The organism is Sedimentisphaera cyanobacteriorum (assembly GCF_001997385.1).
In the GTDB taxonomy this organism is placed as follows: domain Bacteria; phylum Planctomycetota; class Phycisphaerae; order Sedimentisphaerales; family Sedimentisphaeraceae; genus Sedimentisphaera; species Sedimentisphaera cyanobacteriorum.
Genome location: NZ_CP019633.1, coordinates 1 through 115,343, shown reverse-complemented (window position 1 = coordinate 115,343; position 115,343 = coordinate 1). Strand labels below are relative to the sequence as shown.

Below are 115,343 nucleotides of genomic sequence, written 5' to 3'. Positions count from 1 at the left end.
GTTCCCCCGCTTGCAGTCAGCTGATACTGGGGCGAAACATCACTTAAAACTGGTGAGGCCGGTACAGTAGTGTACATTCTTCCTGTACCCTGATATACTGTGGAATCAGCGGCTACAGTATCAATACGCCAGTAGTAATCAGTTGAGTTTTCGATAGTAATGTCGCTGGCTGGTGTGTATTCAGCAGATGTAAGATTCTTGCCTGCAGAAGAACCGAGCTGGTCGTATGAAGATACATCGCTGATAGTCGAGTCTGCAATGTTGGGGTCTGACCCGAAATAGACATTGTAATGATCAACTGCGACTGAAGCTTCCGTTGTCCAAGTAAGGGTTTGATCGAGAGGAACTAAATCAGCACCGTATTCAGGCACAGAGCTTCTAATCACAATACCCGCAAGGCTCTCAGGTCCAATGAGATTTGTATAAGTTACCTCATTGGGATTGAGCACCTTGTCGTAAATGCGGAATTCATTTATAGAGCCGTACCATTCCGGGTCGTTCAGATATCCGCCTTTACCAAGATAGGCAAGCTCATTAGAAACATCGCTAAGATTGTTGTCTTCGGAAAGCTCAGCCGTGCCGACCAGATCTCCATCGAGATAGAAATAAATCTTATCAGCATCAATAGAGGCAGCCATATGATGCTCCACTGCATCATCGTATTCTGTTCCGTTCACACCTGTTTCTGTAGCCCACGGGTCGGCTGTATTGTTAGTACAGATAGCCGCCCTGCTGACATTATCTTCTCGGGCTGATGTCATAAAGAAGTAATTTATCCCCATCCATGTGGAATCAGGATTATTACCGCCCAAATACGAGAGAATTGTAAAGCCAGTGTTCCCGCCGGCTGTCGGAGTGTACCACATCTCCATAGTCAGCTCCGAATATGTGTTTGCTGCAATACCTGCCGCATCCATCTCAAGCCAGTCGTCAGTACCGTCGAGCAGAAGCTCTCCGCCGGAGACAGAGGCATCTCCCACAAGCGTGCTTGTAAGACCGCCAACCACATCATCAGCATTATCGTTGAATGTGTAGCGGTGATTCACTGCTGCTGATGATTCTGTTGACACTGCAAGTGTCAGCAATATCATTAGAATTAAGTTTAATCTGTTCACAATATAATCTCCTAAAAACATAACATATAAATTTTAGTTCTATGAATATCCTCCCGAAGGATATCCGCCATTTTTCTCATAACCATTTCTCTTTTTCTAATCATTTACCGCTAAGCACCTCTCTTTCATAACTCATTTATTCAAACAATATCATCGGTTCAGCAAAAATACACCAATCACTTTGAATACTGTAAATCGGCTCGCCGTCTTTATACAATACTTCTGGATCGCCTCCGTCAGTGGTAACGAGTGTGAGGAAGCGGTCTTCAGGGTTTATTTTGATGTTCAGAGAATCGATGACGCCTTTTTCTGTAACGTTTGTTCTGCTGTATTTAAGCTCACCGTCTATCAGAACCCAGAAATCTGCGTTGCACTGCTGCCAAGATGAATTGCACACGCCAATATCAGCCTTGAAATTTCTAAGAGATGCGCCGTCAAGCTGGTTTCTAAGAGCCTCCAGATCGAATGTAATACCGATATTAGCATGCATAAAGATCGAAGAATTTTTGTCTTTTCCGTAATCGATGCCGTTTAGTTCTATAGGGCGGTCGTCAAGTCGGTTCAGGTTTTCAGTAATGCCCACATAGTAGTTGCCCATGGTTTCAGGACACTGCTTGAAAAGGTGGCCTGCTGAGGCAATTATCTGCCTGAGAGCCCCGTTAGGAACAAACACCCCATCAATGAACGGGCTTTTAACGCTTCTGAATCTGTTGTCTGCAGTCCGGTCTTCTGATGATATTTTAGAGAATTCTGCGCTTGCTGGATTCAGCTCAACAGCTTCCCTGCCGCTTCCAAAACCGTTGCCAGCGGAAACTATATCTGCCAGATCAATATAATACTGCCCTCTGCGAATCAGGTTTGTTTCGGAGTTAATCTGCTTAACGAACATATATTTGCTGAGCTCAATATCCTGCACATCTGCTGAGCTTGGAAGCATCTTTTTAGCCTCCCCTGCAAGAACTGAATAGTTATGTCTGCTGTTGCCCTGCCCTGCCAAGAGCCTGGTTTCACCCTTATGAACATGCAGCTGAGTATCTGCTCCTGCTTTAACTCCAAATTCTGTGCCTAAATCTACAATCCTTGATGTTCCCGTATCAACGGTAAATCCCACAGCCTCCGGGGGCACTCTTGCATACAGGCTTCCGTATTCCATAAAGATCTGATTATCTGATTTGCAGAAAAATTCGCTCGGGGCTTCAATCACCACAGAAGCGCCGTAATCAAATTGAATCTCTGCATAGCCTTCCTTGAGAGTTATCGGATCTGCTGCGTTGGTAAACACATCTCCAATTTCAAAATTATTTCGAGCACCCTGCCACTGGGCTCCGATAGAATCCTTCAGCCTCGCTACCGGCTGCTTTGCGGGAAAGATCTGGGCATATATTATTATCAGCAAAAGCGCTGCAACTGAAGCGGCTGTGGAAACAAGCATAAATTTATTTACCCTCTCCGTCCCTGCTACCGGCTTGAATTTTTCTATCTTCTCTTCTGCCCCGGATTCACATTCTCTGCAAGCCTCAACCTTCGGGGCGAACTGCTCCTGCGCTGCGAGCTCTTCGAGAACATTGAACAGCTCATTGGTTTCTTCTGGGCTGTTCAGTGATGCCAGGGCAATAGCATTGCTCTTTTTCAAACGAGAAGCAAGCGAATAATAATCAGCTGCATAGCTCATAACCTCTTCGCTGCCGGCCATAAGCCTGTTTAGACGTTCGGTCTGTTCAGGGGAGGCTTTGTCTTCCAGAGTTAAATAAAGGAGCTGATCAATTTCACTTTTTAGGTTCTTATTCATATCTTTCATCTGCAGGAACAGCCTTCAAGCAGGCAAGCAGTTTGCCGTGTATCCTGCTCATTATTTTATATACATTAGTTACAGACAGCCCGATAAGGGATGATATCTGCCTCGGCCTAAAGTCCTGATAGTACCTCAGCTCCACCATTTTCCTTGCACGGGGATTGAGCTTTCTTATGCATTTTTCAAGATTTTCAACACTGTCATCTTTGGTTTGTTTCTGCTCTACCATATCAGAAAATTTTTCGAAAAGCTGCTGGTCATACTGCACTTTCGAATTAGCTTTTTTCTTTCTAAAATCGAGTATTTTGAAATAAGCAATCTGAATTCCCCACGCCACGAAATTATCAATCGGCTTAGACTCCTCATATTTTTCGAACATAGTCTTCACCGTATCCTGCAGAACATCGTCCGCATCGTGATAATTGCGAACCATACTGAGGATGTACGCATATATCCGAACTTGATTTGGTATTAGCAAATCAAGGAAATCATCACTCGCTTTTTTGCATTCACTATCCATACGCCGTTTTCTGCCTCCTATAATGAAGTTTGCCAAACACACGAAATTGGAACAAAAAATTTTAAAAAATTAATAGATTAGTCTTTTTGAACAAATTCGCCATCCGAATTCAAAAATTTAATGGTCAAGCTGAATCCCGCGGATTACATCGCCATACTGATTACGTCCGATAAACGAATCCTTAGACATCTCCACCACACATCTGTCTGCGGCATTAGATTCAGGCCAGTTAATCATTATTATATTGCCGGACAATTTCCATCCAGCCTTTGGATGGTTTGCTATTCGTCCGTCCGGGAGAAAGTCATAAATCTTCTGGGCGCCGTAATTAATGCTCAGCCTCCAGCTCCCGATAATATCATCGGGGCTCGGACTGGCTTGTTCGGTGGTTTTTGGGTTATCCTCGCTGAGCGGCTCGCCCACAACAGGCCAGCCGTTTTTGCACCAGTAGATCGGGCGAATTTGGAGGATTCTCTGCTTTTCAAGCTGGAATGTATTGTATGTATGATGCACCATCCAGCTGCCCTTCTCTGTGGTAAGCACGGAATTATGCCCCGGGCCGCGCCAGTAGTCGTTGTTTGCAAGCACAAGAGTTCCCCCGCCTTCTGCAAGCGGTTTGCCTTCGTGATCAAAATACGGGCCGAGAGGATTTTCCGACCGCCCAACCATAACTCGATACGTGCTTTCTGCACCATCGCAGCAGAGCCCCCATGAAACAAACAGATAGTACATATCCTTATGCTTTACCATATACGCCCCTTCAATCGCATGTGAAGGAGTATTCGGGATCTCAGGCGTGTCCGGTCTCGCTGCCACGGTAGAGACCTCTGGATTGTCTCTGAGAGGTTTGCCCGTATCGGGGTTTATCTCAATGCTCTTGATTCCGCCCCAAAACGAACCCCAAACCATAAACGCCCTGCCGTCGTCCTGCTGGAAGGCTGCGGGATCGATAGCGTTGAAATCATCTTTGCCCGGATGTGATTCTATAACAAGTCCGAGGTCTTTCCAGCCATACTCGGGCGACTCGGGATTTAAAGAGCTGCTTCGAGCCACGCCAATAACAGACCGCTGGCTTCCGAATGAAGAAACGCTGTAGTAAACGTAGTATTTATCATTGAGCTTTACAATGTCCGGCGCCCATATCCCTTCAGTTTGCGGGATTGCCTTTTTCGACCATTGCGGTACGGGCTTATCGAATACAGTGCCCGCCCTCTTCCATTCAACAAGGTCGTCAGAGCGGTAAAACGGGAGGCCTTTACCCGTTGCAAAGATATAGTATGTCCCCTGCCCGTCCGAGATTACCGCCGGGTCAGGCATGCCTTCAAGCACCCCCTCCTTAGCATACAAATTCCCGGCAGAAGCAATTACAGCAATAACCAAATATAAAGCAAAACTTTTCATTTTTATTCTCCCAATATCTTCCTAAAAGTTATTTTACCGGTTCAACGCCTTCTGTTGTCATCTGCACTCTTTTCATCGTGCCCTCAGGGTTGTAGTATAGATAATCAATGCATACAGACCTTCTGAAACTTGAGCCTTCAGTGGAAATTCCGCCTGTATGATAGAAGAAGTAGTCTTTGCCCTTGAAGCTGATAATCGCCTGATGATTAGTATTGCAGTTGCCCGCGAGCTCATTGAGAATGCCCTTATATTCCCAAGGCCCTTCAATCGATTTGCTCATCGCATAGGCGGTTTTCTCGGGGAACTGGTATGCGTAAGACAGATAGTACCAGTCTCCGCGTTTGTGAATCCACGGGGCTTCGGTAAATTCCGGGAGACCTTCAACAGTATGGATTTCGCCCTCTGTTTCGATCATATTGTCTTTGAGCTTAATCCAGCGGCATTTCTGATTGCCCCAGTACATATAGGCCTGATCGTCATCGTCAATAAATACGGTAGGGTCTATATCGTCCCAAGAGATTTTAACATCTGTAGTCATATCGTTTGTAATTAGAGCTGAGCCCCGAGCATCTTCGAAAGGCCCTTCGGGGCTGTCTGAAACCGCAACGCCTATCGCCTTGCCGTGAATCTTTTTATGGGAAACCGTTACATACCAGTAGAACTTTCCGTCCCTTTCAATCACCTCTGATGCCCAGGCGTCTGCTCTTGCCCAGTCGAAATCCTTCGCCTTTAAAGGAACTGGATGCTCCTTCCAGTTCACCATATCTTCTGAGCTGAAGCATAGCCATTCATTCAGCACATATCTATGCTGCCGGGGAGGGCATTCATCGTGGCCGGCGTAAAGGTAAACCTTCCCCTCGTGCACCAAAGCTGCCGGGTCTGCTGTGTATTTATCCGTAATTATCGGATTGTCTGCAAAAAGCACAGAACTATATGCAGCGGTCAAAACTAAAATCAATCTGAACATAATTTTTTCTCTATTTCTAATCATATTTGCCTATTTTGTGTTTTTAAAACAATTATTCTACAACTGCAGCAAACCCGCCGTTTGCATTCAAATCTATCTCAAAGCCTCCTTCAGCCTGAAGCTCTTTATGCATAAAGCTGCGATTTTCGCCGTCTGTAATAACACTCACTGATTTGCCTTTGAGATTCTCAACGAAAGACAAATCTATACTGATATTCTTTTTCTCAGCTTCTCCGTTTATCCCTCCGATATACCAGCTGGCGCCTTTTTTGCGGGCGATTACAGCAAGTTTGCCCGGATATCCTTTGATAAAATGCGTTTGATCCCAGCTCACAGGCACATCCTGCAGGAAAGAAACAACATAATCGGGCATCAAATCATACTCTTCAGGCACAAGGCCGAAATGCTGAATCCCCGATTCGAACACAATCGACAATGCAAGCTCAAAGCCGAGAGTGGTTCTCAGCTGCACAGAGCGAATCTCCGGATTGAATACTACCGGCGTAAAATCCATAGGCCCCACGACATTTCGTGTGAAAGGGAGTATGCAGCAGTGCTGAGGCTGGGCATCAGCATTGCCCTGATTGAAAGTGCAGTATTCCATGCCTTTAACTGATTCGAGAGTAAGCATATTAGGATATGTGCGGTGCCAGCCGCGGGGAACAGTTGCTCCGTGAAAATTAACCATAATTCCATAATCAGCGGCGTCTTCCAGAATATCCTGATAGAGCTTCATTACTGCCTGTTTATCGCCGCCGAAGAAATCAATTTTAACCCCTGCAACACCCATCTCCTTGAGCCTGGCAAATTCGCTCCGCCTCACACTGCGAGTGTGCATCTTATGCTTTGGGGTTAGCGGAGCCTCATTCCAGAAACCGTTAGAATTGTACCAGAGGATAACCTTCACCCCCCTTGAATTGGCCTTCTTAACGAAATCCTCCATCTTTTCATATCCGATATTGTTGTCCCAGTAGCAGTCTATCAGCATATATTCCCACTGCATCTTTGCGGCAAAATCAAGGAATGAATTTGCATATTCAAGAGTGGAGCTGGAATCTGCATATCGAAGCCAGTGCCAAGCGGCGCGGCCGGGCTCTACAAACCCTGTATCCTCGAGCCTGCATGGTGAGGCGAGATCAGCTGCTGCTGTGGACTCGACAACTGCCCCGAGATTATCCCCAACCACAAGAACCCTCCACGGGGATTTGAAAGGCAGCTCAACTGCCGGCGATACGGGATCCTGAATGCCTCTGTGTTCTTCAGGCTGAGGAAAGCCTATCTTAAAACCCCCCTTATCATCCGCCTTCAGGAGCCTCGTTCCGCAATAATCGCTGTAAACATCTGTCTCAAAGAGCAGCACCCAATTATCATCGGCAGTTTTGAATAGAGCGGGCATAGACCAGCCCTGACCATATTTCGAATCCTCCCCCGCCTCTCTTCCGGCGGCATAATGTTCTTCGTATGAAGGCTGAGTTTTCTCCCAGCCTGTTTTGGCCTCTGCCATCGGATGAAGCCAGCTTAAAGTGTCTTCGGGGAAGTTGAAAGAGGTTTTTTCGTCTTTAATAACAGAATAAAATTTTCCGTTATCAGGCAGGATATACCGGAAAGCAGCAAAATTATCCGACACTCGAAATTCAATCTTTATTGCAGAGTTATGAGGAGTGGTGAGGGTATAAACTTTTCTGTTTGCCTTGTAAGAGCAGTTTTTCTTCTTGCCGTGAAGCATCTTGTATTTCTGTGAAACCTGCTGAACATCACTCTCTGAGGCAAGCTTGAGGAATGAATCAAAATCCGCCCATTCGCATACAAGACCAAGATCTGATTTTTCTAACACCTCCATGCCTGCATATTCCACTGAATAAGAGACGGCGTTCTTATCGTTCAGCGAAAAATAAACCTCTAATTTCCCGTCCGGGCTGGATAGCGAATCAGCCGAAAAAACAGCTGAAGAAAAGAACAAATATGCTGCAAAAGCCAATAGAATGTTCTTTCTTTTCATAAAAATTCTCCCTTAAAAAAGCTCTCGATTTATTAAAGCATAAAAAAATTTTTCAAAGGTTTAAGACCATTTTGCGTTAAAAGAAAACCATTTTGCGTTATAGCAGGCGATCCCAATTCGGTTCGATTAAAAGCAGTAAAAGGCTCAAGAACTGCATCCCTTAGTTAAGCTGCGGGCGGGATTATGCTGAAGAAACACCAAATCAGCCTGAAAAACAGCCGTTTGCGACAATTTTTTGATAACGTCCCAAAGCTTGTGTTTGTTACCACGAAACACACGAAGGGGATTTGGTATGGGCTGATTTTTTATCCACAGATGGCACAGATTTTATTTGAATGTAAGCGATTGCTGTAAAACAATTTATAATAATCCTTCGTGCCCTTAGCGCCCTTCTTGGTTTAAAAATGAATTATTCACCACAAAGAAACCATCTTAGCGGAAATTAGGGGAAATTAGTCGTTCATCAAACTCCTTAGCGTATCTAAGTGCTGCTCAGTGGCTGAAAATCCCGTCTAAAACATATTATCGCAAACTAACAGCCTTCAGCAGCAGAAAAGCTTTGAAGTATTGCCGGGTATATGTAACATTATGCCAGCCGGCGGGCTATAAAGCTGAATACGTAAAATTAAAATTACGCTCCGCCTGCCGCTGAAAACTATCCGCACGTTTGCTTGGAACTGGGAGCAGTATTATGGCTGAAGAACTGAAGGCAAAGCAGTTAATCTCAAAAATCAACGAATATACAGAGAATAACAACATTGATATGCTCTGCACCCTCCTCGACCAGCAGCGAACAAGCCGAATTGCGGAAGTTATGGAGCTGCTTGAGGGCGACAGGAATGCTGTGATTTTAGGATGCCTTCCTAAAGAAGAATCTTCTGAGGTTTTCGAAAAGCTCGACGAGGCCACAAGAGCAGAGCTCTATGAACTGCTCAATGTTCGTCAGCTCAAAACCCTCATCTACGAGCTCGACCCTGATGACGCAGCAGATATTCTCAGCGAGCTGCCACCAAGCGCCAGCGAACACCTGCTCAGGACAATGAAGCCCGACGAATCAGAGACTATCAAAAACCTGATGCAGTATTCGGACGATTCAGCGGGCGGTATTATGGATCCTCTGTTTCTCTCGGTTCCCAAAGGCTCTACAGTACACGAAACTATTGAACTTCTCAAGATACAGGAAAGCGATGAAGACTTCTACGCCGTTTATGTTGTTGATATTGAAGGCGTTTATCTTGGGGACGTTAGGATAAGGAATCTGTTCTCAGCGGAGCCTGAGCAGAAAATCGAGGAGCTTATAGAGGAAAGCAGCCTCTCTGTGAGCGTTTTTTACGATCAGGAAGAAATCAAGAATATTTTCAGCAAAAACGACCTTATAGCTGTGCCTGTTGTGGACGGGAATAATGTTCTCGTGGGGCGTATTACAGCAGACAGGGTGCTGGAAGTGGCGGAAGAAGAGGCGGCCGAAGACATATACACAATCGCCGGTACTGATGCTGAAGAGCTCTACGACACAAGCATATTCAGGGCAGCAAGGATACGTATGACTTGGCTTGCGCCCTGCCTGATTGGTACAGGTGTAACAGCGATGGTTCTGCTGTTTTTCAAGAATTCTTTTACTGAGGTTTACACTGTAGCAGCGGCATTTGCTCCGATGATAGCGGCTATAAGCGGTAATGCAGGGCTTCAAACTTCCGCTGTTGTTATATGCGGACTCGCAACAGGCCATATGGCAGCTTTGAATCTGGGGCAGGTTTTTATGAGAGAGGCGAGGATTGCCCTTCTTATAGCGATGTTCTGCGGGCTCATAGGCGGGCTTATTTATACAGGACTCTCAGATGTTCTCGGGAATCACGACCCTGCATCGGGAATGAATTACGTTATGGTGTCTCTGGCTTTCGGGATTGCCATGTCTGCAGCGGTAATGGTTTCCACTACGCTCGGACTGTTTCTCCCGTTCCTTTTCAAAAAGATCGGCATAGACCCTGCCATCAGCTCCGGCCCGCTAGTTACAACTGCCAACGACTCTATAAGCGTATCAATTTACCTGTTTACAACTCTCGCATTTTTGGGCTGAAGATTTTAATATTTAGCAACATCCAAAAGGTTCTCCAAGTCTTTTATCTGCTGCTTAAGCAGTTTATCTTCCCTGCTGAGCTTAGCGATCTTATCTATTGAATGCATTACCGTGCTGTGGTCTCGTCCGCCTATTTTATAACCAATCTCTTCGAGGCTCATCTTAGTTTTATGCCTCGCAAGATACATCGTAATCTGCCTCGGACGGACTATGGATTTCTGCCTTGATTTGCCCTTCAGATCGCTCTGCTTTACCTTGAAATACTTCACCACAGCTTCAATAACATCAGAAAAGCTCAAAACTGACTGCGGCTCAACCTCTTTGCAACCGAGAATATCGTTGCACAGATTTATATCTATTTCGGCGTTGTCTGTATAGGCTATAGCGCCGAGAGTGGTAATAGCGCCTTCAATCTCTCGAATATTTGAGGTAATCTTTGAGGCTATAGCAGAGGCCGCATCCTCGGGGATATCAATCCCTCGAATCCTCGCCTTTTTCTTAACGATAGCGAGCCTTGTTTCGAAACTGGGCTTGTCAATCCTCGCTACAAGCCCCCATTTGAACCGGCTCAGCAGCCTCTCATCCAATGAGGGTATCTCGCTCGGTGCGCGGTCTGCACTTAGGACAATCTGCTTTCGCTGGCTGTGCAGGGCGTTGAAGGTGTGGAAGAATTCATCCTGACTGCTCTCACGGTCGCTGAGGAACTGCACATCATCGAGGATCAGCATATCAACGTTTCTGAAAGTTTCCTGAAATTTGAGAAGGTCGCCGTTTTCGATCGCCTCCACAAACTTACTCACAAAAGCTTCGCAAGTGAGAAAGCGTATCTTGAGATTTTGATTATGCGAGGCCACATTTGTGCAAATCGCATGGAGCAGATGGGTTTTTCCGAGTCCCGCATTGCTGTGTATAAAAAGCGGGTTGTAGGTAACGCCGAGGGAATTGCTTATCGCAACACAGCTTGCATGAGCTAGCCTGTTGGACTGACCAACCACAAAGTTATCAAACGTAAGGTCTGGGTGGAGGGTGTATGGGATGTCATGGTTGGCACAATTCTGCTGAGGCTGGAATTGCGGGTAGTTTTCTTCAATCTCTTCGCAAATAAACTCTACACCCAGCAGATGGCCTGTAACAGTCTGAGCGGCAGCAGTAAAGGCATGGCGGCAATTCTCGGAAAGGAAATTTGCGATAGCTGTCGTTGGGCACAATACCTTCAGCGTGCCGCCTTCAAAACTCACCAGCTCGAGCTGTTCATACCAGCCCCTAGCGTTTGCCGGATCCGCTTTTCTGGCAGCATCTATAATACTGCTGAAATCAACCACATTCTGAGGCACTTTGCGCCCTTTCACAACAGACTTTCTAAACTCTTTTTCAAAACTGAAACTAAAAAGGCGCAGCAGCTTTGCCGCGCCTTGCGATATTTACTTTAAACTTTTGGGTTATTGCCCAAATAACCTGTTTCCGGAAGCTCGCCGCAGAGCGGATAGGCATATTCCTTGAACGCAGGAGTTACGCCGTTGCCTTCGTCATTGATGTATTCTTCCGGCAGGTCTTTTGTAAACTCAGCAACATTGCTCAGCTCTGTTCTCTCGAACTTAACGCCGTAGTTCTCGCCGCTGCCGGTGCGCTTCATAATAGCAGAGCCGCTTGGGTATTCCATGCTGAATTCTACAGCCTTGCGGCCTGTCTCGCGGGCCTCTGATACGTCTGTGGAGCTCTGAAGCCCTGCGAAAGACCTCTGGAGATAGCCGAATGTATCAGCGCGAACACGCTTGATACCTGTGCCCCCTTTGATCTTGCCTGCGAGGAAGTCTGCAAGGGCTCCGGTACCTGAGAGCTGAACGTTTCCGTGCGAATCAACTTCCGCATTCTCAGCGAGCTTTTTCGCCCATGTAGTTCCGTCGGTATCTTTAATGCCCTCGCTCACAGCCACAACGCAGCGTCCAAGCTTATTGTAAACGCCCTTGATATCCTCAACCATCTTCTCGATTGAAACAGGACGCTCGGGAACGTACACAAGGTGAGGCCCGTCGTCTTCACGCCTCTGGCCGAGGGTGGAAGCGGCGGTGAGCCAGCCTGCATCACGCCCCATAATCACATCAATCTTTACGCCGGGAAGTGCTCTGTTGTCCAGATCGTCTCCCATCAGAGCGCAGGCAACAAACTTCGCAGCTGTTCCGTAGCCCGGGCAGTGGTCTGTGGTTCTAAGGTCGTTGTCGATCGTCTTTGGCACATGGAAGGCACGCATATTGTAGCCGGCAGCTTCTGCCTGCTCGTTGATTATTTTGCAGGTGTTGGCAGAGTCGTTCCCGCCGATATAGTAGAAGTATGCGGCGTTTCTCTTCTTGCATATCTCAAGGATTTCCCTGCAGTATGCCTCATCGGGCTTATCGCGGCTTGAACCGAGGGCTGATGAGGGAGTAGAGGCAACGATGTCCAGAGTTTTGTAGTCTATCTCGGTTAGATCAACAAACTCATCCTTAACGATCCCTTCTACCGCATGCACTGCGCCGTAGATCTTTTCGATTTTTTCGCTCTTCTGAGCTGCCTCGATAACACCCACAAGAGAGGCGTTTATCACGCCTGTAGGACCGCCGGACTGGCTTACTATTGCATTTCCTTTTGGAGCTTCTGACATTTGTATATACCTTCCTGAATATAGTCGTTAATAATTTAAGAAACTGTAATCCGAAAACCTCCGCAGAGGACAACCAAAGGATTATACAAAATCTTGCCCAGCTGAAAAGCCCTTTTCAATTTCCGACAAATTCCGGGACGTTAATAGTATTTTTTGTCTGCGGGTTTTGTTGGCAATTAGAGGCAAACCTGCGTGTTCTCCCCGTCTGCGAAGCGGAGAGGATATAATCCACTGATTGCACAGATTTTTGTGGCAAGTGACGAAATCATTACCGACCATCACGGACTTCCACAAATGCGCACTATTTTCCCAAGTGTTTGTCCGTGAGAGTCTGTTTTCCGCAGCGATAAGATCCCCCGTACTACAGCGGTGTTCGCCGTGGCGGACCCGCTAGGCATTCTTTTAGAAAAGATTTTTTGCTTACCGCCGGCTCTTCACGTTTCGCTATCCTAGCGGGGAGATTGCGCTCCTCCGCTGTACGACGCTGCATTATTAAGCAGCGAACCGCTGGCTCTGTCCGTAAATGCTGCGGACAGCATATAGTAGATACTGGTTGTCCGCCTATTTCTCCGCCTGCAGCGAATTTGAATAGACAAACCCAAAGAGTTCAACAGCGGCAAAACTGGCTCAAGGGCTACTTAAGAGATGAAGGCTATGAAAAATTACCATTCATAGGTTCTTTACTTGGATTTTAATTCTTCTCCATTCTGCCTCTTGCCCACTTGAATTTGACACTTTGCAGCTTTGCGGATTTATGAGAGAAAAACGCTGGCTTATTATCACATACTATAAATTGATGCTGCGAAATTCTAAGATTTATTAGAAAAGGTTTCCGAACCGCTCTATCTCAGCTATGGAAATCTTCACAAACTGCTCAGGCCTTGATTATATCGATAATCTTATCCAAATCATTCGGCACTTCCACCGGCGGATTGCTCAGCACGCCCTCCCGCTTAGTATGGTAGTTTACGGTAAGGTCAGGGTCTTTAAGGGCGTGTCCTGTTAGCACGCAGGCCACCTTCTCGCCCGGGTCGATTGTCCCGTCCTGCACGAGCCTTCTTAGCCCAGCAACAGACGCGGCAGATGCAGGCTCGCAGCCGAGGCCGTATTTGCCCACCATCGCCTTGGCATCTTTAATCTCCTCATCAGGCAGGTCTATAACGAGCCCGTCGCAAATCTCTATTGACCTGAGGCATTTCTTGAGATTTACCGGCCTTGAGATTTCAATAGCTGAAGCGATAGTATGCGGCGAGAATTTCTTCGCAGTAAAATCAGCGTAGAGCGAGTTGATTTCTTTGCTTTCCACCCATCCGCTGTTCCATTTGAGCCCCCTTTGGTTCACCAGATAGGAGAGGGTGTCTGCCCCGCATGCATTAATGATTGCAAGGCAGGGGATCCTGTCTATCAGGCCGAGGTCTTTGAGCTCTTTGAATGCCTTCCCGAATGAGCTGGAGTTGCCCAGGTTTCCGCCCGGAACGATGATCCAGTCGGGCACCTGCCAGTTCAGCGATTCGATAATCCGGTACATAATCGTTTTCTGACCTTCGAGGCGGAAGGGGTTGAGCGAATTGAGCAGGTATATGTTCAGCTTCGAGCATACATCCTGCACCTGCTTCATGCAGTCGTCGAAATCGCCGGCAATCTGGATTGTCTGGGCGCCGTAGTCCATCGCCTGGCTTAGCTTTCCGAAGGCAATTCGTCCCTGACCGATGAAAACCGTGCATTTCATCCCGCAGCTGTGGGCATACAGGGATACCGCTGCGCTTGTATTTCCCGTTGATGCGCAGGCGCAGCTTTTCGCACCAACGAGGCTCGCATGGCTGAAGGCAGCTGTCATTCCGTTATCCTTGAAAGACCCGGAAGGGTTAAGCCCCTCGTACTGAAGATGAACGTTTCCCTTGTCCATCCCCAGCTCTTTTGCGATAAAATCGTTCTGCTGGAGGATTGTCTGGCCTTCGCCTATCGTAACTTTATGCTCGTCTTCGCAGAAGTTCAAGAGCTCGCGGAAACGCCATACGCCGGAGAAATCAAGACGCTGATTGCGATTTGCCCAGCGCTTAGAGAAATCTTCCATCTTCTCAGGCAGCTTAGCCTTAGACCAGTCGTACTGTATGTCCAGTAGATCGCCGCACTTGGGACACTTGAATATCGCTTCGGTGCGGTCGAATTCTGCCCCGCAGTCCGGGTTTATACATTTTTGATAAGCTGTAATTGCCATTTTTGCTCCTGTTGGCTCATTTATGGGTGAAACGGTAATCTGTATTTAGCATTCAGATTCCGAATTATATTTTTTACGGGCTGAAAGTACATAAAAATTCGAATAACAATTTACCGAAGAGCCGTTTTTTTCCAAAGATGACGCAGATTGTTTTATGAATGTAAATCGTTTCTATAAAATATCTTACAAAATCCTTCACGGGCTTGGTGTCCTTCGCGGTTTTAAAATGAATTATCCACCGCGAATAAACCATCTTAGCGGAAATTAGTGAAAATTAGTCGTTGGTCAAATTCCTTAGCGCATCTTAGCGCTGCTCAGTGGCTGAAATATCTCAGCGCTGCTCAGCGGCTGAAAATCCCGTCTAAAAAATCTCCCTTCCTTTCTCTCTCCCCTGCTGCGGAGATTAGCTGCAAAAAAAGGACGCAGAGAATATTCCCTGCGTCCTTGAGTGTTTAGTAAAGTGTAATCAGATTAGTAAAGCGGTTCAGGCCACAGCTCAGTTTTCAGCCATTCGCCTGCCATCAGTGCATAATCTGAAAGGTTTATCTCGCCGCTGTCATCAACATCAGCGCTGTTGTCCGCAAGCGGAATCGTCATGCTTGGAACGTCGGCAAGATAGAGGATTTCCGCTGGAGCAAGGGCATAGTCGTAAACCTGCACCTCGTCCATATCGCCTTCCATCCGACCCCAGCCGGTGGCCTCTCTAACGCCTCCGAGACTGGCATTCACAATCTCGCTGCCGATAATCTCAATATCAGCATTGTAGTTGGTTTCAACGGGCAGACCATCCATATAGATTGTTGCCCTGGATGCACCAGCATCTTTAACGAATGCGTAGTGAACCCATCTCTGATCAGCATCTGAAGGATAGTACTCATTAACACCATCAAGCTCTTTATCTCCAGAGCCGGAGAAAAATCTGATTGATTTTTCTGGAGTTAGGTTAATTCTGGCAGATTCATCTCTCCACTGGATTCTATAGATTCTCATTACATCTTGGTACGCACCAGTATCCGGAATCTTGAGCCACATTGAAATCGTAACCTGATCAGTAAGACTGCTGAAGGCCTCTCCCGGAGCAAGGAAGTGGAAGTTCCCGTCGAAGTCTGCATAGCCGCTTCCGTTATACCCGCCTGATGACTGAACTACTGCAGTATCTCCCGTTGTCGGGTAGGCGTCGTAACCGTTTCCTGAGATGTCGAAGATTGTGTTCGGATCGGTTATGCCGTTGAAGTCGTAGTGGACGAGTTTGTGAGCCTGATCGGGCTCTTCAGCGGTAAGCGTCTGGTCTGAATCCAGCCACTGGCCTGCCATATAGAGCATATCAGCCTCATCTACTGTGCAGTCGTGGTTGAAGTCTGCTGTCTGGAGGAATGAATCTGGCGTGCCGTCTCCTGTGGAGTCCCAAATGCATCTCGGCGCAAATATACTAACATTATCAATCAGTACCATTCCGCTGCCTGCGGGGGCTGAGGCTGTTTCTTCGCCTATCTGGATATGAACCTTCTTCACCTGCGTAAGGTCAGCGCCCTGCGAGGAGGCATCTGCGAGGTCTGCATTGAATCTGAAGCCTGAATCCCAGTTCGCAATAGGCCCGAAAGCAATATCCTCAGCGTCGCCTGCATAGCTGAGCTTTGCCTGATTGCCCATATCATCTTCTACGATAAGATAAATCGGCTCAACGTCGTTATCTTCAGTTCCCTTGAAATTGAACCCAATCGCCTGGATTTCCTCTCTTGTAAAATCCTGAACTGTTTCAAACGTTCTTGTTATCAGTGAGTAGTATGGGGCCTCGTCGTTGTTGTAGTACACCGGCATCATCTGGCCGTTTCCAGAGCCGCTCTGTTCCACATAAGGTGATTCAGCGTATCCTACCTGAGAGCCTGTTCCGTTGCCCGGGACAATATCAGGAGTTGAATAGCCAACCCCATCGTTCCATACTTCGAATACCCTGCTGCCTTCATCGCCTGTATAATCCTCGAAATCATCAATCATAAACTGATTCTGCGGGGTGAAAGACCATACATCGCCAGTCCAGATCTCTGTGCCGTCTGCGCTTACTTCATCTACGCGCCAGTAGTGCGGGATTCCCATGATGTAGTCAACGGCGATTTCGTTCGGGTCTATCCTGCCGAGGTAGAGATCGGAGCTTGTATCTGCCGCCTCTACGTCCGCCTCGTTATAGCCGAAGTAAACATCGTGCTTATCTGCCTCGGTCCCGGCAGTCCAGTCGAGCATATCGCGGTCGTAATCCACTCCCGCTGAATTGTCTGCGGGAATCGGATTGTTCGCCACAGTTAGCTCCAAGCTGGCAGTAACGACTGTTTCGTTATTCTCTTCGTCATACTCAGCTGCAATCCCGAAATCCTGCTTGGTGGAAACAATCTTGCCGCTGGTTACGTAATCGCCAACCTGTGTAACTTGATTGCCGTCAAGAATCAGAGTTCCATCGGAGATATTAACCACTGTAGGCTCTGTTGAGCTCTGGCCTACAATATCAATCTCTCCAGCGATAACTGTCCCGCCGTCGAGATTGAGAACGCCTGACCCGTCGCCGTACATGCCCATCGCAAGCTTTGAACCTACATCAATCAGCCCGCCTGTAATGTTTACAGTACCTTTCTGGCTGCTGCCTATAGTAAACCAGCCGCCGGTGGAAATTGTTCCGCCGCTCATATTGAGCGTTGCTTCCATCCCGCTCTTGTTATCTTTAGACATTACGAATTTATTGCTGACTTGAAGGCTTCCGCCTGTTACGTTCATCTCGAAAACCACGTCCTCAGTGGCTTTCCCGAGATAAACCTCAGCAACCTCAGTATCCACAGTTTCATCCATCTCCATCAGCGAACTCCACTCGTAGTCAAAGTAGAGGATATCTCCCAGTCCGGGAGGTATGCCGGCATAGTCTCCATCCCAATAATTGTCGGGATCGCTGATAAGATTGTTGTTCGGGTCGCCGCCGCTCCAGTAGTAATCGCTTGCTACTGCCGTACCGGCGGTAAAGATTAATAATGCGAATAAAACGAATACTAATTTTTTCATAGTACGCCTCCGATTAAACTAAAAAATTAAACATTAATATCACTACAGATTTGATTGTACAGCCTTGCAAAGCAAATCCCAAGGCAAAAACACCGCCAAAATTCACAAATTTCCCACCGATTTGTAAACTCAGCTCTTGCCCTATACAAACTGAACTAGCTCTGTGCAGGCCGGCTTAGTAAAGCAAAATCAAATTAAGCTCTGCGTTTCTTCCTGAAAGCAAAAAGACCAGCAGAAAGAAATGCGAGAGTTGCAGGTTCCGGAGCAGTTACAAGTGTCTGATCTAAATTGGAATCATAGCTTGCAGTTACATCATAGGAAGTAGTGGAAACTATTTTTCCTGCACTGACAAAGCTTAAAACATCCGATACTTGATCGCCTTTAAGTTTTAGAGTCCCATAAGATATATTAATCTTTGTAGGCTCTGTTGCGCTTTGGCCTATTATATCAATCTGCTCGGCACTAACTGTCCCGCCGTCGAGATTGAGAACGGCTGACCCGTCGCCGTACATACCCATCGCAAGCTTTGTGCCAACATCAATCAGCCCGCCTGTCATATTCACAGTGCCTTTCTTCATGGTTCCGATGTTAAACCAGCTTCCGGTGGAAATCGTTCCGCCGCTCATATTAAGAACACCTTCAACACCGTTATTATTTTGTTTTGCAATAAAGAACATGTCAGTTACAGAAATAGAGCCGCCTGACATGTCAAGCTGACACAAACCGTTATTTTCTTTGGCAATAGTAAATTCTTTTACTTCAAAATCTGTAACTGTTTCATCGCAAACAGCATAAAAACCTGGTCTTCCAATAAAAACCAAGTCATCCTGTCCCGGCGCAGGTTCAGAGCCCCAATAATTGTCTGGATTGCTGATCAGATCGTCGTCTGGGTCTGCTCCGCTCCAGTAATAATCAAGCGCCAACGCTTTTCCTGCTGCAAAAATCGAAACCAGCATTAAAATAAATACTATTTTTTTCATAGTACGCCTCCGATTAAACTAAAAAATTAAACATTAATATCACTACAGATTTGATTGTACAGCCTTGCAAAGCAAATCCCAAGGCAAAAACACCGCCAAAATTCACAAATTTCCCACCGATTTGTAAACTACCCGGTTCTTTCGGAACGCAGATTTTTGCGGTACTGTGTTGGTGAAATTCCCTTCTGCTTTTTGAAATACCTCGAAACATGGTCAGGGTCTGGGAAGTGCATTTTGTATGAGATTTCAGAAATGGTGAGATTTGTTTCAATAAGCAGCTCGCATATCTTTCTGATCCTGCATCTTCTGATATAATCGTGTACAGAGCATCTCAGGTGCCTTTTGAATTTGTTGTATAGAAACTGCCTCGAGCAGCATACTGCCTCGCATACATCTTCGGTTTGTATTGGCAGCAGAACATTGTCTCTAATAAATCGAAGCGCCTTAGCCACGTTTTCCTCGCGCACAGCGATAAAGTCTGTTGACTGTCTTACGGCTATTTTGCCCGGGTCTATGATGATTGTCTGCGGGGGGCATTTCTCGCCGTTCATTAATTTGCCGAGGAGTCTGGCGGCCTCAAACCCGCCGTCTCGGGTTTTTAGATTAACGCTTGAGAGGGTGGGGTTCATAAAGTCGCAAATCAAATCATCGTTATCCACGCCGAGCACCGAAACTTCATCGGGAACTTTGATATCAAGACGCCTGCACGCCTCTATAACGTGTTTGCCTGATAAATCGCTTGCGGTAAAAATGCCTACCGGCTTTGGTATGGAAATGAGCCATTCTTCCAAACCCGGGCGGAAAGGCTCTTTCATTGTGTATTTGCCGGCAGGTTCGTAAAAGAAGCTCCTGAGCATCTTACCCTGATTTTCAACCTCCTCGCTGAAAAATTCAAACCTCGCTTTGCACCAGTCGAAACCTTTCAGGCCAACGTATCCGAAGAATGAATGTCCGTAGCTTGTGAGGTGTTTGAAGGCTTCTTTTGCTACCGCCTGATTGTTTACCTGGATTAAATAATCGCCTTTGGCAAAGGTTCTCGAGGCGGAAGCGAGAATTACAGGCACTCCAAAATCAGGAAGCGAATCGAGATAAACAGATTCCACCATAATTATCCCGCTCACTCCCTCAGCGGACTGAGAGACATATTCAACAAAAGCATCTCTCTTCAGCTCGGTGGCGATTTCGGCATCGATAATCTTGAAGTTGAGATTTTTTACCATCCTGCCGTAGCTGCTTATTCCCTTGAGCAGCTCTCGGCCGTTGCTTTTTGTCCTGTCTATTACTAAAAGTATTGATCGGCGATTAAGCAAAGCTTTCACCTGAGAATTTCAAACATTGCGAAGCTGTACGGTTTCATTACCGCCTTAATTGTGCCTTCTTTTGCAGAAGATATTTTCAAAGGTGAAATAATATTATCATTTTCTGTTTCAAGAGGTGCTGCAATTTTTGCGGAAACCTCCAGGTTTCCCGCCCCTTCAATCTCAATTTCAGCCTGTCTTTCAAGCTCTGATTTATTGAGGGTAAAAACGTAAATCTTCCCGCTGGCCTCATCCATCGCTGCTGCTGAGGGGAGCGTAAAATCTTCAGGCTCTGATTCAATCAGCGTTTTGCCCATAACATTAGACAAAAGCCTGAAAACGTAGTACACGGGCTGGGGATTATCTTTGCCTTCGAAAAGATTCCTCCCGCTAAACCTGGCGTTCGGTCTGTTAGGGGTGTCTATAGGCCACATGCATGCGATATCGAGCCCGCCGTTTATGAACTGCATCATAATCTCTGCCTGCATCAGGCAGCATTGCCTTGCAGTTAGGTCCTCACCTTTGTCTTTAGGGCCTACGTTCCATTCCAGAGAAGAGAATTTAATGTCTCTGCCCAGAGTCTTTGCTCTCTTGCGGAAGATTTCTATAGTTTTCTCGTAGGACGGGGCATTCGGATGCCACTCATTTTTCTGACTCATCGGCTTCTGTGAAAGCCAGCTCTTCCAGCTCGCCTTGCCCCAGTTCCAGTACCAATGCACGTCCACAACATCCACAAGCTCGCCGGAGTGTTCAATGATTTTTTTGATATGATTCCAGCCGGAGTTTTTGAAAACGCCTTTCTGCCAGTTGATGATAATCTGAATATCAGGGTCTATGCGTTTCATTCGGGAGGCAAAATTCTTTACTATCCTTGCATACTGCTCTGCAGAAATTGAAATCCGCGAGCTCTCGTGATAGGGCTCATTGCCGATATACCAGTATTTAACGCCGTAATCGTTTTCCTTGCAGTATCGCACGAACTCCATCGCCTCGCGGAGAGAATCAGCATTTCGATTGAAAACCAGTCCGGAATCGATATTCACGCCCACCATCTTCTCGCAGCCTATCTTTTCGCAAAGCTCGATATAATCATCAACAGTGAGGTAGTTGTCGTTCTCGGGGGCGAGTTCGGGGTCTAAATCGGGATTGTTTTTCCATGCATCATGCCAGCCGTCATAGGTTGGAAGCTTCCAGTGGAAGTAATCGCTTACCTCGCCTCCAGGGTATCGGAGAACGCCGGTATTGAGATCTTCGAAGAGCTCAATGTTGTTCCCGTAATACCAGAAATCCTTCGGATTCCAGCAGTATATCGCATTGAAACCCATCAGCTCTTTGCTGATCTGCCCCTGTTTGACCTCGGGGCTTACCTTCAGGGATACACTTTCCGCAACCGCTGAGTCTGCGGCAAGCGAGAAAGCCGTTAAAACAGTTAAAAACCTTACAATAGCCATTTTAAACTCAATAAAACTAATATAAATTCGCAAAACGCACATAAAACTTATAGCTTTTGAAAGTTATATGTCAATAGGGTTAATGTCAGAAGGGAGTTAAATTTATACTGTTTTTTGTTCGGGGCGAAAAAAAACTCAAACATCAAATCCGTATATTTAATCCGCAGCGAAGGATTTTATTGCGCAGATTTTGTGTTTTTTTACCATGAAAGGCACGAAAAACACGAAGAGGATATGGTTTCAATTTATTTTTTATCCACAGATGACGCAGATGACACAGATTTTATTTGGATTATACCACGAAAAAACGATATTTTATTGGAATTAGTGAAGATTAGTGGCGAGTGGCGAGTGGCGAGTGGCGAGCGGCGAGTGGCGAGTGGCGAGTGGCGAGTGGCAAAATCATAAGCGAAAAATCTTTTCTAAAAGAATGCCTGGCGGGTCCGCCACGGCGAACACCGCTGTAATATGAAGAGTCTATTCGTTGTGTCGGCTTAGCGGGCGGCTTGTGCCGCACCGCTGTAATATAAAAAATCATCCCGCAACGCAATAAGCCGGCGGCATACAGCGGAGGAGCGCAAGCTCCCCGCTAGGATAGCGAAACGTGAAGAGCCGGCGGTAAGCGGAAAAATCTTTTCTAAAAGAATGCCTAGCGGGTCCGCCACGGCGAACTCCGCTGTAGTACGGGGAATGTTAAACAGCGCACATATTTTTAAGAATGTAAGAGCTTGCTGTAAAACAATTTACAAAAAATCTTCGCGCCTTTCGCGGTTTAAACCAATCCCATGTATTTTAAAACCAAATCCCGCGCAGCTTAAACCAAATCATATCGCAATCGATAGTGCTTTAGTAGAATGTCAATCAGCTGTCCTCTTGCAGAGGGGGCCTGCCAAGGAGTATTGCTGCACCGAGGCACTGCACTAATCGATTTTGCTTGACTGAAAGCCCGAAAAACTTACTCTTCTATAGTATAGGCCGGCGCTGAAATCAGCCGGCTTCGATATGAACACTTATCGCATCGAAAGGAAAAAATGAGCCTATTTTCTGATTTGGATTTCGTGAAGGAAAACTATCCGCTCGCCGGCCATACTTGGTACGGCGTGGGCGGGAATGCCGAATATTTCGCTCCGGTTCAAAATATCAATGAGCTTCGCAGGGCGATAACAAGGGCAAGTCAGCAAAATCTGGATATAAAAGTCCTCGGACAGGGCTCGAATGTTCTGGTTCGGGAAGAGGGCGTAAAGGGGCTTGTAGTAAAGCTTGAGGGAGATTTCAGCAAGTTCGAATTCCGCGGCGGTGCAATCATCGCAGGCAGCGGGGTTAATCTGGGCAAGCTGGTTCTTGAATCGGTTCGTGAAGGTCTTGCGGGTCTTGAATCGCTCACAGGCATCCCGGGGAGTCTCGGGGGCGCAGTGAAGATGAACGCAGGAGGGCGTTTCGGAGAGATCGGGACATCTGTTGAATCTGTAGAGCTTATAGATATGCAGGGCAGCACCTTCAGTAAACACAAGCCGGAACTTGTATTCTCATACAGGCAGAACAACATATACGAATCAATTATCACCTCTGTGGAGCTCTCGCTTACCCCTGCCGATTCGGAAATGCTGCTCAAACGGGTGCAGGAGATATGGATCTACAAGAAGAATCATCAGCCTGTAAACCGCCGGACAGCAGGCTGCGTTTTCAGGAATGTATCAGGCCGCTCGGCAGGCGAGATTATAGAGAGCTGCGGGCTTAAGGGAGCAGAAAACGGAAAAGCCAAGCTCAGCGAGAAACACTGCAATATAATCATCGCAGAAGAAGGCTGCACAAGCTCGGATATCATCGGGCTTATCGAAAAAATCAGGGAAAAGGTTCGGGAGCTTGCCGATATTGATCTGCAGCTGGAAATTGATATGTGGTGATTGGCTCGTAACAGCGGGCATAATGCTTTATATGTTCGTTGTCGGGGCGTGCGCAGGCAGTTTTCTGAACGTTGTAATACATCGGCTCCCCCGCGGGGTATTTCTCTCGGAGAGGCGGTCTTTCTGTACGAGCTGCGGTAAGTTTATTCCGCTCAGGGAGAATCTCCCGCTGATCTCGTGGTTTATGCTCAGGGGCAAATGCCGCGGCTGCGGGGCGAGAATCTCGCCGAGATACGTAATTATTGAATTTCTAACAGCAGCCTTTCTCGCCCTTCTGTACTACTTCTACTTCAGCGCAGGAACGATAAGCTTTTCGAATTCACAAACGAATTTCGTAGATTTCTTCGCAGGCGGATGGTGGCTGTATTTATCGCATGCGGTTTTGTTCTGCTGCTTGATAGCTGCCTCAGCGATTGATCTGGAGATGTATCTGATACCTATGTCGCTGTGCATTTTCGCCGCAATCTTCGGGCTTCTCACAGCAGCTGCAGCCCCGTTTTTTATCGATTACTGGCAAATAACAGAGTTTCAGATTTTTCCGTATTCCTCTCTGCGTTTTTCCGGCCTCATCGCTGGAGGCGGCGCGGGGATTTTAGCCGCTAATATACTGCTGGATGCGGGAATTATCAAACCGAGCTACGAAGGCCTCGAGCTGGAAGCAGAACCGGCCGAGACGCAGGAGAATATATCCGAAAACCCGGGCTTCAACGACCGCAGAGAGGTTTTGAAGGAATTTGTATTTCTTATTCCCATAGTTTTGTTTGCGTTGGCCGGGTGGAAACTGCTTACCCCGCTTCAAAGCTGGCAGAATCTCGCTGCCAACCCGCATTTATCCTGCCTTCTGGGTGCAGCCGGCGGGTATCTTACAGGTGCGGGGATCGTCTGGCTCACCCGAATCCTCGGCACTCTTGCCTTCGGAAGAGAAGCAATGGGGCTTGGAGACGTTCATCTGATGGGGGCGATAGGCGTTTTCTGCGGAGCGCTTCCTTCGATAATAATTTTCTTTGCGGCACCGTTTTTCGGGCTTGCCTTCACCGTGATTCAGCTTATAACGAAAAAAAATAAGGAAATTCCTTACGGGCCGTTCTTGTCTTTGGCGGCGGTTTTTGTTATTATTTTCCGTGAAGCCGTTTTTGAATGGCTTTCAAATACAATGGGGTTTGCCGGCTGAAGCGTGATTTCGGTTGAGAAACCCTTCGGACGGCAAATAGAAAAAAAGTTTCTTTTACAGGAGTTAAAATGAAATCAGCATTATTAAAGTTATCTGTGCTCGCAGTTGCAGCGATGGTTCTTTCAGGCTGCACCGATTGGAAGAAGAAGTATGAAGGATTGAATGTGCAGTATGAAAATCTTCAGGGAAGATACGACAACTGTATGTCTTCGCTGGATGAGGCATCCGCAGCGAAAAGCTCACTGTCCAGCGAGCTTCAGAGCAAGGAAAATGAGATTGCAGAGCTGCAATCCAAGATTGAAGACCTCAACCAGACGCCCGAAGATGCAACAGGCTTCGGCGAGGATTATGATGTGGAGTTTGATGCCGACAAGGGCACAATCACAGTAACTCTGCAGAATACGATCCTCTTCGCCCCGGGCAAGGCCTCGCTCAAAAGCACACGCAATGCCGACCTTAACCACATATATTCGGTAATACAGAGCGAATATGCGGGCAAGGAGATTGATGTTGTAGGCCATACAGACTCAGACCCAATCAGGAAATCAGACTGGGACGACAACTGGGAGCTTTCCGCCCAGAGAGCCCTTTCTGTGCTGAGGTATCTCACCGATCAGGGGATTCCGGATTCCAAGATCCGTGCAGTTGCCTGCGGGGAGAGCAGGCCTGTGGCCTCAAACGCTACATCCTCAGGAAAACAGAAAAACAGGCGTGTTGAGATTGTCGTGAATATGAAATAGCAAGCTTCAAAGCAGTAATGTTTTAGCGGGGAATCTCTTAGAGTTCCCCGCTTTTTTTTTGCTGCAGGTTTGGCAGGCTGCCTCGATCCGTTTTTAGTTCAGCCGTGGAAAATTCCCATTTATTACGGCCTGAGGGCTCAGCGTTTGAGGTAATTTTCGTAAACCTTCGGGAGCCTGCCATTTCGGGGAATGCTGCGGCAGATGCTCCGGCTTGTCTCTGGGTCTGCCGGAAGCTCACTGCCGGCGGCGGGCAAAATGCCCTTCCCCGCTGCCTCTTTCATAAAACAGCCCCTTCTGGGCAGAGGGAAAAACTGCTCCATATCCTTCCATATATCGCTGAGCGGCCTTTCTAAAGCATTTCCAAACGAGAGCGGGGTGAGATCGCACGGGTTTACATTTCCAGCCGAATCAATGAACAGGTGGTGATAGCCTGCGCCGCAGCCGAACATCTCATCGGATTCGAGATGCGAGAAACTGCAAACCGCAAGGCCGGATTTGCGCTTGTTCCAGCGTTTCTGGAAATCCGCCATCTCTCTTGATTCTTCCTCCGAGAGGATAATCGAATCATCTCCGCATATACCGCCTGTTGGGATTGGCTCAAGTATGCGGAGCTCCATCGCGCCGAGGCTCTCGCACATGCGGGCAATTTTTTCAATTTCACCTGAGCGGATTTTTTCTCTGAATGCCATTGTGGATGCGGCGGCATACAGCCCTGCCTGTTTTGCGGTTTTGATACCTTCAGCGGCCTGCGGAAAAGAATCCTCGCTGCCCCGAAGCCGGTTGTGCTCTGCCCTGCTTGCTGATTCAATCCCCACCATAACACTGCTGAGCCCTGCGCTTTTGAGCTTTTCTGCAAGCTTTGGAGTTAGCCCCTGGGCAGTTGTAAACAGCACAGCAGATGCGTTTTTTGAGCCGGCTTCTATGAGTTCGGGCAAATCCTCCCTTAAAAGCGGCTCGCCTCCGGTAAACCCGATTACAGGGCAGCCCAGCGAATCGATCTGGGAGATTATATCGAGTGCCCGGGCGGTGGAGAGCTCTCCAGTCTGCCGGCCGGCATAGCTGCAGTGCGGGCAGGAATGCGGGCAGCGGGCTGTAACAGCGAAATAAGCAGAATACGGCGTTCTCGACCTCGCCAAAACCGAATCCATAAACCGCTCGAATGCGGGAGACGGGATAGGCGGGAAGAATGTGTTTATCCAGAGCTTCCCGCCGCAAAGGCGAGGGTTCTCACTGCCCAGCTTTCGGGCAAGGTAGAGAAGGTGCTTTGCCGGCAGCCTGCCTAGGCAGCGGAAGAAGTAATATGCGAGTACGGAAGCTGTTTTGATATTCATTACTGCTGACCCGAAGATTGGGCGTTTTTTATGGGCAGTTTTTGGAGGATGGCAATGCTTATCCCGCCGAGAACCAATCCGGCGTACGCCCCGAAAGTCGAGGCGATCATTATCGGGTAGGGCAGGTAGAAATCGTAAGCTGCAATAAGGATTAGATGCGCTGCTGAGGATGCCAGAAGGCCTGTTAGAGCTCCCGCTGCAGTTGCCCAGCCCATCAGCTTGAAGCCTTCGGGGGATTGCTGCTTCCATTTGCAGAGCAGGCCGGTGAAAATTACGCCGGCAGCAATCCCGGCTGCTGCGCCTGCGAGCCAGCCGATATTGTAATTCCTGTAATATTGAGAATAAAAAATCCCTTCTGCCAGAGCCGCAAAACCCGCTCCTGCCCCGCCCGAGAGAACGGTAATGAAAATCGCAAACCCCGCACGCCAGCGGAGAAAGATTGAGTGTTTGCGGATAAACGCCCCCGCAGCAGACAGGCAAATCAATCCCCCGATAATTGAAGATGCATAAGCGGGAGGCTCGGGGATATCCATCTTATCATCAACGCTCCAACGCAGATTCTCTGCGTATTTGGGGCGGAAAGTTTCAGTTTTTCCGCCGGCCAAAAATACTTTCACAAAATAAGAACCGCCTTCAGCATGGAAAAGCTCAAGGCCGCCGGAGCTGTTCCAGCCCTCTTTCACCGGAAAAACCAAAACCATATCATCAGGGGCATCTTCGCCAAGTGCGAGCGCTTTTTCATTTAATGCAAACGGGCAGCTCTCTTTGTCTCCTTTGCCGAATCCTTTAACATTATCCAAATAGGATTTTTCGCTTACTGAAGCCTTTATCTGATCGCACCATTTATCTGCGTCTGGGATTTGGCCGTTATTTCTCTCAGGGTAATCTAATACTACGCTGCCGATAAGAGGCATCATCGAAATTTCGCCTGATTGAAAAAATGATGCGTAATAAAAGCTTCCGCCCCATGCAGTTAATGCTGTAAGAATGATCAAAGCAGGAGTGGTTAAGCCCGGCAGAATGAATTCAGAGCTGAATATTGAACCGCCCTGCTTTTGAATTTGATTCTTTCTGAAAACAGCGAGCAGAAAAACCGCAGCTAATGATAAAAATGCCAACAGCCCAACAATCACGGAAGAAACAAAAATACCTGCCTCAGGCAGCAAAAAAGCCGGCAGAAATACAGCTAAAAACGGGCAAACTAAAATTAAAGCGTAAGAAAATCTATACCATATCTCAAGGGTCCTGCCTGTTTTCTCTTGAGGCTTAGCCGGCTGTTTTGGCGGGGCATCGGTAATCGGTTGATTATTTTCCTCATCACTCATATTGAATCCTTAAAACAAAATATTCTAACAGCGGAAATATCATAACACATTCCCGCCGGCCTGCAAGAAGCAGTAATTAAAAAAGCCCCCGCCAGCAGCGGCGAAGGGCTTAAATTTTCGTTTGAGCAGTGCTTTACTTTTCGGGCGTAAGAACGGCCTGCGAGCAGTTTACCATATCATACATCCTCGCAGCAGAGTTCACATCCTCCACGCTCACAGCCCTGATCTTCTCGATCTGCTCTTTTGTGGGGATGTATTTATCGAGATACACGCTATCGAATGCAACGCTGATGAGCCTGCCCATAGGCAGTTCGTTTTTCAGCGTAAGGGCGCTTAAGGCCTTGTGCTTTGCCTTATCGAGCTCTTCTTCTGTAACGCCTTGATCGCGCACATCTTCGAGCACCTTTTTTGCAGTCTGGATTGTCTTTTCGGAATTTTCCGGACTGCACTGGAAATAGCTGTAAAACGCACCGACGCCGTCCATATCCTCGTAGTGCATTGATGCAATCTCTGCGATTGCCGTATCCACGAGCTGCCAGTAAAACCGTGAGCCCTTTTCATCGCCGATAATCAGGCTCAGCAGGTTCATCGCATAATGTCTTTCGTCCTGCGCTGAAACTCCCGGGCTCACCATACATATATGCTCGCGGGAGAGGTTCTTCTTTGTGTAGATTTTGGTTTGTGCAGTACCTTCAGTGAAGCTGGTTTCTCGTTTCGTTTCCACCTTTTCCCAGTGTCCGCAGAGCTTTTCAATCTGCGCAGCGAAATTCTCCCAGTTGAAATTCCCGCAGCAGCAAACTGTAATGTTGGAGGGGCTGTATCTTCGGCGGAAGTATTCGAGCATCTGGTCTGCCTTGAGATTTCTGATTGATTCGCCCGTCCCGAGAATGCTGTTTCCGCAGGGGTGGCCTGAGAAGTGCAGCTCTTTTGCCTTGTCCACCACATCAAACTGCGGCATATCCTCATACATCGCAATCTCTTCGAGGATTACGTTTTTTTCCATATCGAAATCATCTTCCCGCAGTGAAGGACGCATAAGATCCGCCCAAATAGCGGTAACGTCTTCAAGGAATTCCGGAAGAACTCCCGCAAAGAAAACCGTATTCTCCTCGCTGGTAAAAGCGTTAAACTGTGCGCCTGTTCTGTCGAAGGCGGCATTCACTTCCAGCGCGTTCATATTCTCAGTGCCCTTAAACACCATATGCTCAAGGAAATGCGAAACCCCGCTGATTTCAGCTGTTTCATCACGTGAGCCGGTTTTAACGAAAAATCCAACGGCTGCCGAGAGTGAGCTGCTGGTGGTCTCGCCTACTATTTTGAGTCCGTTATCAAGGACTTTGCTCTTAAACTGCATGCTGCTACCTCAAATTTTCTTTGCTGCTTCGATTTCTTTCGGGCCGATGCTCACAATGCAGAATTCCTCAAAAGGATTTGAATCGAGGAATTCCTGAAGGCTGTCGAGAGTTACCGCTTCAATCCGCCTTTTGATTTCAGAAAGGCAGCGAACCTCGCCCAGGAGGTTATAGTCCCCGCCGATTGAAGATGCCCGAGACATCGAAGATTCGCTCCGCATTACGATTGTGCTTTTTAGCCCGGCCTTTGCACGGGCGAGCTCATCTTCGGACACTCCGTCTCTAAGCTTTTTGAATTCATCTATTACCACTTCGAGCGTTTCCTCTGCCTTGTCCGGCGTAGTGCCGGCGTAGCAGGAAATTCCCGCCTCGTCTTTCAGCGTATTGTAATTAGCTCCCACTGCATAGCACAGCCCGCGTTTCTCGCGAACTTCTGTAAAAAGCCTTGAGCTCATTCCGCCCGAAAGCACAGAGACCGCCACCTGCGCATCGAAGTATTTATCGCTGCGGATCGGGACGGTTTCGGTCATTAAGCCGATATGCACCTGCGAACCCTCGTGGGGCTCGTGCCAGTATCCTCTGCGCGGCTTTTCTGCTTTGAAGTGCGGGATGTTTTTATCTTCCGCCCCACCGAAAAGCTCCTCAAGCCGGCTGCAAACCTTATCAAAATCATAACTGCCCGCTACAGAGAATATCGTATCGGGCATACTGAAGTATTTATCGATCAGAGATGCTGTTTCTTCGCTTGTGAGCGAGTGGAGCGAGTCCATTGTGCCGAATGCATTCAGGCCGAGCGGTTCGGGGTAGAATTTTTCGCGGAGGTTTATCATTACCTTCTGCCTCGGGTTGTCATCGAGCCCCATAAACTCGCTCAGCGCAAGCTGCCTGCAGAGCTCAAACTGCTCGCTGCTTAGCTCGGGACGCTGGAGGATAGATGAATACAGCTCCAGCGCATCGAGAAGGCTGCCCGCCTCCATCGCTGCAGAAAAGCCCATCCGATAGCTGCCTACAGCGTTGCTTCGATGCAGGCCGAGCCCATCGAGACGGTCTGTGAGCTCTCTTCCGCTGAGACCCCCTGCCCCGCGCATTACCCAGTTTTTGAGTATCTTGCCCGATCCCTGGAGGTCTTTGCCTATGCGGGAAGTCCCGCAGGGAACGAGGAAATTAAATGCCGCCGAGCCAACCTCTTCCATAGGTTCGCCCAGTACGGTCATTCCGTTTTTCAAAATGTGTTTGTCTGTTTCTCTTTTCATATATCGCTTTCAAATTAAGCTGCGTCGGTATCTTCACTGTCGAACTTAACGGTAATCCGCTTGCTCACGCCCTGCTGCTGCATTGTAACGCCGAAGAGCTTGTCCGCAATGCTCATTGTCCGTTTTGCGTGTGTAACAATTATAAACTGCGAGTCTTTCTGGAACTCCTGAACGATCATATTGAAGCGTTCGTTGTTGGCCTCGTCCAGAGCTGCATCCACCTCATCGAGGAAACAGAACGGCGAGGGCTTAGTTTTGAAGATGGCAAAAAGAAGCGCTATAGCGGTCATTGTTTTCTCGCCTCCGCTTAGAAGGCTGATGGCCTTGGCGCCCTTGCCCGGGGGCTGGGCGATAATTTCGATGCCGCATTCGAGGATGTCGGGCTCGTCCTCATCGTCGAGATGGATATCGGCCTTTCCGCCTCCGAAGAGCTTTCGGAAGATCTCCTTGAAGTTCTCCCGCACCTTCTCGAATGTGTCCTGGAATTTCTCCCTGCTCTCCACGTTGATGCGGTTTATCAGCTCTGAGAGCTTGTTCTTGCTTTCGGTTAAGTCGTCTATCTGTTCGGAGAGGAATGCCTCGCGCTTTTCGAGCTCGTCCTGCTGGTCTATCGCATCGACGTTTACATTCCCGAGTCTGAAGATCTTTGCCTTCAATTCGGATATCTCCTGCTTGATTTCATCCCAGTTCACCTCAGACTCTTCAAACTGCTGATCCTGCTGTTGGGTGGTTATATCCGTCTCAAGTTCGTCTGCTGCCTTCTGGATCAGGTCTTCGATTTTTATCTTCGTTTCGCTGAGATCCAGATCGAGCTTATGGAGGCGGTTTTCGCCCTCAGCGTTAGACTCTTTCTTTTCCTTCAGGTCTTTTTCGGTTTCAGAGAGCTTCTCGAAGAGCTCTGATGCGTTCTTTCGCAGTTCAGAGGCCTCATCAGCGAGGTTTTCTTTTCGTGAATACAGCTCGCTGAGATCTGATTCGGCGTTCAGAACGGATTGAGTTGTGCTCTCGATTTGCTCATCTCCGCCTTCAATATCGCTTCGTACGGATTTGATATTCAGCTTAACGCTTTCAATCCTGCCCTTGAGCCCGCTGAGCTCCTGCTTAAGGGCATTACGCTTCACAGTATCCTGCCCTATATTGATCCTGAGATTAGTAACCTGCGAATTGAGCTCGTTTTTGTACTGCTGTTTCTCTTCGCTCTGGTTGCGGAGCTCTTCGAGCAGTGAATCGCTGGAGCTGGTCTGCTGCTCTATCTCTTTCAGGCTGGCTTCATTTTCCTCTTTCGCTTTCTCTGCCTCGCGGATTTTTTCGTCTATCCCCTCCAGTTCTCTCTGCGATTCTGGCAGATCGCGCTGGATATTTTCGATGGCCTGATCAACCAGCTGCATACTGGACTGAGCTTTGTAGCGGTCTGAGTTTGCCTGCTCTATCTCGCTTCCGATCTGCGAGGCTGTTTCCGAGAGCTCCTTATGCCGGCTGTTGTTCTCATCGATGCCGGCCTCTATCTCGCTGATGCTTTTCTGGACATCTTCAATCTTTGTATTCAGCTCGTTCATCCGGCTTTTTCTGGAGATAATCCCGAGATTCCCCGAGCCCCTGCCGAATTTTACTCTGCCTCCCGCCCCGACAATCTCGCCTGAAAGGGTTACAATCTGCTCGCCTTCTTTGAGCCCGCTTCTAAGCTGGAGGGCATTATCTATATCCTCCGCCACGATAAAGCTTGAGAAGAGCCTTTCTTTAAGCCCGCTGAACTTCTCGCTGCAGCGGACAAATTCCGAAAGCCTCCGATGCCTGCTTTGGCTTGCCGATTCTGCGGGGACCTGCCCGTTCTCAATTGCCCCAAGCCTGCCGGACTTATCGGCAAGCGGCTTCCAGTCTTTCACGAAGCTCTCGCAGTCTTCAACGATAAGCCAGTTTACCATCTCGCCCAGCCCCGCCTCTACAGCCACTGAATGCTTAACGTCCGATTCGAATATCTTCGAGGCCAGCCCGCAGATGTAGCTGTAGTTCTCCGGGGATTTCTCCACCTCATCCAGCAGTCTGCTTACAGACTTGCCCACACCCTCGTTGGATTTTTCGAGCTCATTGAGAAGCCTGTACTCCCTTTCCAATGCGCTTTTTTCCTGCTTCTCCGAAGCGGCATGGTTTACCTTCTCGCTTATCTCCTCGTTGAGCCGGGCTATCATATCCTTGTTTGCCTCAAGCCTGCCGCTAAGCTCTTCAAGGCGGGATTTAACCTCCTCAAGCTCTTTCTGCTTCTGCTTTTTATCCTGCTGAGATGATTCGAGCTGCGCCTGCTGAGAGCTGACACTCTTGGAAAGCCTTTCCTTCTCTATTCTCAGGTTTTCAGCCCTGTTCTGAGAGTTTTGTATTTCGTTCTTGATCTGGGTTGTCTTTCGCACAGCATCCAGAGCATTGGTCTTCTGGTCTTCTATGCGTGAATTGATGCTGGAAACATCAAGCTCGGCCTCGTTGAGAAGCTCCTGAAGCTCTGAGAGCTGGTCCTGCTTGCTCTGAGCCTGCGAGGCAACATCAGAAAGCTCATTCTCGCATCTGTACACCTCGGCCTCGAGCATAGTTTTTTGGTTATCGAGCTCTGAAATTTTCTTTGAGGCGTCGGTTTTTCTCTTGGAAAGCTCATCGAGCCTGTTCATCAGGAAATCCGCGCGCTGGCTGGTCTGCTCTATCCTGCCCTTAACGGCAATTATCTCGCCGTCTTTGCTGCTTATGGTATGCTCCTTCTCGCGGAGAGAATTCTGCAGCTCAGACTGTAAAGCCTCAAGCCTTGAGAGCTCCCTGAACACCTCCGCACAGCTTTCCTTCACGCCGGCAAGCTCGGTTTCGGTTTGAGCTTTTCTGCCCTCGAGCCTTTTGTATTCAGCAAGGTAATACTGCATGCGCAGCTTATCGAGCCTCTCCTTATACTCCACATAATTCCTCGCCTTGCCCGCCTGGAGCTTGACGCTCCTGAGCTGCTTTTGCACCTCGTTGTATATATCGGCTACCCTGAGCATACGCTCTTCTGTTTTTTCGAGCTTTCTCTGGGCTTCCTTCTTATGCGCCTTGAATTTGCTTATTCCCGCTGCCTCTTCGAAGATCATGCGGCGTTCTTTCTTTGATGCGCTGAGCAGCTGGCCAATCTGTCCCTGCTCGATAATCGAATAGGCGCTAACGCCCACGCCGGTATCCATAAACTGCTCGCGGATGTCCTTGAGCCGGCATGTTTTCCCGTTCATAAGGTATGTGCTGTCTCCGTCGCGGTAGAGCCGGCGGGTTATCTGCAGCTCGCTGCCTTCCCCGTCAACATCACCGAAGATCATCACAACCTCCGCCATGCCAGAGGCCTTGCGCTTGCTGCTGCCGCTGAAGATTACATCTGCCATCTGAGAGCTTCGAAGACTCTTCTTGCTCTGCTCGCCGAGAACCCATTTAACCGCATCAACCACGTTGCTCTTGCCGCAGCCGTTTGGGCCTACAATCCCCGTTATGCTGTCTTCAAAAGAGAATTCTGTCTTATCCGCGAAGCTTTTGAAGCCGTGAAGTATTATTTTATTAAGTCTCATATATCCCGAGGCTATTGATTGAGTTTTTCAATTCTATTCGATCTTTCCGGCATATCCGGAAGAGGGCCGAGCATAAGTTTTGATTTTATCGCTCCCTTTTTATCCAGCTCATTCAGCACGCGGACAACCTCTGTAAAATCAAGGCCGAGCCCGCTGCGCACCCCGCTGGATTTGACAGTTTTATCGCAAAGCCTGCTGATTAGGCTCTCAACGTTAAAATCTGCATAGATCGGCCCGATAACCCCCTTCTTATCAGGGTGCTGACGGAGCATCATAATCTGATCCTTGCCGGCCGGATTATCAAGCAGAAGATCGCCTTTATCCAGCGAGAGGAACACGTTCTGTCCGAGAAGAATGTCAATGCCGAAAAGAGCGATTCGGGGCTGATCCTTCCTTTTGATATAGATAAGAGGTTCGCTGTCTTGGGCGAGCATTGTGTCTATGCGGAAGCCGGCGGATGTAAGCTTGGGCATCACAGCAAGATCAGATGCCTCGCTGAGATACTTGTATGCCAGCAGTCTGGCCTGAAAATCATTATCCGAGAGGAATTCCCGCAAAAGCGATTTAACTGTAGGCGAAGCGCTTGATTCGCCAATCGCCTCAATCGCCTCATACTTATAAGGCGAGGGATTCATATTAGCCAGCTCCACTAACACTGACCCCGCATCCTCATAGCCCATATTGATAAGACATCTTGCCGCACGAAGACGAACAAGAGGCTTTTCGTGCTTGAGATAAGGAACTAATGTTTTTACCGCAGGCTTGCCGATTGCTTCAAGTCCGTATTCGATATCTCTGTTTCGAGGCTGGGTGAGATTTTTGGCTAGGATTTCTATTCTGGACTGCAAAGAGCTGTTATTTTCGTAGAGGTAAAGCGCTTCTACGAGGTTTGCAAATTTGCTGTAGTTTTGCTTGTAGCCTTTTGGGAGGTTCAGGTTTACAATCTGCGAGCTGCGAGCCTTGGCGGTTTTTTCGCCAAAACGCTCATTGATTCGGTCGCGTATTACAGCAGCGAGGCGGTAGTTGGGCTTTTTGAGCTCGATATAGAGCCTGTTGTTTTCCTGAAATCTGCCCCCGCCGATTACATAACCGCTTCGGAGATTCGGCTCTTGCCCGCCTGCGAAGTTTAAAAATACCGGCCCCTTGCCTTTTGCGAGAATCTTCGCCCCCTCTACTCCGAGTCTTGAGCGAGAGGTGAGATTGCAGGTGTAGAGGCTTCCGCCCTTGAGCGAAGTGGTTTGAGTGCTGGGGAGGGCTTCAACGAAAAGATCAAATTTCCGTCCCTGCCTCGCTCCTGCCGGGACGTAACCATAAACCCTGACAACTGCATTATCCTCATCACGAAGCATCCGCATCGCTTCAAGACGATTCGCATCGCCAAGCATCTGCTGGATGTATTTTATCATATACTCCCTCACCCGAGTAGGACATTCGGAAGACCCGTTCCCGTTGAGGTTTGCAATCAGCCCAAAACCTTCCACTGCTATCCCGTCCGGAGCGTAGAGATTGCAGAGGTTGCCTATTGTGCTGTTGAGCCGTAGAGGCGGTTTGTCCTGCTTCTCAGGCTTTTTAACCTTTGCCTGCTCTGAGCAGCCTGCCAGAAGTATTACCAGCGACAAGATAATAAAACAGCTTTTTTGTTTCATGGATAGATCCTCAAATAAATTCACCCCGCTTTGAACTTCTAACGGGACAATTTAGATGTTAAAGAATAAAGCATTGCCGTCAAGATAATAGCTTGCATGGCCAGAGGCGTTTGAGCCGGTTTTCTAAATACCCCAGAAAAAATTAAAAAAAACAAAAATTAAGCTTTAAATCACCTTCTGAATATGCTATCATCTTTATAAAATATTGAAATTCTTTTACTAATTGAAAGGTTTTTGAAATGAGAAGTATGTTGTTAGCAGTCTGCGGTTTGGCAGTTGCATTGGTATGTTCGTATTCCTATTCTGCTTATGAGCAGATAGATCTTGATCAGTTTGATAACGGTCAAGAGCTTACAGATCAGCTTTCTGGAATCACCTTTTCCGCTGACAATACTGGCGGCGGGCCTGATTCTGTGGCAATTTTTGATACTACTCTCACAGGCACGGCCGACCCCGATCTGGAAGGCCCTCCTAATACAGACTGGGAAGGCGGAAATCTATCTGATCTTCAAACATCAGTGGGGAATATCATAATCATTCAGGAAAACACTGATGGATACGACCCCGGCAATGGAGATACTATTTTTGACAACCCAGACGATGAAGGCGGAGGCGGCTCTATTTTTATCGACTACGGAAGCACTCTGATGAAAGGTTTCAAATTTGCCTTCGCAGATTCCGAAGAATACAGCTCTGGCGACAGCGTGTGTGTAGGAATTTCCTTCTACAGGGATTCCTTTTCAGATAACGATCTTGTTGCAGAGGTGCCTTTGGCAAACTATCTTGAACAGGGCAACTACTTCAAAGATACGTACAACTCCGATAATTCAATCGAATTTGAAGATCATTATGCCAATGAATTCGAAATAACCAGCGGAGACCTTGAGGATGCTTTTACAGGTGTTGCAGACGGGACATTCAACAAGATTAAAATCTGCCTCGACAATTCATCTGGCGGGTTCGGTATGCTCGAATATGAGCGGGTACCGGAACCAGTAACGTTTGCCCTTCTCGGAAGCGGACTGGTTATGATTGGCAGAAAAAAACGCTCTGAATAAGCCGAACGTTTGATCCGGCAATTATGCACACACCGGTTTGCCTGTGCATTGAGATGATGCTTTTGGTTTAAGAGAGAATCTGTCTGCCGGGGGTAAGCTGTGTTTGCGGCTGGAACAATTTGCCGAGAATTAATTTTTTACCAAGAAACTCACGAAAAACTCCAAGTTTTTGTAAATCCTTTTAAGACATAGCCTTAAATTCAATGAGAAGCAAATCCAGCTGCGGATTAAATTCTGCCTGCAGCTCACTACCGCGTTCTACTGCAGCAGATACAGCACGCCGGCGGTTGACCCGGCAGCGAGTATGCTGGAAACCACAATAATCGCAGCGGCAAGGTTCTTATTCGCCCCGAGCTGTTCAGCAATCACAAAAGAGCTCACTGCCGTGGGGCAGGCCAAAAACAGCATTGCTATCACCTGCTGTTCATACTGCATATCGAACAGGAAGTATATCGCAGCGAAGCCTGCGGCCGGCCCGATTACCACCTTTATAACAGAAGCAAGGAATGCGATATTGAAATCCGACGCCCCCCTCGAGGCCACGATATTCGCACCTATCGAGAGTATGGCAAGCGGCAGGGTCATCTGTCCGATTATCCGGCAGCTCCGCTCCACAGGCAGGGGTATCGAATCGAACAGCTGCGCATAGGCAAGCCCGCAAAGCACAGATATAATAATCGGATTCTTTATCATACGCTTGAGCACCTTCGCGGGGAAGGCGATGTCTATCTTGGCTGTCGTTGAAACCACGAGAAATATTGCAATCAGATTGAAGCTGGGCGTGAGAAGGGATATAGACAGAAGCACAAGCTCCTCGATCTCAGCAATCTTGCCTGAGCCCTGATCGGCAAACGTAAAAACGGCCAGAGGAAGACCGATAAACAGTATGTTGCCCCTGAATGCCCCCTGCAGGAATGCACCTTTGCTGGGTTTGTCCAACTTCAGCAGAAACGCAACAACTAATGCTGTTACCACAGACGCTGCCACCCCAATCATCACCACGTAATAGAGGTTTATTATATCTGCGAAGCTCTTCTCGGCAGCGGCAATCTTGTAGAAAAGGAATACCGGTATGCCCACCCAGAATACGAGCTTGTTGAGCCCTTCTGCAAGGTCGTCTGTGATAAAGTTCCAAGCCTTTAGAGCCGCTCCAAGCCCTATCATTATAAAAATGGGCGATATAATATTCAGTATATGCTGCAGGGCTTCTGAGTCCATAATACAGTTCCGTTATTCCGCAGCTATTCTGAGGTTTTCTTCTTGGCGGCAGTTTTTTTCGCAGCCTTTTTCGTGGTCTTCTTGGCTGCCTTCTTAGTTGTTTTCTTGGTTGTTTTCTTAGTCGATTTCTTGGCTGCCTTCTTTGTGCCGGAGGTTTTTCTTCCGAGGATCTCGTCAGCCTCTTCGATAGTATCAGGAGGCCAAACGCCCTCTGCCTGAAGCTCTTTGAGTTTATCGAGCATCTTGATGCTGATTATATTCCGACATCTTGGAAACTTATTACACCCAAGAAACGGCCCGCGTTTGCTCTGACGCACAACAAGCTCGCCGCTCTTACACTTATGGCATCTTATTCCCGTCGGCTCCGGCGGCGGTGCTGGCGGCAGGACATTGCCTTCCTTGTCGATCTTCATAACCGTCTTGCATTTCGGATAGTCCTCGCAGCCGAGGAACTTGCCGTAGCGGCCGGTTTTAACAACCATATCCTTACCGCAGTTCGGGCATTTGTGCCCGCTTTTCTCCTCCTTCACAGGCTTGCCGTCTGAATCGCACGGGCACGCAAATTTGCATTCGGGATACTTCGAACAGCTGAGGAATTTGCCGTTCTTCCCGAAGCGGTATTCAAGCTTCGCCCCGCATTTGGGACAGTCGTAATCGCTGGGCGTTGTTTCGGCTTTGGCGTGTTTCATCTGCTCCTGCGCCTGCTCGAGCCGACTGCTGAAAGGCCCGTAAAACTCCTCCAGCACCTTCACCCAGTCGTTGCTGTTCTCTTCGATCCCGTCGAGATTTTCCTCCATCTGACGGGTGAATGCTATATCCATAATCTCAGGGAAGAAGCCTTCAAGCTTCTCTGTTACCACAATCCCCAGATCAGTTGCACGGAGCTTCTTGTCTATCTGCTCAACGTATTTCCTGTCCTGTATTGTGGAGATAATCGATGCATACGTACTCGGCCGTCCGATGCCTTCCTTCTCCAGCGCCTTCACAAGCGAGGCTTCAGTGTATCTTGCAGGCGGCTTAGTAAAGTGCTGCTCGGGCTTTAAATCAACCGGTGCGAGCTTCTGGCCTTCCTTCATCTCGGGAAGCTGCTGCTCTGTGGAGCGGTTCTGCCAGATCTTCGTGAAGCCCTCGAAGGCGAGCATCCTGCCGGACGCCCTGAATTCGCATTCGCCAACCTCCGCCTTCGCAGATACCTTTACAGATGTGATGAACCATTTCGCAGGCGTCATCTGCGAGGCGATAAACCTCCGCCAGATGAGGTCGTAAAGCTTAAACTGCTCATCGCTCAAGTGCGGCCTTGCCTGCTGAGGCGTAATAGACGGATCGGTAGGCCTGATGGCCTCGTGAGCCTCCTGAGCGGCCTTGCTGGATGCGTAGAAATTCGGTTTCTCGGGCAGATAATCAGCCCCGAGCTGCTCACCGATATACTTGCGTCCAGCGCTTAGAGCTTCAGGCGATAGGTATGTGCTGTCGGTACGCATGTAGGTAATCAGCCCGATAGTTCCGAGCCCGCCGAGGTCAACGCCTTCGTATAGGCTCTGGGCGATTCGCATCGTGCGTTTTGCCCCGAAGCCGCTGCGGTTCGAGGCGGCCTGCTGGAGCGTGGAGGTGATAAATGGAGGCAGAGGCCGCGACCGAGATTCCTTCTTCTCAACACTGCTGACGGTAAAATCCCGTCCACTGAGAGACTGGAAGATCTCTTCGGCCTGCTGCTGGTTTTTCGCTCCGAATTTCTTCCCGCCCACTCTGGCAAGCTCGGCCTTGAAGGCGTTATGCTGTTCGAACCAGTCTGCAAGCTCAGGACGGCTGGGCTTCTTCTCGCCGGCGTTAAGCTTCTGCCAGCTCTCGGCGTATTTATGAGCTCCCTGGCCGGCGGATTCGTCTAAATCTGTTGTAAAAACCGCAGGTATGAGCCAGTACTCCTCCGGATTGAAAGCACGAATCTCCTTCTCACGCTCGGCAACTATCTTCACCGCAACAGACTGAACGCGCCCCGCACTCAAGCCTCCTGCAACCTTCTTCCAGAGCAGAGGACTTATCTGATAGCCGACGATCCTGTCGAGAATTCGCCTTGCCTGCTGGGCGTTCACCTTCGCCATATCCAGCTTGGAAGGGTCTGAGAAGGCCTGCTTGATGGAATTTTTCGTTATCGCATTGAAAACAACGCGGTATGTATGCTCTTCGGAAACGCCAAGAACCTCAGCGAGATGCCAAGCAATCGCCTCACCCTCCCGGTCGAGGTCTGTTGCCAGATACACGTTCTCGCTCTTTTTCGCAGCGCTTCTGAGCTGGCCGACCAGCTTCTTCTTGCCCGGAGTTATGTCGTAGGTAGGCTGGAAGCCGTTTTCAATATCCACGTTGATCCCCTTGCTGGGAAGGTCGCGAATATGCCCCATTGAGGCCTTAACCTCAAACTCCGAACCGAGATATTTATTTATCGTTTTCGCCTTCGCCGGCGACTCAACTATCACAAGATTTTTCATAATAGAAAGCTAAATGCCCTTCCTTTTTAGGCCTGAAAAGTTTTTTAAGGGCAGAGAAATAAGAACATTCCGGTGGTTTGTCAAGGAAATTCTAAGCCCTCAACAAGCTTTTAGGGAATGTTAAACTAATATAATACTCGCTTCAACCTGCCCTGATTCGCCTTTTCAAAGCCCATTCAAGGAATTCTGCGTTTGGCCGAGGTTATTGCACCAAACGCTTTTGCATATATAATTGCCGGAAAATCAACAAACATAATCATTGGAGAAATATATGAACAAGCTGAATATTGCAGTGATCCCGGGCGACGGGACAGGCCCTGAAGTAACAGCGGAGGCCTTGAAGGTTATACAGGCGGCGGCAGGAAAACACAACTTTGAGATAAAGACAACCGAATTCGATCTCGGCGGTCAGCGTTATCTCAGGACAGGGGAAACCCTGTCCGATGAAACCCTCGCAGAGCTTAAGGGCTATGATTCAATCCTTCTCGGAGCGATCGGAAGACCTGATATTGCCCCTGGGATTCTGGAGAAAGGCGTTTTGCTCAAGGCGAGATTCGGCCTCGATCAGTATATAAACCTTCGCCCTGTAAAGCTTTATCCGGGTGTAGAAAGCCCTGTCAAGAGCAAAGGCCCTGATGAGATAGATTATGTGGTCGTTCGTGAAAATACCGGCGGGGTTTACACCGGCACAGGCGGCAATACCCTAACCGGCACAGCAAACGAAATTGCAGTGCAGTCGAATGTGTATTCACGTTTTCAGGTGGAGCGGTGCCTGCGTTTTGCATTTGAGTATGCACGCAAAAACGGCAAGAAATCCAGAGGCGTTGGCGAGGATAATACACTTGCCTTAGTGGGCAAAACGAACGTGCTGACGTATGTTTACGGACTCTGGAACAGGGCATTCAACGAGATAGGCGAGGCTGAGTATCCCGATGTTAAGCGGGAATACTACCACGTTGATGCAGCCTGCATATATATGGTTCAGTGCCCCGAGATATTTGATGTAGTTGTAACGGGCAATATGTTCGGCGATATCATTACAGACCTCGGCGCCGCCACACAGGGCGGGCTCGGAATAGCAGCAGGCGGAAATATCAACCCTGAAGGCGTGAGTATGTTTGAACCAATCGGCGGAACAGCCCCCGCATTTACCGGCCTCGGACAGATCAACCCGCTTGCAGCAATATGCTCCGGCGCAATGATGCTCGAAACGCTCGGGGAAAGCAACGCAGGCGAGGATATCGAGAATGCTGTTAAATGGGCGACAGCCGAGAAACTCGAGAGCATGGCAGCCGGGAAGATGGGCTTTTCCACAAGCGAAGTGGGCGATATGATAGCCGATAAGGTAAGCCGAGGCTAACAAACCATCCGGCAAGAAATTGATTTTCCTCTTGAGCAGAAAAAAGAGACGCCAAATAAGGCGTCTCTTTTGCATTGACTTGAGATTTAGGGAAAACGCTTTTGCTTTCCCTTTTTTACAGCGTGGATTAGGTTGATTTAATCTGGCTGCAGATTTTATTCACCCAGTCCGGCCCGCCGGCTTTTTTCTCGGGCAGGTTCTGCATAAGGCTGAGCGTTTTGGCTTTATCCATAAACCCCTCAAGGAAGAGCAGCTGCACACTGTTGGCCGCTGCGAGGCGGTGATAATAATTCTCCGCATGGCAGGCATCTTTGAGCGTTTCGGCGGCTTCGCTGTTTTCGCCGAATCGAAGCAGGGTTTCTGCTGCCGGAATACGCACATCAAGGCTTTCATCCTTGAGCAGTTTCTGGATTGTCTGTATATGCGGACGGGCTTTTTTGCCGAGAATCAGATAGCCTGTTGCCGCCCAGTACCTGATTATCGGGCATTTATCCCCTGATGCCATCTCGAGAACTGCCATCTTCTCAGGATCGCCGTCTGAGGCGATTTCGGCTATCTCAGCAATACGCTGAATCTGATAATCCTTAGACTGAGCAAAATCGTAAATCGTTCCGTATTTTTCTGCGAGCCCCTCGAACATACCTTCGGGTATAAATCCTGTATCCCTTGTTTTTACAATCTCATTTTTCAGCTTTTCCTCGAGCTCTCTCTGCTTTGATACATACTCAACACTGTAAGCAAGATTGTTCATCTCATGAGGGTCGTCGGGAATGAAATACATCTCTCTGCCCGGCTTTTTCTGCCAGTATCTGGCTTCCTGCCAGCTGCATTTGCCCTGCTTGTACTGCTCGTACCAGAGCCCCATAATATTCTGCACACGGAAAGGATATCCGTACTGCTGCCCCCATGGGCGGTGCGGTGAGAAATTGCGTATATATCGCCATTTTTCAGTTCGCACGGCACGTACTGCATCGTATCGCTCATCCATACGGTTTCTGTAGAGATAGGCATAATCGCGTTTTGGCTGTTTATACTTCCCGAGAAAAGCCCTTCCTTCGTAGTTCTCCGGCGGCTTAACGCCCGCAAGGCTCAGAACCGTGGCGGGAAAATCTGCAAACGTTACAACATCCTCGCACCACTGCCCGGGCTCTACTGGAGCCAGATGCTTCCATTTTTCGGGGAAATACACGATAAACGGCACCCGCGTTCCTGAGTCGTGGATATTTCGCTTGCCTCGAGGCAGTGCGCCGCCGTGGTCGCCGTAGTAGAAGATGATGGTGTTTTCCGCCTCGCCGGATTTCTTGAGCTCTTCGAGCTTATCCCCGATCCACTTGTCCATAAGCGTCATATTGTCGTAGTAAACCGCAACGTTGTATCGTATTTCCTCGGTGTCCGGGTAATAAGGAGGGAGCTTCACCTCAGAGAGGCCGAGCCTCGGGGTTTTCGGTATTAGCCCTTTATCCCGCCTCTGCTTAACTCTTGCGTCGGTTATCTGCCCCTCGTGGGAGATGGTCGTATTGAAAACCGCCATAAACGGATTGCCTGCTGGTTTGTTTTTGTAATGAGCATTCCAGCTGCTCTTATCCCAAACGTTTCTGTCGCTCCAAGGGAAGTTGTAGTCTGTTTTTTTGTTGTTTGTGCAGTAGTAGCCCGCCTGCTGGAGGAGCTCACCGTAGGTTTTCAGGCCTCTGGGAATCTCCACGCTGCTTCTGTGGTTTTGAAGTCCAAGGGATGAGGCATACATACCTGTAATAAGTGTTGACCTTGCCACAGAGCATACCGGCGCGTTTGCGAATGCGTTTCTGAATCGAACACCGTTGCAGCCGAGCTTGTCGAGATTGGGTGTTTTGGCGTTTTCATCGCCGTAGCAGCCCAGATAAGGGCTGTTGTCTTCGCTGGTAAGCCAGAGAATGTTTGGTCTGTCGTTCTCAGCGGCAAATAAATTTACTCCTGAAGCCGCGAGGAAAGCTCCGAGTCCGCAGCTTTTTACAAAATGCCTTCTGTTCATATCTAAACCTTTAAATTAAAAATAAGAAAATAATTGGCCTTTACAAGTATATTGCATAAGCCGTATTTTTTTTACGCAATTTCCTTAAACTTTCTTTTTTTTATAAAAAAACGTCCTCAGAAACAAAAATCTGATTGATTATCCTTAAATTATGCAGAAATTTCTAATCTTTTCAAAAACAAGTGTTATTACTTTATAATTTTGCCGTGTTTTCAGTGAAATTGAAAAAGTTATCCTTGCATTGTTCTCAACGAAGAGTAAAACCTTTGTTTAATGGCTGATAGGCTTGCTTCAAGAGGTTTTAGTTTGTTTTTAATTTCTGTTTTTCTTGTTAAGGGTATTTTCATAATCTTCCTTCCGTTTCGGGGCTTAATATATGCCGCTGAAGAAAAAAGAACGATAAAATTGAAACTCCGGCTTGACATATTACCCGAAGGTTTATAGACTGCCTCGCTATTTCTTTGTATTATCTTACTTTATTTTTGCATTATTTTGCTATGAAAGGAGTTGTAAGATAACCTATGACTAACTCAGTTAAAGACATTATAAAAATCGGAGAATCTGTGCACGCCTCTATCCCCTCGATGAACAGGGTGATGAAGGTTGTGTTCGAGAATGCTTCCGGAAGCGAGCAGGCAGTTGAGAAGATCTGCGAGAAGATTCGCCAGCAGGCGGAAAACGGAGCAGACTACATCGAAGTGAATGTGGACGACTTCTACGCAGAGGATTCTGCCCGCGCCGAGGAGATGATGCGTCAGTTTGTTCAGCTCACTGCTGAGCACAGCCGCGGAGTGCCGGTATGCGTTGACAGCAGCAACGACGAGCTGCTTATCGCCGGCCTTGAGGCTTGGGAGCAGTCCGGAGCGGCAGGGAAACCGATGATCAATTCTGTTAAGCCGCATAGTATGGAAAGGCTCTTCGAGCTGTCTCGGGAAAAGCCCTTTGTGTTTATCGCTCTTATTATGATTGAACAGGGCAGCAGCGCAGAAGAAGACCTCGAAAAGAGCGTTTCAACAGCGGAAATGATATTCGATAAGGCAATCGAATACGGCTTTAAGCCCGAAGAAATGTATTTCGATACATCCGCATTCCCTCTGGCTATTGACCTGCCGATGAACCCCGGGCAGCCCGGAAGGACGTGGCTGGCATTCGAAACAATTAGAGCCATTAAGGGCAATCCGAAGTTTGAAGGCGTCCGCTGCTCGCTCGGGGTAAGCAACTGCTTCCGCGATTTGCCGGGGTCGAAAAATGCAATAGCAGCAGCGTATCTCGCTGTGGCCTTAGAATACGGCTTGGACGCAGGAATTGTAAACGTTTGCGGGAAGCTGCTGAAAACCGAGCCTGACAAGAACCTTACAGATATGGTAAGAAGGTTTGCCGCACTCGACGGCAGCCCCGAAAAACTCGGCGATGCTATGACAGCAATAAGCAGTTACTGCACTGAAAACAGGTAAAGGAGATTGTTATGCCTATAAAAGATTTAGTACAGAAAGGCGTTGTAATTGGGGATGGTGCTTTTGGTACGATGCTGTATCAGAAGGGCGTTTTCATCAATGCCTGCTTTGAGGAGCTAAACCTCACAAAACCGGATCTAATCAAAGCAATCCATTCTGAGTATGCCGCAGCGGGATGTGATTTCCTCGAAACCAACACCTATGCGGCAAACAGCATAAAGCTTGCCGGCTTCGGCCTTGCAGACAAGGTGGAAGAGATAAATATGCGTGGAGCGGAGCTGGCTCGTGAATGTGCGGGCGAGAGTCTTGTGGCAGGGTCTGTGGGCTCTGCCTCCACTGCAAGCGATGCTGCGGAGAGCGATAACTATCTTGATGATGTGCGCAGGGCGTATGCAGAGCAGATAGCTGCGCTTGATAAGGCCGGCGTGGATCTTCTGGTGTTTGAAACATTTGCAGATGTAAACGCCATGCTTGCGGCTCTGGATGCAGCTTCTGATAATACAGACAGGAAAATTATCGCAACCCTCCGCCCTGCCCTGAACTGGCGCGAGCGCGGGGCTGAGCGAATTAAATCCGCTCTTGCGCGAGTAGCCGAAAGGGAAAACGTATTTGCCTGCGGGTTCAACTGCGGTATGGGTCCCTCGGATATGCTTGAGCTTCTCGATGAAACCAGAGACCTTACAGACAAGCCATTCTGCATACAGCCGAATGCAGGCCTCCCTCAGAACGTTGACGGGAGGAGCATTTATATGTGCACGCCGGAATATATGGCCGAATACTCCAAGCGGATGTATGAAAAGGGCGCTGATATTATCGGCGGCTGCTGCGGAACTACCCCCGCCCACATAAGCGAGATCGCCAAGGCGGTTAAAGGCGTTTCAAAGGCAGACCAGCAGGCAAGGGTGTACAGCGTTAAGGCATCCGGGCAGGATGAAGAGCAGGAGAAACCCGTTGTTCCTCTCAAAGAGAGAAGCCTTGTGGGCAGGAAGCTGGCAAATGGCGAATTTCTAACTACCGTGGAAATCACCCCGCCGAGGTCTATTTCGCTGGAGACCACTGCTGAGAAGGCCGAAAAATGCAGAGATGCCGGCGTGGATGCTATAAATATCCCAGACGGGCCGCGTGCATCATTCAGGCAGTCTGCCCTGGCAACAGCTGTAAGAATCAAGCAGGCCGGCATTTCGCCTATCCTCCACGTATGCTCGAGGGACAAGAACATCATATCGCTTCAGTCTGATATGCTCGCCGCAGCCTCTATGGGCATAAACGATATGCTTTTTGTTACTGGCGACCCGCCTAAAGTGGGCGATTATCCGGATGCAACAGGCGTGTTTGATGTGGATGCTATCGGTATGGCAAGGATGGCGAGAATGCTCAATTCCTCCCGTGATATCGCTGGCAGCGAGGTGCCCGATGCCACAAAAATGACAATCGGGGTTGGCGTGAATCCGGGTGCAAATGATTTCGAAAGAGAAATCGAGCGTTACAAAATGAAAGTGGAGGCGGGAGCTGAATACTGCGTTACCCAGCCCGTGTTCGATTTGGATACGTTCTTCCGCTTTACAGACGCTATTAAAGGCTTCGAAATCCCTGTTATTGCAGGTATATGGCCGTTCACCAGCAAACGCAATGCTGAGTTTATGGCAAATGAAGTTCCCGGGATTGTTGTGCCTAAAGAGCTGATCGAACGAATGGGCAAGGCGGACAACAAGGAAGACGCTATTAAAACGGGAATCGAAATAGCAAGAGAATCAATTGATGCTATAAGGGATAAAATAGCAGGTCTTGCGGTGAGTGCGCCGTTTGGCAAGGTGGATTTAGCGATTTCCGTTATTCAGTAACGCTTAACAAAACTTGTAAACTCAAAAAGCCGCTGTTTGAACGATTCAGCGGCTTTTTCTTTTGCTTAGACCTAATCATTGATTATGCCCTGCGTTTTCTGATGAACGCACCTCCAAGCCCCAGAAGAGCGAGCGTTGCAGGTTCGGGGGTGATTGTAAGCTTGAAGTTTTCGCCATCGGCGAACTGCGAATCGTTTATTTCGTACGTCCCCGGGTCGAGCCCGAGCCCGGAAATAGTGCTGTTTTCAAATGTCGCAGACCCGCTTACCTGAACTATATTGTTTTCATTTATATCCGCTGACTTAAACGAGAGAACTTGAGTGTGAGATTTGGAGTCAGTATTAAATAAGGCAAAGGTATCTCCTTCAAAGCTGTCTGCAAACAAGTATTCGCCTGTCCCGAAAGAAGCAATCGTTGAGTCGAAATCGGTAATGTTAGTAAACTCATCTCCTGCCTCATAGTCAGCATATTGTATAATAGGTGAGGAGGGAAACAAAAGTGCTCCATTGCCGGATTCTGAGACGTTATGATATTCGACAGAGCCCTCTTTATTATAGAAACCGGTAAGATCGAGGCTCCCGCTGTACACTGCCAAAACATCCCCGTCCTCAGGGTATATCTCCATTATTATACCCGCACAATAAGCCTGCTGAAGGAAGGCAGGTGTAAAAACTGAAGCGAACAGTAAATTTTTCATTTTTGATACCTTTCCAAATTTATCTGCTTAAAAAAACAATAAAATGAACGTCTGCTTAGATTAACAAAGAAAAGTAAGCAATTAAAGGAAAATTACTTGAATCAAGAAAAAATTTCTTATCCCAAATTTTTTTTGTAAGAAATTCACGTTTTATCGGAATACTTAATGAAAGCAATTTTTTATTAACTTGGGCTGTTATGAAAAACGAGACTCAAAAAACCCGTCAGGAAGAGCTTACAGTCCTCTGGACAAGAGCACAAAGCGTTGTAGCGGGGTTTATTTCAACATTAGTGCCTGATTTTCAGGATGCTGATGACATCCTGCAAAATGTTGCTGTTATACTGGTAAGCAAATTCGACGAGTACGACCGGAGCCGGTCTTTCACGACCTGGGCGGTCGGGATTGCTCGAAATGAGATTTTGCGTTACTACGAAAAGGGCAAGGGCAGAGAGAAATGCCTTTCGCAGGAAGCTATAGATCAGCTTGGGAAGGCTTACTGTGAGGAAAATGAAAACATATCCAACCTCAAATCTGAGCTGAAAAGATGCGTTTCCAAGCTCAGAGGCAAATGGAAGCTCGTTGTGGAGCTGCACTACTACTCCGGATTCGCTCCCGCAAGGATAGCCCAGAAGCTTGGTATGACCACAAACAGCATTTATGTGCTTATGCACAGAATAAGGCTGGCGCTGAAAGACTGTGTTATGAAAGCTTCGGGGATTAAGTGATGAACCGCAATAACATAGAAAAACTCATAACCCTCTACCTTGTAAACAGCTCAGAGCTGTCTAGTAAGCAGCTTGAAGAGCTTTCAGGATGGATATCAGCAAGCAGGGAGAATGCGGTTTATTTTGCAAAGGCCGCCTATCTGCACAGGAACATACACGACTGTCTGTGCAGCAGCGCTATCGCTAAAGGGCTTGAGGATACTGCCGGCCTTTCATGTGACACGAATTGCTTCTCTATTCCGGCAGAAAAAAGCGAGCTGGATAAAATTGCCAGGAGCGAGGAGAAACAGCCGCCATTGCCGAAAAAGAAGCAGATTTCTCGGCAGACAAACTTAAAAGAACCGGAATTGCATAAAACAGAAAGACGATTTTCAAAAGGGCTTCTCGCTTTTGCAGTATCTGGCGTTGCGGCAGTCCTCTTTCTGGTAATATATGCGAATTTCATTCCTGTTCAGGCAGGAAAGCTGATACAAACCCATGATGTTCACTTCAGCGATGACACCAAGATTGGCGAGAATAATGAGATTTATGCAGACAGATATGTTCGCATTTTTGAGGGGATAGCAGAGTTTGAGTTTATCAGCGGTGCGAGGGCTGTTGTAGAAGGGCCTGCTGAGGTTCGCCTTACCGGCAAAAACAAGGCATTCTTGAGCTATGGAAAGTTTTTCGCTCACGTGCCTGAACGGGCCAATGGTTTTACGCTCGAAACTCAAAACTGCGATGTAGTTGATATCGGAACAGAGTTCGGCGTTGAAACGGGCATAGACGGACAGACAACTGTTCAGATGCTCAAGGGAGAAGCCAAGCTGAGCTCAAGCAGAACTCAGCAGACTATTAGCGGCAACGCTGCACGGGGACTTGATAAAAAGGGCGAGATTTCAAACATAGAGCCGAATACCTCAAAATTTGCGAGAAAAATCAATATTGGCAGTCTCGGGGTTTGGAGAGGTCAGAATATATCGATTGCGGATTTAGTTTGCGGAGGCGAGGGCTTTGGCTCCGGAAAAGGATACACCCTTTTGCCCCTCAAAGACGACTGGAAGCATATGATGGAGGCAGGAAACGTTTCCAAGGTGCAAAGAATGCCCTATCAGGTATTCAAGGAAGTTCCTGATAATAAGTATGTTGACTGCATATTCTCATCAAACGGAGAAAATGACTCCATCCAAATCACCTCTGAAGGGCTCGAAACAAAGGCCCTAAGGCTCTCGCAGGGAGATTCATTCTGGGGAATAGCTGCGGGCAAAAAGGGCTCTGAAATCCCGGTTCAGTTCAATAAGCGATTATTTACCGTGGAAAGCGAAGAGGCGGTTGTGTTTACAGCCAATCTGGGATTCACGATCGACCTTCGCAGGATAAGAAATACGGTCAGGCCTCTCGAGCTTGACAGATTCAAAAGCGGATTTGACATCAATCCGGGCGGAAAAGCTCTTGAGTCTAAGCTTGATGTATTTGTGCTTATTGATGGGGAGCCGTCATTTTCAAAGATGGAGGTTGTTCCCGAAGACAAGCAGTTTGAACTGGATATAACTATCCCTGAAGACGCCAGATATTTAACCCTCGCCCTCTGCGACGGGGGAAATTCCAACGGCGGTGACAACGGGGTGTTTATAAATCCTGAAATTGAATTGAAGTTTGAATAGCGCAAATTGCGCTGTTTGATATGTCGTTTAAATATTTTAATGTTCTTATTTTAAGGAGACCTAAATGAAAAAGCTATTAATTTTAACGCTGCTTGGCTTTGCAGCAACGGCGGGGCTATGCTCCACATTCAGCTCTGACGGAAATCTGGACTTCCCCGATGAGGTGTTCACAGACGGGATTTTGATTCAAGCTGAAAATCTGGGCAATCCCCTCAAAACCCTGGACGGAATAGGCGGTGATTTCCCGTGGACTGCAAACTACACCAATACAACCCAAAACGGGGTTTGGTTTGACGACCCTGTTGACGGGGCAAAGTACGACAACAGCTACGACGCTTCAGCCAATGATGTAGTTAAGAACGTTATCAGCTCAGGACTGAAATCCGGCTGGAACGGCTCTGTAACTATTACACTTGAAGATCTCGAAGTTGGTTCAGACTATCGGATTCAGGTTTTGGTAGGTCCGAGCTGGAGCTGGTGCGGATATTACCTTATCCTCCCTGTTGACGAAGACGGAGATACGCTTCTGGACTCAGCATTTGATGGCGGCAGCAGCGGGGATACAGCAGACATCATCCGGGGAACTTGGACAGCTCAGTCAGCAGAAGAGACAGTGGAAATAGATTTTAACGACGGCGACGGCTCTCAGGGGTTTGTAATGGGATTTGTTCTGCATAAAATGGTTCCTGAAACCTCAACAGCTCATAATCCAAGCCCTGAATACGGGGCAGCAAATATGGAAACTGATCTGACACTAAGCTGGAGCAAGGCTCTTGATCAGCAGACAAGCCTTCCGAGAACCGACATCACCGACCACTTTGTTTATGTTCATACAGAGCCGAATATGCCTGCAGGCGGGCTTACCCCGACCACAGTTGCTGATTCAGGCGGAACATTTACAACCTACAATGTTACAGACCTCTCTAATACTACAGATTACTACTGGAGGGTTGATGAATCCGTGAACGGCTCTGCAGCAGGCGATCCTGAAACAATCACAGGCCCATGGTGGAAATTTACGACTAAATCAGGCGCTCCTACTGTTACAACGCAGCCCGAGCCGAGATACTATACAGCCCCGGGCGAAGATACCGTTATAGCATTCGAGCATAAGGATGTAACTGGGTTCCAGTGGTACAAGTATGTTGACGGCGTTTCAGATACTGCCCTCGCGGACGGAGCAGACTACTCAGGCACAACCACCGATACGCTCACAATCCTTGATACTCAGCTTGCAGACGAAAGCGAGTACTACTGTGTTATCAGCGGCGACGGCCCAGACGTACAAACCGATAATGCCAAGGTTTGGACAGAACGCCTCTGGGCATACTATCAGTTCGAAGGCGACCTTACAGACAGCTCGCCAAGCGGCTACGACCTTACACCAAGCCAGCCTACATACCAATTCGGTGCCGGCCTTGGAGGCGGGTCTGCCCTCGAAACTACTCTCGAAGGCGATAACGCCTCGTACTACTTCGATCCAACTGAAACTCTCGATCAATATACAGTGATGATGTGGGCAAAGGCATCAGATGCTGAAGCCATTGGCGATTTCGATGCTGTTATAAACAACGGCGATTTCCAGCTTGGATACTATGAAGGCGATGTTGCAGGTGTGGAAGATATTTCAGAATGGTTCCATGTAGCACTCGTTCACGACGGCGAGTTTTCAAGGGTATTCGGCAATGGAACGCTCAACAACGAAAATGAGAACTTCGAAGGCGATTTTGAAAAGATTCAGATTCTTCACAACCGTGCCGAGGACAATACCTTTATCGGCCTTGCTGATGAAGTGAAGATCTACAACTACGCCCTCAGCGACGAAGAGATTGCTCAGGAGTATATCGATGTTGCCGGCGGGACGACCTGTCTGTATCCGCTCGAGTACGACGTGAACGACGACTGCAAGATAACTCTTGTTGATTTTGTTCAGTACGCTATGGAATGGAAAGATTGCGGACTTTACCCTGCATCTGCGTGCAGCGAGTAATGTTTGAGCAGTATAAGTTAAAAATGTAATTTAAATATCAGGAGAATCTAATGAAAAGATATATAATTTTAATGATGGCTCTAATGCTGGCTCTGCCCGCTTTTGGTGCAACGGGAACTTTTGATGTAACAAAGAACGCTGATCTTTCCAGTCTTGTCTCGACTGAAGGTGCATTCGAAAGAGCTCATAATATGGGTGTTTTCAATGAAGACGGAGAAGCACCTCAGATGGGATTTATCAGCGGCGTTCCGTTTACAGTAAATGACGAAAATGTAACGTTGGTTGAGCCCATTGATTATTCGCTGCCCAACCCTCAGCCTGCGCAGACTGGATACGCACTCAATGTTGCAAAGTCCGGTTATCAAGGCTGGAAAGACTTCCGGTCTGTTTCAGAAGATATAGACGGCTTGGAAATTGGCGCGCAATACAGGCTTGAAGTGTACTATATGTATCACTGGAGCTGGGATTGTAAAACCGGCCTCACTGTTACTCTTCCTTCTACTGGAGACCAGTATCAGAAGAGAGAGCATAGTAATGGCGGCCAGACTTATCTTGCCGAGCAAGGCTTTGTTTGGACAACAGAAGCAGCTGATGATACCAACTCCGATGGATATGCGGAAATTTCTTTCAAATTCAGCGGGCATTTGCTAAGAAGCAACGATCAGGACAGAGGGCATCTGATTGGCTACCAAATCAGAAGAATCGATCAGAATGTTGCGGGTATCGTATCACCTTCAAGAGCCGAAAATCTCGTGCCTGTTGATACAGAGCTGCACTGGATAAGCACTGAGACGGGTGTTGAGTCTTACAATGTTCACTACGTTGATGCCTCTTTGAGCACAACAAACGAACCGAATGCTATTGACCTCTACGGAACAACGGAAAACGTTGCCTACACAGACGGCAACGAATCGCTTATTCCTTCAGAGAGTCTTGATAACGACACCAGATACTTCTGGAGAGTTGATCAGGTGCTTACAGGCGGGGATGTTATTAAAGGTGATGTTTGGACATTCACAACAACTCCGCTTTCACCTGTAATAACCGATCAGCCGGATGATACAACCATTAATCCGTATGAAACGGCAACATTCTCCGTAGCAGGTACTAATGTAACTGGCTATCAGTGGTACAAGTATGTTGACGGCGGCGAGGATCAGATGCTCGTTGACGGGGCAAGGTTCTCAGGAACTGATACATCCGAGCTGACAATTTCAGACGTTATATACTCAGATGAGGCTCAGTACTACTGCGTTCTCACTGGCCCGGCAGAACCTCCAGCCCAGACGAACAATGCTTCGCTCACTGTGAACGTTGATACTCAGGGCTACACTACTGTTGCTGAAGGCGAAACTGGAATTATCGAAACTACAGAGCTCGACGGCGCAAGCTATCAGTGGTACAAGTATGTTGACGGCGTTTCAGATATCACCCTGACAGACGGTGCGGACTATTCAGGTACGCAGACCTATAAGCTCTCTGTGCTGGATTTCTCAGCAGCAGATGAAGGAGAATACTACTGCGTTATTACTGATGCAATCCACTCCTCCAAGGCAAGCGGTAATTCTGAGCTCGATATGAAAGAACTGCTCGCTCATTATAAGCTCGAAGCAGACGGCACAGATGAGACCGGAAACTATCCTCTTACAGCTGAAGGCGGAGATCCGAATTCTTTTGAAAGGTTCGCCGGCAACAACGCCCTCCACTTCAACGACTCTAACTACCTTGATAATCAGTTTGCTGAAGAGCAGGTCTTCCAGAACTTCTCGGTTTCCATCTGGGCTAAGACCTCAGAAGTTGTTCAGCCTGGCTTTACTGGTTTCTTCAACAACGACAGCAGCGGAAACGATTTCCAGCTTGAATGCGATGATGGAACTTGGGAATACAACGGAACTGGCGGAAGCCTTGTTTTAGCTGATGTATATCCCGATGAGTGGATCCATATTGTAATGTGCTGCAATGGCTCAAGTACAACCTTCTACGTAAACGGCGTTTATGAAGGATGGTCAGGCTCTGCTGCTAATAATTTCGGAAGCATCAGCGTTGGATCAAACAGGAGCAGGGTTATATTGTTTACGGGCGATATTGACGAAGTTAAAATCTTTAACTATGTCCTCAGCCCCGAAGAGGTTATAGACCTCACAAACTACGACCCTGATGCGAATGTGGTTCAATGCATCGAAAGGCCGGAATTCGATATCACCGGACCTGAAGGCGTTCCGGACTGCAAGCAGGATATTTATGACCTGAGAGAACTTATGGTTGAATGGCTGGAAGACAACAACTATCCGCAAAGCTAATAGCTTTCAGTAATTGAAAGCCTCCGAATTGAAGGCGGAAGGATATCAGTCCTTCCGCCTTTTTCATTCACGCATTAAATCAAACGCAGTTAATAAATGCAGCTCAAAGCGGGTGAAAGATTTTAATCCTGCTTTAAAACTCGAAAACCAGTATCGCTGACTGTATTCTCAGGCCGGTCGCAGTATGTATTTGAAACAGAGCAGCTTTCTCTGTCGTAGCTGAACCAGCCCCCGCCTACTGCAATCTGCCCGCCGTCTCCGCATACGCTCTGCGTCCATTCCCATACGTTTCCTGCCATATCGCACAACCCGTATCCGAAGGCGGGGTAATAGCCTGCCGGTGTGGTGTAGGGATAGTCTGAAAGGCCGAGCGGGTTTGTCCGGCTGTAATTGGCTTTGGAATAGCTTATTTCTTCTCCGCAGCCAAAATTAAATGAGCCTTGATAATCGCCAACCCCTTCCCACTGGTCTTTCGTGGGCAGGCTGAATCCGTAAAAATCGCAGAAAGCCTTCGCCCCGTACCAGCTTACCTCTGTTACCGGGTGGTCGCCCATATCGAAGCCTTCGCGGCCTGGAACGTAAAAATAGCCCGAAGAAAAGGTTATCTGGGCATTCGAGCCGCTCATATCATAGTAAATCCGGCCTGAATAACCCCCGCCTGCAGCGTAAACCTGCTCTTCGAGAATCTCTACAGCTCCTTGTGCATAGGCCTCATTGAGAAAATCGCAGTATTGCGAGTTGGTGGTTTCATATTTGCTCATATAGCCGGTGAAGTTCGGGTCGCTGATGAAAACCCAATGCATACCGCTAACCCTGTTTTGATTCCTTGTAGAGACAGTAAGAGCCACCGAATCGCCCGAGGCAACTGTCCTGCCTGCAAGGGGATACTGGCTGATTACTGTCCCGTCCGGAAATGATAAGCTGTGCTGCAGGGATAATGAGCCGATCCGCAGGCCGGCAGAGAGCAGCAGGTTTTCAGCCTCATTCTGTTCAAGGCCGAAAACAGCCGGCATTTCTAAATAGGGTGTTTCAAGCCAGTGAAGAGCAAGCTGAGAAAAATCGGTTATATCTACAATCTCATCGCCGTTCAGGTCGTATTTTGTATTCCATTGACTGAAAGATGGCACGCTTAAGCACAGGATTGCGATAAAAAGTAAAATATTTTTAGATAACTGCATAGCCTTTCCTTAGATAAAAACATACTAACTCAAAAATTACATTGACAGCTTTCATTTATTAAAATGATTCTAAATAGCGCATTTTTTCAAAAAACTTTTACTCGCCGAATTAATATTACCATCTTTTTTTACACGAGACAAACCTAAAAGCTTAGCGGAATATCAATTCATTCTGCCCTTATGAGTGGTTCACAAAGTTGAGGTTTTCAAAGCGGGAATATTTTTGTGGTTGAATTTGCAGCTCAAAAATTCATAATGCCCCACTGAATTAATAATATAGGCAAATAATAGCTGAGAAGCTAATAGGAGCAGAAATGGCAAAAGTAAGACTTCAAAAAATACTTGCTGATGCAGGTATAGCATCAAGGCGCAAATGCGAAGAAATTATCCTCGAAGGCGATGTTAGGGTAAATCGGGAGGTGGTTGACCAGCTCCCAGCATTCGCAGACCCCGAGACTGACCGAATCACCTATATGGGCAGGAAGATTCGCAGCGAAACAAAGGTTTATTTCCTTTTGAACAAGCCCAAAGGTGTTTTATGCACCAGCAGCGACCCTCTTAATCGGAAAAAAGCGATAGATTTCGTGCCGGTTAAGCAGAGGGTTTTCTGCGTAGGCCGGCTCGACAAGCAAACCACCGGCGCAATCATAATCACAAACGACAGCGAGCTTGCCAACCGGCTCACTCACCCCAGATACGAGCTCCCGAAAACTTATGAGATCCTCGTAAAGGGGCAGCTCGACGGCGAATCAATCGAAAAGCTCAAAAAAGGCATCTGGCTCAGCGAGGGCAAAACTAAACGCTCAATTATAAAAGTACTTCACCGCGGCCCGAATGAAACGCTTCTGGAGATGACCATCTTTCAGGGTAAAAACAGGCAGGTCAGAAGAATGCTTGCAAGGCTGGATTTCAAGGTGAAAAGGCTCAAGCGAACGAAGATTGGAAATATCAGCCTTAAGGGAGTGGGTATTGGGAATTTCAAACAGCTTACCGGCAAACAGATTACTTACCTTCGCAAGGCAACCAAGCTGGAGGAGAGGAAAGAGCAGAAATGAGAACTTTCGTGGCTGTAGTTCCTTATCCAGAGGTGCTTGATAAGATAGACAAGGTGCAGAAAAGAATTGCTCCAGAGCTGGAGCATTTCCGCAGTGATATAAAGTGGGTGAGGCCGCAGGATGCCCATATCACGCTTGCTTTTCTCGGAGAAGTGGACGATAACCACCTGCAGAGCGTCTGCGATATCGTTAGAACAAGCGTTACCGGAAGGACAGATTTCACGATCTCTGTTCAGGGCACGGGAACTTTCGGAAAAAACGCCCATACATTCTGGGCAGGCCTGACACAGGGAGCAGAACAGATGAAGGCTCTGCGGGAAGCAGTTTGCACGCCGCTGGCTGAGAAGGGCTTTTTCAGCCCTTCGAAAAGATTCGAACCGCATATCACTCTTGCCAGAATCAAATCTCCGCGTCCCGGGCGAATTATAAAAAGCATAGACCGCTCACTCAAAAAGCAGTCTTTCGGCAGCTGCCCAGTGGAAAGCGTATGCGTTTTTACAAGCGAGCTAACGAAGAAAGGCCCCAAATACACCGTTGCAGCTCAGTACTTCTTTGCAAAGCCCCGATAATACATAATGCCCTATCTGCGATCGCTTTAATATCTGATTAGCTTTTTGATAATTATTTCAATAATCAGGTAATAATACGTATTGTTTCGGGCGATTGAGTGGTTATAATGAGGTTAAGATGAAGTGTAAAAATATACTTTCCGTAAGTGTAAAGAGGGAGAGCCGAAAGAGATGAAAAGTTTGGTTTTAATCATTTTCTCGATGCTGTGCTGCAATGCTTCTGCAGCGTTTCAGTATCTAGATTTTCTTGGCGTTGAGCCGACAGAATCGCTTAAGTGTGAAGTCCCTGAAGAAGTATATGATGGTGGTGATTTTCAAACTGGAACGCACGTTTGGAAGGGCGACGGTCAGTATATAACTCCGGGCAGCTGTGTAGAATTTTATCAGAATGCAGGGCCTTATGGTGAAGGCGATTCTCAGGAGCTGGTAGTGCAGGAAGCGCTTAATCCGCTGGACTATGATGAATATACACAGCTGGTGATGAGGAGAGTTGGTTACGTATCAGATCAGCTGTACAAGAATATATTTGATAAAAGCACCGAAGTTCCCGATACTGGGCCTAATGTTACTGAAAGACAGGTTTACGGCTGCGCTGTTCAGCTGCTTGTATGGGAGATAAATTTCGAAACAAATCACGACAGCTACAGCCTTACCGAGGGCGAATTCACAGCAACTGCTTCCGGGAGCCAGTACGGCAACTGGTCAGATGAAATAACAGATATGATTATCCCCGTCTTCAACCAATTAGCTGCTCAGGCGGTTAATACCCCCTCAGACTACTTGCCTCAAGGCACTGTTTACGTGCCCGTCAAAAGCGGAAAGGATTATCAGGATTTTATCACTGTAATCGTTCCCGAGCCTGCAACACTCGCAATTCTCAGCATCGGCGCAGTTTTTATGAGAAAGAGAAAGATTTTATAAAAGCACCCTGATTATATATCTGACGCTTCTTTTTGAACCTTTGAGAAGGCCGCTTGGGCTGATATTGAAATCTGCACCATCGCCGCAAAGCTTAAAATACATATCGAGAGATTTTCAAAGCCTTTATAACCCGGCCGCGGCTAAAATTTAACGGCTTCAATCCTTTGTTATTATCTCTGAAAACGGGAAATTTAAGCTGACAATCTCATTAAATCACGAAAGTCTCTATATCTGCAAAAGTTTTTTTGGCGCAAAGCAAACAAAATCACTCAAAGGGCATATATACTGTTGACATACAAAAATCAATAATTATAAATTTCATTTTCAGCAGTTCTGTAACCTGCTGGATTTTACGGCTTTGAGTCGTTAATGTGCAAATCAGAGCCGGCTTTTTTTCAGCGGCAGAAAGTTTGAGATAATTTTCTGCGGGTAAAAAGTTTAAACGATTTTATGGAGTCTATATTTATGATCAAAGTAGAAGAGCTTCGTCGCACATTTGGCCCCATAGTCGCAGTGGATTCAATCTCGTTCGAGGTTGAAAAAGGCGAGGTTCTGGGCTTTCTTGGCCCGAACGGAGCAGGCAAGAGCACGGCTATGAAGATGATCACCTGCTTTTTAGAGCCAGACAGCGGCACAGCAAGTGTCTGCGGCTGCGATATCATCAAATCACCAGTTGAAGCGAGAAAGAAAATGGGGTATCTCGCTGAGAGCGCGCCGGCATACAACGAGATGACGGTAAGCGGCTTTCTCAATTTCATCTGCGATGCCCGAGAGATCAAAGGCCGAAGCAGGCAGGATGCGGTTGAGAGAGTTGTTAATATGTGCTCAATTGAAGAAGTTTACCATCAAACAATAGAAACCCTCTCCAAGGGCTATAAGCGACGTGTAGGGCTTGCACAAGCCCTCATCCACGACCCTGAAGTGCTTATCCTCGATGAGCCCACCGACGGGCTGGATCCAAATCAGAAGCACGAAGTTCGAGAGCTTATCAACTCAATGGCCAAAGAAAAGGCCACAATAATCTCCACCCACATCCTTGAAGAGGTGGAGGCGGTTTGCTCGAGAACGATAATCATCGACAAGGGCAAGATCCTCGTTGATTCAACGCCGGACGGGCTCAAGCAGGAGCATAACTGCGGCCTTGATGAAGTATTCCGTAAGATAACAATGTAAATGGAGAGCGTTTTATGAACGGTTTTAAATCTGTATTCAAAAGAGAATTCAAGGGATACTTCGCAACGCCTGTTGCATACGTATTCCTTGTGATATTCCTTTTCTTTTCAGGATATCTCACATTCAAGCAGGGATTTTTCGAGGCAAGGCAGGCGGATATGCACCTTTTCTTCGAAAACCTCCCGCTGCTTTTCGTATTCATCGTACCATCTGTAGCAATGAGGCTTTGGGCTGAGGAGAGAAAAACCGGCTCTATAGAGCTGCTCTTCACGCTGCCTATCACGGTAGGTCAGGCGGTGATGGGCAAGTTCTTCGCTGCCTGGGCATTTCTCGCTGTCGGCCTCGGACTCACATTCCCAATGCCTATGACAGTGAGCTATCTGGGCAATCCCGACGGAGGACTTATAGCAGCCGGCTATCTGGCATCTGTGCTTATGGCCGGAGGATTCCTCGCTATTGGAATTTTCTTCTCCGCCCTGTGCAAAAATCAGGTTATCAGCTTTATTCTCTCCGTTGTGGCCTGCGCTGTTTTCGTATTCAGCGGAATGCCCTCAACAATGGGCTATCTGGACACATTCCTCCCGGGAGGTATGGTTCAGGCAGCAGCGGGGCTGAGCTTCCAGAATCATTTCGATTCTATGCAGAAGGGAATCATAAGGCTCAGCGACCTTGGATATTTTGCTTTAATGATTGCCGGATGGGTTTACGCCTGCACTATTATTCTTGATGAAAGGAAGGCAAACTGATGAATAGAACACTAAAAGCATGGCTTGCAGTTTTCTTTGTACTTGTGATTGTCTTCTGCGCAAACACATTTATGCAGAGGACGCTTAGAAAAATTAAAGCCGACGTTACAGAAAGACAGATTTACACCCTTTCAGAGGGAACGAAAAATATTATCGACAAGCTCAATCAGCCGATAACGCTTAAGCTTTATTATGCCGAAAAGGCCGCAATGAAAGGGCCGGACAGGATTCGTTTCTTCAATATATACTACGATTTTGTTAAATCACTGCTCGAGGAATACGAATCAGTGAGCGACGGGATGATTGACCTGGAGGTTATAGACCCCCGCCCCTATTCAGAGGCCGAAACAGAGGCGATTGAGCACGGACTCAAAAAATTCCCTATTACTGAAGAAGAGAACTTCTTCTTCGGCCTTGTTGTTCAAACGCAGTTTGGAGTGGAGAAATCCATACCGTTCTTCTCGCCGGACAGGCAGGATTTCGTAGAATACGATATCAGCTACCTGATAGACACCGCTATAACACGTGAGAAGAAAAAGATTGGCGTGATAAGCTCTCTGCCGGTAACTGGGCAGGATGTTTCCGATTATATGGCTCGTATGATGCGTATGCAGGGACAGCAGCCGGAGCCTTCTTGGACATTCATAAATCAGCTCAAAGAAGGCAATTATGAGGTGGAAAACGTGGGCACGGATGTCAACAAGGTTGAAGATGTTGATATTCTAATGGTGATTCACCCCAAAGACCTTCCAGAGAACACGCTTTTTGCGATTGATCAGTTCGCAGTTACAGGCGGACGCACAATAATCTGTACAGACCCGCACGCATTTGTTGACCAGCCGGACAGGGAGCAGCAGATGAGCGGACAGATGCCCTCGCAAAGCTCAAATCTCAACGAACTGCTCGCAAAATGGGGCGTTGAGATGGAAGAGGATAAATTCGCCGGCGACAAATCCCTTGCGATTGATACAAACATCGGGCCGAGCCAGAGACCTGCTGCGCTTATCGGCTATCTCGGGCTCAAGGATGAATGCTTCAATAAAGACCATCCGATAAGCTCAAGTTTGAACGATGTGCGTATGCTCTTTCCCGGCTCGCTGAAATTCAGCGATAAGGAAGGGGTAAACGTGGAGCCGCTGCTTTCTACTACAAACCGCGGGAATACGTGGTCTGTGGATAATCAGTTTGAGCTGATGAGGCCGAATCCCGAAAGGCTGATGCAGAAATTCACCCCGGGGGATGAACCTGTAGATATGGCCTGCATTATTACAGGAGAGCTCGAAACAAACTTCCCCGACGGGATTGATGTGGAAGTAGAAACCGAAGAAGACGGCCAGGACTCACCCGAGGCAGAAAGCCAAAACAGCGAAGACCAAGACGGGAAAGAAGAGAAAACAAAAACCAAACACCTCAACCCCTCCGAGCAAACAAGCAAGGAGTGCGCGGTTGTTGTTTTCAGCGATGTTGACTTTATCTCTGATATGGTGGCATACCGAGATGCCTTCTTCGGCTCGAAGATGGAGGTTGCAGACAACGCCTCGGTTCTTCTCAATGCGATAGAGCATATCTCCGGTTCGAGCGACCTGTTGAGCATAAGAAGCCGCGGCACGCACAAACGCCCGTTCACTGTGGTTGAACAGATCGAGCAGAAGGCCGAAGAGAGAACGGCCGAACAGGAAGAAAAGATCAAGGCTGAGATCAGCGGCTTCGAAAAAGAGCTTCAGGAAATCATCCAAAACTCCAAGGGCGACAGCGAAGAGGTAATCGGAAGCTCTATAATGGAGAAGAAAAAAGAGCTCGAGCTGAAGATTAGAAAGGCCAAGGCAAGACTGCAGGATGTAAAACGCGAGAGACGCGAGGAGATTGAAGCCCTCGGCAATAAGCTGCGGAATATCAATATGCTCCTTGCTCCGGGCGTTATCCTCGTGATAGCAGTAATCCTCTGGCTTATGAGAGCTACCAAGAGAAGAAATTTCGTTTCAAACAGAAGAGATTAATCCGGTATTAGGAGTTCTTATATGGTAATGACAGACAAAAAACTATCGATACTTGCGGCAGCAGCTCTTGCGGCAGTTGTTTTAGTAACAGCTCAGTCTATGTTTACAGGCGAGAAAACCCGTTATGACAGCGGCCGGATTACATACCTTATTCAGGGACTTGATATGGATATGGTATCTGGGATTTCGATAAAAGGCTCCTCCGGGGAGCCGGTATCAATCATCAAGGAAGGCGGCGAGTATTATTTGGAATCAATGAGCGGTTATCCGGTGAAGGTATCAAAGCTCAACGAGCTGATTTCCAAATGCCTCGACGTTAAAATCGGGAAGGTTTATACCACCAACCCGAGCAATTTCGAAGACCTTGAAGTAACCAAGGACCAGGCAAGATACAACATTCAGTTTCTTGCTTCCGACGGCAAGGTTCTTACCGGGCTGATTGTAGGCAAGAATAAAGGCTCAGGCAACTATGTCCGCAAGTTCGCAGACAACAACGTTTACATCTCCGAGGAATCTTTCTTTGCCAGCACAAGCGCAAACAGCTATGTTGAGAGGAGCATTGTAAAAGTTGAGGGAACGGATGTTGAGAAGGTTTCCGTGAAGACGCCTGAAGGCAGCTATGAAATCTCCAATGAAAACGGGAATAGAAAGCTGAAGGGAATTCCTGAAGGTATGCAGGCCAAAGGAACTGATTTCCATTCAGTGCTCGATGCCCTTGGCAGGGTGAACTTTACAGACGCCGCAAAGGCCTCGGAAATGACAGAGCTGAATTTTGAGTATCAGTATGTATCCCGCCTGAATGATTCTACCGTTTACACCTTCGAGGTTGCTAAAAAGGGACAGGACTACTGGGCAAAATGCTCCGCTGAATTCACCAATAAAGAAAAAGTAATAAAGAAGGATGAGGTGGAAAGCGAAGAAGAGCTCAAGAAGAAAGAAGATATCCTGCTCAAGCGTGAGGCAGCTGCAAACTTCAACGACCGCCACGAGGGCTGGGTTTACAAAATCCCGTCTTGGAACGCAAAAAATCTCACCAAACACTTTAACGACCTAATTGAAAAGGTTCCGGAAGAAAAGCCCGAACAGGAGGCTGAAGGCAGCGATGCCCAGGCCGCTGAAAAAGCTGCGTCTGAAAAGAAAACTCAAGAAAGTTCAGATGAATCTGCTGAAAATGCAGATGAAAGCGAATCTGCCAACAGCAGCCAAAACAAGGCCGACGAACAGAAACAGAGCGAAAGCGAGCCGAAAGAGAAACAGCAGCCAAAACAGGCCGGCAGCGACAATCAGTCGGCAGAAGAACCTGAAAAAAGCTCATACTAAAACATTACAAAACCATTTTATAAAGGGCGATCCGATTGGTTCGCCCTTTTTCGTTTGAAGATTTCTACGCCAAAACCCCCTGCTTCATACATGAACACATATCAGAAAACTTCGGCTAATTTAAACTGCAACTTTAAATTGGCCGAAGTTTTAGCCCCGATTCTCGGTTGGGCTGTAAATATTTTCGATACATCTTAATGAGACCAGCATAAAGAGGCGTACCGGTCGGCACGCCCCTTTATTCGAATCGGGTGTCTTAAAAATTACTGCTCAACAGGAGATTTTTCGAAATATTCAGTATGCAGCAGGTGGTGAGATTTTTCTCCCAGAGGCTGCTTGAGATATTCAGAATAAATCTGCTGGATAAACGGATTCTCGCAGGAATTTCTGATTTCCTTGCCCTCGTCTTCAGTGAGAATCGCCTGAATCCTCTTCTGGCGAATGTTATTATCGGTGAATCTGGGCTGCCCGCCGCCGCTGATGCAGCCGCCCGGGCAGGACATTACTTCAATAAAGTGATACTTGGATATATCCTTCTCTTTGAGCACCTTCCTCACATTCGAAAGGCTGTGTATAACCATCACATTCAGCTCTGCCCCGTCAAGGAAAGACCACTCTTTAACCGGGTCTTCAATCTTCAGCGAAGCCTCCTTGATTCCTTCAAGATCCATAATATTCTTCAGGTGCATTTTATCTGTAGGCAGATTCCGCCCCGTTACAATCTTATAGGCGGTACGAACTGCCGCTTCCATAACGCCGCCGGTGTTTGCGAAGATATCAGCCGCACCGGAAGACTCGGGGAACGGGGAATCCATCTTCTGATCTTCCAGAAGACTGAAAAGGATTCCGCTCTGATTTATCATCCTTGCAAGCTCGCGGGTAGTGAGCACGTAGTCAACATCTGGATAGCCGCTGTCTGTGAGCTCCTCACGCTGGGATTCGAATTTCTTCGCCGTACACGGCATTACTGAGACAACCACCATCTTGGCAGGATCAACGCCTATCTTTTCAGCATAATATGTTTTCGCTACAGCGCCAAACATCTGCTGAGGAGATTTGCACGTAGAGAGATTTTTCAGAAGCTCGGGGTAATAATGCTCTGCGAAATTAATCCAAGCCGGGCAGCAGCTTGTAAACTGCGGAAGAGCTTGCTTCTGCCCGTCCCGCAGAACCTTTGTAAGCCTGCTCAAAAGCTCGCTTCCTTCTTCCATAATCGTAAGGTCTGCTGTGAAGTTGGTATCGAACACCCCGTCAAAGCCCAGCTCTTTGAGAGCTGCAACCATCTTGCCGGTTACTGGAGTTCCCGGCTCGAGGCCGAAAGCCTCACCAAGGGCAGAACGGATAGCTGGAGCAGTCTGTACTACAACGTACTTCTCAGGGTCGTCTAAGGCATCCCAAACCTGCTGGATGTAGTTCCGCTCGGTGATTGCCCCAACAGGACAAACCGCAGCGCACTGCCCGCATTGAACGCACGTTACCTCAGAGAGCGGGTGGTCAAAGGCAGGGCCTATTGTAGTATCAAATCCGCGGGACTGCGGCGATATCGCACCTACCGATTCCACTCCCTGACAAACCTCCACACACCTTCTGCATTTGATGCACTTGCCGCTGTCTCTGAATATCCCCGGGGTGCTTTCATCAATCTGTGATGAGGTTTTTTCGCCTTCGTATCTGAGTTCTTCAATGCCGAGGTCTCTTGCGAGCTTTTGCAGTTCGCAGTCGTTGTTTCTCTCGCAGGTTGTGCATTCGCCGTTGTGCTCTGAGAGCAGAAGCTCTACTATCATCTTGCGTGATTCACGCACACGTCTTGTGTTTGTTTTTATGTTCATCCCCTCAGCTGCGGGCGTACTGCATGCAGGAATGAGATTCTTCGCCCCCTCAACTTCCACCACGCAAACCCTGCACAGCCCGCGGGGCTTGAGGTTTTCAAGGTAGCAAAGCGTAGGGATATATATATCGCAGCTCTTCGCTGCTTCAAGGATGGTTGCCCCATCCTGCACCTGAATATCTTTATCGTTTATCTTTAGTGATATCATAAATTCACCTTTCTGTTTGCTTTTATCGCTAAGCATTACTCAACACCAGCCTGCATCTTAGCAGCAGGACACTTATATTTGCCGTAATCACATCTCAGGCACCTCTGAGCTTGTCTTATAGCCTCAGATTTATCCCACGGCTGCTCTACTTCTGCGAAACTGTTTATTCGTCTTTCAATGGATAGCAGCTCCATCTTCTTGCGAGGATAGTTCTTTGGCTCCTCGTCGGGGTCGAAGTATGTATCTACAGGCACATCCTCACGCCAGAATGCGTGATTGGCGCCGGTGAGATATTCATCAATGCCAACTGCTGCCTTCTCGCCTTCACCTATAGCCTCTACAACCGAAGCTGCCCCCATGGCGGCATCTCCGCCGCAGAAGAGCCAGTTGATTGAGGTTTGAGCATTTTGATGGCCTGCGCTGATCTTGCTCTTGCCGTTAAGCCGGAGTTTTTCATTGCCCACTTCAACGAAATACTCATAGCCTGTTTCGCCTTGCGGATTGATTACTTTTCCAAATATCGGCTCGAGATTCATTGTCTGGCCTACTGCAAAGATAACCTGATCAGCATCAAGGGTGAATTCCTCGCCGCTGGCTACCGGCTTCTTCCTGCCGGAGGCATCGTAGTCCCCGAGCTTCATCTTCTTGCACTTAAGCCCGCTTACTCTGCCGTTTTCAGTAACAATTCTCTCCGGCGAGGCGAGCTCTATAATCCGCACGCCTTCCTGCTGGGATTCTTCAATCTCTTCTGCATAAGCCGGCATCTCAGACTGCGTTCTGCGGTAAACCACAGTAACATTTGCCCCGAGCCTCACGGCTGTTCTCGCTGCATCAATAGCCGAGTTTCCGCCGCCGATAATGGCAACGTTTTTGCCCGCTTCCACAGAGCCCTTCATATTGTATTCTCTAAGGAAATCAAGGGCTTCTTTAACGCCTTCAGCATCGCTTCCCGCCATATTCAGCATCACACCGTCTGGCTGGCCGATTGCAAGATATACCGCCTCATAGCCCTGCTCGCGCAGCTGCTGGAGGGTGAAGTCTTTGCCAAGCTTTGAATCGGTAACGAGCTTAACGCCCATTCCCTGAATCATCCTGTATTCGCGGGCGATGATCTCCTTGGGCAGGCGGTATTCCGGAATAGCCTGTACAAGCATTCCGCCCGGCCTTGAACGTGCCTCGAAAACCGTAGGCTTATATCCGAGCCTTGCAAGGAAGTATGCACAGGAGAATCCTGAAGGCCCGGCACCGATAACTGCAATCTTGCGTTTTGCGTTTTCATCATTCTCGTGCACCTCGGGAATCTGAGCAACGATTTCCTGATCAACCATAAAGCGTTTTACGCCTCTTATCGAAACAGGCTCATCAAGAGACGACCTTCTGCATTTTTCCTCGCAGGTGTGGAAGCATACCCTCGCACAAACAGCGGCAAATGGATTGCGCTCTCTATGCAGCCTGAGGGCTTCTGCATAACGCTCCTCGCCAACGAGAGAGACAAATCCCGGGATGTTCACTCCCGCAGGGCACGCGCTCTTGCATGGTGCGAGAACCATATCCGGACAAACGCCCGCCGGGCAGTGCTTATCGATAATGTGAGCCTCGTATTCATCGCGGAAATGGCGTACAGTTGAAAGCACGGGGTTTGGTGCTGTCTGGCCGAGTCCGCAGAGGGCTGTATCTCTGATTTTCTCGCCGAGGGCTTCGAGCCTTTCTATATCGCCCTGCTCGCCCTGGCCTGAACATATCTTATCGAGGATCTCAAGCATACGCTTCGTTCCCACACGGCACGGTATGCACTTCCCGCAGGACTCTTCCTGAACAAACTCAAGGAAGAAACGTGCAACATCCACCATACAGGTATCTTCATCCATCACAACAAGCCCGCCCGAGCCCATAACAGCTCCGAGCTTATTGAGTGATTCGTAATCCAGAGACACATTCAAGTGCTGCAGCGGAACGCATCCGCCTGAGGGGCCTCCGATTTGGGCGGCCTTGAAGGCCTTTCCGTTTGGTATTCCGCCCCCGATATCGTAGATAAGATCGCCGAGGGTTGTTCCGATAGGAACTTCCACAAGCCCCGAATTCCTGATAGCGCCTGCAAGTGCGAAAACCTTCGTCCCGCGGCTCTTTTCCGTACCGAAAGAAGCAAACCACTTCCCGCCTTTGGCCACAATCGCAGCTACGTTTGCGTATGTTTCAACATTATTGAGAACAGTAGGCTTATCCCAGAGCCCTTTCTGGGCGGGGAATGGAGGTCTCGGCCTCGGCTCGCCCCTCTTGCCTTCAATCGATGCCATAAGGGCTGTTTCCTCGCCGCATACAAATGCGCCCGAACCTTTTCGTATCTCGAGGTCGAAGCTGAAATCTGTGCCGAGTATATTCTCGCCGAGAAGGCCTGCCTTGTAACACTTTTCTATTGATTCGCTGAGCCTTTCGATAGCGAGAGGATATTCAGCACGAACGTAAACAAAGCCGCGCTGGGCTCCTATAGTATATGCTGCTATAGACATACCTTCGATAAGGCTGTACGGGTCTCCCTCAAGAACGCTTCTGTCCATAAATGCGCCGGGGTCTCCTTCGTCTGCATTGCATACAACGTATTTCACCTCACCCGGGCTTTTCTTTGTGAATGTCCATTTCATATGGGTTGGGAAGCCTGCCCCGCCCCTGCCTCTGAGGCCGGAATCCTTGAGCTGTTCTATAACCTCATCGCGGCTAATGCCAGCAAGCACTGCTGCGAGCCCGTCAAATCCGCCAACGGAAATTGAAGCCCTAAGGTCTGTAGGCGTGATGAGCCCGCAGTTTCGAAGGGCGATTTTTGTCTGCTTTTTGAAAAACTCAATATCCAGCTTTGATGCAGCGGGCTTGTCGGTTTTTTCATCTCTCCAGCAGAGCCTCTCTACAAGTTTGTTCTGCATAATATGGCTCTGCACGATTTCTTCTGCATCATCCGGCTGAACCTGCACGTAAAACGTTTTGTCTCTGCCCATCAGCAGAACCGGCCCAGCAGAACATGGCCCCATGCAGCCTGTTTCCACTACCTGAACCTTTTCGCTTAGTCCATTTGCCTGAAGGCAGGATTTCAGCTCGTCTCTGAGGTTCAATGCCCCTGAGGCTATGCAGCCCCCGCCTGTACAGATGAAAATCTTTTCAGTATCGCCGGGCTGAGTGCTGCTTTCTCTGAGCTGTTCGCTTATCTTTTTGAATTCTTCAAGAGAATTGAATTTTTTAATCTCATCCATAATCGTTATCCTCACTGCTCGCTTTCACCGTTTTTGTATTCTGAAAGTATCTCATTGATCTTGCATGCACGAACCCGCTGATAAACCTTATCGTCTATCATAATAACAGGAGCCAGCCCGCATGCACCGAAACATCTGCCTATATCCAGCGAGAACATCCTGTCTTCGGTTGTCTCGCCTACGCTTATTCCGAGGGAATTCTTGAAACCCTCAAGAAGCTCTTTCCCGCCGCGGACATAGCAGGCCGTTCCGAGGCATACGCGGATAAGATGTTTGCCGCGGGGAACTGTTGAGAAAAATGAATAGAAATTTACCACGCCGGCAACTTCACTGTATGGAATGTCTAACTTGAGGCTTACCTTCTTCAAAGCACCTTCAGGAAGGTAGCCGAAAAGCTCCTGCGTCTCCTGAAGAACTGGAATCAATGCCCCGTCCTCATCCTTGAGCCTTTCGATGATTTGATCAAGCTGGGGATAGAGCTCCTGCTCAGCCTGTTCAAGACTGCATCCGTTTGTGCATTCAACTTCACACATAGATTCTCCTTGTTGAAACTTTAGTTCAATATTTCCCGTATCTTCAGCAAGATAAGCCGAAAATCACGTTTGACGAATAAATTTTATTACTCTGCGGAGGGGGATGATTTTATTCCGGAAAGATGTTTTCTCAGTATGCCGCAGAAGAAAATTGACAGCGAAATATATATTTTGCCCTTGGGGGCAAGTTGTTTCAAAAAGGCTGCGCAGAAGTATTCAGGCCGGTAGTAGAGTGCTGAAGATTTTTCAGCTTGCCGCCGGCAGGAAAATGCGGGGAACGGTTTAACGCTCCCAATAAATTTTTCCCGCTTATCAAGCGCAAAATTACACCAATTACGTAAAAATTTAAAAATTACCCCTCTTGAAAGGGCACGTTCGAATTATAACACAAAAAGCCCTGAGGTCTAAAAGAAAATGTTACGAAAAGTATTTTTTATAAACTTTTAATTATTTTTTTGGCCTCAAACAGAACAATTATAATTTTTAAGCTTCAATTAATGTTACTAAATGACAAATCCAATGTTCTTGTATGTAACAAATCACAATAAAACCCCGAACAAGTGCACTGCTGCGGTGTTTTTATGTTCGATTATTCACAAAAATAAGACAAAACCTCAACCGCTGCCACAGTAAGTGTGCGACAATATTTTTTGGACAGGATTTACAGGATTTTTGGGCGGGTGATTTGTTTGAACCACGAGCAGCGCTGAGATATTTCAGCCACTGAGAAACGCTAAGAAGCACTAAGGGGGATATTTTTAAAGTTCAAGGCAATGATAAGGGGAAAGTTTTTCTCCTGTAGCTGCCGATAACTCAGATGTTTAACATCCCCCGTACTACAGCGGAGCGACGCAAGTCGCCCGCTAGGCATTCTTTTAGAAAAGATTTTTCGCTTACCGCCGGCTCTTCACATTTCGCTATTCTAGCGGGCCCGCTAGGCATTCTTTTAGAAAAGATTTTTCGCTTACCGCCGGTTCTTCACGTTTCGCTATCCTAGCGGGGAGCTTGCGCTCCGCCGCTGTGTGCCGCCGGCTTATTGCGTTGCGGGATGATTTTTCATATTACAGCGGTGCGGCACATGCCGCCCGCTAAGCCAACACAACGAATAGACTCTTCATATTACAGCACCGTCCGCCGTGGCGGACCCGCTAGCATTCTTTTCGCTTACCGCCGGCTCTTCACGTTTCGCTATCCTAGCGGGTCCGCCACGGCGAACACCGCTGTGCGACGCTGCATTATTAAGCAGCGAACCGCTGGCTCAGTAAATAGATAATAAATTCTGCAAAGCGTTGCAGCATTATGATTTGCATTTTGCCCCAAAATTGTCGCGTAACCACAGTGAATGGGTTCTTTCAATATTTGCAAAATTGGCGAATTTTGCTATAAAGGGGCGTTCTAATTTTAGATTATAGTAATACGCAGAGAATATATGGAAAGAATCGAAATCAAAGAGGCAATTGCCGACTTGGAGGCGCGAATACTAAAAGTTCGCGACTGGCTTTAACCTCCCTGAAAAGCAGGAAAGAAAAAACGAGCTTGAAAAGCAGATGAGCTCGCCGGACTTCTGGGACAATCAGGATAATGCGCAGAAAACCGTCTCAGAGCTGAGCTCCCTGAAGAGCGTGGTGGAGCCGGTGAGCGCTGCGATACAGGAAATCACCGACCTGAAAGACATTTTCGAGCTTGCAGAGGCAGAAGATGATGATTCCGCCATAGCCTCAATAGAATCGGATGTAAAACGTATGCAGACCGAATGCGAGAAGATCGAGCTTGCAGGCACTCTCAACGGCCCGAACGATACAAACAACTGCTTTCTGGGCATCCACGCAGGCGCCGGAGGCACTGAAAGCTGCGACTGGGCGGGAATGCTTCTGCGTATGTACACACGCTACTTCGAGACCAACGGCTATAAATACGAAGAGCTCGACAGCACCCCGGGCGAGGAAGCGGGAATCCGCTCTGTAATGCTCAAGGTAAGCGGCCCGTTCGCATTCGGGAAGCTCTCCTGCGAGGCGGGCGTTCACAGGCTCGTTAGGATAAGCCCCTTCGATTCGCAAAACAGAAGGCATACAAGCTTTTCGGCTGTGGATGTAACGCCGGAGGCCGGAGACGATATCGATATTGAGATAAACGACTCCGATATTCGAGTGGACTACTACCGCGCTAGCGGCGCAGGCGGGCAGCACGTAAACAAGACCAGCTCTGCGGTTCGAATCACGCATCAGCCTACGGGAATCGTTGTGCAGTGTCAGAACGACAGAAGCCAGCACAAAAACAAGGCCGAGGCGATGAAGATGCTCAAGGCAAAGCTCTATATGCTCGAACAGCAAAAACGCGACAAGGAAATCGCCGAGCTCTACGGCAACAAAGGCGAAATCGCCTGGGGCAACCAAATACGAAGCTATGTGCTCCAGCCTTATCAGATGGTGAAAGACCACCGCACAGACACCCAAACGGGCAACGTGCAGGCAGTGCTGGACGGTTCAATAGAGCAGTTTATAGAAAGCTATCTAAGATTCCGTGCGGAGAAAAAGAATAAGCAGGCCTAAGCGGATTTTCATACTTACAGCGTAATTTAATACCGGCAGAAGATGTTCAAAGGATTCAGGCAGATTGTTTCTTTTACTATGCTCAGCAGGGTGCTTGGTATGGTGCGGGACATCTGCTACAGCCACTTCTTCGGGGCAACAGCTCTTGGCGATGCTTGGATAATCTCCTTCCGCATACCTAATCTTGCAAGACGCGTTTTCGGCGAAGGGGCTGCGGTATCATCTTTCATCCCCGTTTATTCCGAAGAGCTTGAAAACAGCTCCGAGACAGCCCGAAAGCTTGCCAACACAATCACTACAGCCGTTTTTACCATTCTTGCAGGTGCGGTGCTTCTCGGATGGGCTCTGCTCCTTGGTGCGGGAATATTTTCGGATTTAACAGGCGATGGAAAGCTGATAATCCAGCTCACCTCCATTATGCTGCCCTACGCTGCTGTTATCTGCACGATTGCGATAATGGCGGGCATACTCAACGTTCACGGGCATTTCTCCGCTCCAGCAGCGGCTCCTGTAATACTCAATGCATTCATCATCTCAGCAATACTGATTTCAGGCTGGGCGATGGGTATGCCGCCAAGGACGCAGGTGTTTATCGCTGCATTCTGCGTGCTGATAGCGGGAGGCGTGCAAACCGCCCTGCAGATTTACGTTCTGGGCAGGCTCGGCATCCACCTGAGACCCGAGCTCGATTTAAAGATGAAGGCCGTTCGCAGAGTAATGCTGCTTATGGCTCCGATGATTCTCGGCGCAACTGTAACCCAGATCAACACGCTCAGCGACGAACTGATTGCGTGGTTCTTCTCCGGCTCGGAGGCCAAGGGCAGCGAGCTTATGATCTTCGGGCGATCTGCTGAATATCCGCTTTGGAGGGGCAGCGTTATGCATCTTTACCTCTCGCAAAGGCTCTATCAGCTTCCTCTGGGCGTTTTCGGGATATCCCTTGCCACTGCGATTTTCCCCGTGCTCAGCCGTGCGGCTGCGAGGCTCGAAACCGACAAGATGATGACTTCGCTCTCAGGGGGGATTAAGATGGCCGTGTTCGCTGCCCTGCCCTGCTCGCTTGGGCTGATTGTGGTAGCAGAGCCGCTGATAAGGCTGCTTTTCGAGAACGGCAGAGAATTTACAGCAAGCGATACCGCCCAGTCTGCCGGCGTGCTTTACGGATACGCTATTGGGATAACAGGCTTCTTCCTCCAGCAGATTCTCATAAAGGCGTTTTATGCCGCCGGCGATTCAAAACTGCCCGCCAAAACAGCCTGCTGGGCTGTGGGGATCAATTTGGTGCTCAATCTTATTCTCATCTGGGTTGCTGGGGCTGCGGGGCTCGCCCTGTCAACTGCCGTTTGCAGTTATCTGCAAGTGGCGGTTATGCTGCTGGTGCTGAGGAAAAGATACGGCGGATTCCATTCAGGTTTCAGGCCGTTCCTTGCAAAATCTCTTGCAGCTTCGGGGCTGATGTTTGCCGCAGGGCTCGCTGTGAATCACTTTATGGCAGGGCTCGATGAAAACGCTGCCTTCGATTCTGCAAGGATAGCCGCTGCTGTGCTGATATCAGCAGCAGTCTATGCAGGCGCATCCAAACTCATTTCAAATGAAGGCCTTGATATGGTTCTCAAACGCAGCCTGCCGGCTGATTAAATTTCTAAAATTTTTTAGATAATACCAAATTCTTCTTGAATATATCATTAAATATTGATTAACGTCTCAAAGTTTGTGGGTTCTGTACTTTTACTGTCTTTAGAACAAGCATTACATTGCCCAATATATTCAGTTTTTCGTGTCAGTATTTTTCCCATTGATTTTCTGAAGTAAATCATTTAACCCCGATTTCTCCATCTCATCCTGTAGATCCTGTTAATCCTGTCCAATATTATATCTTCTCCGATAACTCTCCGCATGCGGCGGAGAGGCTCAATGTTTAACATTCCTTTTACATCGGTGGTTAAATTATTCTTAATTGAGGCTGTTTTGCTCATCACCGGCCAGAAAGCTTCCCCGCAATTTGATATTCTCCACCAATGCGGGGGCTGAAGTTTTTACACAGAGGTATCGGAGGAAACGGAGGGGAGATTTTTTGGACAGGATTTACAGGATTGACAGGATAGCTATTTGATAAGGAAAAGGCGGAGAAAGATTTTTGGGCGGGTAATTTTTTTAATCCTCGTGGGATTGGTTTAAACCGCGAAGGGCACGAAGGAACACAAAGGTTTGTTATAAATTGTTTCATAACATAGCTTTACATTCATATTATCATCTGTGCCATCAGTGCCATCAGTGGAAAATATTTTTACCAAAACCATATCCCCTTCGTGTGTTTCGCGGGCCTCGTGGTAAAAAAAACAAAATCTGTGCGATCAGTGTATGCTTTGGGCAAGGGAAGTTTCCAAACGTAAAAAGCCGTCGGTTTAATGCCGACGGCTCCTGCTGAATACAGCTTTTTAAAGAAGGCTTTGTAAGAAAGCTTTATTTCCTTTTCTGTTGATGTTTATTGCGTCTCTGTCTTCTCTTCTGTTCACTTGAATCATCACATTCATCTTTATCGCGGTAACCTTTGCCCTTCATCTTGCGTCCTTCAGCCGCATTACATTCTTTTTTCATTTCGCCCTTATGAGCCTTGCGGGCATGAGAGTCCTGTTCCTTGCGGAAATCTCTCTTTTGCTTCCAGCTTGGATTCTGGGCGTCTTTGCGGTTTTTAATAACCATTTCTTTAGTGATTACTCTGCCGCAGTGCGGGCATTTGAATTTTAATGGCCTGTCCATCATTTTGCCCTGCATCATCGCACGAGGATGATCTTTGCCGGCATAGGGCATTGGTCTTTGCATGCGTTTATCCTGGCGGCCCTGCCTTGGAGCGAAGTGCTTTTCTTTTCTAAAGCCTTTTTCATCGCGGAATCTCTGCCCTTGCATCGGCTGGTTTTTGCGGGGGCGGAAATCCTGTTTGCCTTCAAATCTTCCCTGCTGCTTCGGTCCTTTCTTGTCCCGAATTTTGTCCTGCGGACACCTTCCCTGTTCCTGCGGGCACTTGGCGTCTTTATACCCCTTAGCCTGCCATGCCTTGCTCATCATCTTTTCGCTAAGCCTTTTGCGGAATTCAGGGTTCTGCATTGCCCTTCTTTTAACAGCTTCAAAGAAACGCTGCTTCTTGAAATTTTCAGCTGGGCCGCGCTGCTGGAAATTATGGGCCTGCCGGCGGTAATGATATGCCCTTGGCCCCTGCATTCTCTGCTGTGCAGGACGATACTGCTGGGCCTGCCTGCGCCAGTTCTGCTGCATCCTGGGCTGATACTTAGGCATCTGCTTTTGGTAATGCTGCATTTTCTGCTGCATATAAGGCCCGCCTCGACCTCTTTCAGGCTGCCACTTCTTCTCGCCCCAGTCCTGCTGCTTTGGAGAGGCAAAAACAGCTGCTGCAATCAGCAATGTAGAGATTGTTAATAGTTTTGCTTTCATGGTAAATCTCCTTTTAAAAAATTATTTATTGCTTAAACTGCCATAAAAGACGAAGCGGTATGGAAGTTTATTTCAAAAATTATTTTTAATTCCCTGCGGGTTGTCATAATGAGCTAAAATTATATACTTTCTGCGACTGCAGCAATAATCTGCCGGAGCTCAACAAAGAGTCTAATAATTGTTAGGTCTTGCAATGGTTAATGAAGACTATCTACTTCTTTTATTTATTATACCTCTGCTTGTGATACCGCTGCTTGTTTTCAGCAGCTCAAGAAAAGCAGCCCTGCTAAGACGAGCAGCAGACAAAAATCTCTTAAAATATCTCAACGCAGACCCATCACCCTCGAAGCGGTTTACCAAATGGGTTCTGATGATATTTGCCCTTGCGCTGATAATCACCGGCCTTGCACGTCCGCGATGGAATGCAAGCATCAAGCCGGTGCAAAACCGCGGCAGGGACGTAGTTGTTCTGCTGGATATATCAAGATCAATGCTTGCCGAAGACCTAAAGCCCAATAGGCTTGAACGGGCAAAACTGGCAATCAAGGACTTAATCGAAAAGATCAAGGGAGACAGGGTTGGCCTTGTAGCTTTTGCGGGAGATGCGGAAGTAAAATGCCCTCTAACTCAGGATTACGGCTTTCTAAGGCTGACGCTCGATGAGATATCTCCTAAAACCTCCAAACGAGGAGGAACAAACTTGGGCGATGCAATAAGGATGGCCTCGGAGGAAGTGTTCGACCAAAGCGGGAAGGATTTCAAAGATATAATCCTCATAACAGACGGGGGAGACCTTGAATCAAGTCTTCCGGTGAAGGCGGCCGCAGCGGCCGGGGAAAAGGGAATAAGGATTATAGCTGCCGGGCTCGGAGATAAACAGCAGGGAGCGAGGATACCCATTTATGATAAGGGTACTGGCGAAAAGAAATTTTTAGAATACAATGGGAATCAGGTTTGGACTAAACTCCAAGATGAAACGCTCAGAAAAACGGCATTGGCAAGCTCTAAAGGCAAATATATACCCGTGGAAACAGGCACTTTTAATTTAGGCGAAATTTATGAGGGGATAATCGCATCCAGCAGGAAAAGGCAGCTTGAGAGAAGCGAGAGAATTGAATACGAAGAAAAATTTCAGATATTCCTGCTTGGGGCTTTTGCGTTTCTGAGCCTTGAAACTGTAATATCTGATAAACGCAGGAAAAAGCTATGACTATCTTCTTAAGAACTCTAACTGCTGCTTTAATATTGACAGCCGGAATCTCAGCCGGCGGCGAGCGAGTAGAAATCAGCAAAGCTAACGAGCTTTATAAAAGCGGCAAATTTGCTGAGGCTGAGGAAATCTATTCTCAGGTTTTAAAAAGCAATCCTGAATCTGAATACGCCAAATATAACCTTGCAGCTGCAAAACTAAAGAGCGGCAGCAGTGAGGAGGGTTTTAATCTGCTCAGAGAAATTCTAAGCGAATCAGACAACAATGAGCTTATTGAAAAAGCAAACACCCAACTCGGCTTCCAGCTGCTCAGGGAGGCGGTAAAGGGGGTTGTCCCGAATTCAAAACTCAATCAGGAACAGATTGAAAAAAAGCTTGAGATGCTCAAAAGAAGCAGAAGCAGGCTCAAAAAGCTAAGCGGGCAGAAGAAAGAAAAGGCCCTTGAGATAGCAAAAAGATACAAAAAAATTCTTGAAGATATCAAGAAACAGCAAAACGAACAGAAAAAACAAAATTCCGATAAGAACGAAGATAAGCAAAAAGAATCTGATAAAAATAAACAGCAGCAGGAAAATCAGAACGAAAAACAGGACAAGAAATCTGAAAATAAGGATTCGCAGAAGCAGCAGGACAACAAGGAGCAGGATAAGAAACAGGATTCTCAGAATGAACAGCAGAAGCAAAGCTCTTCAGACCAGAAAGAAAAACAAGACCAGCAGAGAAACGCCAAAGATAAGCAATCCCAAAAAATGAATGAGCAAAAAGAGAAGCTGGCAAAAGAGAAGGCGGAAAAAATCGCAAGACAAATTCTTCAGAGAGAAAAAGAATTGAAAGAAGAGCGAATTAGAGCACGCAGAAAACGAATTGAAGTTGACAAGGATTGGTAGCAGATGTTTGGCCGTCCAGAAATTTGGTCTTTGAAAATTCTTGTATGTTTGGCCTGTGCTGGTCTTTCAGCCTTTTGCTCAGCGGCACTCGGTGAGGTGGAGCTCAGCGCTGAGATAAGCAGCGAAAGCGTGTATGCAGGGCAGGATTTCGTTTATCAAATAACCGTGCAGGGAGCAGACAGCGGGAAAGTGGCAGACAGCTCCGCACTTCAGGAGTTTTCACCTGAAGGCCCGACGATGTCTGATGAATCTCGCAGGTCTATTACAATAATCAACGGGAAAAGACGTGAGCGGGTTAGCAAGAAATTCACCGTCTCCTACCGGCTTAAGGCAAAGGAGGCAGGAAGGCATACTATTTCGCCGGTAACTGTGGAGGTGGAAGGGAAACAATACAAAACTGAAAGCATCAGGTTCGACGCCAAAAAGCCCCAAACGGACGAAAGAATGGATATCGAAGCGGTTATTTCCAAAAAGGACTGCTTCGTTGGAGAGCCTATTGAGCTTACTTGCAGCTGGTATATCCAGAAGCAGCTTTTGCAGAGGAATTTAGTGAAAGACTTGAATTTTTCCGTGCCTGCATTTAATCACCCTCTTATCACTGTCGAACAAAGCAATATAGACAAAAACGCAAAGGAAGAGCTCGAAATCAATGGACTTAAAACCGGCGTTCTGCAAACTTCAGCAGAGCATAACGGGATCTCAAGCGTTAAGGTTACTTTTTCTAAAATCCTGATCCCCAAAGCTGAGGGACAAATCAATCTGGGCAAACCGGGAATCACGTGCAAAATAGCCGTATCGGTAAACAGAAGCGGGGGCACATTCTTCGGCCGCAGATACAACTACGGTGTTTTTGCGGCAGAGGCAGAAAATATTTCTATCAATGTTAAGCCGCTTCCCGAGGAAAGCAAACCTGCCAACTTCAGCGGGCTTGTTGGAGAGTATAAGATTTCAACACAAGCCAGCCCTGTTGATATGAAAGAAGGCGATCCTATAACCCTTAAAATAAAGGTTCAGGGCAAACATCTCAAGCCTGTAGAATGGCCTGAGCTTTCAGAAATCCCCGCTTTCAGTGAAAATTTTATCATACCTGAAGAAAAATCGAGCCCGAAAATATCAGGCAGTACCAAAATCTTTACCCAGACAATAAGAACCAAAACAGACAAGGTGAGCGAGATTCCACCTGTAGAAATCAGCTTCTTCAACACCGAAAAAGGCGAATATATAACAGCAAAAAGCAAACCAATTGATATAGACGTAAAGCCTGCAAAAAACATAACCCTGAAGGATATTGAGGGTATGGAAGATGAACCTGTGGGCAGCGATGTCAAGAGCGTAGAGGGAGGGATCAGCGAAAACTTCCCTGCAGATGAAATTTTATATAATGAAAAATTCAATCTCAGAAGAGAGCTTCTCAGCCCTGTCGCAGCAGTTATGTGGGGGGTTCCCCTTGCACTTTTTACAGCCTCAGCAGCTTTGCGCCTTTTCTTCGGGCAGAGCGAGGAAAAGAAAAAGCTCAGGCTCAAACGAAATGCAATAAAGATTGCTTCCAGACGCATAAAAAATGCCCAGTCGCTGCCGGATGAAAAGGCACGAGAGGAGCTTTCCCGCGGGATTTGCGAATATTTTTCTCTCAAGTTCGATGTTCCCGCAGGGTCTATCACACCTGAAGACTGCAAAGAAAAGGCATTAGGATATACAGGAAAGGAAGACAGCGAAAGGCTCAGTGAAATACTCGCAAAGGCTCAGGCAAGCCTTTACAGCCCTTCAGGCGGGTCTTTCGATAAAAACTGGTGCAAAGATTCCCTGAGAATACTGAGGAGATTAGAAAAATGAAAGGATTAAAATTTTTAACAGCAGCAATCTTTCTGGCTGTTTTTATTTCCGCCTTCGGCAGTGAAACGCCAGTCTCTGCGAAAACTTTTGCAGAAAAAGCGGAGTCAGTATTCGAAAAGGCAAGCTCGGCAGAAAATTCCAAAAAGCTTTACGTTAAGGCAGCAAGGCTGTATGAGAAAGCAGCAGAGGCGGGGGCAAAAAACCATAAGCTGTACTTAAACATTGGCAACTGCTGCTTTCTTGCAGGAGACCTCGGAAGAGCGATTCTGAATTACCGCAAGGCAGAAAGGCTGAACCCGCTGAGCCGGGCTGTGCAAAAAAATCTTTCCGCTGCAAGAAATCTCAGGCTTGACAAGATAGACCCAAATCCAGAAAATATTATTGCTTCAAATATATTTTTCTGGCATAAAGACTTCTCATTGAAGACACGTTTTTATGCGGCTCTCTTACTTGTTTCTGTGCTTCTCATCCTACTGTCGATAAGGCTGAACTGTCCTGCATTTCCAGGTTTTTGGCCGACAATATTTGTGTTAGTTTTTCTGGCGTCCTGCTTTGGGATATCAGCAGGGATAAGTATATCACAGCCGGATAACAGCGAAGGCGTGATCACGGCAGTAAAGACCGTTGCACGAAAGGGTAATGGAGAGGTTTACAAAAAGGCCTTTGAAACCCCTCTTCACAGCGGAACAGAATTCGATGTGCTTGAAGTGAGGGATGAATGGCTCAAAGCAGACTTCCCTGATCAGAGCATTGCATGGATCAAGAGGAAAGACTGTGAACTTTTCTGAAGAATCACAAAAACCTGTAATCGGATTGCTCGGGGGAATAGGGTCAGGCAAAAGCTATGCCGCTCAAATTTTCAGCCGACTCGGGTGCGTGGTAATAAATGCTGATGAAATAGTTGCCCAGCTTTACAAGGATTCGGAAAGACTGAAGCAGGAAATCGAGAAAAACTTTGGCAGTGATGCAGTCTGCGAAGGGGAGATTAACAGAAAATACCTTGCTCAGCAGGTTTTTGCAGATGATGAAAAGCTCGGTAAGCTTAATTCCATAACTCATAGGGCTGTTTTGGAAGAAATAGAAAACAAAAAAAGAAAACTGAAGGATTCTGCCTCGTGCAGGGCAATAGTTTATGATGTCCCCCTGCTTTTGGAAAAGGGGCTTGAAAAGGATTGTGATTACCTGATCTATATAGAGGCCAGTAAAGCGGTTAGGCAGAAAAGGGTTAAACATCGAAGCGGGCTCAGCGAAAAAGAACTCGAAATAAGAGAAAAAAATCAGATTTTACTGGACAAAAAGAAAAATATTGCTAATTATAGGATTGTGAACAATTCATTAGGGGAAGAGAAGTTAGTCCCTCAAATTGAACAAATCCTCACAGAAATATTGAGCGGGAAAAAGTAATGAGCTTTTAGTCGCTGATTAAGATTTAGCTTATAAGTCAATTTTAAGTTTTAGGAACAAAAAAAACATACCATTTTATAGTCAAAGGTTATGTCTATCGCCTAAGGAGCAAGTATGACAGACGAAAATTTAAACGAATCGCAAGTTGAACAGAACAACTCGGAAACTCCCTCTGAACAAACAGAAGGGATAACAAAAAAGACAACCAAAAAACGCACAACAAAGAAAACAACCAAAAAGGCTGCGAAAAAGACCACAAAAACTGCTTCAAAGAAAAAGGCAGCAAAAAGAAGACAGCCGAAAAGCAGCCTGAAGAAATGGACTTGAGCCCTGCAAGCGAGGGGCAGGCAGATGATTATTCTGCGTCTGAGACATTTTCTTCCGATCAGGCTAACCTTGAGGAAACGCTCACTCCCGCCAAGCCGTCGAGCGAGAAAACTCAACAGGACGAAGGCGAACAAAGCCCAGAAGATCAGCAGAGAACAGAGCGTCCTCGCATTGCAAGAAGCGGGAGAAGCTCAGACAACAGCCGCGGTCCACGTCAGAACGGCCGTCAGGACAGCCGTCAGGGATACACGCCGAAAACTCGAAATACACGTTCAAACGGCTCACGTAACGGCAAGCGTAAAGAATCTGCACATGACAAATATGAACGGATTAAGAAGGGCAAGCTCTTCCTTACCGAGCTTCAGAACCTTACGGTAAAAGAGCTTCAGGAACTCGCCCGAGAAGAGGGTTTGGAGGATTATGTCGGGCTTCCAAAGCAGAATCTGGTTTTCAAGATTCTGCGTCAGCGTATTTCAGAGAGCGGGCTTTACTACGGCGAAGGTGTTCTTGAAATCCTCCCGGACAACTTCGGCTTTCTGAGAAATCCAAAATACAACTATCTCTCCAGCCCGGATGATATCTACGTATCCCCATCCCAGATTAGGCGATTCGGTCTTCGCAGCGGCAACATTGTGCAGGGTCAGATAAGGCCTCCTAAAGACAACGAGAAATATTTTGCCCTGCTGAAGGTTGAAGCAATCAACTTCTACGAACCCGACCAGCTCAAAGACAGGGTTGTTTTCAGGGATCTTACGCCCCTTCATCCGGAAGAACGTTTTATCCTCGAAACAGATCCGCAAGAGCTGAGCACCCGTATAATCGATCTGGTTACGCCAATAGGCAAGGGGCAAAGAGGATTGCTTGTGGCTCCGCCTCGTACGGGTAAAACAGTGCTTATGCAGAAGATGTGTAATGCAGTTAGCACAAACTACCCCGAAGTGCGGATAATAGTTCTTCTGATAGACGAACGGCCAGAGGAAGTAACAGACTTTAAGCGCAAAGTTAAGGATGATGTAGAAGTTATCAGTTCAACATTTGACGAGCCTCCCTCAAGGCACTGTCAGGTGGCTGAGATGGTAATCGAGAAGGCCAAGAGGCGAGTTGAATTCGGCGAGGATGTTGTAATCCTTCTCGACTCAATCACAAGGCTCGCAAGGGCATACAACACAGAAATGCCCCACAGCGGCAAGATCCTCACTGGCGGCGTTGATGCAAACGCCATGCAGATGCCGAAGCGTTTCTTCGGAGCAGCGAGAAATGTTGAAGAAGGCGGGTCTCTCTCGATATTCGCCACTGCCCTTGTAGATACCGGCTCGAAGATGGATGAAGTGATCTTTGAGGAATTCAAGGCTACGGGCAATATGGAAATCCACCTGAACCGCAGACTGATTGAGAAGAGGATATTCCCGGCTATTGATATCGGACGAAGCGGAACAAGGCGAGAGGAACTGCTTATAGGCAGCGATGAGCTCGAGCTTGTTTACCGTCTGCGCAAGGTTCTCAGCGAGATGACACCTGTAGAGGCGGTTGAGCTTCTGAAAACCCGTCTTGCCAAAACCAACAGCAACGCTGAATTCCTTATGAGTATGTCTCGAGGACTTTAGGCCTGGACAGTCAAAAATTAAGTTAATCGATAAATCAATTACTTGGTGGAGCATATGCTTAAAAGAACTCTGAAGTGCGGTGATGTACGCCTTGGAAACGTAGGAGAAGAGGTTACTGTATGCGGATGGGTAAATTCCTACCGCGACCACGGAAATCTTGTATTTGTAGATCTAAGAGATGTTTCCGGTCTCGTGCAGATTGTGTTTAACCCCGATATCAATCCTGAAGTGCATCAGCTCGGCAGAGAGCTCAGATGCGAATGGGTAATTGGGGCAAAAGGGAGCGTGAGAAAGAGAGGCGAAGGCCTTGAGAATCCCAAACTCCCCACAGGACACGTGGAAATAATAATTGATGAACTGGAGATTTTCAGCAAGGCGGAAACCCCGCCCTTCGAGCTGGACTCAGCGAATTCAGTGGGCGAGGATACGAGGCTTATAAACCGCTTTATCGACCTTCGAAGAAACGAAATGAAGGATAAGCTTATCACGAGGCATAATATTGCTTATGAGGTGAGAAATTATCTTTCAGAAAACAGCTTCTACGAAATCGAAACACCAATGCTCGGAAAGAGCACGCCTGAAGGAGCGAGAGATTTTCTCGTGCCGAGCAGGCTTTACCAGGGCTCTTTCTATGCCCTTCCGCAGTCTCCCCAGCTCTTTAAGCAGATCCTTATGGTAAGCGGGATGGACAGATATTTCCAGATTGTACGCTGTTTCAGGGATGAAGACCCGAGGGCAGACAGGCAGGCAGAATTCACGCAGATAGACCTCGAGATGAGCTTTGTTGACTGCGATGATGTGATTAAAATCAATGAAAATATGATTGCAAGGGTCTGGAAGAAGATTTTGGGCGTTGATATAGACCTGCCGATAAAGCAGATGACCTATGCCGATGCGATTGAAAATTACGGTACAGACCGCCCTGACCTGCGCTTCGATATGCAGCTTAAGGATATAACAGATATAGCGGGCGAATCAAGCTTCAAGGTATTTACCTCTACTGTAGAAAAAGGCGGGCTCGTTAAAGGGCTCTGCGCAAAAGGAGCAGGGACATACTCCAGAAGCGATATAGAAAAGACGCTCACAGGCTTTGTTGCTGACTACGGGGCTAAAGGACTCGCTTGGTTTAAGGCGGCAAAGAACGAAGAGACCGGCAGACTCGATCTCAAGAGCAATATAGCCAAATTCTTCACAGATGAGCAGAGAGAAAAAATACTGGACACATTCGGAGCCGAAGAAGGCGATCTGCTGCTGTTTGTGGCAGACAAGAAGAATACTGTAAACAGGGCTCTTGCAGCTCTCAGGATTAAGCTCGGCAAAGACCTTGAGCTTTACAGCCCGGGTGAATACAAATTCGTCTGGGTAACAGACTTCCCTCTTATGGAATGGGATGAAGATACAAAACGCTGGGACTCGCTGCATCACCCGTTCACCTCTCCGGTAGATGAAGACTTGGACAAGCTCGAAAGCGATCCGGGAAGCGTGCGGTCTAAGGCATACGACCTTGTGTGCAACGGCTCGGAAATCGGCGGGGGAAGCATTCGTATCCACGACCCCCAAATTCAGCGCAAGATCTTCTCGCTTCTGAACATTAGCGATGAGATGGCAGAAGAGCGTTTCGGATTCTTCCTGAATGCTTTGAAATATGGAACGCCTCCCCACGGGGGCATCGCATTCGGGCTCGACAGGCTCACTATGATCCTCACAGGCACTGAGAACATAAGGGACGTTATAGCGTTCCCGAAAACTCAGAGAGGCCAGTGCCTAATGACAGAGGCCCCGGGCGAGGTTGACCAGCAGCAGCTTGATGAGCTGAATATACACGTTCAAAAGCATCTGCACGAAGATGCTGAAAAACTCGAATAGTACAGTATAATAACAAATAAATTCTGAGCCTGCCCAGTGCAGGCTTTTTAATTTCACGGCAGCAGTGATATTTGAGGTAAAATTTGAACAAGAGGGTTCTGAAAATTTTATGCGCGCCCGAGCCGGCTTTTCTGCTCCCTGGCATTCCACCTGTTGTGATTGGCACGTCTCTCGGGGCAAAAGCTGCCGGCGAGCTTGACCTGCTTACTGCCTGCCTCGCAGTTTTGAGCATAATGTGCATAAATGCAGGCTCGAATATGCTCAACGACTACTTCGACCACCTCTCGGGAAACGACTGGCTCAACACAAACAGAACAGTTTTCGGAGGAGGCAGCAGATACATACAGGACGGGATTCTAAGCCCTGAGCAAATGCGTTCAGCAGGGCTCACTGCACTAATATCGGGAGCGCTGATCGGCCTTGTGATTGTGTTAATCTCCGCCAGCCCGGTTATACTACTGATGGGCATTGTCGGCGTGCTTGCGGGCGTCCTCTGGACGCTCCCGCCCTTCAGCATCTGCTACCGAATGCCCGGCGAGGCTTATATCTTTACGGTATTCGGCATCCTGCCCACAGCCGGTGCATACTACCTGCAGGCCGGGAAATTCTCTCCTGAAATCACTGCACCTGCCGTAATTACCGGGCTGCTTATAGCTGCCACCGCCCTTCTCAACTCCATACCGGATATCGAAGCAGACAGGGCTGCCGGAAAGAAAACATTTCCCGCAGTTTTCGGGGTTAAAAAGGCTGCAGCATTTTACAGATGCCTGATTGGCCTTTCGTATATAATTGCGATTGTGAGCGTTTCGCTGGAGTGCAGCTTTGCAGGCGGTGCAATGTTTTATCTGTTTGTTTCTCCGCTGGGAGCTGCCTGCTTAATATCGGCAAGCGAAGAAAGATTAAGCAAAAAGGGCGTTAATCTTCCAAACGCCCTTAATATTGCCCATTATGTATGTATGGCGGCCGCTTCTGCTGCGGGGATTGCAGCAGGCTGACCGGCCTTCGATTCGCTAATTTATTTTAGAACAAACTTCTTTTTCAAGCCGCCAGCACGTATAACAAATTCACCCGGCTCTATAACCCTTTTGCATTCTGCATTGATAAATGAAAAGGCCTCGGGGGGCAAATCAAATTCAACGGTTTGCTTTTCGCCGGGCTTTAGATAGATCTTCTTAAACTGCTTGAGGCGTTTATTTGCCGGGGTAACACTTGCCACTTTATCTGAAACGTAAACCTGAACAATATAGCCGCCCTTCATTCTGCCTTTGTTTTCAATTTCAATCGATACCTTCAGCCCATTGAAATCTTCCTTCTCATCAGAATCTCTTGAAAGCTTCAAATTGCTGCATTCGAAATCGGTATATGAAAGGCCAGCACCAAACGGCCACTGAAACTCAACCTTGCACTGGCTCCAATCTGCTGATTTTTTGTAGTCGTACCATTCAAATCCGCCGGCATATTTCGGATACGAAAACGGAAGCCGCCCGCTGGGATTAACATCGCCGGAGAGCACATCAGCTATTGCATCTGCACCTTTAACGCCCGGGAGATATGCCATCACAACAGCATCTGAGAGCTTCTCAATCTCCCGAACCACTCGAGGCCTGCCCTGAGTAAGAACGGTTACAATCGGCTTGCCTGCCTCGCTCAGCCTTTCTGCGAGCTTACGCTGGGAGAGGGATATTTCATAGTCCCTGATATTGCCTGAATGTTCTGTATATGTTTTTTCTCCCGCGCAGAGCACTATCAAATCGCATTTTTCTGCCTTAGCATAGGCCTTATCTGCATTGAGCAGCTTTTGGAAATCTGCTCCCTTTTCAAAGCTTACATTCTCTTCGCCGAATTCAGCCTTGACTGCTTCAAGAATCGTCTTTTGCGTTTCAGGATACAGATGCTCTTCCCTGCCCTGCCAAGTGCGGGACCATCCCCCATTTAATACACTTTTCAAATTAGCGGATGGGCCGGCAACAAGAATTTTAGTGCCCTCTGAAAGCGGGAGTATATCAGAATTATTTTTCAGAAGAGTAATGCACTCTTCCGCGCAGCGCTGATTGAGTTTTTTTGCATTTTCAGAAGCTATCTGCCCTGCTAACTTATTATCCTGGAAGGGATCATCAAACAGGCCTGCTTGGAACTTAACTTTCAGTATGTTCCGCACAGCCTCATCCACCCTCTCAACAGAAACTTCGCCCGCCTGAACGAGAGAAACTAAGTGCTTCTTGAAATCAATCTTGAACGGCGTCATACTCATATCAATGCCTGCATTAACACCGATTTTCACCGCCTGCCTTTGATTCTCAGCCACCATCTCACGCGTGTAGAGGTTGTCGATATCTGCCCAGTCGCTCACGGTAAAACCGCTGAATTCCATATCCTCCCGAAGAAGCCTTTTGAGATAAAACGGGCTTGCATGCACAGACCGCCCGTTAATCTCGGAGGAATTTATCATTGCAGTAACAGCGCCCGCCTGAACTGCTGCCCTGAACGGAGGTACGAAAATCTCTCTTAGCTGGATTTCCGGAATCCATGCGGGGGTTCTGTCCCGCCCTGAACGAGGATAGCTGTATCCGAGGAAATGCTTCATACATACTAGAACTTTATCCTCTGCCAGCGGGAGCTTTTCGCCCTGAAGGCCTGAAATGTATGCCTTTCCAAGCTCGGATGCGATGAAAGAATCTTCTCCGAAGGTTTCGTAATGACGCGGCCAAAACGGATGCCTTGCAACTCCGAGAACCGGAGCAAAATTCCATCTTATCCCCGCTGCTCTGGTTTCGAGGGCGGCTGCTTCTGCCATTTTGTTAACCAGCTCACGGCTGCCCGCTGCTGCCATAGCTATGTTGTGCGGGAAAAGCACAGAGCCGGAAACATAACCAGCTCCGTGTATTGAATCGAGCCCGTAGATAACAGGGATTTGCAGACGGGTCTTCTTTGCATATTTCTGAACCTGATTGGTTATTTCAAGCCATTTCTCCGGCGGCAGCGCCTGACCTCCGCAATTGAGAACTGAGCCTATCTTCTCTTCTGCAATGTATCTTTCGAGCTTATCCTTATTGAGCCTGAGTTCACTGCCTGATTTGCCGTTAGTGAATGACTTGAGGGTGAGCTGGGTCATCTGTCCGGCCTTCTCATCGAGAGTCATTTTAGACACCAAGGCATCAGCCTTTTTATCCAGCTCTGTTTGAGCCATAACAAGCCCGGAGAAAGATACCAGAAACAGCGAAAGTAATTTCCATATATTTTTATCTGCGTACATAAAAACCCCTTTTAATTAAATTTTTGCGTAACAGGGTTTTATTGTAGCGTAATCACAAATTGTTTAAAGCTTCGATTGGTAATCTGGCCTCTCATTTAGCCTGAATAACGAATGTTACAATACTTTTGGCAGGAATTTTGAATGAATTATCCAGCGAGCCTGCTTTGCAAGGTGCAAGATCGCTTGCCGAATCTGTGATATACGGAACAACCCTCGCATCTTCCGGCAGGCCGTCCTTCTCGAAACTCACAGACTCAGACTTGCCTGAATAATTCACGAATACCGCAGCAGCAATTTTCTCATTATTGCCGGCGTATGCAGAGGCCATAAGACCTTCAAAAGCGTTCTCGTTCTGCACGCCGTCGCTTCTTTCAAGCTCCGCACGATACATCCCGGGCCTTATAAAGCGGCTGAAATTCCCCATAGCCCAGAGCATTTTCGAATCGTTGTACCTGCCGTCTTTTATAGTTTTTGTGGTGTAAACAAGGCCGTCTTTATAATCATGCGGGGAAATACCGAGCCACCAGTCCCAGCCGCAGGCTTCAACAATTGTAAGGTCGTAATGTATAACCCGGGCGATAAAGAGCGCTGAGGTAATACTGAGATCACGGCCATTGCCTCCAAAGCCGTGGTCAGTTTTGCCGAGGATGCAGTATTCGGTGTGCCTGTAGTCAAGTTCGGGGTATTTATCAAGAGCTTTTCTAAACTTTACTCTGGCATCAACAAGCCCCTCAGAGGGGTCATCAAGGAAGTAACTGTGTCCGCACAGAAGGTTTGAAAGGGCCTTGCCTGAATAATTATCGCTGGATTTCTCAAAAAACTGCTCTATATATTTCCCTTTGGATTTATCTGAGCTGTCCTGCCAGTCGTAGAACGATTTTAGGTGTCCGGATTCAGGCATAAGCAGCCTTGCATTCACAGACTCTTGGTTTTCTATTTTGCCGTGAAGCGTTTTGGCAATCTCAGACATCTGGGAGTTGTTGTACCGGCAGCCTTCCTGGCTGCGCTTGTTCCAGTCCCATTCAGGCTCATTGATCGGGCTTATGAAATCAAATTCAACATCGTCAGCGGATTGCAGTGCTCTAACAGAATCTATTATATAATCGCAGAATTCGCCGGTTTTCCCTTCCTGCAAATTTGTTGAGCCGACATCTTTGCTGCAAAAGCCCCTGCCGTTTTTTGTCATATTTATCGGGGGGCTTATCGTAAAGGCAGTAAACTCTTCTACTCCCCTCTCACGGGCTGCCCTTAGGAATGTCCTCTGCCCCTTGATTCGAGGTCGGGTTTCCTTTTCAAATTCCGGCATATATATATCATCTTTTGCTTCATTGAAAAGCCAAGAGGACTGCCGCCATGGGTCTGTGATTTTATCATTAATATCGCTGCCCGCTCCGATATTGAACCGCCAGGATGAAAGGCCTATCCCTTTCGGGCTGCCGTCTTCTTTGAGACTGGCAGAAAACAGCATATCTGCTATTGCATCTGTCTTTTCTTTCGGCCACTGACCAACCATCTGGGCTGTCCAGCAGTCTGAAGCGCCGAAAGAGGTAATTTTCTGATGCTTTTTAGATGTATCGATTGATATTTTAACCGATTTGTCCGTTTTTGTTATAAGATTCCTGCTTCCCGGCCGAACTTCCACATAACTTAAAGCCCCACCAGAAATACAAAATAATAACACTGTTGATAAAATCTTTTTTAGCCCTAAATCCATAGCTTCCCTTTTTTGCTTAAGCTTATAAAACTGACTGTTTTTATTACTGTTATATCCCGAAAAGCTTATTTTTTCATAAGCTGGAACTGCAATTTAAAATATTTTGAATAATATTGCACATCTAAATTATCCAGCTGTAAATATATACTGCCTGCTGATTCGGAATTCAATGGGAAAGTTTGACAGGTTAAATGAATGCGTTGATTGAAACAGCGGAAAGGATATAATCTACTTAATTAATAAATCAATTTATAAACGAGCGATACTGCAAAAGGGTTAATTATTTGGTTACTGCAACATTACTAATTCTGCCGGTTTTTTCTTATCTGCTCGGTTCAGTACCTTTCGGCTTTTTAATAGCGAAATCAAAAGGCATTGATCTGCGTAAAGTGGGCTCAGGCAATATAGGAGCAACCAACTTAGGCCGTGCGCTGGGAGGGAAATGGGCAAAGATATGTTTCTTCTTAGACCTGTTCAAGGGTGCGCTGCCTATGATAGCAGCCGGATTGCTTATTTCTGGAGAGCCAAATCAATCCCAGCTTTGGCTTTGGCTACTGTGCGGTGCTGCTGCAATTGCAGGCCATATTTTTTCCATTTACCTCAAATTTAAGGGCGGAAAAGGCGTTGCAACCGGACTTGGCGTGGTTCTTGGTTTATGGCCGTACTACACAATCTGCGGGGTTATCTGCTTTATAATCTGGGTTATATGCCTTTATATATGGAAATACGTCTCGCTGGGGTCAATTTTAGCAGCTGCGATGTTTCCAATAATTTTATCAATAGAGATAGCCATAGTTGAAAGCTGGAGCTTTTATCAGCTGTGGCCGCTGATCGCCGCTGCAGGGCTTTTGACAATTCTGGTTATATACAGGCACAAGAAAAATATCATAAAACTAATAAACGGAACTGAGCAAAAGGCTCTATAAAGGTATCTATGAGTAATCATAAAAAAAGCTTGCAGGAACATTTCGGCGCAAACCACATATACCGAATCAAATTTACTTCTCTGAGAAAAAACACAGCCGAGATCCTCGCATCAGTCAACACACAGGAAACAAGCATATCCTCTCTCAATACGATTGAAGGAGACGGACAGTCGGCAGCGTTAGAGATGAACCTTTTCTCAAACTCCAGGCAGGCCGCACTGAATGCCCTGGAAACGCTTAAATCAGGCGGCGGTGAGATACAGGAATTTACAGACCTTGTAGAAGAATCACGCCTTGGCGGAATAATCGAAGTTAAGAGCAAGAAGAAAATCGAAAGCCTTACCGACCTGCGTATGGTTTACACGCCCGGTGTAGCAGCGGCCTGCAAGGCAATAGCTGAGAGCCCTGAGGCGGTTTCACGGGTAACAGGAATAGGCTCGCGCGTGGCGATAGTATCAGACGGAACGGCGGTTCTCGGACTGGGCGATATAGGGCCTAAGGCCTCTATGCCCGTAATGGAAGGCAAAGCCGCTATATTCTCGGAATTTGTGGAGATAAGCGGAGTGCCGATAGTTTTAGATACAAAGAAACCTGATGAGATAATTGAAACTGTAAAACATATCAGCCCGAGCTTCGGGGCAATACAGCTTGAGGACATTGCCGCACCGGCCTGCTTTGAGATAGAGCAGAAGCTCGACAGTATGCTCGATATACCGGTTTTTCACGACGACCAGCACGCCACAGCAACCGTAGTTCTCGCGGCTCTTATCAATGCGGTTAAGATTACAGAAAAGAAACCTCAAGACTGCTCGGCAGTGATTATCGGTGCAGGTGCAGCGGGTTATGCAATAACCAAAATCCTGCTGGAATACGGCATTAAGGATATCGTGGTTTACGATGCAGGCGGAGCTATATACAATGGCAGAAAAGAGCAGATGAACCCCTACACTCAGGAAATTGCAGAGCTGACCAATCAAAACAGCATTTCCGGCCCGCTCGAAGAGGGCTTCAAAGACAGAGACATCTTCATAGGCGTTGCAAGGCCGGATATAGTGAGCGGGGAATTGATCTCATCAATGGCAGATAAGCCGATAGTTTTCCCGCTGAGCAACCCGAAGGGCGAGATATCCGTCCAAGAGGCTCTGGAAGCAGGCGCTGCTGTAAGCGCAGACGGCAGAACCATAAACAATGCCCTTGCATTTCCGGGGATATTCAGAGGCGCGCTTGATTCCGGCGCGAAAACTGTAACCGCTGCGATGAAGCTCGCTGCTGCCCAGTCGCTGGCGGCGCAGTCTGAGGGTGGTATGCTCCTTCCGGATATGATAGACAGAAATATTCACATTAAAGTTTCGAAGGCAGTTTTTAATGCGGCGGCTAAAGGCTGAATCTCAGGAAAGCTTAATCCCTGTATGAATTTTGGCAGTAAAGGAAAGACCCACGAACTGGACTTGTATCTGCACAGGACATCTCGTCCTATATATTCGCTGATACTCGTGGCTATCCTTATCGTTGTTTACGAAGCAGGGCTTTCATCTCTAAGCCCTGATTTCTTTTCAACAAGCACCGAAAACATACCGGGTATTGTGGTTTCATTTGAATGGGTTCGCAAATTCCTGCTCTGGCTGAATTTCTCAGAAATGCAGGCTTGGGTGGGTACTCCGCTGGTTGTGATAGCGGCTCTTGGGATAGTGCAGATAAAATCTCGGGAGAAGATCGAGGTTGAATGGAGCGATCTGCCCATAATATTCGCAGAAGCCACGATACTCACAATCCCCCTGCTTGTGTGCAGTTCCTGCATAACCTACATAGCCGGCCAGAACGCCCCGGGCTACTCCCCTGTTCCGGCTGTGCCTGATATGTCTGCCGTTTTAGACTGGCAGACACCGGGCGGAATGTTCGCTGTTAATATAGTTTCCGGGATAGGTGCAGGAATTTTCGAAGAGCTCGTTTTTCGGCTTCTTTTGATTTCTTTCGCTACGCTAATCTTTGAAAAGCTCTTCGGAATGCCGAGAATACGCTCAACTATTACCGCAGTAATAATTTCGAGCCTTCTTTTCAGCCTGCATCATTACTTCTACATAATGGACTGGAGATTTGTTGCCGGCGAGCCTTTTCGAATATCCACGTTTACATTCAGATTTCTCGCGGGAATATACCTTTCGATAATATTCGGGATAAGGGGATTTGGAATTGTTGCTTCAACGCACGCTGTACATAACCTTATAGCCGCCTGCCTGATGTGAAAGAATGGACATAAATCTTTCAAACAAACCGAGAACAGACAGAGTATTCCTTAAGCAGGTTTTCATAGATGCATTTTTAATATTGATAATAAAAAGCGGGTAATTACTATTCTCTGCCAATGAAGAAATTTACTAAAACAGCTATATTATTTTTAGCAATCGCCTGTGCTGCTGCTTTTGTGCTGTACAGCTTCAGAGGCAGTGTTATAAATATATTCGAGTCTAAAATCACCCAAGGCCTCGAAAAAGCCTTCGGCGCAGAGCTTGAGTACGAGGAAATAGAAAAACAGGGTAACCGTTTTCTGGTAAGCGGGCTTAAAGCCTCTGCCGCTGAGTTCAATTTTTCAGCGAAAAAAGCGATTGTAAATTACTCACTTTTTGATAATGGGCTGCTATCACCTTCAATTGAGAAAATAACAGCAGAAAACGTTCAGATTTCAAACCCTGTTTTGGAAGTAATTGCTCCGAAGAAGGCCTATCCTTTATTTGTAAAAACAATTAAAGATGCAGCATCCCGGCCTTTTTATAATATATTCAAGTCTGGCAGATTTCCAGATTTGGAAGCAAAAAATGTGTCGATTAAGAGGCCTGAGAAAAAAGATATCGTTCTAACAAGCTTCAAGCTCGCCTCGGAAGGCAGCAGCAATATTTACAAAATTATGCTTACATCCCCTGCCGATGCTGCTTTTGGTGCTTCTTTTCTGAACGGAGAAATAAAGCCTGGGAATGAAGGTTTTATGCGGATCGCCGGAAACTTGAATGCAAGCATATTCGGGAGCGCATGGATGAGCAAAGAACTCAGTATTGATGCTCAGTGGAAACCGCAAAGTCCTGTGAGATTTAATCTAAACGCCTTAACAAGCAAATCTGAGATAGAAGTAAAGGGTTTTGCTGATCTTTCAAAAGATAATGCTCCTTATAGAGTTTCATTGAACGCTGAGAATATCCTCCTTTCATCTTCCACGAAAGTAAATGCAATTTACAAAGGAGAAAAACTCTACAGCTTTATAGGTAAAGGCACGAAATCTTTTTTGAAAGAATTCAACCCTGAAGGCAGGATGGATGCAGAGGTTAAGGTTTGGGGAGGCCTTTCTCAAAGACCGAATATGCGGGGTGTGATAAGACCGCAGGAAATGAGCGCCAGATACGTCTTTTTCCCTTATGAGGTGAAAGTTAGCGGTGAAATAGATGTGAGCTCAGAAAAATACAGTTTCGATTTGAAATGCAAGAACAAAAACCAGGAGGCAAAAGTTATCGGCTGGCATAATATTAGATGCACCAGCCTTCCAGACTATCCCAACTGCGATATAAAAATATTTTCCAATCAGGCTTATCTAACCGGAGATGTTTACAAAAGCCTTGAGGGCAGACTAAGGCAAATATGGAATATGCTGAACCCGTCAGGTGAAATCGGCTTTACATATCAGTATCTGCGGGACGAGAAAGGCAAGAGGTATCTTATAGACGTAAACTTAAAGGACGCTCAGGCAAAGCTCAGAAGTTTTCCCCTGCCTGCTGAGAGTATCTCCGGCGATATAAAAATCACACCTGAAACCATAACTCTCAATGATATAAGCGGCATTGCAGGAGAAGCTGATTTTAACATAAGCGGCACTCTTGAAAACGCCCTTTTGAAAGAACCGGACTACGATATTGACCTTTATGCCGAGGGGCTCACTTTAGACAGCGTACTGATCGGTTCACTGCCCGATGAGCCTGCGGACATGCTGGATGATTTCTACATAGATGCTCAAAGCACATCATCCCTAAGGCTTCGCAGAGAACAGAGCAATAAGCCGGACTGGGAGCTGGAATCTGAGATATCAGGAAAAGAGATCATTTACAAACCCCTTATGATCGCAATATCCAATCCGAAGATGAAAATAACAGCCGATAATCAAAGCTGGAAAGCCGAAATACTTAGAGGTAAAGCGGGAGGCGGAAAACTCACGGCAAATGCAGGCGGAGAGATAACAAACAGCTCACTGGAAAGCTTTGAAGGCGAGTTTGAAAGCGAAAATATGAATTCTGGAGAGCTTCTCAAACTACTTGGCTATGAAGAAACAAATCTGCTTGAAGGCAAACTCGGGCTCGACGGGGATTTCTCATATTCGCAGGAAGAAAAACTCCAAATCACTGCTGAGGCGGTTTTGAATAAAAACTCAGCCGCAGTGGACAATTTCAGGCTGAACGATGTTTCAGGAACTGTTGGTATAAAGGCAGGAGCAAAGAAAGATGCTTCGTTCAACTATTCAATAAGCGGAAAAAGCGAAGATTTCCCTGAGGCAATAATCAACGCGGACGGCAAAATAAAATATGAAAACGGAAAGCTTGAATCCTTAAGCAACATTACAGCAGAATCAGTTAATCTCAGCAAAACCGATTCTAAGAAATTCTCCCAATTCAGCGGCAAGGCGGATGCAGCGATAGAAGGGCTCAAATTCAGCAGTGCGAAGGATACAGTAGAAATCGAAAAATTCAGCTTCGAGTTCGAGGATTTATCAGCCGATTGGGTAGAAGGTTTGAGTTCTGCTGAAGGGCGCTTAACCGGAAGCTGCACGCTTAGCAAAGACTTGAGTGTTTTGAAATCCGAAGCAGAGCTCTACTGCTCCCGCCTGCTCTACAGAGGCGCTGTCTTCGAAGATGTATCGCAGAGCTTTAATTACTCTTACGGACAGCTTTCCTCGCCAGAAAAGGGCTCGGCAAGCCTTTACGGAGGGGCAGCGAGCTTCAATTATCGTCTCATACCTTCCGGAGATGCCCCGCCTGCATACGATTTTTCCCTCGATCTGAACAATGTAAACATCAGCCGCCTGCTGAATGATACAGTTGAAGAAGAAAACGGCAGGCTTGCCCTTTCCGGCATGCTTTCATCTCAGCTTAGCGTAGAAGGCGTGCTAGGCAGGCAAGAATTCAGGAAGGGACGGCTTGATATAGTTCTAAAGAACAGCCAAATCACACCCAAAAATCTAATATCAAGAATTGTATCGGCAGTGTTTTCGAGAAAGCCCGCTGAGAAGAGTATCAAAACCGGCCTGATCAGCGGTTATATCATCAAAGACAAACTCGTTATCTCAGATGCTGTAATTCAGCTCGAAAATCTCAAGCTCCAAGGTGCGGGCGAAATGAATCTTGAAAATCAGCAGCTCGATTTAAGCCTGCAGGTTTTTATGTTCGAGGATGAAACTCTTCGCGGCAAACTGCTCAACACTATCGGAAAACTCATAGCAGAGGTTAAGGTTAGAGGGCCTTTATCCGACCCTTCCATAAAACCCCGCACATTCGGAATCCCCCATTAAAAAACCCTTCCATCATATCTGAAGGAAGGGTCTGGTTTTTCAATACTTTATAAGCTTACTTCTGAGCTCAGCCCTGCGGGACTATATAGATTTCTACCCGCCTGTTCTTAACGTTTCCGCCGTTATTGGGCTTGTTTGGAGCAACCGGCCTGTATTCGCCGTAGCCCCGTACGCTGAGCCTCTCGGGGGTTACGCTTTCATTCATCATACTCTGAAGAACAGAGATTGCCCTGTGCGCCGAAAGATGCCAGTTGGTTGGGTGCTCACGTTTGGTAGAGGGCTTTGAAATCTTCATATCGTCGGTATGGCCTGCGATAACTATATCAAACTTCTCGGCCTGCTCTGATTTCACAATCCCGCAGAACTTTGAGATAGCCTCTTTTGCCTGAGAATTTATATTATCACTGCCCGGAGCGAAAGTTAAGTCGCTCTTGAATTTCACAACGCCTCTCTCTGAATCGAAAGTAACAAGATCAGGGTTGGCTGAAGCGAACTCCTCAAGCATAACGTTCAGCTCTGCCGGAAGCTTTACACCGCCTTCAAGAAGCTGTTTCTGAAGCTTTTTAACGAGCTCATTTTTCTCTTTAAGCGCTTCTTCAAGAAGCTTTATTTCTTCCTGAGCGGCCTGCTCGCCTGCATTTTCAAGCTCCCTTGCAGTTTCGAGTTTTTCCCTGAGCTGCTGGAGCTCGAGCTTTGCAGAGTTATACTTTGATTCAAGCTCTGAGATTCTCTCGCTCTGTGTTTCATTTTTCATTTTCAGGCTGTCGTATGCCCCTTGTGAAACACATCCACTAAGCATAAAAGCAAACGCAGCTAAAACTGTTACAATACCATACTTCATCGCGCATCCTCTCTTGTCTACAAATTCAGAAGCTAAAAGCTTCGCATCAATTCCGAAGCATACTTTGGCTAATTTTATTTCTTTTTCTTCTTCTTGCCTTTGGTTTTCTTTTCCTTTTTCGAAGACTTCTTGCCGCCGGCCTTTTTCCCGCTTGCAGAACCTCCGGAGAAAGCACCGGAAAGCCCAATTATAAGGGTAACTACGGCCAAACCGCCTGCAATATAAACAAAGTACTGCTGCACAAAAGGAACAAAAAGCGGCTCTGAACCATTCACTGCCAATCCGGCAAGGATAACAATTGTCATAACCACTGCGATGAAAGGCAGAAGCATAGCAAAGCCGAAGCTTGTGCCCTCTTCTGCTGATGAGGCTGCTGCTGCAGCCGCCGGCGCACTTGCAGCTGCCGGTTCGGGCTCTGGCTGCACTTCCGGATAGCTCAAATCATCCTGCCCCTCGGTCTGCTCTGCTTCAACTTCTGCGGCCTCAGGAGCCTCGTCCTGTTCGGGCTCTGCCTTCTGCTGGTCTTCGCCTTCCTCAATAGCGCCAACATCGAAATCACCGAAATCGTCGTCTCCCCCGCCGCCGCCTTCATCGCCGGGAAGAATATCATCGAGAACCGCACCGAGCTGGGAATCATCTGCCTGCAGGGAAAGGTCTAATATTCCAGAACCCTCCTCATCTGAGCCCATATCAGCATCTGCATCTATCTGCTGTTCACCCTGCTGGTCTTTTGAGCTTTCGTCCTTCTGGTCTGAGGAATTCTGTTCTTCATTAGAGGCCTGCTGATTATTTGAGCCCTGTGAGCTCTGGCCTTCTTCATTTTCGTTAGCCATGGTGTCCGCCAAGGAAAGCAGGCTGTCATCAGAGAAGCTTGCATCGTCTTCCTTGCCTTCAGACTCATCAGATTCTGAATCCGGAGAATCCTTCCCAACTGCTGTATCCGCATCTGAGAGCTCTATCATCTGTTCCATATCTTCATCAATATTAACTTCCTCGCCCTGATCATCCTCGGATTTGTCATCATCCAGAGAATCTAAGCCGCCAAGCGAGCTTTCTTCATCAAGACCGATTACAGAATCTTCAACATTGAGATTATCATCATCAACCTGCTTTTGGGCAAGAGAATCAATATCTTCTTTATTATAGAAAATCTTTGAGCCGTCCCTCATTTCGCTGATGTCGTTAACCTTGGCAAACTCCTTAAGCTGCTCTTGGGTCTTACCGAGCTTTTCTGCGGCTTGTTCAAGAGTATAATAATTTTCGGACATTGCAAATCCTTATCTTAACTACGTAGTTCGAATTACTGGCCAAACACAAAATAGCAATTATATAAATCGATTATAACTTTACAAATATATCTTGCAAGCTTTTAACAATGCTTATTTTTTATGCCCCTAAATTTCACTGCTCTGGATGCGAATTGTCCTCCTGTCATTTGGCATTCTATACCAAAGCCGAGGGCTAAACATCACCCTCTAAATATCAAAACCCAGCCAGTTTTGCTGGAGGAATAATTTCTGCCTGTAATGCAAACTTGAAACATATATAAAAGTAATAACGTATATATTAGCCTTGACATTACTCATATTTTAATTTTAATCTGACTGAGTCTTATTTGATTAACATATAGGAGCATTTACAATGAACAGGCGTTTATTTCTAAAAACTACGGGCAGTTTTGCTGTTTCCTTAGCTGCTTTGAACACATCTTCTGTTTTTGCTGAGGCCACCTCAAAACCAAATATTTTGTGGATAACTATTGAAGACACATCTTTGTTTTTCGGCTGCTACGGCGATGAAGTTGCCAAAACCCCAAACGTTGACAATCTCGCAGAAGAGGGCACGCTTTTCACAAACGCCTTTGCCAATTCACCTGTATGCTCGCCTGCGAGAACAGCGCTTATCACAGGTATGCACGTAGGCCAGCTCGGCGGAGGGAATCACAGAAGCGCTGTTGAAATACCTGATTCAGTAAAAGGCTTCCCTGTTTACTTAAGAAAAAACGGATACTACTGCACCAACAACAAGAAAACAGACTACAATTTCAAAGACGCCTGGCACTGGAAAAACCGCACATGGGACGAATCCAGCGGCAAAGCAACTTGGCGTAACAGAAAGCCCGGACAGCCTTTTTTCCACGTTAAAAACTTCATGGACAGCCATCAGTCCCGCGTGTCAGTAAATTCTTATGAAAGATTCAAGAAAAATATACAATCTCAGCTTTCCCCTGAAGAAATCACAAAACCTGAAGAAGTTAAGGTTCCGCCATTCTACCACGACACGCCTGAGGTTCGGAAAGCCTATGCGAGAATGTACGACTGCATTACGCTTGTTGACCGGCAGATCGGCGAGCTGCTCGATAAACTGAAAGAAGACGGTCTTTACGAAGATACAATAATATTTTTCTTCGCAGACCACGGCGAGGGTATGCCCCGATTCAAAACCAATCCGCTCGGGCTGGGTCTGAGAGTGCCTCTGATTGTGAGGGTGCCTGAGAAATACAGGAATCTTGTGAAGCTTAAACCCGGAACCAAAACAGACAAGCTGGTTAGCTTTGTGGACCTTGGGCCGACAGTGCTGAATATAACCGGCTCTAAGATTCCCGGCAATATGTCCGGAGCGCCAGTGCTCGGACCGAAAAAGATAGACAAAGAGTTTATTTTCGGAAGCACGAATATTGTAGGTACGGCCGAGCAGCACAGCAGAACAGTATCGGACGGCAGATACACCTACGTGCGAAATTATATGCCTCATCTTGGATATGCCCAGCCCCAGAGATACTGCGACGGGGCTGAAATAATGCATCTGCTGCGGGATTACCACAAACAGGGAGAACTAAAAGAGGCCGCTGAGAGATATATGTCTTCAGGAAGAGCTCCAGAAGCTCTTTACGACCATAAATTCGATCCTTGGAATGTACATAATCTCGCTGAAAAAACCGGCTATGAAACAATCCTCGAGAAAATGAGGAGCATAAACCAAAACAAGATCCTCGAAATACGCGACCTGCACTTCCTTCATCCGTGGGAAATCCAGACCAGAGGCGGGAAGTTCACGCCTTTCGAATTCAAAGACCACAGCCGAGTTTATCCGCTCGAGAAGATAATGCGTGTCGCAGAGCTGTCCGGGAAGGGAAGAGAAGTACTGCCCAAGCAGCTGAAGGCGCTCAAAGATGATGAGCCGGCAGTGAGGTACTGGGGACTTATCGGGCTTGAATCGCAAGACTGGGGGAAAGACAAGGTTTTTGCAGAAATAGAGCCTATGCTGGAAGACCCTGCACCATACATAAGGTATGAGGCCGCAAAGCTTACCCTGAATAAAAAAGATTCGAAGAAAGCCAAAGACATCCTTATATCAGGTCTGCATGAAGAGCACTGCATCCTCGTTTTGAGCGCAATGAGAAATATTCGCCTGCTGGACAGAGAAAAGGTGAAAGAACTGCTCCCTGAGGTAAGAAAGCTTAAAAAGCGAATCAGCGAACTTAAAGGCCAGAGGCTCAGCGGAACTGTGGGCTCAATAATTACAAGCACCGAGGCCTTTGCTGCAGGCAAACACCCTTCGCCTGTGGACAGCTTCTAATTTCAAAGCAGCTTAGACAGGATTAAGGAATCTCACCTAAATCAGTAACGTTTTCTTCATCGAGGCGGGTTTTCTGGGCGAATATAAAAAGCCCCTTATAGCCGGCGTGATTTGTGTATCGCGAATAGAAATGCAAGCAGCCGGCCTGTTTTAAGTCTTCGGCGATATCGTTTACAGGATAGCTGTTGAGCTGCATCATAGGTGCATCCCAAGGCTTTCTTCTAATGAGATTCAAAACGTTTTTTATGCAGGGTATGTGCAATCTCAGCCAGTAAGAAATACGCTTCAGCAACGAAAGCTCATTAGCATAGAGAATATGAAATGCTATAACGCCATTGTCCTCAAGCTTATCGAGCAATTGCGTTAAAAGCTTTCGCCCCTCGCTCAAAGGAATGTGCTGGAACACGTAAAGCGAATGCACGAAATCGAATCTTCCCTGAATGTTTGACAGATCGCTGCCGGTTTGAATAAGATTCAAATTATCCGCCCCGCGCCGGTGCTTATTCTTTTCCGCTTCCCTGAGCATATTCTCAGAGACATCCGTACCCACCACCTCTTCAGCAAGCTCTGTAAACAGGATTGATGTTCTACCTACCCCGCAGCCGAAATCAAGAATACGCTTCGGCGCAAAATCTTTCACTAAATGTGTTCTGATAACAGCTGTCAGCTTTTCGGCATACTGCTTTGCTTCAATGAAAAAATCATCTTTAACTTCATCGCTGAGATTCTCATTTCTGTACTTGTAGTTTGTGGTAACCGAGTAATAAGCTTCTTTTAAAGCATACTTTTCCCAGTCAGTTTTAACGCTTTTCATAAAATCCTAAACAAAACAAATACTCAAACATTTTCATACAAACACAGAGATATTTCTGCCAAAACTATTTTCTTCTGAATACGACCATCTGGCCGAAACGTTTGCTTCTCGGCCCGGTATTGGTGAATTTATAGCCGTCTTTATCAACTATTTGATAATTTTCCCTGATATATTCTCTCAGCTGAGAGAATGCCTCAAACCGCTCTGCCTCTTCAGGCTCAATTCTTTCTGCAAGAACATTTGAATAGGCCTTCTCATAGCTTTGAACCGCCCTTTCGTTTGCCGGCAGAAACCCTTTAGGTGTGGAAGGCCAGAATTCCAAAGGCGGGCGGTCGTGCGGGAAGTGCCTCTTGCGGGAATCCACGATATATTTGGGCTTGTGCTTTTCAAACTGGCGGATGAAATTATCAGCCATCTTTTCAAGCGTTGAGGCAGGCAGAGTGTGCATATCGCTCTGAAAGGCCTTTTTGCATACTGAGAGCCTCTGTGCTTTTACGTAAATCCCCGGATACCAGCCCCACACGTAAGTTCGCTGGTCTGGGGAGGTGTTGTTTTTTATAAACAGCCCTACAATCTCCCAAGGCGCAATACGTCCTTGGCGATGAGTACTGGCCTGCTCCATTCGCTGGATGTAACCTTTGCGTTTAACGCCTTCGCCGTAGGATTTGCCGCTGTAGGGGCTTTGGCTGATGCCTGCAAATATCGGCGAGCAGAATATCCAGAAAACCGCTGCAGATGCAGCAAATCCGCCAACAGTAAACTTCCTGCCTTTGCCTCTGCACCATTCAAAGATGCGGTAAAGCACGTATGCCCCTGCAAACGCTCCGGAGGCCGTGAGGGGAATGTAATACTGCTCGTATGGACGCGTGCTCACCCATACAAGGGCCATATCCAGAAGCCACCAGCAAACTAACAGAACTGTAAGCTTATCAGGAAGGCTTAGCTCGATACTGCTCTTTTTTGAAAGCCAAGCCCTTAAAAACCGTATTTTGGCAAGAATTATCGAAACAGCAGCAAGACCTATGGGCAGGATTAAAAGACCGTAATACCTGAAAACTACAGGTGCATGCTCGCTGTAGCTCCGCGTTTTCCTTGTACGTTCGACATAACTGCCCGCAGATTCTTCTTTTTTCTCTGCTTCAGCCTGCTTATCAACATCCCCCGCGGACTTTTGCTTCTCCGGGACGGGGCTGTCAGAGCCGAAATCCGGCATAACACGAACCAAAGCTGATTTATACGGCGTGCTGATTTGTGCGCCCGAGGCATTTATCCATATCCATACAGGGCCTGCAAAAATCAAAAAACCCGCAAGCAGAAGAGCACCGTGCGTTAAAAGCTGCTTGAATGTTTTCCATCTAAAAATAAGGCTTGAAAGGAAAAACACTGCTAATGCGCCGATTGCAGAGAAGCCTGTAATCTTGAAAAGAGGCGCCCAGCCTAGAAAGCCGCCCGCAAGCACTGCAAATATGCGTTTATCTGTTTTCAGATATAAAACAAACAGGGCAATTCCGGCAAGCATAAAGGCCGTCATAAACTGCTCTTTTACGTTGCCGTATTTGGCTATCAGAGGGGCCGAGATGAAAAAGCCGGCAGCGAATGCGGAAAAGAATGCCGGCAAAACGCCGAAAACGCGCCTGATGCTGTAATACATAAGCCCGAGCCCTATAAGCTGAAAGAAACCCTGCACTATCTTAGGGCCTAAATCGTTGAAACCGAAAAGCTGTACGCCAAGCATATTCATAAGCAGCGTGCCAACCTGAGCGCTGGGGTCTTCTTCAATACCGATTTGAGCACCTTCGAGGATGTGCTTTGCCGAATACACATTTGAGCCGCTGTCGAACGGGCCTGGAATATTGAATTCGCAATATTTACCGAGAATAAACGGTACAAGGATAATGATAATAAAAACTATATCACGCAGCGAAATAGCCATATATTTATCTATATTTTTCAAATTTTTCATTTTACCCAGCATTTTTTATTTCCATTTTCCGCAAAAATCTCAATTCATTATTGCGAATTCGCCGGAAATTTAAAGTAATTGATAACATAAATTTGGCCGCAAATAACTTCAGCAAAAACAGAAATCTTAAAAAGCATTTTAAGTAATAATACTTTACAAATTGTTTTTTGTAAAAATATAATGATAACTTAGTTTTGGAATTATTGTTTAAGTGCCTGATAGATATGAGCTTATGTTAGAAATTTCTAATAATCAGTTTTTTTTTGTTTCAGATTAAATTTTTCATTTGAATATTAGTTCTAATATGATAAGGAGACTTTAGTTTTTCATGGCAAAACTTGAAATTTGTTTTATTAGAAAGGGATTCTTATGAAAAAATGTATTATGTTAATGGCTGTGTTGGCCATTGCCGGTTTTTCAACTGCCGGTTTTTCAGTTTCTTACACGGAAATAATTGACGATGGGGCAGACTCAGGTCTTCAGCCCGGCCAGGATATTGATAAAATATACATGGCCGAGGATGCTTCTAACTATTATTTCAAAATGGACATGGTTGGTGCTATGAGTCTTACCGGTAATAATTTTGCTGGATACAACGGCATCTATATTGACTTAGACCAAAACGATAGCACAGGTTTTACTGGCAGCAACTACGACTATTTCCACAGCAGTCTTGATGGGTTTGAATTTTTAGCAGATGCGCATTTTGGCGGAACTGTAAGCCTGAGCAACACAGTTAATCACTACCATACTCTTACCTCTCCAGATGGTCTTGATGCAGGCAACAACTCAACATGGGACGGTTCTTATACTATCGAATACAGAATCGATAAAGAATTTTTTGATGGAGATATGTTCTGTCTCGCAGGTGCAACTGTAGAAGAAGGCTCTGAGCCTGAAAACTATGACACTACCAGTTCATATTGTGTACCTGAACCTACCACTATGGCATTATTAGGAGCTTGCGGACTATTTTTAAGAAAACGCAAAAGCTAATTGACTGATAGAAGTAAATGACTCATTAAAGCCTCAATCCTGCCGATTGGGGCTTTTTTTGGTTTAAATTCAATTTTTAAACCGAGACATAAGTTAAAGCTCTGCATTTTAATTTTAGAAAAGAGCAAAAAAATTGACCGCAAGGGATATATACTTAAAATTTTTAGCTGCATAAATTAAACCGAAACTTTATTAAGGGAGCTTAAAGTGCATTTACGAAAAACAGTAATACTTTTTATATTAGGGACATTAACATTGTGTTTTGCACAAGAACGCCCCGAATGGGACAATCCGAAAATAATTCAGGTAAATACAGTTGCCCCGCACTGCTCGATGAGTTTGTACGACTCGTTCAAGGCCGCTAAAAATGGCGGCGAATCCAGCCTCCAGAAGACTCTCAGCGGCGAGTGGAAATTCAACATAGCTGAAAAACCCTCAGAAGCACCGAAAGACTGCTTCGGCGCTGACTATGATGATTCAGGCTGGGATGATATCACCGTTCCCTCCTGCTGGCAGATGGAGGGCTTTGATTTTCCGATCTATACGAATGCCAAATACCCCTTCAAGAAGGATAAATTCCGCGCTCCCAGAGATTTCAATCCAGTAGGCACATACCGCAGGGAATTCACTCTGCCTGAAGGCTGGAACGAAAGAAGGGTTTATATCCATTTTGAAGGCGTTGAATCTGCGTTTTACCTTTACATAAACGGAAAGCAGGTTGGATACAGCCAAGGCAGCAGAACTCCTGCAGAATTCGACATCACAGAATACGTTAATTCCGGGGAAAACACAATCGCAGCACAGGTTTACCGCTGGTCTGACGGTTCTTATCTGGAGGATCAGGACTTCTGGCGTCTCAGCGGGATCTACCGCGACGTTTATCTCTACAGCACAGATTCTGTGCATATTCGCGATTTCACTGTCCGCACCGATCTTGACGAAAATTACGAAGATGCAAAACTCGAGCTTGCAGCGGAAGTGATAAACAGCTCAAGCAAAGAAAGAAAGCTGCGAATGAGCGTTGATTTATTCGATGTGGAGGGCAAATCGGTAACCTACCCCACCTCAAGGAATACAGAGGTTAAAAAAAGCGAAACAGTGAGCTTTGATATTAACGTAAACAGCCCTGAGAAATGGTCTGCTGAAAACCCATACCTCTACAAGCTCGTAATCTCTCTGCTGGATGAGAAAGGCAGAACAATTGAAGCAATTCCGTGGGATGTAGGCTTTAGAGAAATAGAAATCAAAGACAGCCGCATTCTTGTAAACGGCAAGCCTGTAATCTTCAAAGGCGTAAACCGCCATGAGCACAACGCCGAACGGGGCCATACCATCAAAACCGATGATATGCTCAAGGATATATTCACAATGAAGCGTTTCAACGTGAATGCGGTAAGAACCTCGCATTATCCGAATATGCCGGAATGGTATAAGCTTTGCAATAAATACGGGCTTTATGTTATGGATGAGGCAAACATAGAAAGCCACGGTTTCGGCGTTGGGATGGACAGCAAAATTGCCAAGAATCCCGACTTCGATGATGCCCATTTCGACCGCGTAGAGAGGATGGTAAAACGTGATAAAAACCACGCAAGCATATTCTCGTGGTCTATGGGCAACGAATTCGGCGAAGGCCCGGGGATTATCAAAGCGGCAAACTGGACGCGCAAGTACGACCCCACACGCCCTATCCACTGCGAAAGCTCATCAGCTCACGGGACTGGTCAGGCGGCAGATATAAACAGCAGGATGTATGCAAGACCTTGGAAACTGGAGCGAATTGCTCAAAGCACGCCGGAAAAGCCATTCCTGCTGTGCGAATATTCACACGCAATGGGCAACAGCAACGGCACTCTTAAAGAATACTGGACTGAGTTCTACAAAGACAACCGCGTTCAGGGCGGTTTTGTCTGGGACTGGATGGACCAGGGACTCACCCAGCCCGTGCCTGAGCAATACCGCAAAAGCTCAGGACTGGAAGAATTTTACGCATACGGAGGCTGGTGGGAAGATGAGCGGGACATACATACAAACCGCGACTTCTGTATGAACGGCCTTGTTGATTCAGGCTGCCAGCCTAAGCCGGGACTGCATCACCTGAAATACTGGCAGCAGAATGTTAAGGTTGAGCCGGTAAATGCTGCGGAAGGCGATTTTAAAATTATGAACCGTTTCTACTTTACCAACCTCAATGAGATATATCAGGGGCAGTGGTCTCTTACCATTAACGGCGACGAGCTTGCTACCGGAGAATTTGATATAGACCTGCCTGCCCAGGAGACAAAAGAAATCAGGCTGAAGACACCGAATATCGAACCCGACTACGGCAAGGAATATTTTATAAACGTTGGATTTGTGCTCAAGGAAGACACCGCCTACGCCCCAGCGGGCACTGAAATGTCACTCGAGCAGTTTAGACTGGATGAATACCTTGAACCTGAAAAAATAGATTCAGGAGAATTTCCTGAAATCAAATATCAGACAAAATCGGATATACTGCTCGTAGGCAACGAAAATTTCTTCGTTAAAATCAGCCAAAAGACAGGGCTTATTGAAGATTACACTTACGGAAGCCTCAAACTCCTTGAAGAAGGTCCGAGGCCTTACTTCTGGCGCGCCCCGACAAACAACGACAGAGGCGCAGGACTTAAAAACAAACTGAAGAAATGGGAAGATGCAGGGCTGAGCTTCACCGCTGAAAACGTACGGCAAGATATGAGCGATAATATTGTGCGGGTAATTGTTGACGGCAAGCTTGAGAAGATCAACGCAGACTTCAACATTCGCTACCAAATCTACGGCAGCGGAGATATACTCGTCGATACAAAATACGTTCCAAGCAGCGAAAAAGACAAGCTTATGTTCAGATTCGGAACAAGGATGGAAGCTGTCAAGGGGCTGGAGAGATTTTCTTGGTTCGGACGCGGCCCGGAACCGAGCTATCCGGGCAAGACAGCTCAGCCCATCGGCCTTTTCTACTCTAAAGTAAGAGAAGAATGGGTGGAATACGCTCGTCCTCAGGAAAACGCAAACAAAACCGCTGTAAGATGGGCAGCACTGACAAACGAAGAGGGCTCGGGAATTATGTTCATCGCTGGCGAAGAGATGCTTAGCGTAAACGCAAAACACTTCACCGACAAGCAGATGCAAAGCAATGACTACACCTTCCAGATGGAAGAGGCTGAAAATATTATTGTAAATGTTGATTACAGGCAGCTCGGTGTAGGCGGGATGAACAGCTGGGGAGCTTTGCCGGCAGAGCAGTACAAGCTATTCAACAAGCCAATGAGCTTCAGCTATCGCATCTCACCTGTAGAAGGGGCTCAATTCGAACAAACCTACAACTACAGACTGAAATAACAGCGGGCTGAAATATTAGATTTCATTAAGGACGCTTTAATCATAAGGCGTCCTTTTTGATGCGCAGACTGAGCTTTCACAATAATTTGTAATATATTTCCAGAAAACTTTGTTAAAAACACAAAAATAGGTTTGAACAGGCGGGTAAAGTTTTGTAAAATAAATCTAATTGATTTAATCTTTATACGAAAGGATTTGTATAATGGATGTTTTTAAGGTTCACGGCGGAACCTCTCTATCGGGAAAAATTCGCGTAAGCGGATCAAAAAACTCAGCCCTTCCTCTAATGGCAGGATCACTTCTGGCTTCTGGAATTACAACTATCAAAGATGTACCTGTGCTTTCGGATGTTTTGTTTATGCAGAAGCTCCTTGGCGAGATTGGAGCTGAATGCAGGCGAAAAGAAACGCATACCCTAAGCATAGATGCCTCCGACATCAGCAAACCCTACGGCGACTACGAGATAGTGCGCAAGATGAGGGCGAGCATCTGCGTTCTCGGGCCGCTTCTTGCCCGCTGCGGGCATGCTGAGGTTTCAATGCCCGGGGGCTGCTCTATCGGGACAAGGCCTGTTGATCTGCACATCAGAGGACTGAGAGAGCTTGGCGCGGATATTCGCATATCCAAAGGATACATCATCGCAAAAGCACCCAAAGGCCTCAAGGGCAAAAAGATATTTCTCGGAGGGCCATTCGGTTCGAGCGTTCTTGCAACAGCGAACGTTATGATGGCTGCAGCACTTGCAGAAGGCGAAACGACAATCGAATGCGCAGCCTGCGAGCCGGAGGTGGTAGATCTTGCAAACTTTCTCAAAACTATGGGGGCAAAGATATACAACGCTGGCTCGCCGGAGATGCGGATAGAGGGAGTTCCCGAGCTTCGACCAACAAACTACCGCGTTATTCCGGACAGGATAGAGGCGGGTACATATATGGTAGCAGCGGGGATTACAGGCGGAGACCTCGAGATAGATAACTGCCGGCTCGACCATCTCGGAGCAGTAAGCGATGCTCTTGAAAAAATGGGAATGAGGATTAAGAAAACCGAAAGCGGATGCCTCATAAGCTCAGGAAAGGTAATTAAGCCTGTTGATATTACAACTCAGCCTTACCCGGGCTTCCCCACAGACCTGCAGGCGCAGTTTATGGCAATGCTTTCAGTCGCTCACGGCAACAGCGTGGTTACAGAGAAGATTTTCCCGGACAGATTTATGCATGTCCCTGAGATGACAAGAATGGGGGCACTGCTCCGAAAAGAAGGGCAATGTACTATAGTAAACGGAGTGCCCGGGCTGACATCCGCACCGATTATGGCCTCAGACCTCAGGGCGAGCGCTGCGCTTGTTCTGGCCGGGCTGGCTGCGGAAGGCGAAACCACAATCAACCGCGTTTACCATATCGACAGGGGTTATGAGAAAATCGAAGAGAAGCTTAATAAAGTTGGTGCGGAGATAGTGAGAGAAAGCGCTTAAGATGGACGAAGTGGTAATATACAGCGATGGGGGATGCAGCCCCAATCCCGGTCCGGGGGGCTGGGGAGCTGTGCTCATTTCTCCCAAACATCCAGACAAAACCAAAGAGCTCTGCGGCGGAGAAAAGGATACTACAAACAACCGTATGGAGCTTACCGCTGCTATTAGGGCTCTGGAAGCCCTCAGACGCCCGTGCAAAGTGCATTTTCACACCGACTCGCAGTATCTGCAGAAGGCATTCGTAAACGGCTGGCTCGAGAAATGGCAGGAAAAAGGCTGGAAAACCGCCGGCAAGAAGCCTGTGAAGAACAAAGATCTCTGGCTTAAACTTCTCGAGCTTACAGACGTACACGATGTTCAGTGGAACTGGGTTCGAGGACACAGCGGCGATAAATACAACGAACTCTGCGACAGACTCGTGGCAAAGGCAAGGGAAAATCTGAACGGCTGATACGGGCTTTCTACACTTTTAACACTTAAACGTTATTTGCAGGCCCGCAGGTTAATAATTGAATAATATTTCGGAGAAGCGATGAATAAAAGAGATGTAGTAAAAACGGTTCTCAACGGCAAGACTCCTCCGTATGTACCTTGGTCTTACAAGTTTACACAAGAAGCAAATGATCTGCTCATTGAACACTTCGGCACAGAAGATATAGACAAAGCCGTTGACAATCACATCGTCAGGCTGGGAAGCGATATTGGCTTTTTCAAAGATCTGGGCAGCGGGATCTATCAGGACGTTTTCGGAGTAAAATGGGACCGCACGGTTGATAAAGATATCGGCGTAGTTTGCGGTAAGGTGTTAGAAGAACCGAGCCTTTCAGGATACAAATTCCCCGATCCATTAGACCCGCGTTTTTTTGAGAATATCGAAGATTTGATTTCAAGATATTCAGATAGCTTCCGGCTTTTTGAAATTGGTTTTTCGCTCTACGAACGTGCCTGGACAATGAGAGGCATGGAAAACCTGATGATGGATTTTTTTGACCATCCGGATTTCGTACACGAGCTGTTCATTAAAATAGCCGACTACAACATTGCACAGCTTGAAAAAGCTGCTGAGTATGATATAGACGCCGTCTATTTCGGCGACGACTGGGGGCAGCAGCTCGGCCTGCAGATGGGTCCGAAATGCTGGAGAGAATTTATCTTCCCGCAGCTCAAAAGAATGTATTCGGCAGTAAGAGACAGAGGCAAATACGTTTTCATACATTCCTGCGGTGATGTTGACGAGCTTTTCGATGATTTGATTGATGCCGGGGTAAACTGCTTTAATCCATTCCAGCCGGAAGTTATGGATATATTTGAACTGCTGGAAAAATACAGAGGCAGAATAACCTTCTTCGGCGGGCTCTCAATGCAGGAAACCCTCCCATACGGGACAGCAGAAGATGTAAAATTGGAGTCTGAGAGGCTCTTGAAGGTTGGTGCGAAAGGCAGTTATATCTTTTCCCCGTCTCACTCGGTTGAAGGAGATACATCCCTTGAAAATATGCTCGCATTTATTAACAAAGCAAAAAATCAGGACGGATATAAAAACAGCCTCGCATAATTTGTTATCCTAATCAAAAACATTGTTTTCATCTCTAAGGGTGTATTAGAGGACATAACTATGCAGAAAGAATACACTTTCTTCAGGACCTTCAGTTTATTTCTTATAGTTTCATTTCTCGCAGGGATTTTTGCGTCTGCTCAAGCCGGCAATTCTGAATTGCAGAAATTAGATTTCAAGGCGGAAGAATTCAGATTGAGTGATGTGCGTCTGCTTGAGAGTCCGTTCAAGGCGGCTATGCAGCGGGACGGGGAGTATCTTTTGAGATTAGAGCCGGACCGCCTGCTCGCTTGGTTCAGGAAGGAAGCCGGCCTTGAGCCAAAGGCAGAGGTTTACGGAGGCAGTGAATCTAGTAGAGGCGCAGGGCACAGCCTCGGGCATTACCTTTCGGCCTGCGCTATGATGTATGCCACCTGCGATGATGAAAGATACAAGGATAGGCTCGATTATATCATTGATGAGCTTGCCCTTTGCCAAAAGGAAATCGGCAGCGGGTATGTGGCAGCTATTCCTGAAGGCAAAAGGGGATTTGAGGAAGTTGCAAAAGGAATAATTCGTTCTTCAGGCTTCTATCTAAACGGGGTGAAGGTGCCTTGGTACACAAATCACAAGGTTATGGCCGGTCTGCTGGATACTTACAGTTTGACAGACAACAAGAAGGCCAAAGAGGTGCTTGTTAAGTTTGCAGACTGGGCGATTGAAGTTACTAAAGATCTAACGCCGCAGCTATGGCAGAAAATGCTCCACTGCGAATACGGGGGAATGAATGAGGTTTTGGCAAATTTATACGCCATTACCGGCGAGGAAAAATATCTATCCATAGCTAAGAAATTCTGCCATAAAGACGTGCTTGACCCTCTCGCTGAAAGAGAGTACAGTTTAAAAGGCCTGCATGCCAACACGCAGATTCCCAAGGTGATAGGTGCAGCGAGGATCTATGAGCTGACCGGTGAGAAAAAATACAAAACCATCGCAGAATATTTCTGGCAGAGAGTTGTAAATCATTACACCTACGTAAACGGCGGGAACAGCACCTTCGAACACTTCGGGACTCCGGATGAATTCTCCGACCACCTCGACGATACAACCGAAACCTGCAACACCTACAATATGCTCAAATTGACAAAGCATCTGATGAAATGGCATCCAGAAGCCGAGCTCGGAGATTACTGTGAAAGAGCTCTGTTCAGCCACATTTTAGCAAGCCAGCACCCTGAAACCGGTATGATGAAGTATAAAGGCTATCTTGAAATGCCCGCAAAGAAACACTTCTCAACGCCGTTCAATTCGTTCTGGTGCTGCGTGGGAACGGGGATGGAAAACCACGCCAAATACGGCGAAAGCATCTACTTCCATAAAAACAGCTCGCTCTATGTCAATCTGTTTATCCCTTCTGTATTAAGCTGGGAGGATAAGGGGATAACTGTTCGGCAGGAGACAGAGTTCCCTTATGGAGATAAAGTTAGCCTGCGTTTTGAATGCAGAAAACCGAAACGGCTGAAGGTGCTGATGAGAAAGCCTTGCTGGGCAGAGAATTTGTCTTTGAAAGTTAATGCTCAGCTGATAAAACCTGATCTGAGCGATAATGGATTCATCCAGATCGAAAGGGTTTTCAGGAATAACGATAAAATTGAGCTCAGCTTTTCAAGAGAGCTCAAAATTGAAAGTATGCCGGATAACGCCAATCGCATTGCTTTTGTGCACGGGCCGGTTGTGCTTTGTGCTGACCTTTCTCCGGACAAGCCGCTTCCTGTTATTGCTGCAAATAAGGAAAAGCTGCCCTCTTCCGCTCAGCAGATACAGGGCAAACCGCTTCATTTCCGGATTCCCGAGGCAGCAAAAACAATGACAAAAGAAGCCGAAAAAACCGTAGATATAATGCTCGTTCCGTTCTTCGAGATTGCAGATGAAAAGTATTCGGCGTATATAGACGCATTCTCGCCGGAGCAGTGGCAGAAGAAGAAAGGTGAATACCTCAAGAAGCAGAAAGAGCTTCGCCAATTGGAGCAGAGAACAGTTGATGTGCTGAGAATCGGGGAAATGCAGCCGGAACGGGATCATAACCTCACGAGCAGCAAATCCAGAACTGGCGAATTCAGCGGGAGAAAATGGCGGGATGCCTACGACGGCGGCTGGTTCGAATTTGAAATGGACGCTTCGCCCGACAAGCCGCTGGAGCTTATATGCACGTACTGGGGCTCAGACGCGGGCAATAGAAGATTCGATATTCTCATCAATGGAAAGAAAATCGCGGAACAGGTTTTAAAGAACAACCGCCCTGCCGAGTTTTTCAGTGCCGCATACCCAATCCCCGAATCTTTAACTGAGGGCAAATCGAAAGTTACTGTTCGCTTTCAGGCAAAACCGGGCAGCACCGCAGGAGGCGTCTTCGGCAAGTGCCGCTTAGTAAAACAAAATGCAAACGGCTCTGATTAAAGGATTTCACTAATTTTGAGCTTTATTTTACTGCTAAGGGGATATGATTAAAATTGAATTGAAAGACTTAGCGGGAAAAAGATGACACAAATTTATGCCTTATTGAAGTTTTTTATCCACAGATTGCACTGACGGCACAGATTTTTGTGAATGTAAAGCTTTGATATAAAACAATTTACAAAATTTCTTTGTACTCTTCGCGCCCTTTGTGGTTCAAAAAATTCGCCCGCCCCAAAAATCCTTGATTTGAATTGCGCTGAAAATTCAGACCAAAACTGACCCGCCCCTGCCCTACAAGCTCAAAAAGCTCTCAATCACCTCATTGAGGATAAAAGGGTCGCCGGTGGCGTGGTCTAACCTGGAATAGAGAGGCACGTAAAGCCTGCCGTCCTGCTGGTATCTTTGGCCGAAATAGAATATAGGCCTTCCTGTATCGCGCTTATTGAGATGAACGCCGAAGGAGGTAAACCTCATATAGCTGAGATTGCCGATGAACCAAATGTTTTTCCAAATCTCATTTGGCACGGGGCGGTAGTCTGAGGGGCTTTTGCGTATTCTCTCCAGCCCCCTGCAATACTGCTCTGCGAAATCTGGAAAGCTCAGCCTTGCGGGGCTGTCTATTATTATCTCCATAAAGCGTTTATCCCCTCCCACAGCCACTGGAAAGAAGAGCGGTAGATTATCAAAGCAGTACCAGCTGCCTTCGATGAACCTGTATCTGAGAAACTCGATTCCGGATGCGGCAAGAAGCAGCTTATGAACGAGGAATGAGGTAAAAGTTGAATTTATGCCTGCAAAATCCCGGTCATATTTCTCGCGAACAGATGTAATATCAAGCTGGAGGGTCATATGCAGGTTCGGGTCTGCAATTTCGCTTTTATCGTGGAAATATTCGAGGGCAAATTTGGGGTAGTCTGCGAATCTGGACAGATCAACCCTGCTGCCCTCGAACATCTCGAGCAGGTCTTCGAGTGAATACCCGCCCTCTACTTCAAAACTTTTCGTATTGCTCATATCGTCCAATGCTGATTAACTCTGAAGATTTAACGAATCTGACACCTGCTTCAACACAGAGCCGATCTTCTCGCTTCTCTTTAATCCTCTGTGCTTCCAGTCAACAGTTGCATTGGATTCAATCAGGGACTGAACCTTCCTGCAGGCCTGTATTACAGTGCTGTGATTCTTGCCGCCGAAACACCCGCCTATTTCGGGATAGGACATATCGGAGTGTTCGCGGAGAAGATACATTGCAACTGAACGGGCAAGGCTCACAGTTTTGGCCTTTGCCTTCGAGCGGAGCTGGCTTGAAGATACGTTGAAAAACGAGGCTGTAGTTTCGATTATGCCTTCTGCATCCGGCCCGGATCTCGCCCTGCTTACCATATCTGAAATCAGATACTGAGCTGAGCCGAGGGTTATCTTCTTCTCCAGAAGCAGCTGCTGGGCAGAGAGCTTTTTCACCGCCCCCTCAAGCTCGCGAACGCTCACTGTAACGTTATGGGCTACGTATTCAATCACTTCCTGCGATATTTTGAGCCCCATTTTGGCCGCCTTCGTTTCTACGATCTTCTTCCTCGTTTCAAATTCAGGCATCTCCATTTTTACTACCATGCCCGAGACAAACCTGCTCACAAGGCTCTCAGTAAACTGCTCAATCATCGTCGGATGAGAATCGGAGGCGAGAATTATCTTCTTGTCTGCATGGTCTATGGAGTTGAACGTATTGAGAAATTCTTCCTGCGTACCTTTCTTGCTCGCAAGGAAATGCACATCATCAATCGCCAAAACATCCACTCCTCTGAACCGCTTGCGAAAGCTGTTCATATCTTTACGGAGGGTGCTGTTTACGAACTGGTTTGTAAAATCCTCTGCTGATATATACTTGCACTTCAGGGACGGATTGTTTCGCGTTGTCTCGTTCACTATAGCCTTCAGCAGGTGGGTTTTTCCCAGACCGTAGCTCCCGAAGAAAAACAGCGGATTGTACAGATCGCTGCCGGAACCCGCGCACGCCCTTGCAGCCCTGTGGGCTATTTTATTTTTCCTGCCTACAATGAAATCATCGAGATTGTATCTGCCTGTTCCAGCGGGAGAATCTTCCACCACAACAGGCCGTGCTTTGGGATATTTGAGCGGTTTTTTTGCATTTGCAGGCTTCAAACGCCTTTCTGAGCCCTGCTGACTGGGCTCTCTGCTCACCACAAAAGAAATACCAACTTCACTGCCCGATACGCTGCTGCCAGCTTCCTCTAAGATAGCAAGATAGTTCCTCCTCAACATACCTTCCATAAAGGAATTAGGGACCAATACCTGAAGCTTGTCTTTCTTAAAGGACAAATCGAGCTGTGAAAACCACATTTCGTATTTTTCCCGTCCAATCTTTTCGAGCAAATACTCCTTTGCTTTGGATTCGGGGCTGTCCTTTAGTTTAGTCAA

77 protein-coding genes (1 of these 77 running past the window's edge) are annotated in these 115,343 nt (G+C 47.2%); 41 read left to right on the top strand and 36 right to left on the bottom strand.

Translation table 11 applies throughout. The annotated features are described in order from the left end of the window. The 6 genes from L21SP3_RS00385 to L21SP3_RS00360 all read right to left on the bottom strand — a co-directional run. On the bottom strand, window positions 1–1,115 hold the 5' portion of the coding sequence (locus tag L21SP3_RS00385; RefSeq protein ID WP_161488019.1) for a LamG-like jellyroll fold domain-containing protein. It extends 1,102 nt beyond the left edge of the window; the window shows 1,115 of its 2,217 coding nt (coding positions 1–1,115); it begins with the start codon at window positions 1,113–1,115; its stop codon lies off the left edge, out of view. Between the two features lie 136 nt (window positions 1,116–1,251). After that, window positions 1,252–2,904 carry an NPCBM/NEW2 domain-containing protein gene (locus L21SP3_RS00380; protein ID WP_161488018.1) on the bottom strand — a complete coding sequence of 551 codons (1,653 nt, stop codon included), beginning with the start codon at window positions 2,902–2,904 and terminating at the stop codon, window positions 1,252–1,254. Then, a complete protein-coding gene (locus tag L21SP3_RS00375) occupies window positions 2,897–3,427 on the bottom strand; it encodes a sigma-70 family RNA polymerase sigma factor (protein WP_077538439.1) in 531 nt (176 codons plus the stop codon). Before L21SP3_RS00375 ends, L21SP3_RS00380 begins: the two co-directional genes overlap by 8 nt. 117 nt (window positions 3,428–3,544) lie before the next feature. Further along, entirely contained in the window at window positions 3,545–4,828 is a 1,284-nt protein-coding gene (locus L21SP3_RS00370; protein WP_077538437.1) for an arabinan endo-1,5-alpha-L-arabinosidase, read from the bottom strand. A gap of 28 nt (window positions 4,829–4,856) precedes the next feature. Next, window positions 4,857–5,795, bottom strand: a complete 939-nt coding sequence (locus L21SP3_RS00365) for a glycoside hydrolase family 43 protein (RefSeq protein WP_227806778.1) — start codon at window positions 5,793–5,795, stop codon at window positions 4,857–4,859. 52 nt (window positions 5,796–5,847) lie between these two features. After that, window positions 5,848–7,794 (bottom strand): glycoside hydrolase family 97 protein, encoded by a 1,947-nt coding sequence (locus tag L21SP3_RS00360; protein WP_077538433.1) that lies wholly within the window; start codon window positions 7,792–7,794, stop codon window positions 5,848–5,850. Window positions 7,795–8,485: 691 nt separating this feature from the next. Here L21SP3_RS00360 and mgtE point away from each other — a divergent pair. Continuing rightward, window positions 8,486–9,871: a magnesium transporter gene (gene mgtE, locus L21SP3_RS00355; protein ID WP_077538431.1), complete on the top strand. Its 1,386-nt coding sequence runs from the start codon at window positions 8,486–8,488 to the stop codon at window positions 9,869–9,871. A gap of 5 nt (window positions 9,872–9,876) precedes the next feature. Here mgtE and dnaA (L21SP3_RS00350) read toward each other — a convergent pair whose 3' ends face one another. The 7 genes from dnaA (L21SP3_RS00350) to L21SP3_RS00320 form a co-directional block, all read right to left on the bottom strand. Next, on the bottom strand, window positions 9,877–11,220 hold the full coding sequence (gene dnaA / locus L21SP3_RS00350) for a chromosomal replication initiator protein DnaA (protein ID WP_161488017.1): 1,344 nt from the start codon (window positions 11,218–11,220) through the stop codon (window positions 9,877–9,879). A 77-nt stretch (window positions 11,221–11,297) separates the two neighbouring features. Beyond that, window positions 11,298–12,509 (bottom strand): 6-phosphofructokinase, encoded by a 1,212-nt coding sequence (locus tag L21SP3_RS00345; protein ID WP_077538427.1) that lies wholly within the window; start codon window positions 12,507–12,509, stop codon window positions 11,298–11,300. Between the two features lie 874 nt (window positions 12,510–13,383). Continuing rightward, window positions 13,384–14,727: a threonine synthase gene (gene thrC / locus L21SP3_RS00340; protein WP_077538425.1), complete on the bottom strand. Its 1,344-nt coding sequence runs from the start codon at window positions 14,725–14,727 to the stop codon at window positions 13,384–13,386. Between the two features lie 471 nt (window positions 14,728–15,198). Continuing rightward, the gene (locus tag L21SP3_RS00335; RefSeq protein WP_077538424.1) at window positions 15,199–17,769 is read right to left on the bottom strand and encodes a LamG-like jellyroll fold domain-containing protein; all 2,571 of its coding nucleotides are present in this window, start codon (window positions 17,767–17,769) and stop codon (window positions 15,199–15,201) included. A gap of 194 nt (window positions 17,770–17,963) precedes the next feature. Further along, the gene (locus tag L21SP3_RS00330) at window positions 17,964–18,749 is read right to left on the bottom strand and encodes a PEP-CTERM sorting domain-containing protein (protein WP_077538422.1); all 786 of its coding nucleotides are present in this window, start codon (window positions 18,747–18,749) and stop codon (window positions 17,964–17,966) included. 128 nt (window positions 18,750–18,877) lie between these two features. After that, window positions 18,878–20,059 (bottom strand): substrate-binding domain-containing protein, encoded by a 1,182-nt coding sequence (locus L21SP3_RS00325; RefSeq protein WP_077538421.1) that lies wholly within the window; start codon window positions 20,057–20,059, stop codon window positions 18,878–18,880. Window positions 20,060–20,064: 5 nt separating this feature from the next. Then, complete coding sequence (locus L21SP3_RS00320; RefSeq protein WP_161488016.1) at window positions 20,065–21,498, bottom strand: hypothetical protein; 1,434 nt, start codon at window positions 21,496–21,498, stop codon at window positions 20,065–20,067. A gap of 1,031 nt (window positions 21,499–22,529) precedes the next feature. On the opposite strand from L21SP3_RS00320, the gene murB reads away from it, so the two are divergent. From murB to L21SP3_RS00300, 3 genes are all read left to right on the top strand, one after another. Next, the gene (murB, locus tag L21SP3_RS00310) at window positions 22,530–23,402 is read left to right on the top strand and encodes a UDP-N-acetylmuramate dehydrogenase (protein ID WP_077538416.1); all 873 of its coding nucleotides are present in this window, start codon (window positions 22,530–22,532) and stop codon (window positions 23,400–23,402) included. Further along, complete coding sequence (locus tag L21SP3_RS12275; protein ID WP_123785095.1) at window positions 23,389–24,573, top strand: prepilin peptidase; 1,185 nt, start codon at window positions 23,389–23,391, stop codon at window positions 24,571–24,573. The genes murB and L21SP3_RS12275 overlap by 14 nt, the downstream gene beginning before the upstream one ends. Window positions 24,574–24,641: 68 nt before the next feature. Then, window positions 24,642–25,313, top strand: coding sequence for an OmpA/MotB family protein (locus tag L21SP3_RS00300; protein WP_077538413.1), 672 nt, complete (start codon window positions 24,642–24,644; stop codon window positions 25,311–25,313). A gap of 137 nt (window positions 25,314–25,450) precedes the next feature. Here the strand turns inward: L21SP3_RS00300 and L21SP3_RS00295 are convergent, their stop codons facing one another. The 6 genes from L21SP3_RS00295 to L21SP3_RS00275 all read right to left on the bottom strand — a co-directional run bounded on the left by L21SP3_RS00295 (window position 25,451) and on the right by L21SP3_RS00275 (window position 35,783). Next, complete coding sequence (locus tag L21SP3_RS00295) at window positions 25,451–26,644, bottom strand: radical SAM/SPASM domain-containing protein (protein WP_161488015.1); 1,194 nt, start codon at window positions 26,642–26,644, stop codon at window positions 25,451–25,453. Next, complete coding sequence (locus L21SP3_RS11940; protein WP_161488014.1) at window positions 26,644–27,969, bottom strand: hypothetical protein; 1,326 nt, start codon at window positions 27,967–27,969, stop codon at window positions 26,644–26,646. Before L21SP3_RS11940 ends, L21SP3_RS00295 begins: the two co-directional genes overlap by 1 nt. Before the next feature lie 133 nt (window positions 27,970–28,102). Next, window positions 28,103–29,323 (bottom strand): M16 family metallopeptidase, encoded by a 1,221-nt coding sequence (locus L21SP3_RS00290; protein ID WP_077538410.1) that lies wholly within the window; start codon window positions 29,321–29,323, stop codon window positions 28,103–28,105. Window positions 29,324–29,332: 9 nt separating this feature from the next. Continuing rightward, complete coding sequence (locus tag L21SP3_RS00285) at window positions 29,333–30,574, bottom strand: M16 family metallopeptidase (RefSeq protein WP_077538408.1); 1,242 nt, start codon at window positions 30,572–30,574, stop codon at window positions 29,333–29,335. A gap of 14 nt (window positions 30,575–30,588) precedes the next feature. Further along, window positions 30,589–34,137, bottom strand: coding sequence for a chromosome segregation protein SMC (gene smc, locus L21SP3_RS00280; protein WP_077538406.1), 3,549 nt, complete (start codon window positions 34,135–34,137; stop codon window positions 30,589–30,591). Between the two features lie 11 nt (window positions 34,138–34,148). After that, window positions 34,149–35,783: a flagellar basal body P-ring protein FlgI gene (locus L21SP3_RS00275; RefSeq protein WP_077538404.1), complete on the bottom strand. Its 1,635-nt coding sequence runs from the start codon at window positions 35,781–35,783 to the stop codon at window positions 34,149–34,151. 239 nt (window positions 35,784–36,022) lie between these two features. Here L21SP3_RS00275 and L21SP3_RS00270 point away from each other — a divergent pair, with 239 nt between their 5' ends. Next, window positions 36,023–36,841: a PEP-CTERM sorting domain-containing protein gene (locus L21SP3_RS00270; RefSeq protein ID WP_118084494.1), complete on the top strand. Its 819-nt coding sequence runs from the start codon at window positions 36,023–36,025 to the stop codon at window positions 36,839–36,841. Window positions 36,842–37,099: 258 nt separating this feature from the next. Here L21SP3_RS00270 and L21SP3_RS00265 read toward each other — a convergent pair whose 3' ends face one another. Both L21SP3_RS00265 and topA read right to left on the bottom strand, forming a co-directional pair. Next, window positions 37,100–38,059: an AEC family transporter gene (locus tag L21SP3_RS00265; protein WP_077538400.1), complete on the bottom strand. Its 960-nt coding sequence runs from the start codon at window positions 38,057–38,059 to the stop codon at window positions 37,100–37,102. A 23-nt stretch (window positions 38,060–38,082) separates the two neighbouring features. Next, a complete protein-coding gene (gene topA, locus L21SP3_RS00260; RefSeq protein WP_118084492.1) occupies window positions 38,083–40,542 on the bottom strand; it encodes a type I DNA topoisomerase in 2,460 nt (819 codons plus the stop codon). Window positions 40,543–40,813: 271 nt separating this feature from the next. Between topA and L21SP3_RS00255 the strand changes: the two genes are divergently transcribed. Beyond that, window positions 40,814–41,902, top strand: coding sequence for a 3-isopropylmalate dehydrogenase (locus L21SP3_RS00255; protein ID WP_077538395.1), 1,089 nt, complete (start codon window positions 40,814–40,816; stop codon window positions 41,900–41,902). A gap of 127 nt (window positions 41,903–42,029) precedes the next feature. Here L21SP3_RS00255 and L21SP3_RS00250 read toward each other — a convergent pair whose 3' ends face one another. Further along, the gene (locus L21SP3_RS00250; RefSeq protein WP_077538393.1) at window positions 42,030–43,910 is read right to left on the bottom strand and encodes a sulfatase-like hydrolase/transferase; all 1,881 of its coding nucleotides are present in this window, start codon (window positions 43,908–43,910) and stop codon (window positions 42,030–42,032) included. Window positions 43,911–44,431: 521 nt separating this feature from the next. On the opposite strand from L21SP3_RS00250, the gene L21SP3_RS00245 reads away from it, so the two are divergent. Both L21SP3_RS00245 and L21SP3_RS00240 read left to right on the top strand, forming a co-directional pair. Continuing rightward, a complete protein-coding gene (locus L21SP3_RS00245) occupies window positions 44,432–45,364 on the top strand; it encodes a dihydropteroate synthase (protein ID WP_077538391.1) in 933 nt (310 codons plus the stop codon). Window positions 45,365–45,375: 11 nt separating this feature from the next. Continuing rightward, the gene (locus L21SP3_RS00240; RefSeq protein ID WP_077538389.1) at window positions 45,376–47,205 is read left to right on the top strand and encodes a bifunctional homocysteine S-methyltransferase/methylenetetrahydrofolate reductase; all 1,830 of its coding nucleotides are present in this window, start codon (window positions 45,376–45,378) and stop codon (window positions 47,203–47,205) included. A gap of 82 nt (window positions 47,206–47,287) precedes the next feature. Here the strand turns inward: L21SP3_RS00240 and L21SP3_RS00235 are convergent, their stop codons facing one another. Next, the gene (locus L21SP3_RS00235; RefSeq protein ID WP_077538387.1) at window positions 47,288–47,902 is read right to left on the bottom strand and encodes a PEP-CTERM sorting domain-containing protein; all 615 of its coding nucleotides are present in this window, start codon (window positions 47,900–47,902) and stop codon (window positions 47,288–47,290) included. A 197-nt stretch (window positions 47,903–48,099) separates the two neighbouring features. On the opposite strand from L21SP3_RS00235, the gene L21SP3_RS00230 reads away from it, so the two are divergent. The 4 genes from L21SP3_RS00230 to L21SP3_RS00215 all read left to right on the top strand — a co-directional run bounded on the left by L21SP3_RS00230 (window position 48,100) and on the right by L21SP3_RS00215 (window position 54,560). After that, on the top strand, window positions 48,100–48,627 hold the full coding sequence (locus tag L21SP3_RS00230) for a sigma-70 family RNA polymerase sigma factor (protein WP_077538385.1): 528 nt from the start codon (window positions 48,100–48,102) through the stop codon (window positions 48,625–48,627). Next, on the top strand, window positions 48,627–50,270 hold the full coding sequence (locus tag L21SP3_RS00225) for a FecR family protein (protein ID WP_077538383.1): 1,644 nt from the start codon (window positions 48,627–48,629) through the stop codon (window positions 50,268–50,270). The genes L21SP3_RS00230 and L21SP3_RS00225 overlap by 1 nt, the downstream gene beginning before the upstream one ends. A 64-nt stretch (window positions 50,271–50,334) precedes the next feature. Next, window positions 50,335–52,260 (top strand): LamG-like jellyroll fold domain-containing protein, encoded by a 1,926-nt coding sequence (locus L21SP3_RS00220; RefSeq protein WP_077538381.1) that lies wholly within the window; start codon window positions 50,335–50,337, stop codon window positions 52,258–52,260. A gap of 50 nt (window positions 52,261–52,310) precedes the next feature. Beyond that, window positions 52,311–54,560: a LamG-like jellyroll fold domain-containing protein gene (locus L21SP3_RS00215; protein WP_077538379.1), complete on the top strand. Its 2,250-nt coding sequence runs from the start codon at window positions 52,311–52,313 to the stop codon at window positions 54,558–54,560. A gap of 122 nt (window positions 54,561–54,682) precedes the next feature. Here L21SP3_RS00215 and L21SP3_RS00210 read toward each other — a convergent pair whose 3' ends face one another. After that, entirely contained in the window at window positions 54,683–55,738 is a 1,056-nt protein-coding gene (locus L21SP3_RS00210; RefSeq protein ID WP_077538377.1) for an SUMF1/EgtB/PvdO family nonheme iron enzyme, read from the bottom strand. 314 nt (window positions 55,739–56,052) lie between these two features. Here L21SP3_RS00210 and L21SP3_RS00205 point away from each other — a divergent pair, with 314 nt between their 5' ends. The 7 genes from L21SP3_RS00205 (at window position 56,053) to L21SP3_RS00175 (ending at window position 63,519) form a co-directional block, all read left to right on the top strand. Further along, entirely contained in the window at window positions 56,053–56,793 is a 741-nt protein-coding gene (locus L21SP3_RS00205) for a pseudouridine synthase (RefSeq protein ID WP_077538375.1), read from the top strand. After that, entirely contained in the window at window positions 56,790–57,362 is a 573-nt protein-coding gene (gene thpR / locus L21SP3_RS00200) for an RNA 2',3'-cyclic phosphodiesterase (protein WP_077538373.1), read from the top strand. Before L21SP3_RS00205 ends, thpR begins: the two co-directional genes overlap by 4 nt. A gap of 171 nt (window positions 57,363–57,533) precedes the next feature. Further along, window positions 57,534–58,283, top strand: a complete 750-nt coding sequence (locus L21SP3_RS00195) for a PEP-CTERM sorting domain-containing protein (protein WP_077538371.1) — start codon at window positions 57,534–57,536, stop codon at window positions 58,281–58,283. A gap of 465 nt (window positions 58,284–58,748) precedes the next feature. Continuing rightward, complete coding sequence (locus L21SP3_RS00190) at window positions 58,749–59,456, top strand: ABC transporter ATP-binding protein (RefSeq protein WP_077538369.1); 708 nt, start codon at window positions 58,749–58,751, stop codon at window positions 59,454–59,456. A gap of 14 nt (window positions 59,457–59,470) precedes the next feature. Then, on the top strand, window positions 59,471–60,202 hold the full coding sequence (locus tag L21SP3_RS00185; RefSeq protein ID WP_077538367.1) for an ABC transporter permease: 732 nt from the start codon (window positions 59,471–59,473) through the stop codon (window positions 60,200–60,202). Beyond that, on the top strand, window positions 60,202–62,199 hold the full coding sequence (locus tag L21SP3_RS00180) for a Gldg family protein (RefSeq protein ID WP_077538365.1): 1,998 nt from the start codon (window positions 60,202–60,204) through the stop codon (window positions 62,197–62,199). Before L21SP3_RS00185 ends, L21SP3_RS00180 begins: the two co-directional genes overlap by 1 nt. 21 nt (window positions 62,200–62,220) lie before the next feature. Beyond that, window positions 62,221–63,519: a DUF4340 domain-containing protein gene (locus L21SP3_RS00175; RefSeq protein WP_077538363.1), complete on the top strand. Its 1,299-nt coding sequence runs from the start codon at window positions 62,221–62,223 to the stop codon at window positions 63,517–63,519. A gap of 263 nt (window positions 63,520–63,782) precedes the next feature. Here L21SP3_RS00175 and L21SP3_RS00170 read toward each other — a convergent pair whose 3' ends face one another. Genes L21SP3_RS00170 through L21SP3_RS00160 form a run of 3 tightly spaced genes read right to left on the bottom strand, consistent with a single transcriptional unit; the run spans window position 63,783 to window position 69,327 of the window. Beyond that, window positions 63,783–65,555, bottom strand: coding sequence for an NADH-dependent [FeFe] hydrogenase, group A6 (locus L21SP3_RS00170; protein ID WP_077541774.1), 1,773 nt, complete (start codon window positions 65,553–65,555; stop codon window positions 63,783–63,785). A 35-nt stretch (window positions 65,556–65,590) separates the two neighbouring features. Continuing rightward, complete coding sequence (gene nuoF, locus L21SP3_RS00165) at window positions 65,591–68,794, bottom strand: NADH-quinone oxidoreductase subunit NuoF (RefSeq protein ID WP_118084490.1); 3,204 nt, start codon at window positions 68,792–68,794, stop codon at window positions 65,591–65,593. Between the two features lie 11 nt (window positions 68,795–68,805). Further along, window positions 68,806–69,327, bottom strand: coding sequence for an NADH-quinone oxidoreductase subunit NuoE family protein (locus L21SP3_RS00160; RefSeq protein ID WP_077538361.1), 522 nt, complete (start codon window positions 69,325–69,327; stop codon window positions 68,806–68,808). Between the two features lie 1,429 nt (window positions 69,328–70,756). Between L21SP3_RS00160 and prfB the strand changes: the two genes are divergently transcribed. Continuing rightward, a protein-coding gene (gene prfB / locus L21SP3_RS00155; RefSeq protein WP_123785094.1) for a peptide chain release factor 2 occupies window positions 70,757–71,876 on the top strand; the annotation gives its coding sequence in 2 pieces (ribosomal slippage) (window positions 70,757–70,816 and window positions 70,818–71,876; 1,119 coding nt in all). A gap of 42 nt (window positions 71,877–71,918) precedes the next feature. After that, entirely contained in the window at window positions 71,919–73,514 is a 1,596-nt protein-coding gene (gene murJ, locus L21SP3_RS00150) for a murein biosynthesis integral membrane protein MurJ (RefSeq protein WP_077538359.1), read from the top strand. 825 nt (window positions 73,515–74,339) lie between these two features. On the opposite strand, the gene L21SP3_RS00145 is transcribed toward murJ, so the two are convergent. After that, complete coding sequence (locus L21SP3_RS00145; protein ID WP_077538357.1) at window positions 74,340–75,326, bottom strand: hypothetical protein; 987 nt, start codon at window positions 75,324–75,326, stop codon at window positions 74,340–74,342. A gap of 178 nt (window positions 75,327–75,504) precedes the next feature. Between L21SP3_RS00145 and L21SP3_RS00140 the strand changes: the two genes are divergently transcribed. The 9 genes from L21SP3_RS00140 to menA all read left to right on the top strand — a co-directional run bounded on the left by L21SP3_RS00140 (window position 75,505) and on the right by menA (window position 85,452). Then, complete coding sequence (locus L21SP3_RS00140; protein ID WP_077538355.1) at window positions 75,505–76,536, top strand: VWA domain-containing protein; 1,032 nt, start codon at window positions 75,505–75,507, stop codon at window positions 76,534–76,536. Further along, window positions 76,533–77,423 (top strand): tetratricopeptide repeat protein, encoded by an 891-nt coding sequence (locus tag L21SP3_RS00135; RefSeq protein ID WP_077538353.1) that lies wholly within the window; start codon window positions 76,533–76,535, stop codon window positions 77,421–77,423. Before L21SP3_RS00140 ends, L21SP3_RS00135 begins: the two co-directional genes overlap by 4 nt. Window positions 77,424–77,426: 3 nt before the next feature. After that, window positions 77,427–79,256, top strand: a complete 1,830-nt coding sequence (locus tag L21SP3_RS00130) for a BatD family protein (RefSeq protein ID WP_077538351.1) — start codon at window positions 77,427–77,429, stop codon at window positions 79,254–79,256. Further along, window positions 79,253–80,044 carry a tetratricopeptide repeat protein gene (locus L21SP3_RS00125; RefSeq protein ID WP_077538349.1) on the top strand — a complete coding sequence of 264 codons (792 nt, stop codon included), beginning with the start codon at window positions 79,253–79,255 and terminating at the stop codon, window positions 80,042–80,044. Before L21SP3_RS00130 ends, L21SP3_RS00125 begins: the two co-directional genes overlap by 4 nt. Then, a complete protein-coding gene (coaE, locus tag L21SP3_RS00120; protein ID WP_161488013.1) occupies window positions 80,031–80,660 on the top strand; it encodes a dephospho-CoA kinase in 630 nt (209 codons plus the stop codon). The genes L21SP3_RS00125 and coaE overlap by 14 nt, the downstream gene beginning before the upstream one ends. 114 nt (window positions 80,661–80,774) lie before the next feature. Further along, on the top strand, window positions 80,775–80,987 hold the full coding sequence (locus L21SP3_RS00115) for a hypothetical protein (RefSeq protein WP_077538345.1): 213 nt from the start codon (window positions 80,775–80,777) through the stop codon (window positions 80,985–80,987). Further along, window positions 80,978–82,591, top strand: a complete 1,614-nt coding sequence (gene rho / locus L21SP3_RS00110) for a transcription termination factor Rho (protein WP_083735242.1) — start codon at window positions 80,978–80,980, stop codon at window positions 82,589–82,591. The genes L21SP3_RS00115 and rho overlap by 10 nt, the downstream gene beginning before the upstream one ends. 54 nt (window positions 82,592–82,645) lie before the next feature. Next, window positions 82,646–84,457: an aspartate--tRNA ligase gene (gene aspS / locus L21SP3_RS00105; RefSeq protein WP_077538343.1), complete on the top strand. Its 1,812-nt coding sequence runs from the start codon at window positions 82,646–82,648 to the stop codon at window positions 84,455–84,457. Between the two features lie 83 nt (window positions 84,458–84,540). Then, entirely contained in the window at window positions 84,541–85,452 is a 912-nt protein-coding gene (gene menA, locus L21SP3_RS00100) for a 1,4-dihydroxy-2-naphthoate octaprenyltransferase (RefSeq protein ID WP_077538341.1), read from the top strand. A 20-nt stretch (window positions 85,453–85,472) separates the two neighbouring features. On the opposite strand, the gene L21SP3_RS00095 is transcribed toward menA, so the two are convergent. Together L21SP3_RS00095 and L21SP3_RS00090 are read right to left on the bottom strand one after the other, a co-directional pair. Next, the gene (locus L21SP3_RS00095; RefSeq protein WP_077538339.1) at window positions 85,473–87,710 is read right to left on the bottom strand and encodes a glycoside hydrolase family 3 N-terminal domain-containing protein; all 2,238 of its coding nucleotides are present in this window, start codon (window positions 87,708–87,710) and stop codon (window positions 85,473–85,475) included. 91 nt (window positions 87,711–87,801) lie between these two features. Next, window positions 87,802–89,352, bottom strand: a complete 1,551-nt coding sequence (locus L21SP3_RS00090) for a glycoside hydrolase (protein ID WP_161488012.1) — start codon at window positions 89,350–89,352, stop codon at window positions 87,802–87,804. 356 nt (window positions 89,353–89,708) lie between these two features. Here L21SP3_RS00090 and plsY point away from each other — a divergent pair, with 356 nt between their 5' ends. From plsY to L21SP3_RS00070, 4 genes are all read left to right on the top strand, one after another. Next, complete coding sequence (gene plsY, locus L21SP3_RS00085; protein WP_161488011.1) at window positions 89,709–90,350, top strand: glycerol-3-phosphate 1-O-acyltransferase PlsY; 642 nt, start codon at window positions 89,709–89,711, stop codon at window positions 90,348–90,350. An 8-nt stretch (window positions 90,351–90,358) separates the two neighbouring features. Next, window positions 90,359–91,735 (top strand): NAD(P)-dependent malic enzyme, encoded by a 1,377-nt coding sequence (locus L21SP3_RS00080; protein WP_227806776.1) that lies wholly within the window; start codon window positions 90,359–90,361, stop codon window positions 91,733–91,735. 24 nt (window positions 91,736–91,759) lie between these two features. Further along, a complete protein-coding gene (locus tag L21SP3_RS00075) occupies window positions 91,760–92,593 on the top strand; it encodes a CPBP family intramembrane glutamic endopeptidase (protein ID WP_077538333.1) in 834 nt (277 codons plus the stop codon). Between the two features lie 179 nt (window positions 92,594–92,772). Beyond that, the gene (locus L21SP3_RS00070; RefSeq protein WP_161488010.1) at window positions 92,773–95,892 is read left to right on the top strand and encodes a hypothetical protein; all 3,120 of its coding nucleotides are present in this window, start codon (window positions 92,773–92,775) and stop codon (window positions 95,890–95,892) included. Window positions 95,893–95,959: 67 nt separating this feature from the next. Here L21SP3_RS00070 and L21SP3_RS00065 read toward each other — a convergent pair whose 3' ends face one another. Next, window positions 95,960–96,733, bottom strand: a complete 774-nt coding sequence (locus L21SP3_RS00065; RefSeq protein WP_077538329.1) for an OmpA family protein — start codon at window positions 96,731–96,733, stop codon at window positions 95,960–95,962. Window positions 96,734–96,807: 74 nt separating this feature from the next. Beyond that, the gene (locus L21SP3_RS00060; RefSeq protein WP_077538327.1) at window positions 96,808–98,001 is read right to left on the bottom strand and encodes a helix-turn-helix domain-containing protein; all 1,194 of its coding nucleotides are present in this window, start codon (window positions 97,999–98,001) and stop codon (window positions 96,808–96,810) included. Between the two features lie 373 nt (window positions 98,002–98,374). Here L21SP3_RS00060 and L21SP3_RS00055 point away from each other — a divergent pair, with 373 nt between their 5' ends. Beyond that, window positions 98,375–100,312 (top strand): sulfatase-like hydrolase/transferase, encoded by a 1,938-nt coding sequence (locus tag L21SP3_RS00055; protein WP_077538325.1) that lies wholly within the window; start codon window positions 98,375–98,377, stop codon window positions 100,310–100,312. A gap of 22 nt (window positions 100,313–100,334) precedes the next feature. Here L21SP3_RS00055 and L21SP3_RS00050 read toward each other — a convergent pair whose 3' ends face one another. Continuing rightward, complete coding sequence (locus L21SP3_RS00050; protein WP_077538323.1) at window positions 100,335–101,126, bottom strand: class I SAM-dependent methyltransferase; 792 nt, start codon at window positions 101,124–101,126, stop codon at window positions 100,335–100,337. Window positions 101,127–101,190: 64 nt separating this feature from the next. Then, window positions 101,191–103,089 carry an ArnT family glycosyltransferase gene (locus L21SP3_RS00045; RefSeq protein WP_161488009.1) on the bottom strand — a complete coding sequence of 633 codons (1,899 nt, stop codon included), beginning with the start codon at window positions 103,087–103,089 and terminating at the stop codon, window positions 101,191–101,193. 390 nt (window positions 103,090–103,479) lie between these two features. Between L21SP3_RS00045 and L21SP3_RS00040 the strand changes: the two genes are divergently transcribed. The 6 genes from L21SP3_RS00040 (at window position 103,480) to L21SP3_RS00015 (ending at window position 112,907) form a co-directional block, all read left to right on the top strand. After that, complete coding sequence (locus L21SP3_RS00040; protein WP_161488008.1) at window positions 103,480–104,085, top strand: PEP-CTERM sorting domain-containing protein; 606 nt, start codon at window positions 103,480–103,482, stop codon at window positions 104,083–104,085. 207 nt (window positions 104,086–104,292) lie between these two features. Beyond that, window positions 104,293–107,445, top strand: coding sequence for a glycoside hydrolase family 2 TIM barrel-domain containing protein (locus tag L21SP3_RS00035; RefSeq protein WP_123785093.1), 3,153 nt, complete (start codon window positions 104,293–104,295; stop codon window positions 107,443–107,445). Window positions 107,446–107,647: 202 nt separating this feature from the next. Beyond that, on the top strand, window positions 107,648–108,916 hold the full coding sequence (gene murA, locus L21SP3_RS00030) for a UDP-N-acetylglucosamine 1-carboxyvinyltransferase (RefSeq protein ID WP_077538316.1): 1,269 nt from the start codon (window positions 107,648–107,650) through the stop codon (window positions 108,914–108,916). 1 nt (window position 108,917) lies between these two features. Beyond that, window positions 108,918–109,367 (top strand): ribonuclease HI, encoded by a 450-nt coding sequence (rnhA, locus tag L21SP3_RS00025; protein WP_077538314.1) that lies wholly within the window; start codon window positions 108,918–108,920, stop codon window positions 109,365–109,367. An 81-nt stretch (window positions 109,368–109,448) separates the two neighbouring features. After that, the gene (locus L21SP3_RS00020; protein ID WP_077538312.1) at window positions 109,449–110,471 is read left to right on the top strand and encodes a uroporphyrinogen decarboxylase family protein; all 1,023 of its coding nucleotides are present in this window, start codon (window positions 109,449–109,451) and stop codon (window positions 110,469–110,471) included. A gap of 60 nt (window positions 110,472–110,531) precedes the next feature. Then, on the top strand, window positions 110,532–112,907 hold the full coding sequence (locus L21SP3_RS00015) for a glycoside hydrolase family 127 protein (RefSeq protein WP_077538310.1): 2,376 nt from the start codon (window positions 110,532–110,534) through the stop codon (window positions 112,905–112,907). 291 nt (window positions 112,908–113,198) lie between these two features. Here L21SP3_RS00015 and L21SP3_RS00010 read toward each other — a convergent pair whose 3' ends face one another. Then, window positions 113,199–113,921 carry a CatA-like O-acetyltransferase gene (locus L21SP3_RS00010; protein WP_077538308.1) on the bottom strand — a complete coding sequence of 241 codons (723 nt, stop codon included), beginning with the start codon at window positions 113,919–113,921 and terminating at the stop codon, window positions 113,199–113,201. Between the two features lie 15 nt (window positions 113,922–113,936). Further along, complete coding sequence (dnaA, locus tag L21SP3_RS00005) at window positions 113,937–115,343, bottom strand: chromosomal replication initiator protein DnaA (protein WP_193791086.1); 1,407 nt, start codon at window positions 115,341–115,343, stop codon at window positions 113,937–113,939.

What these genes read in the sequence shown, in the direction of transcription:
- L21SP3_RS00380 (WP_161488018.1), bottom strand. Translation starts at nt 2,904, where the DNA reads ATGAATAAGAACCTAAAAAGTGAAATTGATCAGCTCCTTTATTTAACT.
- L21SP3_RS00375 (WP_077538439.1), bottom strand. Translation starts at nt 3,427, where the DNA reads ATGGATAGTGAATGCAAAAAAGCGAGTGATGATTTCCTTGATTTGCTA.
- L21SP3_RS00370 (WP_077538437.1), bottom strand. Translation starts at nt 4,828, where the DNA reads ATGAAAAGTTTTGCTTTATATTTGGTTATTGCTGTAATTGCTTCTGCC.
- L21SP3_RS00365 (WP_227806778.1), bottom strand. Translation starts at nt 5,795, where the DNA reads ATGTTCAGATTGATTTTAGTTTTGACCGCTGCATATAGTTCTGTGCTT.
- L21SP3_RS00360 (WP_077538433.1), bottom strand. Translation starts at nt 7,794, where the DNA reads ATGAAAAGAAAGAACATTCTATTGGCTTTTGCAGCATATTTGTTCTTT.
- mgtE (WP_077538431.1), top strand. Translation starts at nt 8,486, where the DNA reads ATGGCTGAAGAACTGAAGGCAAAGCAGTTAATCTCAAAAATCAACGAA.
- L21SP3_RS00345 (WP_077538427.1), bottom strand. Translation starts at nt 12,509, where the DNA reads ATGTCAGAAGCTCCAAAAGGAAATGCAATAGTAAGCCAGTCCGGCGGT.
- thrC (WP_077538425.1), bottom strand. Translation starts at nt 14,727, where the DNA reads ATGGCAATTACAGCTTATCAAAAATGTATAAACCCGGACTGCGGGGCA.
- L21SP3_RS00335 (WP_077538424.1), bottom strand. Translation starts at nt 17,769, where the DNA reads ATGAAAAAATTAGTATTCGTTTTATTCGCATTATTAATCTTTACCGCC.
- L21SP3_RS00330 (WP_077538422.1), bottom strand. Translation starts at nt 18,749, where the DNA reads ATGAAAAAAATAGTATTTATTTTAATGCTGGTTTCGATTTTTGCAGCA.
- L21SP3_RS00320 (WP_161488016.1), bottom strand. Translation starts at nt 21,498, where the DNA reads ATGGCTATTGTAAGGTTTTTAACTGTTTTAACGGCTTTCTCGCTTGCC.
- murB (WP_077538416.1), top strand. Translation starts at nt 22,530, where the DNA reads ATGAGCCTATTTTCTGATTTGGATTTCGTGAAGGAAAACTATCCGCTC.
- L21SP3_RS00300 (WP_077538413.1), top strand. Translation starts at nt 24,642, where the DNA reads ATGAAATCAGCATTATTAAAGTTATCTGTGCTCGCAGTTGCAGCGATG.
- L21SP3_RS00295 (WP_161488015.1), bottom strand. Translation starts at nt 26,644, where the DNA reads ATGAATATCAAAACAGCTTCCGTACTCGCATATTACTTCTTCCGCTGC.
- L21SP3_RS11940 (WP_161488014.1), bottom strand. Translation starts at nt 27,969, where the DNA reads ATGAGTGATGAGGAAAATAATCAACCGATTACCGATGCCCCGCCAAAA.
- L21SP3_RS00290 (WP_077538410.1), bottom strand. Translation starts at nt 29,323, where the DNA reads ATGCAGTTTAAGAGCAAAGTCCTTGATAACGGACTCAAAATAGTAGGC.
- L21SP3_RS00285 (WP_077538408.1), bottom strand. Translation starts at nt 30,574, where the DNA reads ATGAAAAGAGAAACAGACAAACACATTTTGAAAAACGGAATGACCGTA.
- smc (WP_077538406.1), bottom strand. Translation starts at nt 34,137, where the DNA reads ATGAGACTTAATAAAATAATACTTCACGGCTTCAAAAGCTTCGCGGAT.
- L21SP3_RS00275 (WP_077538404.1), bottom strand. Translation starts at nt 35,783, where the DNA reads ATGAAACAAAAAAGCTGTTTTATTATCTTGTCGCTGGTAATACTTCTG.
- L21SP3_RS00270 (WP_118084494.1), top strand. Translation starts at nt 36,023, where the DNA reads ATGAGAAGTATGTTGTTAGCAGTCTGCGGTTTGGCAGTTGCATTGGTA.
- L21SP3_RS00265 (WP_077538400.1), bottom strand. Translation starts at nt 38,059, where the DNA reads ATGGACTCAGAAGCCCTGCAGCATATACTGAATATTATATCGCCCATT.
- topA (WP_118084492.1), bottom strand. Translation starts at nt 40,542, where the DNA reads ATGAAAAATCTTGTGATAGTTGAGTCGCCGGCGAAGGCGAAAACGATA.
- L21SP3_RS00255 (WP_077538395.1), top strand. Translation starts at nt 40,814, where the DNA reads ATGAACAAGCTGAATATTGCAGTGATCCCGGGCGACGGGACAGGCCCT.
- L21SP3_RS00250 (WP_077538393.1), bottom strand. Translation starts at nt 43,910, where the DNA reads ATGAACAGAAGGCATTTTGTAAAAAGCTGCGGACTCGGAGCTTTCCTC.
- L21SP3_RS00245 (WP_077538391.1), top strand. Translation starts at nt 44,432, where the DNA reads ATGACTAACTCAGTTAAAGACATTATAAAAATCGGAGAATCTGTGCAC.
- L21SP3_RS00240 (WP_077538389.1), top strand. Translation starts at nt 45,376, where the DNA reads ATGCCTATAAAAGATTTAGTACAGAAAGGCGTTGTAATTGGGGATGGT.
- L21SP3_RS00235 (WP_077538387.1), bottom strand. Translation starts at nt 47,902, where the DNA reads ATGAAAAATTTACTGTTCGCTTCAGTTTTTACACCTGCCTTCCTTCAG.
- L21SP3_RS00230 (WP_077538385.1), top strand. Translation starts at nt 48,100, where the DNA reads ATGAAAAACGAGACTCAAAAAACCCGTCAGGAAGAGCTTACAGTCCTC.
- L21SP3_RS00225 (WP_077538383.1), top strand. Translation starts at nt 48,627, where the DNA reads ATGAACCGCAATAACATAGAAAAACTCATAACCCTCTACCTTGTAAAC.
- L21SP3_RS00220 (WP_077538381.1), top strand. Translation starts at nt 50,335, where the DNA reads ATGAAAAAGCTATTAATTTTAACGCTGCTTGGCTTTGCAGCAACGGCG.
- L21SP3_RS00215 (WP_077538379.1), top strand. Translation starts at nt 52,311, where the DNA reads ATGAAAAGATATATAATTTTAATGATGGCTCTAATGCTGGCTCTGCCC.
- L21SP3_RS00210 (WP_077538377.1), bottom strand. Translation starts at nt 55,738, where the DNA reads ATGCAGTTATCTAAAAATATTTTACTTTTTATCGCAATCCTGTGCTTA.
- L21SP3_RS00205 (WP_077538375.1), top strand. Translation starts at nt 56,053, where the DNA reads ATGGCAAAAGTAAGACTTCAAAAAATACTTGCTGATGCAGGTATAGCA.
- thpR (WP_077538373.1), top strand. Translation starts at nt 56,790, where the DNA reads ATGAGAACTTTCGTGGCTGTAGTTCCTTATCCAGAGGTGCTTGATAAG.
- L21SP3_RS00195 (WP_077538371.1), top strand. Translation starts at nt 57,534, where the DNA reads ATGAAAAGTTTGGTTTTAATCATTTTCTCGATGCTGTGCTGCAATGCT.
- L21SP3_RS00190 (WP_077538369.1), top strand. Translation starts at nt 58,749, where the DNA reads ATGATCAAAGTAGAAGAGCTTCGTCGCACATTTGGCCCCATAGTCGCA.
- L21SP3_RS00185 (WP_077538367.1), top strand. Translation starts at nt 59,471, where the DNA reads ATGAACGGTTTTAAATCTGTATTCAAAAGAGAATTCAAGGGATACTTC.
- L21SP3_RS00180 (WP_077538365.1), top strand. Translation starts at nt 60,202, where the DNA reads ATGAATAGAACACTAAAAGCATGGCTTGCAGTTTTCTTTGTACTTGTG.
- L21SP3_RS00175 (WP_077538363.1), top strand. Translation starts at nt 62,221, where the DNA reads ATGGTAATGACAGACAAAAAACTATCGATACTTGCGGCAGCAGCTCTT.
- L21SP3_RS00170 (WP_077541774.1), bottom strand. Translation starts at nt 65,555, where the DNA reads ATGATATCACTAAAGATAAACGATAAAGATATTCAGGTGCAGGATGGG.
- nuoF (WP_118084490.1), bottom strand. Translation starts at nt 68,794, where the DNA reads ATGGATGAGATTAAAAAATTCAATTCTCTTGAAGAATTCAAAAAGATA.
- L21SP3_RS00160 (WP_077538361.1), bottom strand. Translation starts at nt 69,327, where the DNA reads ATGTGTGAAGTTGAATGCACAAACGGATGCAGTCTTGAACAGGCTGAG.
- murJ (WP_077538359.1), top strand. Translation starts at nt 71,919, where the DNA reads ATGTTCAAAGGATTCAGGCAGATTGTTTCTTTTACTATGCTCAGCAGG.
- L21SP3_RS00145 (WP_077538357.1), bottom strand. Translation starts at nt 75,326, where the DNA reads ATGAAAGCAAAACTATTAACAATCTCTACATTGCTGATTGCAGCAGCT.
- L21SP3_RS00135 (WP_077538353.1), top strand. Translation starts at nt 76,533, where the DNA reads ATGACTATCTTCTTAAGAACTCTAACTGCTGCTTTAATATTGACAGCC.
- L21SP3_RS00130 (WP_077538351.1), top strand. Translation starts at nt 77,427, where the DNA reads ATGTTTGGCCGTCCAGAAATTTGGTCTTTGAAAATTCTTGTATGTTTG.
- L21SP3_RS00125 (WP_077538349.1), top strand. Translation starts at nt 79,253, where the DNA reads ATGAAAGGATTAAAATTTTTAACAGCAGCAATCTTTCTGGCTGTTTTT.
- L21SP3_RS00115 (WP_077538345.1), top strand. Translation starts at nt 80,775, where the DNA reads ATGACAGACGAAAATTTAAACGAATCGCAAGTTGAACAGAACAACTCG.
- rho (WP_083735242.1), top strand. Translation starts at nt 80,978, where the DNA reads ATGGACTTGAGCCCTGCAAGCGAGGGGCAGGCAGATGATTATTCTGCG.
- aspS (WP_077538343.1), top strand. Translation starts at nt 82,646, where the DNA reads ATGCTTAAAAGAACTCTGAAGTGCGGTGATGTACGCCTTGGAAACGTA.
- L21SP3_RS00095 (WP_077538339.1), bottom strand. Translation starts at nt 87,710, where the DNA reads ATGTACGCAGATAAAAATATATGGAAATTACTTTCGCTGTTTCTGGTA.
- L21SP3_RS00080 (WP_227806776.1), top strand. Translation starts at nt 90,359, where the DNA reads ATGAGTAATCATAAAAAAAGCTTGCAGGAACATTTCGGCGCAAACCAC.
- L21SP3_RS00075 (WP_077538333.1), top strand. Translation starts at nt 91,760, where the DNA reads ATGAATTTTGGCAGTAAAGGAAAGACCCACGAACTGGACTTGTATCTG.
- L21SP3_RS00065 (WP_077538329.1), bottom strand. Translation starts at nt 96,733, where the DNA reads ATGAAGTATGGTATTGTAACAGTTTTAGCTGCGTTTGCTTTTATGCTT.
- L21SP3_RS00060 (WP_077538327.1), bottom strand. Translation starts at nt 98,001, where the DNA reads ATGTCCGAAAATTATTATACTCTTGAACAAGCCGCAGAAAAGCTCGGT.
- L21SP3_RS00055 (WP_077538325.1), top strand. Translation starts at nt 98,375, where the DNA reads ATGAACAGGCGTTTATTTCTAAAAACTACGGGCAGTTTTGCTGTTTCC.
- L21SP3_RS00050 (WP_077538323.1), bottom strand. Translation starts at nt 101,126, where the DNA reads ATGAAAAGCGTTAAAACTGACTGGGAAAAGTATGCTTTAAAAGAAGCT.
- L21SP3_RS00045 (WP_161488009.1), bottom strand. Translation starts at nt 103,089, where the DNA reads ATGAAAAATTTGAAAAATATAGATAAATATATGGCTATTTCGCTGCGT.
- L21SP3_RS00040 (WP_161488008.1), top strand. Translation starts at nt 103,480, where the DNA reads ATGGCTGTGTTGGCCATTGCCGGTTTTTCAACTGCCGGTTTTTCAGTT.
- murA (WP_077538316.1), top strand. Translation starts at nt 107,648, where the DNA reads ATGGATGTTTTTAAGGTTCACGGCGGAACCTCTCTATCGGGAAAAATT.
- rnhA (WP_077538314.1), top strand. Translation starts at nt 108,918, where the DNA reads ATGGACGAAGTGGTAATATACAGCGATGGGGGATGCAGCCCCAATCCC.
- L21SP3_RS00020 (WP_077538312.1), top strand. Translation starts at nt 109,449, where the DNA reads ATGAATAAAAGAGATGTAGTAAAAACGGTTCTCAACGGCAAGACTCCT.
- L21SP3_RS00015 (WP_077538310.1), top strand. Translation starts at nt 110,532, where the DNA reads ATGCAGAAAGAATACACTTTCTTCAGGACCTTCAGTTTATTTCTTATA.
- L21SP3_RS00010 (WP_077538308.1), bottom strand. Translation starts at nt 113,921, where the DNA reads ATGAGCAATACGAAAAGTTTTGAAGTAGAGGGCGGGTATTCACTCGAA.